This is a genomic window from Gilvimarinus sp. 2_MG-2023, assembly GCF_030547685.1.
Classification (GTDB): domain Bacteria; phylum Pseudomonadota; class Gammaproteobacteria; order Pseudomonadales; family Cellvibrionaceae; genus Gilvimarinus.
Genome location: NZ_JAUOQM010000012.1, coordinates 1 through 91,790, shown reverse-complemented (window position 1 = coordinate 91,790; position 91,790 = coordinate 1). Strand labels below are relative to the sequence as shown.

The window sequence follows — 91,790 nt, the reverse complement described above, 5'->3', positions numbered from 1 at the left end:
GGGTATGCTTAAATTCCGGTTGCCCACAAATAGGGTCGACAAACGGATTGACCAGAGCGTCGGCGCAACTGGCGGAGGCGTATTTGCCGTTCCAGTGCATAGGCACAAACACCTCGCCCGGGCGCTGGGTGTCTGCGGGTTTAACCCGGCCATAGAAAACACTGCCGCGATTTTTCAGCACGGCCAAATCACCGGCCACAAGTCCAAAGCGCTCGATATCGGCGGGATGAATGTCGATATAAGGTTCATCCACATGACCGAGCAATTTAGCGGCTGTGCCGGTACGCGACATGGTGTGCCACTGATCGCGTATGCGACCGGTGTTCATGATGACCTGATCCGGCGCGGGCGCTTGCACAGGCAAGCGGGCGCTAACGGGAATAAAACGCGCGCGCTGATCGGGGGTGAAGAACTTGCCATCGGCGAATAGGCGTTTGGTGCCGGTGGGTGCCGCGTCGGTTACGGGCCACTGAATGGGCGCGAGCGATTGGTAAGCCTGCTCACTGATATTGGCCATGGCGGCGATATTAAACCCGCGCCGCCCGGCGCTGGGGTTGTTATCCAGCGCCGACAGTGCCGCGTGTTCGCGAAATATCTCTACCGGGTGCCGGTAGTTAAACGCCGCCCCATAGCCGAGCTTAGCGGCAAAGCGCGCGATGATTTGCCAGTCGTGCAGTGCCTCGCCCGGGGGCGCTAAAAAACCTTTCTGTAGGGAAATACAGCGCTCGGAGTTAGTGACTGTGCCGTTTTTTTCACTCCAGGTAGACGCCGGCAAGACCACATCGGCCAGCTTGGCGGTATCGGTATTGCCAATGCAATCGCTGACCATCACTAAATCACATTGCTGCAGTGCGGCGCGCACCTTGCCCGCATCGGGCATGGTCACCGCGGGGTTGGTGGCCATAACCCATACGGCTTTGATTTTGCCCTCGGCGATAGCGTCGAACATATCCACCGCTTTTAAGCCTTCGCTTTGCGCCATGTTCGGCGCCTGCCAAAATTGCTCTACGCGCTTAACACTCTCGGCACTGTCGTAGCCCATGTGCGCGGCCAACTGATTGGCAAGACCGCCCACCTCGCGCCCGCCCATGGCATTGGGCTGGCCGGTAATGGAAAAAGGTGTGGCCCCCGGCTTGCCGATTTTGCCGGTCGCCAGGTGGCAGTTGATCAGGGCATTGCCTTTATCTACCCCGGAGGATGACTGGTTAACCCCCTGAGAAAAAACAGTGACTACCTTGTCGTGCTCGGCAAACAATCGGTACACCTGTTCGACATCGGCGGCGGGCAGCTGGCAAATATCCGCCGCCGCTTGTGTGCTCGGCACCTGTTCTGCCGCGACGGCCAAGGCGTCTTCAAAACCATTGCAGTGCGCGGTGATGTAATCGTGATGGGTGTGGCCCTGTTGATGCAAATATTGCAGCAGACCATTAAAAAAGAAGGCATCGGAGCCCGGTTTTAACGGCAGATGAATATCGGCTATTTCGCAGGTGGCCGTACGCCGTGGGTCAAGCACGATGATTTTCATCTCGGGGCGCAGCTCTTTGGCCTTAACAATGCGCTGATACACCACCGGGTGGGCGAAGGCGGTATTGGAGCCGACTAAAATCAATACATCGGTTTGCTCTAAATCTTCATAGCAACCGGGCACCGTATCGGCGCCAAAGGCGCGCTTGTGCGCCACCACAGCCGAGGCCATGCACAGGCGCGAATTGGTGTCGATATTGGCGGTGCCGATAAACCCTTTCATCAATTTATTGGCGATGTAATAGTCTTCGGTCAGCAGCTGGCCGGACAAATAAAAGGCAACCGCATCCGGCCCGTGTTCATCGATAATGGCCTGAAATTTTTGCGCGGCGTAACCCAGTGCGCTGTCCCAATCGCTGGGCTTGCCGTGCAACATGGGGGTTAATAAACGATCGGGCGAGGCCTGAGTTTCGTGCAGCGACGAGCCTTTAACACACAGCCGCCCCAGGTTGGCCGGGTGCGACTGATTGCCCGCCACGCTTACCACTTGGTTGTTTTTTACCTCGGCACTAACACCGCAGCCCACACCGCAATAACAGCAGGTGGTGTTGACCGTTTGGCTAGGTTCGGCGTCGGCGTCTGACACAATCAGTTGAGCGGATAAAGTCATAGATTTAAGCGGCTGCGGTTTGATCGGGCTCGGTGCCGTAAAAGGCGCGCCCCATTAATAAAAAAGGTGCAATATCACTGACATCGCGCTTGCTTTGCAACATGGCAAAATAGTCTTGCCCGTCGCGGGTATCGCCAAACAGTACCGCGCCGACGATGCGGTTATCGCGCAGCAAAATTTTTCGGTAGATGCCGGCATTATCATCGCAGTAAAGCAACTCGCGGTGCTCGTCAGAGGTTAGAAAATCACCGGCGGAAAATAAATTCACCCCCGAAACTTTAAGCTTGGTGGGAACGGCGCTATTTTCAAAAGGCAATTTAAGGTTATAACAAAGGCGCTCGGCCAGTGTGGTGCACTGATGCCAGATAGGCTCCACCAAGCCAAAGGTGGCCCCTTTAAACTCGACACACTCGCCGATAGCGCTAATGCTATTGTCGGAGGTGGCCATATAGGCATCGACCGCTACCCCGCGATTGCCTTTCAAGCCCGCCTGCAAGCCCAACTCTTTGTTAGGCGTAATGCCGGTGGCAATCACGCAGAGCTTACAACTGAGTGTGCGGCCAGATTTAAACTCCGCCGCTTTTAATTCGTGCGAGCCGGTAAAGCGCACCACTTCATCGCTCAAGATAAATTGGATATTTTTCGCTTCCAGCACTTTTTGCAGATAGCCCGCGGCGGTTTTATCCAGCTGGCGGTTGAGCAGCCATCCAGAGCGGTGTACCAGGGTTACCCGTAAGCCTTTCAATGCCAAACCGTAGGCGGCCTCTAGCCCGAGCAGCCCGCCGCCAATGACCAGGGCATCGGTATCGGTTGGGCGGGCATCGCGATCGTGAAAGCGCGCCACATTGAGCAGGCGATCCACATCGCGCAAGGTACGAAAGCTGTAGATTTTTTCCAGCGCTTGATTTTCGGCGGGAATTTTAGCCGGGCGCGACCCCACCGCCAGCACTAAGTGATCGTAGCGCAGGCGATTACCCTCGGTGGTGAGTACACACTTTTGCTCGCGCTCAATCGCCTTTACCTGAACGCCACTGACAAAGCGAATACCCCGGTCGCGATACCATGCCGAGGGTTTGCCAATAATGGCGGGCACATCGGTTTCACCGGCCAGTACCGGCGAGAGCATAATACGGTTGTAACTGCCCTGGCGCTCGTCACCGATCACCGTAATATTGAAGCGCGATACATCGCGCTTGATCAGCTCGTCCAACAGGCGCCCGGTCGCCATACCGTTGCCTACAATCACAAGGCTTTGCTTCTTTTCAGTCAAAATGCCACCTTTTGGTGCTAAAAGAATTCACCGCCCTGCCCCATGCACCGAATTTCACAAATCACCCGAACACTAGATCGTCACTTTCCGTGCAATATATAGCGGCAACGCACAAAAGCGGCGCACACTTCGAGCAATATGGGGCTAGATACGGTTTTGTATAGAGAAGAGCAAAAGCCAGGCCAATACAAACCGTAGATAATGCCCCCGACAAACAGCTCGGAAGGTGATGCCCCAAAAGGAGAAGAGAGAGACCCTTTATGACTTGATACTTCCAGCTTAGATTCAACCCATAAACCGTAAACTTAATGGCTGGTGGTGCTCAAACAATGAGGCTAGAAGTGTCGGTGATATGGTGTAACTAGGTATAAGCGCATTACAGACTCACTACTGTGCCACAATAAGCATGTTCACCCCCTGAGCGCACAGATAGCGATACTCTTAAATACGCATAGATTATAATTGTCGCCAATAAGATCACCCTAGTTGAAAACCGACCCAAGAGCCAAACCAACCGCTATGTTTCATATTGTATTGTTCGAACCCGAAATTCCGCCCAACACCGGCAATATTATCCGTTTGGCCGCTAACACCGGTTGTCAGATGCACCTGATTGAGCCGCTGGGGTTTGAACTCGACGACAAGCGCCTGCGCCGGGCCGGGCTGGACTACGGCGAGTGGCGCGACTTAAAAACCTACGCCGACTGGCCCACCTTTCTTGCCGAGGCCAAGCCCGAACGAATTTTTGCTCTCAGCACCAAGGGCAAGCCCCGCCCCAGCGATACCGAGTTTCAAGCGGGTGATTACCTGTTGTTTGGCCCCGAAACCCGAGGGCTACCGGCGGATGTACGGGAGTCTTTGCCGCCCGAGCAAGTATTGCGCATCCCCATGCTGGCGGACAGTCGCAGTATGAATTTATCCAATGCGGTGTCGGTGATTGTCTACGAAGCCTGGCGCCAATTGGATTTTGCCGGCGCAGCGCCGCCCGCTTAACCTTAGCGACTAAAAGCTTTATCATGCAGCCCTTTTGGGCGAGAGGTATTTTATATGGCACGCATACAAATCATGGTGGGCTCAGAAATGGGCACTGCTGAGTCCGTCGCCGCCACCGCCAAAGACCTGATCGACGATGCCGGTCATACTGCGATGGTCAATCCTCTGCCCGAGGCGGCGGATATCACTGACAACCCGCAGGACATTATTTTAATTTGCACCTCCAACACCGGGGCCGGTGATTTACCCGGCAATATTCAGCCTTTATATCTGGAGCTAACTCGCGACTTCCCGTCGATTGCCGGGCGGCGCTACGGTGTGATTAACCTGGGTGATAGCAGTTACGCCACCTTCGCCGAGGCCGGGCGCGCCATCGACGAGGCCATGGGCGATATTGGCGCTGAGCGCGTCGGCGAGCCACTGGTACTGGACGCCAGCAGCGGCGATGATCCACACGAACGAGTAGCCGCTTGGCTGCCTGAGTGGTTGGAGTTGCTGTGAGTAAAGCACCGATTGCCCTGTTTTACGGTAGCTCCACCTGCTATACCGAAATGGCGGGGGACAAAATTCGCCAAACCCTGGGGGAGCATCTGGTCGATGTGTACAACATCGCCGAGACCCCTATTATTGAAGCGCAATTCTACGGCTGCATTATTTTGGGTATCCCCACCTGGGACTACGGCGAGCTGCAAGAGGATTGGGACGAAATCTGGGACGATATCGACGATATTGACTGGCAGGGCAAAAAAGTCGCCCTCTATGGGCTGGGCGATCAAATTGGCTACCCGGAGTGGTTTCTCGATGCCATGGGCTACTTGCACACCAAAGTTGCCAAGCTTGGCGCCACCCCCTGCGGTTACTGGCCCAATGAAGGTTATGAGTTCGAGGCGTCCAAGGCGCTGATCAATAACGATACTCAGTTTGTCGGCCTGGCGCTGGATGACGAAAACGAGTTTGACTTGTCTGAGCAGCGCATCCAGAGCTGGTGCGAGCAAATCACCCGCGAATTTGGCCTGTGATTGAAAACACCAGTGACAGCCCTCAGGCACCCGCTTTTGCCCACATTGAGTGGGGCGAGGACGGTCAGCCCACCTCCTCCCATTTCGGTGATGTGTACTTCTCCCGCCACAATGGTCTGGCCGAAACCCGCCATGTGTTCTTAGCCAGCAACCAACTGACCGAGCGCTTTGTCCAGCTCGGCCAATACACAGCGCCCAAGCATTTTACGATCGCCGAAACGGGGTTTGGCACCGGCCTAAACTTTTTGGCCGCTTGGCAGCTGTGGTTGGAACAGGCGCCGGATGATGCCCAGCTGCACTTTATCAGTGTGGAGAAATTTCCTGTCAATCGTCGCGATCTTACCCGCGCACTGGCGTTGTGGCCGGAGCTTGCCAGCCTAAGCCAACAACTGCTGGCGGCCTACCCCAGCCACTTAGGCCCCGGCATTCACCGGCTGCATTTTGCGGGGCGAGTCAACCTGACCTTAATCATCAACGATGCCGCTACCGGCTTTTCCCAACTATTACCGAGCATCGATACCGCCTACAGTCGGCCAGATTTTCGCGTAGACGCCTGGTTTCTCGATGGCTTTGCTCCGAGCAAAAACCCGCAAATGTGGTCGGATGAGCTGTTTGCCGCCATTGCCCAATTGTCCGGCCCAAAGACCACAGCGGCCACCTTCAGCGCTGCCGGCATCGTCAAACGCGGGCTACAAGCGGCCGGCTTTCGCATTAATAAAACGCCGGGCTTTGGCCGCAAACGCGAGATGATTCAGGCCGTCTGGCAGCAAGCTCCGACAAACGTGACGCCCGGCAAAGGCGAAGGTGCGGTCGGCGTGGTGCAGCGGGCCACTCATCCGGCAGGGGTAAAAACAGCGCTGGTGATTGGCGCGGGGCTGGCCGGTTGCCATACCGCGCGGGCACTGGCCGAGCGCGGCTGGGAAGTCTTGGTGATTGAACGCCGTCATGACATCGCCCAAGAAGGCTCGGGCAATCCCCAAGGGCTACTCTACGCTAAACTCAGCCACCGCGATGAAACCCTGCCGCGCTGGAATTTAACAGCACTTAATTACGCTCAACAATACTACCGGCCCTACTGGCAAAAGGCCGCTAACGGCCAGCGCTCGGGGTTGATTCAGTTAGCCGATACCGAGCGCAAAAGCCAGGCACTGACCCAAACGGCAGCCGCACTGGGGCAGAGTGAACTGTGCCGTCTGGTCAGTGCCACCGAGGCGACTGAACTGGCCGGTGTTGAATTATCACAAGGCGGTTTGTACTTTCCCGGATGCGGTTGGTTTAACCCGCACGCATTGTGCGAAAGTTTGCTCGACCACCCAGCCATTACTCTGCGCACAGACACACCCATAGCATCACTGGAGCGCCACGAAGAACACTGGCAGACGCTGGGTCCGACAGGTACAGAGATCGCCCAAGCCCGGGTGGTTATCATGGCGTGTGCCCACTCCGCGCAAGAGTTTAGCCAAAGTGCTCACCTGCCACTCAAACCGATTCGCGGCCAGGTCAGCTTTTTACCCGCCAGTAATCTCAGTGCCCAGCTTAAAACAGCCCTGTGTAGCCGGGGTTATATTGCCCCAAGCACACCCAGTGGGCATTGCGTCGGGGCAACGTTTAATCTTGGCCAAAGTAATCTGGCCCTAAACCAAGATGATCATATCGAGAATTTGGAGCACCTGCGGGCCATCAGCCCGGAGTTGCACCGCGAGCTTGCCCCAGCCGATAGCGCCGCGCTTGACGGACGAGCGGCCTTTCGCTGCACGACGCCCGACTACCTGCCCGTGGTAGGGCCTCTGGTTGACGCGATGGCGGCGGCAGAAAACTTTGCCGGTTTGGCTCAAAATGCGCGGCGACGACTTGATACCCCTGCTCCCTACTGGCCGGGGCTGTATATCAATTGTGGCCACGGCTCACGCGGGCTGGCCTACACGCCCTTGGCCGCCGAATTTTTAGCCAGCCTGATCAACCGTGAACCCCTACCGTTAGAGCGCGCGCTAGCTCAGGCGCTGCACCCGGCGCGCTTTTTACTGCGCCAGATCATTCGCGGCCAATAACACACAAGAGCCATTACGCTCTTACAGGCTCTAGGCGCTACTGTGCGCCCTACGGCTGATAGGTCTATACTCAAGTTTATTTGCGTTGACAGGAGAAGACCAAATGCTCGCCTCCCCCGGCCATACCGCGTTTATCAGCCAAGACGAGTTGGACACTTTTCATAATTACTACGAAAAACATGTGGTACAGGCCATTCACGAAGCCAGCGAAAGAGCCCGTGCCGGCGACCGCGATTTTATCGCCGACGTGGCCTGTGTGGCACTCAACCGCTTGCCCCCGCGCTATATTCGATTTGATGTGGATATGACTTTTTTTATGTCGCCGCAGGAGCTAGAAGAAATGGCCGATAAAGTCACCTCGGCGGTCAACGAGGCTATCGTTTATGTCACCAACAGCGAGGTCAAACAAGAAGCCCCCGAGGCTCCACCGATGGTGAAAAAGCCGGCTAAAAAAGGGCGCAGTAAAGCCGCGAGCAAAAACAAAGCGAAAAGCTCTAAGTAGATAACCGACACTCCAGCAAGCGTTTAATGCTCCTTGGGTTCAATTGTTTGGGAGCTCTTGTCTGCCACCTCTGCCATGATAATCTGCGAACCACTGCCGCAAGCAATCACCGTGCGCATGGCCGACTCCACCGTCACACCGGGCAACAGCTCAATGCAATCAGCGGGCAAATGGTAAACAAACCCGGAGGTGGGTACCGGAGCGGTAGGGACATACACGGTATAGCTGCCCTGTTCGTGCTCGGCAGTCACAATGCCCGTCACACACACGGGGCTGCTTTTGCCCATGATATAAGCACGACACACTTTACCGTTTAACAATGAAGCATTGCCCTCGCCACCGACTATTTGCGAGACCATTTCGCGAATAGTGCTGTAGCCCGGGGCGAGCTTAGAAAGCAACCCGTCCACCTTGCGGTGTAACCAGCGACCAATACCGGTTTTCACCAGCAAGCCAATAGTAAAACAAGCGGCCAATATCAGCCCCACCCCCAGCATATCTGCCACATGGCCACTGACGGTGACATAACCGGCCAGCCACGCACTGAGCGGCTCAATCGCGCTATCAATAAAACTGACAAGCCACTGCACCAATAATAGAAATATCGTAATGGGCAGCACAACGGTTAGGCCACCGAGCAAGGTTAGAGTAATAAACGAACGCAAACGAGTCATACAACTGCCTGTTCTGTCGTGGTAAAAAATATGCCGATTTTACAAACACCAAGAATCAGCAACACTGTCTTTGACAACAATAAAAGGTATTATGAACCGTCAATCGATCCAGAGGAAAGAGAATTGTTGCCAGCGTTGATTCACCGTGTCGCTTTCGCATCTCTGTGCTTATGTTTACTCAGCGCACAAGCCGTTACGCAAGCACCTTGGTTTGAATACGATTTGGTTGCAATCCAAAAGCGTGCACCGGCCTTTACCCAGGGGTTAGAGTTCTATCAGGGCGACCTTATTCACAGCAGTGGTCTGGTGGGGCAATCGTTTATCGAGCGCTTACCCCACCCCGATAATTCACAGACAGAGCCACACTGGCGCTTAGGATTATCCGCCCCGATTTTCGCCGAGGGTAGCAGTGTATTTAAAGGCAATGTGTATCTGCTGAGCTGGCGTCACAACACCGGCTGGCGGCTCAACCCTAAGACCGGACAAGTACTCGACCAATTTCGCTATCAAGGTCAAGGTTGGGGCCTGACCCATAACGACACTCATCTCATTCGCTCCGATGGCAGTGAACATTTATATTTTCATCGCGCCCCCGATTTCGAACTCGATAGCACCCTGACCGTATCGCGCAATGGCCAACCGCTGCGTAAGCTCAATGAGCTGGAGTTTGCCGAGGGGTATATCTGGGCCAATATCTGGCAAACCAATACCATCGTCGCCATTGCGCCCACCACCGGCGAGGTAGTCGGCCAGTTAGACCTCAGCCGTCTAGTACCGAAAGAAGCTTACAAAGACCCTGACAATGTACTCAATGGTATTGCCTACGATGCCAGCACCGGTCATTACTGGCTTACCGGAAAGCGCTGGCAGCATTGGTACCGTATTGACATTAATTTGCCGGAGGTGATGTAGGCCGACACCTCCCATCCATAGCACCTCTGCACGCTTTAACCGCCCCTCATCTCCAGCGAGCCAACCCTCTGAGGGTTCAAACTGCTTAAACCAAGCGGCACAATCGCGTAGACTGGTAACCACTTATAGGTATTTGGCTTTAGGATCTATCCCGATGAATCAACACCAGCATAGAATCTGCACGTCTGCTCATAGCGCGGCCTATACCCATTGCAGTGATTGCCGCCTGAACAGTATTTGCCTGCCTCTAAGTTTAGAGTTTTCCGATATTGATAAGCTCGACTCTATTGTCGAGCGCGGTAAACCGCTGCAAAAAGGTGATGCTATTTATCGCCAAGGCGACTCATTTAAAGCTTTATTTGCCATTCGCTCGGGCGCCATTAAAACCTTTAGCACCAACACCGATGGCGAGCAACACATCACCGGACTTTACCTTCCCGGTGAGGTCGTCGGACTCGATGGTCCGGCTGATAACCAGCATGTTAATTCGGCCATTGCCTTGCAAACCACCTCTGTTTGCGCCATTCCCTATCAACGGCTTGAAGCCCTAAGTCGACAGGTGCCCGGTCTACAACGCAACCTATTGCAGCTTTTAAGTCGAGAAATCAATGCCGATCAGAAACAACGCAACCTGCTTGGCCGTACCTCGGCCGAGGTGCGCGTAGCCTCATTATTATTGAGCATTTCGGCCCGCCTCGCCCGGCACAATTTATCGGCGGTAGCGTTTACTCTGCCCATGTCGCGCAGTGATATGGCCAATTTTTTAGGGCTCACACTGGAAACGGTCAGCCGCGTTTTCGGGCGTTTACAAAAGCTCAAGATCCTCAGCACTAACCGCAAAGACCTTGTGATTAATGACCTAGAGCAGCTTCAGGCCCTAACCCACAAAAGCTGTAAGGATAATTTTGATGATTAAGCCACTGCACGACCTGCTCAACACGATTGACGATATTAATCGCCAAGACCCCAATCAAGAGCCGGATGGTAGTCCTAAAGAGCTGGTTTACGGCCAGCGTATGAGCCGCGAGCTGTCCGAATTTGCCCCCGATGCCGACGAGCTATTGCAAATAGCCGCCCGAGCCCAACACATTGAACGCTGGGTAATTGCTCGCAGTGACTACCCAATGGATCGTGCCGGCTATAAAAAATGGCGTACCGAACTCGGTGTGCATCACGCCCAGCGAACCGCCGATTTAATGCACAATCATGGCTACAGCGCAGCCGACTGCCAGAGTGTTGCCGATATGCTGCAAAAGAAACGCTTAAAGAGCGACCCACAGGTGCAGACGCTGGAGGATGTGATTTGCTTGGTGTTTATTCGCTATTACCTGGAAGACTTTGCCCGCAAACACGACGAGCCGAAGCTGATCAGTATTATCCAAAAAACCTGGAATAAAATGTCGGCCGATGGACACGCTGCAGCACTTAAGATTCCACTGCCGGACTCGGTCTCTGCATTGGTCGGCAAAGCGCTTGGCGCATAAATAAACACTTTTCAAGTTTGATCTGGGGTTGTGCTGCCCAGCCAGCCCCAATTTATAAAACTCTATCGCATTAATTTTTGAACAATTGAATCAATTTCGAATAAGAACGCCTTAGTTTATGTAATTACTTGACCTTAAGAGCAAACTCCTTTATACCAAAAGTGTGACTTAGATAACAAAAACGACAACTAAGGGTATTCGATTATGAAACACCTACCGGTTAAAGCCTTCCTATTGCTTTTAGCGGTGTTCAGTGGTTCCGCACTGGCCTGTGATGAGGCCTGTAAAAAAGCTCAAGCCGAAACAGAACACGGCGTCAATTTTGCGGGCTACCTTGACTCAGAATTTTGCCGCACCACCCGCTCAGACTTTCTGCTGCAAGATTATCGTAGCCTAGAGAAGTACCGCACCTCGCAATTGCCGGGCGGCCATAAGGGCGGCATGAATAATATTCGAAAAATGCTGGATCAGCGCAAAGAGTGGCTGGTGGAGTGCGATGATTACTTGCGTCTAACCGATCAGGGCCGCGTCTTTCACGACAAAACCACCACCGATAAGATTTTCGGCGCTATCGATAAAGTTTCCGAACAGCTCAATGAGCTAGTGTATAACGGTAGCAAAGAGGTGATTGTCACCAATGGTCTGGATATCGCGCAGCAAGATTTCGATCAAATGATGCAGCAGCTTGAGCAACATCGCACCGTTCTACAATTGCGCGGCCAGCTGGTTAATCGCTAGAAGCAGGCTCGGACGGTTTACGACGTTTTAAAGATAATACAGCGCGCTTGGGCTTGTCGGGGTTTTCGGCAAACAAGCGCGCTTTTTCTTCCAGTGATTGAGCAGTTTTGCTTTTGACCCGAGTCGGGCTCGGGCCCGTGCTGGAGCGGTAGCCTCCACTTTGTGCGGCGCTGGCCAGTGCCTCCATGCCACAGCGCAACAACCGGGCCTGGTCGACAAAACTTAAAGATTTAGGGAAGTTGTTCGGATCAACGGAGGATGGGTTAGCGGGGTCGCCTTCTACCCGAATAATCAAGCCACACTCATGGCGAGCTTCTCCAGCGTTAATATCCACCTGCCACTGTTCAAAATCCATTCACTTTACCTTTACGTAGTCCCCTCAAGGACACCTTCAGTCACTGTTAGTGAGTCACAAGCTCGTGCCAAACGGCGTTGTTGCAGACAATTATAACCCGAGATTACCACGTAAAGATGACAAATTTACGACGTGATCTCAGGAGCGACTGGCTTGTTTGCTCTGACGAGCCGGCGGTTCGGCCCCGAGATGAGCTTCGTTGCGAGCCTTGGCCAGTTCAATTTGTTTTTGTCGCTCGGCAAAACGTGTCTTTTGCTCATCGGTGAGCTTGTCGTAACAACGCGGGCAACACACACCTTTCATGTAGTGTTCAGAGCGTTTTTCATCTTCCGTAATGGGGTGGCGACAACCAAAACACTGGTCGTACTGGCCGCGCTGTAGATCGTGGTCCACAGCGACACGGTTATCAAACACAAAACACTCACCCTGCCACAGGCTTTGCTCGGCGGGAATTTCTTCTAGGTATTTTAAAATGCCGCCCTCTAAGTGGTACACCTCATCGAAGCCCTGCTCTTTCATGTAGGCCGATGCCTTCTCGCAACGAATACCACCGGTGCAAAACATCGCGACTTTTTTGTGCTCGCTGGGATCGAGATTATCTTTGACGTAAGCGGGAAACTCGCGAAAGGTTTCGGTCTCAGGATCAACCGCATTGGCAAAGGTACCAATGGCGCACTCATATTGGTTGCGCGTATCCACCACCAATACGTCCGGATCACTGATCAACTCATTCCACTGCTGCGGTTTTACATAGGTGCCCACAATCTGTTTCGGGTCTATGCCCTCAACACCCATGGTCACAATCTCTTTTTTGAGTTTTACCTTCATGCGATAGAAAGGTTTCTCCTGATAGAGCGACTCTTTGTGTTCTATATCCGCTAGGCGCTCGTCACTGTGCAAGTAGTCAAGCAGCTGATCGATGCCCTCCCGGGTTCCTGAAACCGTGCCATTAATGCCTTCTGCCGCCAGCAGCAAGGTGCCTTTGATACCAAAACGATCACACGCGGCAAGCAGAGGCTCACGCATTGCTTGGTAATCAGGTAGTTCAACAAATTTGTACATGGCGGCGACAACAATTTGGCTCATAGTCGTTTTCAGTCTTCCGATTGGTCAGTCTTTACCGTTGTAAACGGCGAGGGGGCGGGATTATAGCGGGTTGTTTTTTATACAGCCAGTATTTTTCAGCGAGAGTTGATTTCGCTCAACTCGCGCTAAAAAAACTGTTTAATTACTTGCCTCCGCCGCCTAAGCAATTAGGGGAATCTGGCACCTGGGCGTTTTGCCACTCCTCGGGGGTGAATGTATGCAGGGCTAACGCATGCACCGGCCCGGCCATTTGCTCGGCCAGCACGGCGTAGACCGCCTGATGCCTTTGCACAGGCCTTTTGCCCGCGAACGCTTCGCTCACCAGGGTGATTTTAAAGTGTGTTTCTGAGTTGGGCGGCACACTGTGCATATGGCTTTCGTTTTCCACCTGCAATACAGCTGGGGCAAAATGCTGCTGTAAATCAGCTTCAATTTGAGTTTGAACAGGTTTCATATCGCTCCTGATAACCACTTGTGACGATTAAATTAGCCCCATTATACCACCGGACGCCTTAGCCCTCATGACGATCCGGAATACCTTGGGCTTGCTCGAGCTCGGCCGCCAGGCGCCCGCCCTCCTCGGCTCGGGGGTTGGTCCAGCGCGCCACCAAGGTGTAAACCACAGGCGTTAGATACAGAGTAAAGACCGCGGCTAAACCCAAACCGCCAAAAATAACCCAACCGATCGAGTTGCGCGCCTCGGAGCCCGGACCCGCACTTAAAATCAAAGGCAGTGCGCCAAATACAGTCGACATCATGGTCATAAAAATAGGCCGCAGACGCACTTGGGCCGCATGGCGCACCGCCTCGATCACACTGTACCCGCGGTCGCGCAGCTGATCGGCAAATTCCACCAGCAAGATACCATTCTTGGCCATCAAACCAATTAACATCACCAACCCAATTTGCGAGTAGACGTTAATGCTGGTGCCGGTCAACAACAGAGCAAATATCGCCGCGGCTACGCCAAAAGGCACTGTGAGCATAACGATGAGCGCGCTGCTAAAGCTTTCGAATTGAGCGCAGAGCACCAAAAACACCACCAGCAATGCAATGATGTAAGTGATGGCGACCTCTTTTGAGGTTTCATCCAGAGTCTCGGCCTCACCCAAAAAGATCAAACCAATGCCCGGCGGCAGCTCTGTATCAGCCAACTGGCGCAAATCGTCCACCGCCGAAGCCAAGGCATAGCCCGGCGCCACATCCATCTCAATTTCGATCGCCCGGCGCTGCTTATGCCGATCCAGCTCGGCCGCCACAGCCTCTTCGGTAATGGTCACCACCGACGACAGTGGCAGCAAGCGCCCATCTTCGGTGCTGACGTATAAATTAACCAAATCCCCGGGGTCGTTAATTTGATCACCGGAGGACTCCAAAATAATCGGAATAGCCTCATCCCCCACCGACAAATCCACCAAATCGTACCCGTCCACCATGGCGCGCAAAGTCGTCGAGATATTAGTCAGAGGAATGCCCAGTTCCGAGGCTCTGCGCCGGTCAATGGTCACTGCCAATTGGGGCTGGGTGGGCTGAAAATTAATATCCGGGTCCGACAGTTGGGGCAGACGCTCGCCGATGACCTCGACAAATTGCTCGGCGGCGGCAAAAATTTTGTCGTAATCACTGCCCACCAACGCGATTTCAATACCGCCGCCACCGCCGCCAATACCAAGGCTGTTGGTGCTGCGAACCCGTACAAATGCCCCGGGTATTTCACGCATTGGGGCCTCGAGTTGGGCCATCATTTCCTGCTGGGTGCGATCGCGCTGATCCCAATCGGCCAGAGGCAAAATCACGCGGCCGCGGTTGGGGTCGTAGCGCCCGACAATCGAAAATAAATGCGCAGCTTCGCCCGAATCCAGCAGGGGTTGTACCCGCTGCTCCATGGCATTGACCTGGCGCTCGGTGTACTCCAGTCCGGTACCATCGGGGCCGGTGGCATCGACATAGATAACGCCGCGATCTTCCTCGGGCAACAACTCCTGAGGCACATTGTGATAAACCAGTACAGCGCCCACAATCGCGCTCATGGCCACCACTACAACCCAAATACCAAGACCCAGTGCTCGGTCTAGCGAGCGGGTGTAGCCGGCCGACAAACGGTTACCAACCGCTTTTAACTTATCCCGCACCGGGTGTGGCTCATTGTTCGACTCAGGCACAATACGGGCGGCCATAGCCGGAACCAGCGATAAAGCCACAAAGGATGAGATTGCCACGGCAAAGGCCAGTACAAAACCAAACTCGCGAAACAGTCGCCCCGCCGTACTGGGCAACATCGCCACCGGCACAAACACCGAAATAAGCACTGCGGTGGTGGCAATCACGGCAAAGAAAACCTGCCGCGTGCCCAGCACCGCGGCCGCCCTGGCTCCCAGGCCCTGATTGCGCCGGCGCTGAATGTTCTCCAGCACCACAATGGCATCGTCCACGACTAAGCCTGTGGCCAACACCAGAGCCAATAAGGTCAAAATATTTAAAGAGAACCCCAGCGCCCAAATGGTCGCCACGGTGCCGATTAGTGCTACCGGGATGGCCACGGAAGGAATCAGTGTCACACGCAGCGAGCCGATAAACAGCCAAATGGTCAGAATAACGATGGAGATCGTCAGCGAAATACTGATCAGTACTTCGCGCATCGACCCTTTAATAAACTTGGCACTGTCTTCGGTCACCACCATTTCAAAGTCGGTGAAGCGCTCGTTGATCCGCGCCACCGCTTTGTGAATTTTTTCAGCGATATCCAAAGTGTTGGATTGCGATTGCCTCACGACCCCGAGCCCCACCACTGGCAGGCCGTTTAAGCGCACATAGGAAGAGGCATCTTCGGGGGCAAAAAACACCTGGGCCACATCCGCTAAGCGCGTATCCTCTTTAATGATTATATCGGCCATGGCCTGTTCGGTAACCACTGAGGCATCGGCGCGCACCAGTAACTCTAAATCACCCGAGCGAAAACTGCCCGAGGGAACATCGAACGGAGCCTCGCGCAAAGCGTCGGCCACATCGCTCACGGCCAGGCCAAAACTTGCCAGGCGTACGGGGTCCATCACCACCCGCAACACTTTTTGCCGCTCGCCAAAAATCACCACGTCGGCTACGCCGTCAATGGACACCAATTCGGGAATCAGATCTTGCTCTGCCCGGCGGGTCATTTGCAGTTCGTCGAGCGTCTCACTCACCAGCGCCAAATTAATTATTGGATTGGCGTTGGGATCGGCTTTAATCACGGTGAGCGATTCGATATCGGGGGGCAAATCCCGCTCCACCCGGCTGACCGCTTCGCGCACATCGGACGCGGCGGTATTGAGGTCCACCGTGGGCGAAAACTCCACGTGCAGACGCATATTATTCTCTTCACTGGACGAGCGAATATTGCGAATACCCGAAACACGGGCCACAGCACCTTCAACGATACTAGTGACTTCAGCGTCCATAGTTTCGGGGGAAGCGCCGGGATAGTTGCCGCGCACCGAAACAATCGGGCGGTCCACATCCGGCAGCTCGCGGATCTCAACGGCCATCACGGCAGCAATACCGGCAATGGCAACCAATAAATTTAACACCAACACCAAAATGGGCCGGCGAATACTCAGGCTGGCAATATCCTCTTTATGCAGGTCTTCTTGTAAATCACTCACCGCTCACCTCAGACTGATTCGACCCAACGGGAACTCCGTTAACATTCACAGTTTGAGCAATGGCAACAGGCAACCCCTCGCGCACCATTTGAATCCCCTCAAGCACGACCAGAGCCCCGGCACTCAAATCGGCATCGACCAGCACCTTGCCCGCGCGGCGTTGGACAATCGTCGCCACCTGGCGCTCGGCGACACCATTGACAATCGCCCACACAAAAGAGCCCCGCGGGCCCCATTGCAGTGATAATTCCGGCACCAAAATATAATCGTTGCCCGTTAGGTTGAGTGAAATCCGAAAGCTCATACCGGGGCGCAAGCGGTCGTTGGGGTTGTTAACCACGGCGCGAACTTTGAAAGTGCGCTCGGCCTCGCTCACCCGGCTATCGATAGCCACAACTTTCCCTGCGGCCTCGACCGCATCCTTGCGCCAGGTGGCAAGCTCTAACGGCTGCCCAACTTCGATTTGATTAAGCAACAACTCGGGCAGTACAAAGGTCACCAACAGGCTGGAGCGATCGTCGAGAGTGGTCAGTACCGTATTAGTATCCACCCAGGCCCCGGGGTCGATATCCGTCAGCCCCACAATGCCCGTAAACGGCGCAGGAACCTGGCGGTACTCCAACTCAACGGCGGCGCGCTCTACCGCAATCTGAGCCCGGGCAACAGCACTTTGCGCATCGTCCAGGTCTGACTGAGTGACCGCTCCACTATCTTGCGACTGGCGATAGCGCTTTAACAACCGCTGGGCATCAGCCAGCTCTACCTCGGCGTTGCGCAGCGCCAGAGCTTCATTGCGGCTATCCAGTTCAAACAGCACCTCGCCCGCCGCGACCTTTTGCCCCGGCTTAACCTTCACAGCCACTACCTGACCGGCGGCTCGTGGCCGTATTGCCACCGAGCTGGCCGCTCGCGATGTACCAACCGCCTCCACCTTAACTTGCTCGGGGCTGGTTTCCACTTGCGCGGCAATCACCGGCTTGGGCTGAATACCACCGCGCCCACTGGCTTCGGGGGCTGTATCGGAACAAGCGCTTATCAACACCACACAAAAGCAGCAGAGCAAAGTGCGGTAGGTAAGAGAGATCACTGAGGCAGGCATAGCAATAATAATTATCCGTATAGTGGTTATCTCGAATGCAGAGAATTATGTCCGCAAGATGACATAGATTGTACGATGTGTTTATTCAGGCTGCACCTGTTGAGGGTAAGGAACTGTAAACTGCCAGAGCTTATATCGGCGCGGAATTTCGCAGTGAGTTGTGGCGGTTAAACCAAGCCCACAGAGATATGGGCCTGGCTGTTTGGCAAGGTGTTAGAAGAAGCGATGGCAGGCAATAATGCCCCACACCAGCGCCAACAAAATTAGGGAAAAAAGCACCACTGCCGAGCCAATATCTTTTGCCCGGCCCGATAACTCGTGCACCTCGGAGCCAGTGCGGTCCACCACGGCCTCTACCGATGAGTTAATAAGCTCAGCAATAATGACCCAAAAAACACTCGCCACCAGTAAAATAAGTTCTATATGGCTAGTAGCCAGCCACACTGCCAGAGGCAGGAGCACCGCGGCCATCCAAATCTCTTGGCGAAACGAGGCTTCGTGCTTCCAGGCGGCGTTTATCCCCTGCAGTGAATAGCCAAATGCATGCGCCACACGGGTGAACCCAGTCTTTCCTGGCTTCATTTTTCATCTCTCCATTAAATGTATGTCATATAAGCGTCATAGAGCAGTGGTATTCATTAGCCAAACAGACAAATACCACCGCAAACGGGGTGAAACTATGAATGCTTTTTTGCAAAGAGTCCACCAGATCGACACATTGGCATTCGTCTGGCTTCATGTGACTAAAGGTTTTCCATATCGCCGGACGGTACGCTGGGTATCGCGCTGCGGCGATGGCCCGCTGTACGTTGCCATCGCTTTGCTGTTAATCGCGTTTGAAGTCCCTAACAGTGTTTTGTTTTTAAAGGTGGGCCTCGTTTGCTATGCGCTGGACGTCAGTTTTTATTTGCTCATCAAAAACTCTTTTAAACGCAACCGCCCCGCGGTCAACATTGAAGCGTTTGAGAGCTGGGTAACCCCGTCAGATAAGTTTAGCTTTCCCTCGGGACATACGGCGGCGGCTTTTGTGTTTGCCTTTCTTATTAGTTATTTCTATCCGATGTTTGGTTTGCCGGCTTACATTGGCGCCTGCTTGATAGGCTCATCACGTGTTTTACTCGGTGTGCATTACCCCACTGATATTTTAGCCGGTGCAGTGCTTGGAACCTCCTGCGCAATTGTAGGCACCTATTACATCATGGGCCCCGTGTAATGAAAATTCTGTATGGCGTGCAAGGCACGGGCAATGGTCATCTGACCCGAGCCCGATCTATGGCAAAGGCGTTTGCCAAACTCGATGTTAAAGTCGACTGGGTATTTTCCGGACGCAACCGCGAAGACTTTTTTGATATGCAACCCTTTGGCGATTTTCGTTGCTATCGCGGCATGACACTGCAAACAAAAAAGGGCAAGGTCAATATGCCCAAAACAATTTTAAAAAGTAACCTCCGGCAATTGCGTCAAGATGTTCGTGCACTTAACGCCAGTGATTATGATTTAGTCGTCAGCGATTTCGAGCCTGTCACCGCTTGGGCTGCACGTATGCACGGGGTTCGCTCTATCGGTGTATCGCATCAATGCGCCTTTCTCTACCCCATACCGAAAAAAGCCAGCAATTTTATTACTGATATTTTTATGCGTTGGTTTGCCCCCATCGACACCCCGGTTGGCGTGCACTGGCACCACTTTGACCAATCGCTATTGCCACCGATTGTGGAGCCCTCCGAGCACCCCAACACAGCGCAAAAAGGCAAGATTTTGGTGTATCTACCGTTTGCCGACGTCGATGATTTTTTGCCGCTGTTGGCACCGTTTAAAGATCACGAGTTTTATGTGTATCACAAGTTTAAGCAAACAGAAGATCGCGGCCATATCCATTTACGCCCGTTTTCTCGCGAGGGCTTTCAGCAGGATTTACACTCCGCCGAGGGCGTTATGTGCAGTGCGGGCTTTGAGTTGCCCAGTGAAGCCATTACCTTGGGGAAAAAGCTGTTGGTAGAACCTGTGCGCTCGCAAATGGAACAGCAGTCGAACGCACTCGCACTGCAAGCGCTGGGGTATGCGACAACTACAGATAAAATAAGCGAACAGGTGATACGCCATTGGCTAACCTTGCCCAAGCCGGCGCCACTGCATTACCCCGATGTCGCCCAGGCAATTGCCCGCTGGATGGTAAAAGACGGGGCCAAGAACTTGCCACAGTTAAGCAATGCACTGTGGCAACAGGTCGCCATCAGCCCTCTGACAACACCAGATCTTAACCAAAGATTAAAGCAAGCGTAAATGACCGGAAAACCAATGGGGAAATTAACTGACGTGAACCACTTGCTGGTGATCGACTAGCACTGGCTGTAAACGACTGTCGTGGCGGGTGACATGAGCGCGCCAACGCACCAGTGCGCCTCCACCCAAAAGCCCAGCCAAACCCGCCAATGTGGTTAGGCCTTCGCCCCACCCTAATTGATGAGCTCCAAGAGTAAAGCCGAGCATGGAGATCAGTGGCAACAGGTAGACAAGCATAGAGCCATTGGCCACGACAGCCTCTGGCACACCCAGCTCAATTTCATCGCCCACGTCATAGTCGGTACTATCGCGCCCGCCCAGTGACACCCACAGGTAAGTAGTGTGGCCGGCGAATCTAGCCAACAAGCTCTGGCCACAACCTTTTTGCGCCGCACAGGAGCCACAGGTGGAACGGCTGATGGTTTCCACCCACAGGCCATCTGTTTCAACGGCTACGACTTTACCCGATTCTATTAACACGCACTAACCTGCTGGTTGTTTCTCGTCTAGGGGGACAATCGACTGGCCAACTCGCTCAGCCACGGCAGCGGGAATCTCGCCCACGACGGTGAGTTGATAGAGTTGATCGGCGCGACTAACACCACCCAGGTAAAAATTGGTGGCCCCACGCTGTGCACGGGCTTCCATTGCCACCGTGCCGGCGATAGGGTCGAGAAAGACCGAAAACGTCGACAGACCATCAGTATACATTAGCATGTCGACCTTATCGCGCACTTCCCGCTGACCAGAGAACGCAAAACCCTCTGGAATCCAACCCATTTGCCAGGTATCGGGCTGTTCATCCGCCGCCGGATTGCACTGGGCGACCTCTTCTGCCGCCAGCCGGTGGGAAATATGGGCGCCGCGCTCGCTACTAAACTGCTCGGTCGCCACCCCCACTTCTAGCTCAACAAATTGAAATTGCTCCACCGGGCGCTGATTGTTATCCAACAACGTAGATTTAAGGACTAAGCCGGTTTCGCGATCGATACTGAACAGGTAGCCAAAACGGAAGGCATCGCGCGGCACAATATGCAAAACCGTGGCGGCCCGGCCAGCGATACGCTCTAACCCCAGCACCCTGAAATGATAAAACTGCTCCAGCCGGGAATACTCATCGGCCAGTTTATCGGCGCGATGAGTGATCAACTGATCACTCATCATACGGCACTCTAGATCTTTACTGATTAGGGCTTCGCGCTCGGGGCCTTGTAAATAATAAAGCCGCTGATACTCAGTGCCCTCGTCCACCCAGTGTTGGAGCCGAAAACTTTCGGTGCCGATGGTGTCTTGGTGGGTAAAGGTACCGGCATAATTTAGCACACGTCGGTGTTCGGACATTTTCACCAACAGCTCGCTGACCGAACGTATAGTGACTTCGTCGGTGGTATTGCCGGGCTGTTGGGCGTTATCTGGGAGGGTGGTGGTTTGCGCCTGTACAGCGCCGATGGACAAGGCCATCAGCATCAAGGCGCCGGCTAGCCGACTCATGGTTGTTTTCTCTGCTGGTGACTTTGCTCTGTACAGGTTACCTTGGGGTGCGCGGCAAACTGCACAGATATTGTATAAACGGGTTACTACTCTTCTTCGATGAGAGGCACCCGAGCATGAGGAACTATACCAGAAGCGCTATTCACAGCCGCTTGATCGGTGTGCTGCTCTAACAACTGATGCAAATAGTGTTTTACCTCGTCACTGGAAACTTGCACATTGGGGCGGCGTGATTCCACCACTACCGGGCGGCGAGTCGCCGGTTGGTAGACCGACTGAGCACTGACCTGACGGGTCGGCAGCGCCGGCGCGTTAAAGCCTACTGGCAGCGATACATCAGCGGCGGTAATGGTTTTTTCTGCCGGGGTGGCATCGGCCATAATTTCAGCGGTGAGGTCTTCGCCCTGATAAAACTGAGCGCCCACCACCAGAGCACCGGCCACGGAGGCGGCAATGGCCGCTTGCCCCATGCCGCGCCACACGCGTGACAATCGACCGGTGGTAACCGTTGGTTCATCTTCAAGTGCAGCACTGAGGCTGGCGGCAAAACCTTCTGGCGCCATTTGGGGCGGCAAATCAGAACGTATCGCCGAGCTTGCCACCTGATAGCGCGACCAAGTCGCTTGTACATCGGGCTGCTCGCCGCTGGATTTTAAGATCCGAGCAAACTCTAGCTCGCTGGCTTCGCCGTCCACCATGGCTGAAACGGATTCGGCCAATTGGGCCTTGTGAGACGTGTCTGTCATGCTCGCATTTACCTTTATTTACCGCCTTTTGCCTATTAATCAGCTCAACACGGCGATTCAGTCAATCGGTACCCGCTGTACAAAAACCGAACGCTAACATAGCGTAGTGCGGGCCACATTACAAAGATTTACATCTGCTAATCCTTTCTGACACTCCCTCCAGACAAAGGTTCAGCTTCCATTCAGGAATTAATCAGTTTTTTCGAGCAAAGGGTGAATACGCTTATCAATCGCATCGCGTGCCCGGAAAATACGCGAGCGCACGGTTCCCACCGGGCAGTCCATAATTGCGGCAATGTCCTCGTAGCTGAGCCCTTCCATCTCTCGCAGGGTCACCGCCGAGCGCAGATCTTCGGGCAACTCCCGAATAGCCGCATCCACCTCGCGCTGAATTTCATCGCACATTAGGCTGGTTTCCGGCGTCTCCATATCTTTCAACAGATCCGATCCGGAGTAATATTCAGCGTCCTCCATCTCGACATCCGACGCAGGAGGACGCCGCGAGCGCGACACCAAATGGTTTTTAGCGGTATTAATGGCGATGCGATAGAGCCATGTATAAAAGGCACTCTCACCGCGAAACTTTGCCAGTGCCCGGTAGGCCTTGATAAACGCCTCCTGGGCGACATCCTGCACTTCGGCGTGATCGCGAATATAGCGGCCAATAATGGAAAATATCTTGTGTTGATACTTAAGTACCAACAGGTCGAAAGCGCGTTTATCGCCTTTTTGTACCCGCTCGACCAGTTGCTGGTCAGTATCAGGCGCAGATTGCGCTGTCATTCGTAAACCCCCAAACACCCGCTCGATAAGCCGGTGACATTCAAATTCCACTGTGCCATAGCCGGCACTGACCGTCACGGTGAGCCAAACGGCGCCTCATTCCCCATTGACGCCCATAGACACACACTTCTAATAAGAAGTTCCACACATTATACGTATTTCTCTCTACCACTGGGATAAACCGGTGCAATTGGTTAAATAAGCCTCAGCGGGGGCGTAGCGTGCAACAACTTGTTATAATTCGCCCCTATTCGTTATAGCGAGCGTGTATGAAACAGCACCACCACCACGATGTCCTGATTATTGGCTCCGGCGCAGCCGGGCTAACCTTAGCGTTAAGTTTAGCGGAAACAGCCCGGGTTGCCGTGCTCAGCAAGAGCGCGATCAATACAGGCTCAACCTGGTATGCCCAGGGGGGAATTGCCGCGGTACTGGACGATCAAGACACGGTCGATGCACACGTTGCCGACACTCTCGTTGCCGGCGCTGGCCTCTGCCACGAAGACGCGGTGCGTTTTACCGTGGAAAACTCGACTAGCGCGATTGAGTGGCTGATTGAACAGGGGGTGGACTTCACCCGCGAATCCAACTCCGACGACTACCACCTTACCCAAGAGGGCGGGCACAGCCATCGGCGTATCATTCATAGCGCCGACGCCACTGGTAAGGCGGTACACAGCACATTAATAGACCGGGTTCAGGCCCACCCCAACCTCGAGATTTTTGAGAACCATGTGGCTCTCAACCTGATCACTCAGGCTGATTCCGGCTCACGTAAAGTACGCGCCTCAGGCGCCTATGCGCTTAACCGAGGCAATGACCACGTCAGCGTGTTTCAGGCCAAGGTAGTGGTATTGGCTACCGGCGGCGCCAGCAAGGTGTACCTTTACACCAGCAACCCCGACAGTGCCTCGGGCGATGGCATCGCCATGGCCTGGCGCGCCGGGTGTCGGGTCGCCAATATGGAATTCAATCAGTTTCACCCCACTTGCCTGTACCACCCCAAAGCCAAAAGCTTTTTGATCACCGAAGCGCTGCGCGGCGAAGGCGCTTATTTAAAGCTGCCCAATGGCGAGCGCTTTATGCACCGCTTTGACGAACGCGGCGAATTGGCCCCCCGGGATGTCGTCGCCCGCGCCATCGACTATGAGATTAAGCGGCTGGGCTGCGACTGCGTCTATCTGGACATATCCCACAAATCCGAAGCATTTATTAGCGAGCATTTCCCCACGGTCAAAGCCCGCTGTCTGGAATTTGGGATTGATATAACCCAAGATCCCATACCAGTAGTACCGGCGGCGCACTATACCTGTGGCGGCGTGGTGGTCGATCGCAACGGCCAAACCGATCTGGAAAACCTCTACGCCATTGGCGAAACCTCTTTTACCGGCCTACACGGCGCCAACCGTATGGCGTCGAATTCACTGCTGGAGTGTATTGTTTACGCGCAATCGGCCGCTTTGCACATCAAGGGCAAAATCGACTCGGTGGCCACCCCCGCCGACAGCCCCAAGTGGGATGAGTCGCGCGTGACCAATTCCGATGAGGACGTGGTTATCTCTCACAACTGGGACGAGCTGCGGCGTTTTATGTGGGACTATGTTGGCATTGTGCGCACTCACAAACGACTGGAGCGAGCCACGCACCGTATCAAATTGCTGCAAAAAGAGATTGCCGAGTACTACAGCAATTACAAAGTGAGTGGGGATTTGATCGAACTGCGCAACCTGGTGACGGTGGCACAGCTGATTATCCGCTCGGCAATGGAGCGCAAAGAGAGCCGCGGCCTGCATTATTCGCTGGATCACCCCAATTTAAGCAGTATTGCTCGCAATACCATTTTGGTGCCCACCAATTTTGCCGCGCAAGACATTATTGTCAGTGCTGCACCTGAGTAACCAACCACACCCGCAAACGGTGATAATCCTCATGGGCCATGGAGTCAGGTGCCAACAGTAAGTGAGTGCTCCCCCGGCCCGGACTCAAGCTCAAACCGACCAAGCCGGGCCATAGGGTTAATTTTCCTTTTAACCGAACCGGTTGTAAGTGCCCACCCTCCGGAGCCAAAAACCAACTGCCGGCCTCTAAGCGCAAATGCCAAATTCGCTTGAGTTCACCCCGCCCCCTGCTGCCCACAACCGCCACAACGACCACTAACAACCCACTGCAAATGAGCCACCATGCGGATTCTTGCCACTTAAGAGCCGTCACGACCAACAAAGCAAAACCTGCCAAGCTGTGCACTGCAAGGTGCCATGACAATAAAATCCGGGAGGGGAACAGTGTGGTATCGAGATAAACCCCCTCACCGGGATCGGCAAGGGGAGGTGATGTGGCCGAGGCTTTACGGCGCTTTTCCGGTATTTTCTCTGACAATGTGCACAATCCTTTGCAGCTGTGGATCTTCAGGGTCTTGGCGATGCAGCAGCCAGGCAAACATATCCTGATCTTCACATTCCAATAACTTCCAATAACGTTCCTTGTCGGCTTGCTCAAGGGAGGGGTATATATTGTCCAAAAATGGCAGCAAGATTAAATCCAGCTCCAGCATGCCACGACGACTTCCCCAAAATAGGCGATTACGCTCCACTTAAATTGCTCCGAACAGACGATTTTTAACGTTCGCAGTATAACCTAAGTTCCTCACCGGCTTATACAACCCAGGCCAAGTTATGGCCCGGGTTATCACGACTCTATCACTCAGTGTCGATATTAATGGTGCGAATCAGGGGCTGACCACGCCGATAAAAGCGTATGGGATACAGCTTGTCCTCTTTCAGTTCGGAGGACAGATCGCGATAATCATCGGCGTCACTCACCTCGTCATGGCCGAGTTGAACAATCACATCCCCGGGACGCAAGCCGGTTTCAGCCGCGGGAGAGTTTGGCTCCACTTGCCTAACCAGTGCACCTCCATCGAGTTTCCAGCGCTCACGATAGCGGCTGTCTATGTCATCCACCTTCATGCCTAAGCGATCCAGAGCGCCACTGTGGCGCGATTTGCCCGAGGACTGCTCGCTGCCATCCCCGGCCCGCTCGGCCAGAGTAACCTCTAGTGTTTTACGTTTGCCCTTGCGCATTACAGTGAGTTCAACTTCGGTGCCCGGTGCCACACGACCGACCAGTTGCGGCAAGGTGCCCGAGTCTTCTACCGTTTTGCCATCGAACTCGATAACAATATCGCTGGGCAACAACCCTGCCTTTTGCGCTGGGCTTTCATCTTCCACATCATTGACCAGTGCGCCCATGGGCTTATCTAAGCCGAAGGAAATGGCAAGATCGCGGTTAACATCGGTAATATATACGCCCAACCAACCGCGCTGTACCCGCCCATCATCCATCAGTTGCTCGACCACTTCCTGCGCTACATCCGCGGGAATGGAAAAAGACAGGCCATTGGAGCCTCCAGAGCGAGAATAAATTTGCGAATTAATACCGACCACTTCGCCGTTAAGATTAAACAACGGCCCACCGGAGTTGCCGGGGTTGATGGCTACATCGGTTTGAATAAACGGAACATACGAACTTTCATTGGCGCTAATGGAGCGGCCCATGGCGCTGACAATACCGGCACTGGCGGAGTAGTCCAAACCAAAGGGCGAGCCAATCGCCACCACCCATTGCCCCACTTTTAAACTCTCGGCTGGGGCAAACGACAAGGTCGGCAGATTTTTAGCGTCTATTTTTAGCAGGGCCAAATCCGACAATGGATCTACCCCCACCACCTCGGCGACCAACTCACGCTGATCAAACAAACGCACCACCACCTCATCGGCATCGTCGATGACATGATTGTTGGTCAGCACATGGCCCTCGGAGGAAATAATAAAACCCGACCCCATCGACCGGGCATTGCGCTCGCGCGGATTGGGCTGGCCAAAAAAGTGTCGGTGCGACTCGGGAATCTGATCCAAAAAGGATGGGCCACCCGATACGGTTTTGCTGGTGGTGATTTTGACCACCGCGGGCACACTATTTTCAATTAACTCGGTAAATTCAGGCAGAGCTGCCGCACGAACGGCCATGCCAGAAAACACCAAAACCACACTCATTACTATCTGTGTCATCAACACTCTGTGCTGCATGCAATCACTACCTCTATAGATTGGACCCTACCCTTCGGCAACAGCCGAGGGCGTCAATATCGAGGGTTTTGACCAACGCACTAGAGGAAAATTCCGAAGCTTAATATATTTTTACGCAATGAATAAAACGAAAGGGATTTGCACTTGCAGGCAACGGGGCTCGGCACCAATTCCAATGCAAGTAGACGGCAGCATTAAACCGTCGAGCGTGCGCGATTCACATATCTCTCACAAAGGTTAGTTGGCTCGGGCAAGCGCTTCCGGATCCGGTTCGAAACGATCAACGCGCACGGTGACGCGCCTATTTTGCGCCCGCCCTGCAGCGCTTCGATTGGAGGCAATGGGGTAGCGCTCTCCGTGCCACCGCACTTCGATTAACCCCTCTGGTACACCGCGCTCGATTAAATAATTCACCACATATTCCGCACGCTTTTGCGACAGAACCAAGTTATCGGCACGAAGCCCGGCGCCATCGGCATGGCCATCAATCACCAGTGCGGTGATATAGGGGTCGGCTAAAACATAGCGAGCCAGATTGTCGAGCGTTTGCTGCTCGCTATCGTCAAACTCATCCGTACCGCCAGGAAAGAGAATGGATGTGCGGCGCACCTGGTCGTAATTGACAGGCAGCAAGCCGGATAAACACGTTTGGTACTCCGCCAGCGCCTGACGAATGCGTATCGGCTCAATAATCACATCCACCACATCGCTCGACTCGTACCAACTGTCGCCACGCAACAGCAGTTGCCGCCCCTCTATCAGCTCTTGCAATAACTGTTGTGAGTCTCGCCAATCCAGGCTGACCGAATCGGTATCGCCCACCGATAATTCACGCATCGAATAGTGTTCGCCAACACTGCGCCAGCGCGGAGCCAGAGAAAACAACTCGGCCTGGCCCGGTTTTAATTGGCGGTTAAGCTCGGTCAGCGAAAAACGCTGAGTCTCGCCGGCCCGGCGCATAAAGACGGCCTCCCCCAGCAGGGGAATATCTTGGCGCATCTGGCAGGCAAAGACACTTGCATCGACCTGCCACTGAGTGTTTTCCATAGAGCCTGCGTAGGTGGCAGCGAAACTCGGCGCCACAACCAACCAGCCCAGCAATCCCAACCCTATGTCAATAACGCGTATTTTCACCCGTGCGGCTCCAACGATTTAGTCATTTGTGACGATCCCGAGAGAGATCACAGGGGTTATCGGCCTAATCCTGCTGCGCTTTAGCCCCATTTTTGCTAGGATGCACGGCTTTAAACTTCCCTGTGTGCATTGGTATGACAAACAAAATTACCCTGATTCGGCCCGACGATTGGCATATTCACCTGCGAGATGGTGACTCTCTCGCCCGCACGGTACCCGATGCCGCCCGGCAATTTGCCCGCAGCATCGTCATGCCCAATCTGGTACCCCCGGTCACCAATGCCAATGAGGCCTCGGCTTATCGTGAGCGTATCAAAGCCGCCACTCCCGCACAGGCTCAGTTTGAACCCCTTATGGTGCTCTATCTAACCGACAATACCCAGCCGGAAGATATCGTAGCCGCCAAAGCCGCCGGAGTAGTGGCCTGTAAACTCTACCCCGCCGGCGCTACCACCAACTCCGACTCGGGCGTCACAGATATCAACAATATTTACCCGGTACTGGAGGCCATGCAGCGCGAAGGCATTCTGTTTTTAGTACACGGTGAAGTCACCGATAGCGCGATTGATATTTTCGATCGGGAGAAGGTGTTTCTCGACACCATTTTGGGCCCCGTGGTCAGTGACTTCCCCGATTTAAAAATCGTACTGGAACATATCACCACCGCCGATGCCGCCGACTTCGTTAGATCGGCCAATGCTAATGTAGCGGCCACGATTACCGCTCATCACCTGTTGTACAACCGCAACCATATGCTGGTGGGGGGGATTAAGCCGCATTACTATTGCCTGCCGATTCTCAAGCGCATGACCCACCAAGACGCACTGGTGGCAGCCGCCACCAGTGGCAATCCCAAGTTCTTTTTGGGAACGGATTCTGCACCGCACACTAAAAACAAAAAAGAAGCCGCTTGTGGCTGTGCCGGTAGCTACACCGCCTACAGCGCTATTGAACTCTACGCCGAAGCCTTTGATCGGGCCGGAGCACTGGATAAACTAGAAGCTTTTGCCAGTCATTTTGGGCCGGACTTCTACGGTCTGGCGCGCAACACAGACACCATAACGCTGACCCGCGGGAGCTGGCAATTGCCGCAAACACTGCCCTATCTCGATGAAACCATTGTCCCTCTGTGTGCGGGAGAAACCCTCAATTGGAAACTGGCGACTATCGCTTAAGGATCTATCGTGAAGCCAAGCCCTCCGGAGTTTGAAAAAGATAACGCATCCCCCATGGCGCAACGCTTTCGCGGTTTTTTGCCGGTGGTGGTTGACGTTGAAACCGGCGGTTTTAACTGCGCCCGGGACGCCCTGCTAGAGGTAGCAGCGGTAACTCTGACCATGGACAGCAACGGCCTGATTATTCCCGAACAGACCCTGGAGTTTCATGTCGACCCGTTTGAGGGGGCCAACATTGAACAGTCGGCACTGGATTTTACCGGAATCGATCTCGACAGCGAAACACGACTAGCGATTCCGGAAGAGATGGCAATGACCGAGCTATTGCAGGGCATTCGCCGCGCTGTACGCCAGCAAGGCTGTACCCGCGCCGTGATGGTGGGCCACAACGCCCACTTTGACCTGGGGTTTGTCAATGCGGCCATTGAGCGCTGCGATATTAAACGCAATCCCTTTCACCCGTTTTCTTGTTTCGATACAGCTACGCTTTCCGGCCTGGCTTACGGCCACACCGTATTAGCCAAAACCTGCCAATTAGCCGGTATCGAATTTTCCAACAGCGCCGCTCACAGTGCCGCCTACGACGCCGAAAAAACCGCCGAGCTGTTCTGCAACATTGTCAATCGTTGGCACAACCTGGGCGGCTGGCCGCCGCCACTGTAAGCTGGCCCTGCTCAGTCGATCGTGATGGCGGGTAAATCTGGCGCCTGCAAGGTTCCGCCCGCAGCCGGCGCAATCACATCGGCCTCCCCCTTGGCCAAAACCACTCCATTCTGATTTGTCACGCTGCACGCTAAGGTCACCAATTTCATGCGAGCCTTTAGGCCGGTAACGGTTAAGGTCACCGTGGCGGTATCGCCAAGCTTTACGGGTTGCTTAAATTGCAGGGATTGGCTCCGGTAGACTGAGCCTGGGCCCGGTAATTGCGTGGCAATTGCAGCCGATACCAATGCCCCCAACCACATACCGTGGCCAATTCTTTCGCCAAACACCGTACCGGCCGCAAACTCGGCGTCCAGGTGAACCGGATTGACATCGCCACTGGTGGCCGCAAACAATACCAGATCGGCCTCGGTCAACGTTTTGCTATAGCTCGCGGTTTGATCAATCGCCAGGTCATCAAAGCCGATGCTTGTAAGCTGAGTCATATTTACCTCTTAATTGTGTACAAAAGCGCTATTGTACCCCCTAGTGAGACTTTCTCTGCTACCAAGGAGCCGAGCAAGTTGATATGCTTAGGTTTGAAGCGGAAATGATCTGGCCAAGTCACAGCTATTGCCCAAGCACAGACTGATAGCTGCACTTGGCTGACCGCCTTATAACAGGCTCCGGGGCTACAAAATGCTAATATTTTTGCCCCGGTGAACGCTAAACCGGCAAGCCCCACAGGCTTACCGTTACCACCGAGAATACTTAGGAGAATCCATGCCCAAGCAGCAGAAGATGTTTGTTGTTGTGGACCCAAACGACGAACAACACGTCGCGCTAGAGCGGGTCAAACGCACGTCGCAATTACAGAAAGTAAAGCCTTTCGTCCACGTCTTTGTCGCTGTTGATGGCGATGCCGTCGACACCCGCGCTTACAATGCCAATCTGGTTCGCGATCAAAGCTGGTTTGACGAACAAATCCGCAGCACGCTTAACGATGCGGGTGTGGAGCATTTAATTGAAGTTTCTTGGTCATCTGAGTGGCAAGAGTCCATCATGCAAGCGGCCAAACGAGCCAATGCTGACCTGATTTACTTGCCGGTGCACGCCAAAACTGCCAACCGACGTTTTCTGTTTACCGAATCCAAGTGGGAACTGCTTAAAGGCGCCTCCTGCCCAGTGGTTCTGATTCGCCCGGGCGCGCACGAAGAACGCAAAACCGTGTTGGCCGCCGTCAACTTCCAGGCCACTCGCAATGTTCAAATTGAATTGAACGAGAAAATTCTGGAAACGGCGCGCAATATCTGCGGTGTTTACAACGCAGATATGCATGTAGTTAACGGTTACATGGACTCCATGAACTACCCCGATCGCGGCCGACTCGCGAAAGAAACCGGCGTAGACACCGATCGAATTCATGTCGACCACGGCTACACCTCCGATGTGGTTTCTAAGATTGCGGAAAACATCAATGCCGATTTGGTGATTATGGGTACCTTAGGCCAAAACGGTATGACCAAAACCCGCCGGGGCAACACTTCCGAGCGCCTAATTGACGCACTCGATACCGATGTAATGGTGATTAACCACGGCTAATGATAGGCGTTAAATCACCCCCCAAAAGCCCGCTTATTAGCGGGCTTTTGGTTTTTTACGCCTTAGCTAACGGTCGCCGAACGCATAAACGTTACAGTGGTACCACACTGGCCATGGATGATTAAGTATGGCTGAAAACCCTCGTCAATCACCGTAATGGTGCTCAGTGATTGCAAAATGCCCAATTCCGGTCGATAATAAGAACGATATTGGGCTGCGGCCTATCTTATGACTATCGCAGGTTAAAGTGACATGAAACAAGCTCTTGTGGGCGCGCGTATATTTACCGGTGATCAATTTCTCGACAATCGGGCTGTGGTTATCGAAGGCACTGAGGTTATTTCATTACCCGAAAATGACAACGTTGTCCGTCAGTATCCTGATGCGGAGATCATCCCCCTTGCAGGTGGCATTCTCGCCCCCGGCTTTATTGACCTACAAGTCAATGGCGGTGGCGGTGCATTTTTCACCAATGACCCCAGCGTCAGCGCCCTGCAAACCATGCTAGACGGTCACCGCCCTACCGGTACTACCAGTATGCTCCCTACACTTATCAGCGATACACGCCCCAATCATCAGGCCGGAGTGAAAGCCGTATCCGACGCCATCAACGCGGGCATGAATGGTATTTTAGGGATTCATATTGAAGGTCCTTTTTTCGATATGGACAAGCGCGGTGCGCACAACGCCAAGTACATCCGCGGTATCGAGCAGGAAGATATGCAATGGCTGACCGCCATTGAGGGATTCAAAGTAATGCTCACCCTGGCCCCCGAGCACGCCGCCAGCGGCCAAGTGAGACAGCTGTGTCAGGCGGGCATCTTCGTCGCCGCCGGCCATACCAATGCCCATTACGAAGACGTGGTAGCGGCCATTGCTGACGGCTTAACGGGCTTTACCCACTTATTTAACGCAATGCGCCCACAAAGCGGGCGCGAACCCGGCGTGGTGGGGGCAGCACTCGAAAGCGACACCACATGGTGCGGCATTATTTGCGACAACCACCATGTACACCCCGGTTCGGTCAGAGTCGCCCTCAACGCCAAGCCCTTAGGCAAGCTATACCTGGTGACCGATGCAATGTCCACGGTAGGCAGCGAACAAAAATCGTTCACCATTTACGGCGAAGAGATTTTCGAGCACAACGGCGCTCTGGTAAACGCCGAAGGCCGGCTGGCTGGCAGTGCCATCGGCATGATCGATGCGGTGCGTATTGCCCATCGCGATGTTGGCATTTCCTTAAGTGAAAGCTTGCGGATGGCCTCTTTGTACCCCGCTGAATATATGAAACTCAATCAAACACTGGGCCGCATAGATCCGCACTACCGAGCAGATTTAGTGCACTTTACCGACGACTTTAACGTTACGGCTACCTGGGTGGCCGGTGACTACCAACAACACTGATTTGCCGGAGCAATCATGAAAGTTATCATCTTAGAAGACGCCGCATCGGTTGCCGCCTACGGCGCCAATATTTTTAAAAAACAACTGCAGAAAAAACCCAACTCGGTTCTGGGTTTAGCCACCGGCTCCACGCCTGTTGCTCTTTACAAAGAACTGATTGCTTTAAATAAAGCCAATGAACTGTCTTTTGCCAAGGCAACCAGCTTTAACTTAGACGAATACTTAGGGCTGGATGGCGAGCACCCACAAAGCTATCGCCATTTTATGAATGAGCACTTGTTTGACCATGTCGATATCGACAAAAGCAATACGCAGGTTCCGCCCGGCAACGCCGACGACCCTATTGCCGCGTGTATCGATTACGAAAACGACATCAGCAACGCCGGTGGTATCGACATTCAACTCTTGGGTATCGGGCGCAATGGCCATATTGGCTTTAACGAGCCGTCCAGCTCTCTGGCTTCACGCACCCGTGTGAAAACGCTAACCATGGATACCATTAACGATAATTCACGCTTTTTTAAAGACGATGAATACCAACCACATCTGTCCATTACCATGGGTATCGGGACGATTTTGGAATCCAAGAAAGTGGTGTTACTGGCCACGGGCGAAGCCAAGGCAGAGGCTATTGCCGCGACCGTGGAAGGCCCACTCACCGCCGCCTGCCCCGCGTCTGCCCTGCAAATGCACAAAGATGCCATTATTATTGTCGACGAAGGCGCCGCCTCCAAATTAAAAGACAAGGCCTTTTACAAACACATCGAAGTCGAAAACCAAAAGCTGGAAGAACGCCTGGGCCTGTAAAGCCCACCGCGGCCCGCGCATGGCGCGGGCCCGAAAAAACGCTATAACAGGAATAATAATGAAACAACCTGATCTTGCCGCCAAACGCGTACTGGCGATCGATGTTTTTCGCGGTATCACTATTTTAACCATGGTGTTTGTCAACGAGCTGGCCGGCATTGCCGACATCCCCGGCTGGATGAAACATCTCGCCGCCGATGCCAACGGCATGACTTTTGTAGATTTGGTGTTTCCCGCCTTCTTGTTTATTGTCGGCATGTCGATTCCTTTTGCCTGTGCGGCCCGTTTGCACAAAGGCGACAGCCTGCGCCAACTGTTTGGTCATATTGCCCTGCGCAGCATTAGCCTTATTATTATCGGTGTGTTTATGGTGAATACCCTAAGTGGGTATGACCCCTACACCATGCCTATTGCTATTCATTTATGGACCCTGCTGATGTACGGCGCGGTGCTGTTGCTCTGGTGCCAATACCCGAGCCACTGGCCTGCTGTCATCCCTATAGGGTTACGCACACTCGGCGCCGCGCTACTGGTCACCCTTTGGTATTTATATCAAGGCAAAGCCAACACGGGCATGACGACCCAATGGTGGGGTATTTTAGGGCTGATCGGCTGGGCCTACCTAATGGCAGGTATCGTCTACTTAGGCGCGCTGCAAATCGACAAAGCCCACGCTCAAATCGCCTTTTTAACGCTGGCTGCCCTGGGCTTTTTAGGCCTTTATTTATTACTCAATGGCACCCGGGAATTTGAAGGCTCGGCCTTACAATTATTGGTAGAAAATAACCGCAACAATACCCACACCGCCATCGTTTTAGCGGGGGCAATACTGGCCACGCTTTTTTACCACAACGCGCTAGTGACTCATCGTCGGGGCTATGTCATGATGCTTATACTGTGCAGTGGTATAGCGGCCCTCGCCATCTGGCCCGTGAGCCCGATTTCAAAAATATGGGCGACCCCGACCTGGGCGCTGTTTAGTATTTTTTTCTGCACCCTGATTTTTACGGTTACTCACTATATCGTCGAAGTCAAAAAACATACCCGCTGGTGCCAATTCTTCGCCCCGGCGGCAGCCAACCCACTGTTGGTTTATATACTTCCCTTTATATTGCTGGCAGCGGTTGAACTGGCGGGTATAAATTACCGCCCCGCAATTTTTGACAGTGGCCCCGCCGGTATTTTCTGGTCCGCCTTTTTTGCCCTTGTGATAATGTGGATAGCCGCCATTATGAGTAAAATGGGTGTTAAATTGAAACTGTAACCCAAAATAAATACCTATAGCCGACAATAATAACTTATGACCGTTGTAATCATTAGCCACCCCAGCTGCCAGCAACACTTGGCCCCCGAAGGTCACCCCGAGTGCCCCGAACGGATAGACGCTATTCGCAACCAAATGATTGCCAGTGGGCTGGATTTTGTGGTGAATGAGCGGGATGCGCAAGAAGTCACGGACGCTCAATTGCAAGCCGTACACGATGCCGACTACTTGGCCTCACTCAAGTCATTGCCGCCCTCAAACGGTATTCGGGTATTTGATAACGATGTCTGGATGAGCCCTAAAACACTGCTAGCGGCCCGCCACGCGGCAGGCAGTGGCGTGCAGGCGGTCGACCTTGTACTTACCGGAAAAGCCAAGGGCGTATTTTGCAATGTACGCCCGCCGGGGCACCACGCCGAGCGCCACCGCGCTATGGGTTTTTGTATTTACAACAACATCGCCGTGGCCGCTCAATACGCACTGGACCACCATGGGCTGGAGCGAGTTGCTATTTTGGATTTTGACGTCCACCAAGGCAACGGCACACTGGATATTTTTTTACAGGAACCCCGCGTTCTGTTTTGCTCCACCTTCCAGCACCCCTTTTACCCCAACACCGAACTTATCAACCAGCCCGGCCATATCGTCAACGCCCCCTTAGCCGCTACCGCCAAAGGTGAAGACTTCCGCCAGGCGGTAAAACATTATTGGCTACCCGCGCTGGAGCAATTTCAACCGCAGCTATTATTGATTTCTGCCGGCTTTGACGGCCACCTGCTGGACGACATGTCCTCCGTCAGCCTAACCGAAGCCGACTACGCCTGGGTCACCACCGAATTGCGCGCCTATGTGGATAATCACGACTTCTGCCTTGGCATAGTCTCCATGCTGGAAGGCGGCTACGACCTACCCGCATTAGGGCGCAGCGCAGTAGCGCATATTAAAGCGATGGGGAAATTGTAATACGAGCCTGAAAGAGAGCGTTCAAAACCTGGAAGCTGTTCAATAATCCGCGCCCCAGCTCTCGAAGGGAGCAGCAATACCTGAAAATATATAACCCTTTTCTAGGACTCACTACACCCTTCGACTGCCGCTACTTGTTTGGGAGGAGTTTGGTTGCCTAACGCTTGCAGCATACGCGCGGCACACCTTGCTTAACTGTTTTTGTCATGTCCTTGACTGCTTAATAAATAACTTGCCGCTAATTTCATTGCCATGCTTTTTGATTGCACACTGCCCAGACAAGGAAAAACCACATTTTACCAATACCTTCTCTGATGCTATATTTTTGGCCATTACTTTAGCGACAATATTAACATTTACTGGAAAAGACTCTAAGTTAATAAGAGTTTGGAGTGCGGTAGTACAAAAACCTTTTCCCCAGTAACTTTTGCCAACCCAATACCCAACCTCTACAGACTTTCTATCATGAGGCCAGTAGGAAACACACCCCACAATCTCGTTACAAACTTCAATGGCGAACGGATGGCGATCAGGGTTATTTGAAGTTGCTGTAATCCAGTTGATCGCATCCGTCTCACTATACGGAAAAGGGATATTAGCAGTCCATTCAGATACCGATTCATCTCCAGCTAACAAAGCCACTCTAGCAGCATCTTCTAAAGTAAATTTTCTAAGCTTCATATTCTATTCTGTGACATAACGCTTGAGATCAAGGATGACCGGAAATCTTCGAGGCAGATTGACGCAAGCCCCCTGGATTGAATTATTGGGTTTTTGGTTGAAGTGCTTTAACAACATCGGTGTGCCCATTCTCGACTGCCCACATGGCGGCAGTCTTCCCTTGGTTATCTTTTAAATTGACGTTCACGCCCTTGGAAACCAGAAACTTAACCACATGAGTGTGCCCTTGTATTGCTGCACGAATTAGTGCAGTTTCGCCGTACGCATTCGAAGCATTTAAGTTTTCTCCACGTGCAGCTAGATTCCCAAGGACATCTACGTAACCTGCATCGGCGCAAACAATGCCGCCGGTAAGTCCAATTTTCGAAGTCAAATTTACACTAATTCCTGCTTGTACTAGCTTGTTCGCAACCTCGTGGCGTTTTCTGAAACAGGCTTGAACAAGTGCGCTTTCACCGCCAGCGAGCACGGCGTTTATATCCGCTCCGTTTTTCAGAAGGACTTCTAATGCAGGGCCATTGCCATACTCAGCTGCGTAAAGAAGTGCCGTCCACTGAGCTTTTGTTTTCCGATTCACATCTGCGCCACGATTTATTAAATCTTCAACGGCTGATGTTGCTCCATTGTTTGCTGCGGTCATAAGCGGAGTTACGCTACCATTGATTACAGCATCAATCAAAACACCCTGTTTGATCAGCACGCCTATCGTCTTCGTATCGTTTGAACCGGCTGCAATGTGCAATTGCATCTCTGGGCTGCTGGTTTGTGCCATTGAGACTCCGAACGAAAAGAGCAGCAAAGTAGCAATGAGCGGTAGTATGCGCACGGAGAAACCCTAACGCCCCGCTCAGCTGCGGCTGGTACGGAGCGGCGTTGTGTTAATGTTTGAGCGCCAGCGAGTAACACAAAAGGCGCGTAGTACCAGCCGTCAGACTGGAGCGGTTTGTTAAATTATTTTTCGAGTATCCGTAAGAACTCAACCAATTCAGGATACTTAGTGCCTTTTAATAAATCCACGTCACCTTTACTAGCAACCAAATAACTATTTCTAGCTTTGTTAAGACGCTCTAAAAGAGGTAGAACTAGACTATTCACTCGCTCCACGAAGTCAACTAGGTCTGCATAACTGCTAGGTAGCTTATAGCCCCGATTACAGCTGGCTATTATCACATCTTTATCCCTCAACTTTGACACAATTTGGGACCGAATTGCTTGCTCTGAAACATCGCTAAAACCACAGCTCTCCAAATGATCCAGTAAACACCTAGTTGGGATATAGTCGTCATCGGATGACAGTCGACTTTTAAATAATAGATGATTCAAAACACATACCTGGAGCCTTGTTTCCTCATCACTATATTTACGGTGATTTTCAACATATATTTCGGCTTTAGAAAGTGCATGTGAATGAATGAACCGATCATACTCTTTGCTAGTTTTGTCAGGCTCGAAATATGCCTGATGCTTAGTTGGCCACTCCTTAATATCTAATGCCTTTGATTTAAGTAGCGACCTATAACCTTCCAGCAACGCCGGATTAGACTTACCTTCGTATACCTTTGCAAGCGTACCAACAAGAAAGTCAGCCAATTGAACCAATATATTGTCGTGGCTTGAGACCAAATTTAATTCAGAATCCCAGAAAAGGTCTGGCTTATGATTTTTCTCAATATATTTCTGAAAGCTGAGTTTGAACTCATCACCGCCATGCTCATCTGCAAATACCGCAATGCTAGGGAAATTTTCAAACAACTGCTTATACAAAAGGCCATTGATAAATTTTAAAAACGACCTTTTATACTGAAACCCTCCGTCACGACTTAAAGCATCCTTCTCTACAGCTACTGCGTAAAACTTGAAATCTAAGCCCAATATGCTTTCAAGTATTTTTATACGACGAGAATGACCGTCTCTATCTCTGACGCTACTCGACTTTATCTCGCCTGTTTGAAAATATTTTTTCCGAATAGAATCAACTTCCTGCATTAACGATTCAGATTTTTCATCATCAACAATCACTGCACACACGATGAAATACTTGGACACATCGCGCTTGGCGGTATCTAAATCCGTATTTCCTGATTCATCAATGAATGCTAGAGTTTTGATAGAGCCTGACTCCATGGTGTAATTTAACAGCTTATTAATGTGCGAGTTGAAAAATGCGCCTGGCAATGTATCACGCCTAGATTGTTTTTAAAAACTCGCCACAACTCACTGTATTTTATATTATTTCCTTTAAATTGGCGCATTTTTACAGAAAGGTAAAGAAGCCAACTTGAACAATAACCGGCAATGTATCATGTTTATTAAGTCTCGTGAACTTAGGCTCTTAAACCCATGAAAAACCAGCGAAATATAGAAAATATGGCTAGAAATTGAGGATTCGAAAGTAAGCCGTCTCATGTTCAGCATTGAATTTGACGTAGTACCTAGTTTGATTTTGATGTCTGACGCAAAAACAAAACCCGCTACGAAGTCCCCTTCCCCATCTCATCCAGCCGAATTCGAGCCAATTCTGTGGGTTAATTGCACATGGATGGTCTGAGTGTCTGAGGTCGGACGTCTGATGTCCGACGCAAAAACCAAACTCGCTACGAAGTCCCCAATCCCCATCTCATCCAGCCGAATGCCGATTGATTTTGGTGGTTAATCGCGCATGGATGATGTGAGTGTCTGAGGCCGGACGTCCGATGCCTGACGCAAAAACCAAACTCGCTACGAAGGCCCCTCCCCCATCACATCCAGCCGAATTCGAGCTAATTTTGTGGGTTAATTGCACATGGATGGTGTGAGTGTCTGAGGTCGGACGTCTGATGTCTGATGTCTGACGCAAAAACAATACCCGCTACGAAGTCCCCAATCCCCATCTCATCCAGCCGAATGCCGGTTGATTTTGGTGGTTAATCGCGCATGGACGCGCGATTAAGGAAAAGCGCGGGGGAGCGCGATTTTTTCCGACCACCGAAATCAACCGGTGTGAGGGAACCCGAAGGGCTGAGATGTGCGGGTGGGCTTTCTTTTGGTTACTTTGCTTTGCCCAAACAAAGAAAAGTAACTCGCCACGCCCGGCGACACGGGCATATAAAAAACCGCCTTGACGGCTCCTATAAAACTTCGAACCTCTCGTTTTAGGATGCAAAATAATATCAATATCACACAAATTCAGAGAAATCTAATCACTGCAAAAGCTGCCCCATCGGACAACGCCTTAATGATGACAATATCCTCCAGAGGAACCTGCTTATCGCCACTCTTTAATCGCAACTCAAGACACTCCCGACGACGCTCATCGTAACCCGTGTTATAAGCCACCCCCTCAATGACAGCCCCACTCACTAAGCTCAGCTGCAGCCGATAACTGTGCATACAAGCCAGCTCAAGTAAATCGTGTTGAGCGCAGGAAATCATTCGACAGAAATCGCTGTAACAATGAAAGCAAATAGCAGTACGGCAGACATAACCAATACCGGCAGATAGAAGTAAGGCTTACGATAGTGCTTGCGTCCAAATAAAATGATAAACAGCAGTTTAATGCTCAAAGCCAGCCAAAAAAGATAAACCGCAGCCACACCCGACATGCTCATATTAAACATTAACAAAGCACTGGCAAAGATTCCTATTATTGCAACTTTAGCTTCGTGTAGGAGCGCTTGCATTAATAAGATAAACCAAGCCAACACCAGTGTAACTAGCAAGCAGGTAACGATTATTGGGTCTTGCTTTAAGATTTCAATCATTCGATAGCCAATTTAAATAAAGCAAATTACGAGTGTTTTTAAGAGCGATTATAATTGCATTAATGCAGCTGAAAGCGGGTGGCAACCATTAATCAACAAACTCATAACCCATAGTGATGATGCCCTCTTCAATATCGCGCTTCACCTGAAAACCCAATGAGCGCGCCAAGCCCGCCATGCCGTGGTTTTGCAGCATGGTTTCACCGCTAATACGCGCAACGCCACATTCGCGGCAGTAATGCAGCATTTTCTGCAAAAGGATTTTACCCAGCCCCTGCCCTTTGGTATCGGAGCGCACAATAACCGCAAATTCACCTTCGATATTGTCCGGGTCCATAAGTACCCGAACCACGCCTAAGGTTTCGAAGCCCCCCTGCGTATTTTTTGCACTGGCAATAAACGCCATTTCCCGGTCGTAATCGATCTGTGTTTGGCGGGCCAATTGCTCATGCCCCAAGCTCGGCAGCTCGGCAAAATAGCGGTTATAGCGATCCTCCGGTGTTAGCTTGCGGTCAAACTCTTTATGGGTGGCTTCATCTTCAGGCCGGATGGGGCGCAGAATAACCTGACGCCCCGACTTAAGGGTAACCAACTCTTCCAGCTGTTTGGGGTAAGGGCGAATGGCCAGGCTGCGTGCGCTGGGGTCGCCTAAACGTACACTGATATCAACCACGGTCATCTCGCCCCCCGCCGCCAGTGCCGGATTTATATCCAGCTCGTGTATCTCGGGGTGGTCAATCACCATTTGATTAACCTGAGTGAGCAATACACTCAATGCGTGGCGATCAAGCGGCTGCTGTAAGTTGGTATCACGCAACTTGCCCTCGGCCAGTGCCTGAATCACCAAATAGCGCGACAGTGCCATGTTCAGAGGCGGTAGGGCCACCACGCTGTGGCGTTCGGTATCCAGTTCTGAGCCGCCTTCGCCCAGTAAAATTACCGGGCCAAATACCGGGTCATTTTTTACCGCAATTCGAATTTCGTGCGCACCGGCGCGGCGCGCCATATGCTGTAGGGTAAACCCTTCGACCTTGGCGTTGGGTAAGGTCGCCGCGACTCGCTCCAGCATATTGGCCGCCGTGCGCTCGACCTCCTCGCCCGAGTGCAGATTGAGCACCACGCCCCCCACATCGGACTTGTGAATAATATCGGGCGAAATGATTTTTAGTGCGACCGGAAAGCCGAGCATTTCCGCCTGGGCGGCCAGGTCTTCTACCCGATGGGCGGTAGAGGTCGGTACGGTGTGCACACCGTAAGCCTCAAGCAGTGCTACCGAGTCTTCGGGTGATAACTGCTTACTACCACTTTGATAGACTTTGGCAACCAGCGTGCGCGCCGCAAGGGTATCGTATTGTAAGTCGGCGGGGATGGAGTCGGGCGTTTCCATCAACAACTTCTGATTGCGACGGTATTGCACCATATGCATAAATGCCCCCACGGCACCCTCGGGCGTGCGAAATGAGGCAATACCCGCTTTTGAGAAGCGCTCGCGCGCCGACACCGATGCGCTTTCGCCCATCCACGCCACCAACACATTGGGGACTTTTTTGGTTTTGCGTTTAATCGTTTGAATGACTTTGCTGGCGTAGGTTTCGCCACTAACCAGTGCCGACGGACAGTGCAAAACCAAAATATTTTCCACCTCCGGCGCCTCTAGCAATACGTCCAGCGCATCTTGATACAGCTCTGGCGCAGCGTCGCCCAATAAATTAATCGGGTTAACACTGTGCCCTCCCAAAGGCACCACGTCTTGTAAACGCGCAATGGTCGCTTCACCTAATTGTGCCAGCCGCCCGCCGTTGCTAAGCAAGGTATCGACAGCCATTAATGCCGGGCCTACGCCGTTGGTGAGCACGGTTAAGCGTTCACCGCGAATGGGTTTGCCGTGGGCCAAAGTTTCCACCGCGGCAAATAACTCGCGCAGCTCGCCCACCCGCAACATACCGGCGCGTTTGAAAGCCGCATCGTAAACGGCGTCGGCCCCAATTTGTTCGCGAGTCAAATTCACCGTCGACTCTAGGCTCTCGAGCGAGTGCCCGGTTTTAATCACAAGCAAAGGTTTATTGGTGGACGCCGCGCGGGCGGCAGACATAAATAGCCGGCCGCTTTGTATATTTTCAACATAGAGCAAGATAGCCGAGGTTTTGCCATCCAACCCGAGATAGTCAATCAGTTCAGCAAAGTCGATATCCGCCGCATCACCCAGAGCGATAAAATGAGAAAAACCAATATTGCGCTTTTGTGCCCAATCCAGAATCGTTGTACACACCGCCGAGGACTGGCTGACAAAGGCAATTTTGCCAACCTCGGCTCCGGTGTGGGCATAGCTCGCATTTAAACCTATGCCGGGCACCATAACGCCCAAACTGTTGGGGCCCAGTATTCGCATTTGCCAGTGGCGGGCCCGCTCGAGCATGACCTCTTGCACGCAGGCAAGGTCAGTGTCGCTGGGGAGGGAGGCCAGCCCGGCCGCTATCACCACCGCATTGCGACAGCCGAGCTCGCCCAGCTCATCGATAATGGCGGGCACCCGGTCGGCCCGGGTACAGATAATCGCCAAATCGGGAACCACTGGCAAATCGGCAATAGCGGCATAGGCCAAGACACCGTTAACCGCTTTGTATTTAGGGTTGACCGGCATAATCGGCCCGGCAAAAGCGGCCTGCAACAAATTGCGCATCACCGCATTACCCGGGCGGTTGGCACGGTTAGAGGCGCCAATAACGGCGACGGAGTTGGGCTTTAACAGTTTATCAATAGCGTTTACAGTCATAACGACATTATATGATTATTTTGCCCGAATCACCTATGCGTTAATCATTGTCATAAGGCTAAACCCCACCATAGAGCTGTACGTTAACAGCAAAGAAACACTTATATTCAAGCACAAAAAAAGCGCTCAGAAGAGCGCTCTTTTTGCTTCTTTGTGACCAAAAACTGTTAGTTCAGATCAAACCGATCGGCGTCCATCACCTTTGCCCAGGCGTTTACAAAATCCTGTGCAAAACGCTCTTTGGCATCGTCTTGCGCATAAACCTCAGCTAAGGCGCGCAGTACTGAGTTAGAGCCAAACACTAAGTCGACCCGTGTGCCCGTCCACTTAACCTGGCCGGATGCCATATCCCGGCCTTGGTAAATACCTTCTTCGGCAGTGGGTTTCCACTCGGTATTGATGTCGGTCAGGTTGACGAAAAAGTCGTTACTCAAGGTTCCGGGGTTATCGGTAAATACACCGTGCTCTGAGCCTTGATAATTGCCACCCAGTACGCGCATACCGCCCACTAATGCTGTCATTTCCGGCGCACTCAAGCCCAGCAGCTGGGCTTTATCCACCAGCATTTCTTCCGGCGATGTGGTGAAACGGGTGCGACTGTAGTTGCGAAAGCCGTCGGCCTCCGGCTCCAGCGGTTGGAATGATTCGGCATCGGTCAGCTCGTCTGTGGTATCGCCCCGCCCCGGATTAAAGGGCACATTCACGCTAAGGCCGGCATCGCTTGCGGCTTTTTCAATCGCAGCCACACCACCTAAAACAATTAAGTCAGCCATAGACACTTGTTTAGAGCCGGAGTTAAAGCTCGACTGAATGCCCGCCAATACATTAAGCACGTTTGCCAATTGCTCGGGCTGGTTTACGGCCCAATCTTTTTGCGGCGCCAGACGAATTCGCGCACCGTTAGCACCACCGCGCATATCTGAGCTACGGAAGGTAGAGGCAGATGACCAAGCGGTGTACACCAACTCGCTAACACTCAACCCTGAAGCCAATATTTGTTTTTTCAGTTCGGCCACATCGGCATCATTCACCGGCTCATAATCAACCTCGGGAACAGGGTCTTGCCAGATTAAATCTTCCGCCGGCACTTCGGGCCCAAGGTAGCGCGCTTTTGGCCCCATATCGCGGTGGGTTAATTTGAACCAGGCGCGGGCAAAGGCGTCGGCAAATTCGTCCGGGTTTTGGTGGAAGTGCTCGGAGATTTTGCGATACTCCGGGTCTTCACGCATCGCCATATCCGCCGTGGACATCATAATACCGACCCGCTTATTGGTATCTTCGGCATCCGGTGCATGGTCTTTTTCGGCCAGATTTTCAGGCACCCAGATATGCGCGCCGGCGGGGCTTTTTGCCAATTTCCAGTCGTAACCGAACAACACATCGAAGTAGCTCATATCCCACTGTGTGGGCGTGGGCGTCCAGGCGCCTTCCAGGCCACTGGTAATGGTGTCACGCCCCTTACCGCTGCCATGGGTGCTAATCCAACCGAGCCCCATTTGCTCCATGGGGGAGGCCTCTGGATCCGTTCCAACATGCGCGGCGTCGCCCGCACCGTGAGTTTTACCGAAGGTGTGGCCGCCGGCGGTTAGGGCAACGGTTTCGTAATCGTCCATCGCCATTCGGCTGAAGGTTTCGCGAATATCGCGCGCCGATGCCAGAGGGTCTGGATTGCCGTCTGGCCCCTCTGGGTTGACATAAATCAGGCCCATTTGCACGGCGGCCAGTGGATTTTCCAAATTGCGCTCGCCACTGTAGCGGCTGCCTTCTTTATCGCTGGTGGCCAGCCACTCTTTTTCGGCGCCCCAGTAGATATCCTCTTCGGGCTGATACACGTCTTCCCGGCCACCGGCAAAGCCGAAGGTTTCAAAGCCCATAGACTCCAGCGCGACATTACCGGTTAAAATAATTAAGTCAGCCCAAGAAAGCTGGTTGCCATATTTTTTCTTGATGGGCCACAACAAACGGCGCGCCTTATCCAGGTTGCCGTTATCGGGCCAGCTGTTGAGAGGGGCAAAGCGCTGGGTACCCGTGCGCGCGCCGCCGCGGCCATCGCCCATACGGTAGGTGCCCGCACTGTGCCAGGCCATACGAATCATAAAGGGGCCATAGTGACCGTAATCGGCCGGCCACCAATCTTGCGAATCTTTTAGCAGCGCTTCGATATCGGCTTTAACGGCGGGTAAATCCAGCTCGCTAAACGCTTTAGCGTAATCAAAAGACTCCCCCAGCGGATTGGCCGCCGGGTGGTTTTGATGCAGGATATTCAGGTTCAGCTGATTCGGCCACCAGTGATCATTGCCGATACGCTCGCTTGAAAGTTTGGTCCGTGAGCCGTGCATTACGGGGCATCCACCTTGGCCCGGGGCGTTGGTTGCACTCATCATTTTTCTCCTAATTCCAATTGGGGGTTTATTCAGTCATTGGATAAACTATAAAACTGTGGCAGCCATTAATTAAATTTTAATTACCAACCAGCCTAATAGCCTGAACCTATATCCATTAAGGCCAAGCCCATCAGAGTCAGTATGGTTCAGGAAGGCGCGATGCGCTAAGTCGAAAAGCGCGAAAATTTGCAGGCTGAGGGGCCACTCAGAGAAAACCGGAGAGATTAGTGCAATCTTGAGAGCTGCGGAAATATGACCAAAAAAAACGGGCCGCCTGGGCCCGTTTTTTTATGCTTGCGACACGACTAATCGACAAATACCCGCGCGTTGCGGAATAAACGCAGCCAGGCGCCGTCTTCTTGCCAGTCGTCTGGGCGCCAGGAGTTGGTCACCGCACGGAAGACCCGCTCAGGGTGCGGCATCATAATGGTGGCGCGACCATCGTCGCTGGTCACACTGGTTATCCCCAAAGGCGAACCGTTAGGGTTAGCCGGATATTGCTCGGTGACCGCCAGGCTGTTGTCCAGGTAACGCATGGCTACTTTGCCGCTGGTATCACACCCGCTCATGGCTGCATTATCGGCAAACTCAGCGCGACCTTCACCGTGGGCAACAGCCACTGGTAAGTGGGAACCGGCCATACCGCTAAACAACACCGAGGGTGACTGCTCGATTTTCACCAGTGATACGCGCGCTTCAAATTGTTCTGACAAATTGCGTACAAAACGCGGCCAGTGGTCGGCGCCGGGAATCAGCCCCTTGAGGTTGGACATCATCTGACAACCGTTGCAAACACCCAAGCTGAAGGTATCGTCGCGGTGGAAGAACTGCTGGAACTGATCGCGCACCTGATTATTAAACAGTACCGTTTTGGCCCAGCCTTCACCGGCGCCGAGAACATCACCGTAGGAGAAGCCACCACAGGCGACCAACCCTTTAAAGGTTTCTAAGCTAACGCGACCGGCCAACAAGTCGCTCATGTGCACATCGACTGCATTAAAACCGGCGCGATCAAAAGCCGCTGCCATTTCCACATGGCCATTCACACCCTGCTCGCGCAGTACGGCTAAGCGCGGGCGCTCACCGGTGTTGATATAAGGTGCGGCGACATCTTGGTTAATATCGTAGGTAAGCTTGGCCGATAAACCCGGGTCTGCCGCCATAATGCTTTCAAATTCTTGGCGCGCGCAGTCTGGGTTATCGCGCAGCGATTGCAGTTGGTAGCTGGTTTCACTCCACAGGCTTTGCAAAATCACCCGCGATTGATCAATAACTTGTTCGCCATTGTGGGCAATTCGCAGCCAATCATCGTCGTTTAACGAGCCAATAGAATGTGTGCACTGCGCCAATCCGGCATCGGCCAGCAGGGCTTTAACCTTATCGGTATTGGCCTTAGCCACTTGCAGAACTGCACCCAGCTCTTCGTTAAACAACGCTGCCAGTGGGCATTCCCCCAAACCATCGAGGTTGGCATCGAGCCCACAGTGCCCGGCAAACATCATCTCTGCCAGAGTAGCCAACAAGCCGCCATCGGAACGGTCATGGTAGGCAATGACTAGCTCGTCCGCCAATGCTTTTTGCATCGCCTCAAAGAAGCCCTTTAATCGCTCGGCGTCATCGACATCGGCCGGATCTTCACCCAGCTGATTGTAGGTTTGCGCCAGTATTGAACCGCCCAAACGGTTTTGTCCGGCGCCCAAGTCAATCAATAACAGTTCAGTTTCACCCTGATCGGTGCGCAACTGCGGCGTCACCGCTTTGCGCACATCGGACACAGGGGTAAAGGCCGAGATAATCAGCGACAAAGGCGCCGTCACGGCTTTATCCGTACTCTCGTCTTGCCAAGCGGTGCGCATTGACATGGAGTCTTTGCCCACCGGAATGGTTAGACCCAGAGCGGGACAAAGCTCCATACCCACGGCTTCTACCGTGCGATACAGCTTTTCATCTTCGCCTTTGTGGCCGGCCGCACACATCCAGTTGGCCGACAGTTTAATGTCTTTAATATCCGCAATCGGAGCGCAGGCAATATTGGTGAGCGCTTCACCGATCGCCATGCGACCTGATGCCGGTGCATTGAGCAATGCGGTGGGAGTTCGCTCACCGATACTCATGGCCTCACCGAGATTGGTGTCGTAACTCACGGTGGTAATGGCGCAGTCGGCTACCGGTATTTGCCAAGGACCAACCATTTGATCACGCACTACTTGACCGGTAACCGAGCGGTCGCCGATGGTGATCAAAAAGCTCTTGCTTGCCACTGTCGGATGTTTCAGTACACGCTCGGCCGCATCATTAATATTGATATCGGCGGTATTAAACGCTTCGGTGGCCGGATTGTAACGCTCGGCCTCGCGGTGCATCTTAGGTGGCTTGCCGAACAGCAGTGACATCGGCAAATCGACCGGCTTGGCGTCGAAGTGTTTGTCGTTGACCAGTAGATGTTGCTCGCTGGTGCTTTCACCTACCACCGCATAAGGCGCGCGCTCGCGGGCGCACATGGCCTCGAAGCGGGCTAAGTTCTCAGGGGCAATCGCCAACACATAGCGCTCTTGCGACTCGTTACACCAAATCGCCAGCGGGCTCATGCTCGGCTCATCGTTAGGTACGTCGCGCAGCTCAAATCGACCACCGCAACCACCGTCTTTGACCAGCTCTGGGAAGGCGTTGGACAAACCACCGGCACCCACATCGTGAATAAAGGCAATGGGGTTTTGTTCACCCAGCTGCCAACAGCGGTCGATAACTTCCTGACTGCGACGCTCGATTTCCGGGTTCTGGCGTTGCACCGAGGCGAAATCCAGGTCCTCTGACGAGCTGCCCGAGTCCATGGACGAGGCGGCGCCGCCGCCCAAACCAATCAACATGGCCGGGCCGCCCAACACGACCAGCTTGCAGCCGGGCTCAAATGGGGGTTTGTCTACGTGCTCACTGCGAATATTGCCGTAACCACCGGCCAGCATAATCGGCTTATGATAGCCGCGGCGCTCGCCGTCATAATCTTCTTCAAAGGTGCGGAAGTAACCGCAGATATTGGGGCGACCAAATTCATTGTTAAATGCGGCGCCGCCAATGGGGCCTTCAAGCATAATATCCAGCGCACTGACAATGCGGTCCGGTTTGCCGTAATCCTGCTCCCAGGGCTGAATAAATGAAGGGATATTAAGGTTAGAGACGGTAAACCCATTAAGACCTACCTTTGGCTTAGAACCGCGTCCCACCGCACCTTCATCGCGAATCTCACCACCGGCACCGGTACCGGCGCCGGCAAAAGGAGAAATGGCTGTGGGGTGATTGTGGGTCTCTACCTTCATCAACAAGTTGATATTTTCTGTGCTGTAACGGTATTCACCGCTGTCGGGGTCGGGGTAAAAGCGCCCCGCTTCGGGTCCGGTAACCACCGCCGCGTTATCGGCATAAGCCGACACAACGCCTTCGCCACCGCACTCAAAGGTATTTTTGATCATTTTAAACAAGCTGCGCGGCTGCTCTTCGCCATCCAAGGTCCAGCTGGCATTAAAGATTTTATGCCGACAGTGCTCAGAGTTGGCCTGAGCAAACATCATCAGCTCCACATCCACGGGGTTGCGCCCCAGCTTTTGGAAGTTTTCCACCAGATAGTCAATTTCATCATCGGCTAAGGCTAAGCCCAGCTCGCGGTTGGCAGCGGCAAGCGCATCGCGACCGCCCGCCAAGATATCCACCCGAGTTTGCTCGGCAGGCTCTGCGTGATCGAACAAGCCGCTGGCCAGTGCCGAGTCGGTCAGCACCGTCTCGACCATTCGGTCGTGCAGCAATGCAATCACCGCAGCTCGCTGTGAACTTTCAATGCTGCCCTGCAGGTGATAACTGACACCGCGCTCGAGGCGATTAACGCTCATCAAGCCGCTGTTATGGGCAATATCGGTGGCTTTGGATGACCAAGGCGAAATCGTGCCGAAGCGCGGCACTACTAAGAATAATTCACCGCTGTGGGACACCTCATCCATACGCGGGCCGTAAGCTAACAGTTGACCCAGCACCTCTAGCTCGGTATCGCTGAGCGGGGCTGCCAAATCGGCAAAATGGGTAAACTCAGCGGCAACGCCTGTCACACCGGGCGCAACGCTTTGCAGGCTGGTGAGCAATTTTTGAGTACGAAAAGGTGAAAGTGCGGGTGCACCGGGCAGTATTTGCATAGTGAGTAGCAACCTCAAGCTTGCAGGTGGTGTTGTGTACACATAGTGCTGCCCTAATTAACATCCGTTGCCAACGTCAGTCCGTTGTCGGCTCAAGCTGGGGGGCAGCCTTGAGAGGGCCGACATTGTACTTGAATTGATCAACATTGGCAGCTTTCCCCCATTAAATACCTAACCTTTTTCCCTCTTACCAGCGCGATCAGGCCTGCCATAACCAAAACCTGTTTAATATGGAGTTGCTTACTGCCATTTGATTTAAGACGCAGACGCTACTTTCGACTAAAATTTAAACAGCCCTACTAGAAAAGTGAGCCCGATTCAAGCTGGTACATCACACTCATAATGGGTAGAATTGCGCAAATTTTGCACACTAAGCGCATTATTACCTTGGAATGATATGGTTCTGACGTTGTCAGAGCCCTGATCACTTGGCCGGTAATGCCCGGAAGGCTGTTTTGCATGCTGTTAGCTGCCGTCAGACATTATATTGATACTCTTCCCGCGCGGCTTAACCCCGCGCGCATAAGAGCGCGTCGGCTTTTATTTAGCACTCTACTGATCATGCTTTGCTCCATGCTTGGCGCCAGTCGCCCGCCCACAGTGCTGGAGCAAGTATTACAGACCGGTACGCTCAAGGTACTATCGCGCAATGGACCCACCACTTATTACGAGGGGCCTCACGGTAAAACCGGCTTTGAGTACGCGTTGCTGCAAGGCTTTGCGGACTACCTTGGCGTTGAGCTCGAGCTCCTCGACGAGGCGAGCCTCGCCAACATGTTGCGCCGTATAGAAGCCGGCCAAGCGAATTTAGCCGCCGCCGGGCTCAGCATTACCCCTCAACGCGCTCGCAAAGTGCTATTTACCCAGCCCTACCTCGAAGTCACACAACAATTGATCTACCGCCGTGGAGCTCCCAAACCTAAATCCATCGCCGATTTAGATGGCGACTTATTGGTGATCGGAGGCTCCTCCCATGTGGAGCGACTGCGCGAGCTACAGGCAGAATATCCCGAGCTTAGTTGGCGCGAGCAAAGCAGCCTGGAGATGATCGACTTATTGGAGATGGTGCACCGGGGTGAAATCGATTACGCCATTGTCGACTCTAACGCCTACGCTATTAATGCCCAGACTTTTCCCAAAGCACAGCTAGCTTTTGAACTCGGCGAGGCAGAGCAACTGGGGTGGGCTTTTACTCGCCAAGCGGATCGCTCACTGCTCGACCAAGCTCAAGCTTATTTGCAAATGCTGGAGGAGAACGACCAACTCGAAGCACTTGCTTATGAATACTTTGACACCACCGATCGGGTCAGCACCAGTGGCGCCTTACTCTTTACCCATCGTTTGGAAAGTCGCCTGCCGCAGTGGCAAGACACCATGCAGGCAGTGGCTGAAGAAACTGGGCTAAGCTGGCAATTGCTGGCGGCCATGAGCTATCAAGAATCCCACTGGGACCCATCAGCTCGTTCGCACACCGGGGTGCGCGGTTTAATGATGCTGACTCTGACTACAGCGCGCGAGCTGGGAATTAAAAACCGACTTGACCCAGAGCAGAGTATTCGCGGCGGTGCCCGTTATTTAAAATCACTTTACGAGCGCATTCCCGCCCGTATCAGTGAGCCTGATCGCACATTGCTGGCACTAGCCGCTTACAACGTAGGTATGGGCCATTTAGAAGATGCCCGTCGCCTTACTCAGCACCTGGGGGACAACCCTGACCTATGGGAAGATGTACAAAAGCACCTGCCCAAACTGGCCAAACGCAAATATTACAGCGGCCTAAAATATGGTTACGCCCGGGGCTGGGAACCTGTAAAGTACGCTAATAATATTTTCAAATATCGCGACATCATTGCCTGGCACGACCAACAAGAACAGCGTCGCCTAGCCATGGCCGCAGGTTCCGATAATATAGACACCCCCGAGTTGCCGGAAGAACCTGATGATTCCGCTTTAATGCCTATGTCCGTTTTGTAAAACCAAACCGACAACCTCTAGGCTCGCACGCAACACTCATTCTTTTGCAAAGGATCTACCTATGGTTACCTACCTCTACTGGGGTGTCGTGATTACTTTAGCGATGCTGGTACTTATTTTTCTGGGCAAAAACAACTTCTGGCGCAGCGCGATTATTGGTGCACTTGTGATTTTTATCGGTGGCTGGGCCGCCTATTATTTTCACTTTGAACAACTCTTTGTAAAGCGTTACGGCGGAGTGATGACGATTAAAGTGCCCGATGGCCAGCAGCATATCGCCACCACCTGGAAAGACGACCATTTATGGGTGGAAAACTACGACCCCAAAACCAATACCTGCCACTTTTCGGAATACTCCAAAGGTAATGTCTTGCAAGGCCGGGTGACGCTCAAAAACTGTAACCCGGTGGGTGTGCCCCCGGCGCGTACGATCAGCCGTATAGGTGCTGCCCCTATTAATGATGTGGGGGAGCCGCATCAAGAAAGTATTAGCCCGAACCTTTAATCGAGTTTATCTGCGCCGTCGCGCTTTTTTTCAGCTCGGCGGCGTTTAAAAAAGCCTTGCAACTGAGCCTGGCAAGCCGCGCGTTCTACCCCTGGGGTGACACAAATCTGATGATTAAAGTGCGGCGCCTCCAACAATTGCGCCTGGCTTTGTACCACACCGGCTTTAGGTTCATTGGCACCGAATACAAGCCGGCCAATACGTGAGTGCACCATCGCGCCCACACACATGGTGCAGGGCTCTAAAGTGACGTATAAAGTGCAATCATTGAGGCGATAATTTTGCAGATGACGGGCCGCCTCGCGCAGCGCCATCATTTCGGCGTGGGCGGTCGGATCGCAACCGCCAATAGGCCGGTTATACCCGCGCCCGACAATTTGGCCATCTTGAACCACCACCGCTCCCACGGGCACTTCGTCGTTATCCGAGGCGCGTTCGGCAAGCTTGATGGCCTCCGCCATAAAGCGCGCATCCTCCGCCGACGCCTGTACTTCAAGGCTTTCACCTGAGGCACGGCGCTCGGCCTCGTTCACACTCATCGGGCAGACAAAAGCAAAACGCGGCTGCTGGCCAGCTTCAAGCGTAACCGACTCGGTAAACATCGTAAGTGGGCGCACCCACCAAGAGAAGTCTCCATACAAGCAGCGATAAACAACTAAGCTCTCATTCGTCTCACTGTGGGTGGCAATGCGGTAAACAAAATATTCACCGCCTTTATAATGGCGGTATAGGCCGGGACTAATCTGCACGATAACTGTACTCTTGCGTTAAGGCCCTCGGATGAGTCCTGTGGGCCACACTCTATTCTAACGCGTTACGATGTTTTTTGGGCATGAGCGGCGTATGCATATAGCTCATTAAGCCATTGACGCTGACCAATTAATGAGCGCTCCAGTTGATCGACCGTGTGGGCATGCTCCCTTATTTTAGACTCCACGAAGACATCGTAGTCACTGAGACGCCCCACTGGGCGTGTAGAATATTCCATGCCATAAAGTATGCAAAGATAGCTTTCGCGTTGAAAAAATTCGATATCAGCCGAAAAGTCGTACAGCATTGGGGTATAGGTTTCCCACAACGCCAATCTTTCTTGCAAGACATCCGACATGACCGCCCGGTCGGTGCAGTCGCGCCAAAAGTTGCTGTCTCTGCGATCTGAAATGCAATAGTGCAGCTGGATAAAGTCAATCACGCGCTCCCAAATGTACTCCACTCGCCGATTAACTTGTTGTGAGCGTGCTGGCATGTCTTCTTGCCGCTCTGGCAACAATCGCGCGATCAGGGCGGCGCAGTAATCGGTAATCACTATAGACGTTGCTTCCAGTGGCTCGACGAAGCCTTGCGCCAACCCTAGCGCCACACAATTTTTTTGCCAAAAAGATCGACGGTAACCGGTTTTCATCGGAATTTTTCGAAGGTAATTTTCGTTAAAGTCTTCACCGTGATAGCGAGCAAAATCTGCGACGGCTTGCTGCTCAGTCATATGCGACGAGGAATAAACAAACCCAGTTCCGCGCCTTGTGGTGAGTGGTATATCCCAAATCCAGCCTGCGCTGTGTGCTGTGGCAGTCGTGTATGGAGCGAGATCCGCCTCGGGTGCGGTAGGCACTTGCAGGGCGAGCGCTTGGTCCGGCAATATTTGCTCGCTTTTATCCACCCAGGGCACTTCCAAAGTTTGGCCGATAATGAGCGATGAAAAGCCACTGCAGTCGACGTAAAAATCAAAACTTTCACAATTTCCATCAGCATAATTAAGCGATTGAATATAGCCTTTCTCATCCAAGTTGGCCGAGGTAACAGTTTGCTGTTGGTAGTGAATACCGAATCGTTTTCTGGCATTCTCGGCCAACAATTCGGCAAATTTTCTCGCATCAAAGTGATAGGCATAACCTACCTCACCCCGGTAGGGTTTTGCCCCCCTTAACTTGGGGCTTAAGTTCTTTTCAGCCAGTCGGTAGGACTTGGTTAATTGTGAAAATCCAGTTTTGCCTTTATCAAGCCAGTAATCGGTGGCATCGACCCCGGCAGGGTACGGTGGGTCAAAGGGGTGATAAAAAAAGTTATCGGTGCGCTCTGATTTAGGCGCCAGCCAATCCACGAACTTAATCCCCATCTTTAACGTCGTTTGGCAGCGCAATAATAATTGCGCTTCACTAATACCCAGCTTCTCAAGGCTATTGCGAATCACGGCGACAGTTCCCTCGCCGACACCGATAGTGGGTATATCGGGAGATTCGATCACCGTAATACTGACGCCCTCTCGGGTGCCAAGCTCTAGCCCCATATGGTTTGCCGCCAACCAGCCGGCCGTACCACCGCCCACGATTGCAATTTTTTTGTTTTGCATAACCACTTTACCTCAAGCTCGTCAATCACCACCTGATTACGAGCATACATTAACCTGCCGACAATAAAAAACGCGCAGCATATGCTGCGCGTTTTGAGGTCCATTTACCACATATAAACGGTTTAGAAAGTCGCGCGGACACTCAGTGCATAGCGACGATCGGTGGTAAAACTAAGGGCTTGAGTTCTATCGCCTTGCTGATTGAATTGGTATTGTGTTTTGGTCTCTTCTCCTAACAAGTTACTGCCTTCAATACCCACTTTGATATTGTCGTTAATTGTATAGTACAAGCTGGCATCCATCATGCCAGAGTCCTCTGTGTATACCGGCGCAAAATCTTCCGATTCGCGAGTCGTTAACAGATACTCAGAGCGCCATGTGTAGGCCAATCTAAAAGATATATCTTCATACTCATACATACCGACAATATTTAAATTTTCATCGGAGTAACCTTGTAATGGCAGCCCACTGAAAACACGGAATGTATTGCGCTCATCAACCGTGGCTGCATCTTCAGGGGTGCCTCCGGCATCAAAACGACTGCTTTGTGGCGGTGCGCTGGTTGGATCTTCTAAACCCTCTTGATCAATATAGGTATAGTTAAACTGCAGCCCCAAACCGCTTAGCACACCCGGCAGGAAATCATAAAATTGTGAGTAAGAAAATTCCACACCGCGGATATTACCCGAGCCTGTATTGGCAGGACCGTAAGCCGACACCGCATGAAGTGTTCCAGCGTGTTCAATATTCATATCAAACTGACGACTGCGAATAATATTATCTAACTCTTTATGAAAGACCCCAACTGTCAATGAGCCCGCAGGTGCAAAATACCATTCTGTGGTCAAATCCAAGTTAATGGATTCTTCCGGCTCCAGGTACGGGTTACTCGCATCGGCGTTGAGCGCGACACTATCAATGCCAAGCACCGGATTGGTTTCGCTGTCTTGCGGTAGAGACTCATCTTGCAAATAGGGGTCAACTGTTAACTCGACAATTGCACGGTTACGAGTATCCACGAGGCTTGGAAAGTACAGACCTTTAGAGGCACCAAAGCGAATCACGATGTCTTCGGTAAGACCATAACTTAAGTTCAAACTTGGCAACAATGTATCGTAGTCAGTACCCTCAACGGTGCTCTGCATAGACTCACCATTGGCCAAATCATAAATCGATTTGTATTCATCCTCTAGATACTCAGCCGTTTGAGCACTGCCGCGACTGGCGCTGTCTGGCAGCACCAGATAACCGGTGGATTCCAATTGATAACTGACATAACGCAGACCCAAGTTACCCTTCAACGGAATACCGACGCTGTCAAAATCGAAATCACCGCGCAGATAGAATTCGGCACGCTCTTCCTTTGCCTTACTGATATCATGCGCCGCAAATGCGCCATCAATACGACCTTCCATATCTGAATAAGGTAGAGCGCAACCGCCACTACCATCGGCCGCATTACCCGCCTCGTCGCCCTGAGTTGACCAACCCTCGTCGCATGCATTGCGCAGTGTATTGGCGTAGTTTTTCACCAAGTCTAAATCAGGGAATAAGAACGATTGCACATCGCCTTGCAACACATCGCCGTGATAATAATCCGAAAGATCTATCTGATCATACAAGTCGGGGCGCAGTGCGGATGCCGACTCTACACGTTGCTCGGCCACCCAAGGGGTTGAGATAGGCTGCCATGCCGAGTATTCGGTATTGCGCACCACTAACTCCTTATCGGAATAATACGCACCGGCTTTAATTGCAGAGAACACACCATCAAACTCATAAGTGGCGTCAACTTTAAAGCTATCTGATTCCGCCGTATTAAGCTCTTCTTGCTGCATGCCCGACCCCATAAATACGGCGGGGTGTACGCCCTCTTCGATCCAACCATACAGATCCAGATCGTCGTTTAAATATTCAATGGTTGGGAGGTCAGATCGCAGATCCAAGTAAAAAGGCAGCAACTGATTTACCACGCTGCCGGCTGTACGCGCAGACAAACTGTAGTTGTGAACTAATTGCTCCGATTCAATGTGCTGGTAATCAAGCTCAATTGACAATCGATCATTCGGGGTTAAAGCCAAATTGAATGAGGTATCCTCAACCGTATTTTCCTGATAGTTCCAGCGCGTGATATACATCAAAGGGACTTCGGGCTCGACCCCAAGACCAATACCGGAGGTTAAAAACCCTTCATCATCGATAGTAAGTGGGTGACCGTTTTCAGGGTCCCCTTCCCAGTTATGGCTGCGCCCCATCCAAGATTTAAAACCTTGAGCGGCTTGGCTAATCCGCCGTTCATCCCACTCTAGAGTTGCCTCGGAATTAATATGCTCTAAGGTAGCAACTATTGTTTCATCGGTATTTGCCCACTGTAACGAGGTAGTAATACCTGTGCGCTCACGATCATTTTGAGCGGTGCTAATGTGATATTGCGCTGGGGCATACCAAGTTGTGCCCTCAGGCTGTCCTTCCAAGCCTGGCCCATCGTAAGGGGATTGATGCGCTTCGTCTTCGGTGATTAGATTTGCGGTCGGGCCAGAACATTCAGGAAACCACGTCCAAGCGTTATTACCATTCCAATCCATGCACGGGCTGTCCCACCAACCGGCTACCTTACCCGGCTCGGATACCATACCACCCCAGTGATCCCAACTGGCCGGCGGGGTATCATCGATTCCTCGGGAATGAAAATTACCTAAACCAATACCATCACCACGGGTTTGATACTCGGAAAAAGAGCCAGCCAACAGAAAGCCAAATTTACCGGCCTCTGTTTCCCAGGTATCGGAAAAAAGTGCTGAGAAAGACGGCGTCGCCTCTTCGCGAAAATCACCGTAATTAACTTTAGCGTTAAATGAAATCATCTGCTCTTCGGAATCGAAAGGCTTACGTGAAATCAAATTTACCGTACCGGCAATACCACCAGAGATAAGGTCAGCTGTTTGGTTCTTTACCACCTCCACCGCTGACAATAATTCGGCCGGAAAGTCTTCGTAATTTAAACCGCCATAGGGGTTCGCACTGAATGCATCGCGACCGTTAACCTCGGAGCGAACGCGATCCAAACCGCGTACCAGCACGCCTGTCCCCTCATCGGCGTAGTGTTTGGGGTCATCGGAAGAGGCAAAGCGTTCAATTGTCACGCCCGGCACACGCTGTAGGGCCTCAGTCACCGACTTGTCTGGTAAGGCACCAATATCCGTAGCGGTGATGACATCTTTGACGGTATCAGCAAAACGTTTGCGCTGTTGCGCATTTTCAATACTGACCCGAATACCCCGAACCACAACCTCTTCTATTAGGTCTTCCGATTCGGCCGCCTCGTCTTGCCCGTATGCAGGCAGCACTACCCCCGCTGTTGCTGCGCACACTGCCAGACTGAGTAACTTCTTATGAAATTGCATATTATTGCCCCTTCCTTTTATTCTTTATTAAAACCTTTGCTTGCCCCTACTTCAGGACAACCCCTCGCTCCGTCACCTTTTTCGATTAACCGTTGTTACTAACTTTCATAAAATATATTCTTAGGTGATAGTTAATATAACTACTTTATGGACAACGTTGTCAAGCTCTGGCGAAAAAAAATCCTTGGCCGTTATAGTGGGTGATATCTATACAAGAAGTTATTATTCATAGATCTAACTGTTAGTAACCTAGCAGCCCCCATTAAGAGTCTCAGGCATTAGCTTTCGAATAAAAAGTAAGCTGTTGATTTGTTTGTATTTATTCTAAAACAACCGCTTCTACAAGCTACACTGTAGCTCTGGTGCGTCTCTTTCACCAGCAATTTTGGCCCTGGGAATTTGTGCACACGACTTAATCGATAATATGTTGCCCGCGTAAATCATTGAGCTCAGATTCCGACAACCCCAAAGTCTCGGTAAGCACCGATTGGGTATGCTCCCCCACTCTGGGCCCACTCCAGAGTGTTTCGCCGGGGGTTTGCTCAAGCTTGGGAGCCATGGCGGGAATATCTAACGGCTTGCCATCGATTTCCACCCGCTCGAACATAGACCGCGCCTGATAGTGTTCGTCGGCAAACATATCGGCCACATTGTATATCGGCCCCGCCGGTACCCGAGCCGCCTCTAATTGCGCGACGGCCGCCAGACTATCGATGCTTTGACACCAATCGGCCAGTACAGAATCGATATACGGCTCTTGCGCTACTCGGCCGGCATTGTCGGCGAGCGCCGGATCATTGGCCATATCTTCCCGGTCAATGGCACACATTAATCGTTTAAAAATGGAATCGCCATTACCGCCAATGACAATGTATTTACCGTCGCGGCACAAATAGGTGTTGGTGGGCACAATGCCGGTCACGGTTGTGCCCGAGGGCTCGCGCACAATTCCGGCACCCGAGTACTCGGGCACCACCGCTTCCATCAGGTTGAAAATGGACTCGTAGAGCGCGACATCGACCACCTGCCCCTGACAGAGTTTACGCTCACGCCCAAGCAACGCCATTACAATGCCAAAGGCTGCGTGCAATCCGGCGATGGAATCACCGATGCTCAAATTAGGCCTCACTGGTGCCTGGCCCGGATGCCCGTTGACATAGCGCAGCCCGCTCATACCTTCACATACAGAAGCAAAGCCGGGCTTATTAGCGTAGGGGCCAGTTTGGCCATAACCAGAAATACGCGCGTAGACAAGATCGGGGTTATCCACTTTTAACGACTCTGGCCCTAAGCCCCAAGATTCCATAACACCGGGACGGAAATTTTCAATCACCACGTCGGCGGTGTCTGCTAAACGCCTGGCAATTTTGGCCCCCGCTTCGGTGCGCAAATCTAAACTCACACTTTTTTTATTGCGCCCAATGGAATGCCACCAAAACGAAGTACCATTTTCCACCGCGCGCCAGCCGCGAATAGGGTCACCTTTGCCCGGTGGCTCGATCTTAATCACCTCCGCGCCGAAGTACGCCAATAGAGAGCCGGCGAAAGGGCCGGCAATCAGCTGGCCGAACTCAATCACGCGTATACCGGACAGAGGTTTATTGTGCACAGGAGGGTTTGTCTCAGTCGTCATTTACCAATACCAACTTACCAATATGCTCGCGAGACTCCATCACTCTGTGTGCGTGGGCAGCTTCGCCGAGCTTAAAATGTTTATGGATAACCGGGGCGATAAGGCCATCGGCCAATAACGGCCAAATATGCTCCTGCAGTTGTTGCGCAATTTCTTGTTTTGCCCGGTCAGTTTGCGCGCGCAACGTCGAGCCGGTAAGCGTCAAACGTTTCAGCATAACCGGGGTAAAATTAACCTCCACCACCGCGCCCTTTAAGTAGGCGATATTCACAATGCGGCCATCGGCCGCCGCCGCTTTAATATTGCGCGCAATATGATCGCCCCCCAGCATATCTAGAATAACGTTGGCGCCGCCCAAGTTGCGGGTTATTTCGACGAAATCCTGACGCCGATAGTTCACTGCGGTCTGAGCACCCAGTGTACGCAACAAGTCGCATTTCGCGTCACTACCCGCCGTGGTAATCACTTGTGCTCCCATTGCGGTAGCCATTTGCACCGCCGTTGTGCCAATACCACCGCTACCTCCATGAATTAAAACCCGCTCGCCACGGCGCAACTGCGCGCGCTGAAATAAGTTGTGCCAAACAGTAAAAAAAGTCTCCGGTAAGGCAGCGGCGCTGAGAATACTCATTCCCTCGGGCACCGGCAGTGTTTGAGCGGCTTTAGCCACACAATATTGAGCGTAGCCGCCGCCATTGACCAGTGCACACACCTGCTGCCCTGGCTGCCAGTGACTACCTCCACGGCCACACGCGACGATTTCACCGGCAACCTCCAACCCCAAACGCTCGGACGCTCCCTGAGGTGGTGGATACAAGCCTTGTCGCTGTAGAAGGTCGGGGCGATTGACCCCTGCCGCCGCTACTTTGATTAACACCTCGTCGGCCGCGGGCTCGGGAATGTGCACCTCCTCCAAGTACAAGTCGGTGGCTGCTGGGCCAGCATAAGCTATTGCTTGCATATTATCTCCATGAGTGAACCGGCGTAACGCTGACGTCAAACTAAGGGGCTAGTCGCTCAACGCTCCAGCCCTCATCGCTGCGGATATAGCAGAAACAATCGTGTAGTCGATAGGCTCCACCTTGCCAGAACTCTATGCGCTCGGGAATGACGCGGTACCCACCCCAGCTTTCTGGCATGGGAATCTGAACCTGGTCGAATTCTTTTTCCATTCGCTCATAGGTGTCGAGCAAAACTTGGCGTGAGTCTATCACCTCACTTTGGGCCGAGGACCATGCCGCTAACTGGCTCTGCCGGGGCCGCGAGGCAAAATAGTCGGCGGCCATTTGCTGACTCACCGACTCAACTCTACCCGCCACTTTTACTTGACGATCCAGCGCATGCCAAGGGAATAACAAACTGGCTTTGGGGTTCTCACGCAGTTCGCGCCCCTTGCGGCTGGCCTGATTGGTGTAAAACACAAAACCGTCTTTATCTAGATGCTTGAGCAAAACAATACGCTGCGACGGCTGCCCCATAGCATCGGCGGTCGCCAGTACCATAGCGGTGGGATCAACCAATTCCGCCGCTTCGGTTTGATCAAACCAGCGAGCAAACAGCTCAAACGGACACGCGGTCAGTCCTGTGCGGCGCAAACCACCTTGTGTGTACTCCCGGCGCTTGGCTTCAAACATATGACTCATAGTTACCTCAGCTATTCACTTATCTGTTCTATTATACGGTAAGGTTACACACTACCGGCGCAAACGATCGCTATTGAAAGATACGTAGCAGCGCACTGGTTGGACTTACCCACCTGTGGAGTGCCGCACAGGTAAAAAGTCACGTTCAAGACTACACTCAATAATAAGTTCCCCGTATACTGCTTGGCGCACTTATCCACACTAGAGGTCTCATGAGCGCAAACATTCTACCGACCGGCGTTTTACTGGCCGGAGGCCGGGCAAGACGCATGGGCGGAGGCGACAAGTGCTTACTCCCCTTGCGGGATAAAACCCTGCTTAGCCGCAGCATTGAGCGTGCACAACCTCAGGTTAGCGACTTACTGCTGAGCGCCAACGGCAATGCACTGCGCTTTGCTCGCACACGCTTGGCAGTGGTCCCAGACGAATATCGGGATTTTCCCGGCCCTATGGCGGGTATCCACGCCGCGCTTTGCTGGATGCAGGAACATCAGCCCCAGAGCAATTGGCTGGCAAGTTTTGCCTGCGATACGCCCTTTTTCCCGCGCGACATGGTGTCGACATTAGTCGACGCGCTAGAGGCGGATAGTCAAATTGCAGTGTGCGTCTCAGATGGCCGCATGCACCCTGTGTTTGCTCTTTGGCACACTGACCTATTACCCACAATAAGCGCCACCCTGGACCAAAATGAGGTGCCTTGGCTGCAGCACTGGATTCGGGATAGACCCCATGTTGCGGTAGAGTTTGACACCGAGCCCTGCGATCCGTTTACCAATATCAATACCCCCCAGGATCTATACGCGGCCGAAGACCTTCTCGCCGAGCATGACAACCTCTGAAAACACCGTCAAAGCCGTGTATAATGCTGCGCCTTCTCGGCGAGCTCTGCTAATAAGTACACCGACCTTTGGCCCCGCTCCCACCCAGTCGTTTCAAATATAGGTAACCCCCGCCCAAGGCGGCAGTCAACTATGCAAAACTCTCTTAAAGAAGTCTGGTTCAGCAATATTCGCGGCGATGTGCTCTCTGGCGCCGTAGTGGCTCTGGCGCTGATTCCCGAGGCCATCGCTTTTTCTATTATTGCCGGCGTCGACCCCAAGGTCGGGCTCTACGCCTCTTTCTGTATTGCCTTTATCAGTGCCTTTACCGGCGGTCGCCCGGCGATGATTTCCGCCGCGACAGGCGCCATGGCACTGGTGATGGTGGATTTGGTCAAAGACCACGGGCTGGAATACTTATTGGCGGCCACCTTGTTAACCGGGGTGTTGCAAATGATTGCCGGTGCGCTAAAGCTCGGCAGCCTGATGCGTTTTGTGTCGCGCTCGGTGGTGACCGGCTTCGTCAACGCACTGGCGATCTTAATTTTTCTGGCCCAGCTGCCCGAAATTACCGGGGGCAACTTTACCGTGCCGGTTTACCTATTGCTGGCCGCGGGACTTGCTATTATTTACCTATTTCCCTACATCACCCGCGCCGTCCCATCGCCGCTGGTCTGTATTGTCAGCCTGACCTTTATCACCGTCTACTTCGGTATTGACGTGCGCACCGTGGGCGATATGGGCGAGCTGCCCGATAGTTTGCCAGTATTTTTGCTACCCGATGTGCCGCTCAATTTAGAGACGTTGAAAATCATCTTTCCTTTTTCCGCTACCCTCGCTGTGGTCGGCCTGCTGGAGTCAATGATGACAGCGACAATCGTCGATGATCTCACTGATACTGATAGCAATAAAAACCGCGAGTGTGTCAGCCAGGGCGTGGCCAATATTGGTTCGGGCTTTCTCGGCGGCATGGCCGGTTGCGCCATGATTGGTCAATCGGTCATTAATGTAAAATCCGGCGGCCGTACCCGTTTATCCACACTGGTAGCCGGCGTGTTTTTGCTGATATTGGTTGTCTTTCTCGGCGACTGGGTCGCGCGTATGCCGATGGCCTCGCTGGTGGCCGTAATGATCATGGTGTCTATTGGCACCTTCAGTTGGTCGTCACTGGTGGCCCTTAAAACCAACCCCAAAAGCTCCTCGGTGGTTATGGTGGCCACCGTCGCCGTGGTTGTCGCCACCCATAACTTAGCGCTGGGTGTTCTACTCGGGGTTCTGCTTAGCACCTTATTCTTTGCTCACAAGGTGGGGCAAATTTTGTATGTGGGCTCAGACATTAATGCCGAGAGAAGTAGCCGCACCTATACGGTTGTCGGCCAGGTTTTCTTCTCATCCGCTGAGCAATTTATTGCTGGATTCGACTTCAAAGAGGCGATTGAACGTGTCACTATCGACTTATCAAAAGCCCACTTTTGGGACATTACCGCAATCAGCTCACTGGATAAGGTTGTTCTGAAATTTCGCCGCGAAGGCACCGAGGTCGAATTAATCGGCCTTAACAAAGCCAGTGCCACACTCGTGGACCGTTTTGCGGTGCACGACAAACCCGAAGAAGTTGAAAAGCTGATGGGCCACTGAGCCATCGATCACAAGGAGTTACCCTATGGCCGCTAATGTTATTGCCTGTATCGACGACTCACACTACGCCGAATCCGTCTGTGACGGTGCCGCGTGGGCAGCCCAGCAGTTAACTGCCCCCCTCCATTTATTGCATGCGTTGGATTATGTGCACGGTGCGGGCGAGCAAAATTTGTCCGGCACTTTAGGTTTTGGCGCGCAAGAGACTTTGCTCGAAGAGCTGGCCTCGCTCGATGAGAAACGAGCCAAGATCGCCATGGAGCAAGGTAAACAATTACTGGTCGCCGCCAAAGCGCGAGTATCCGCCGCAGGTCTGCCAGAGATTGAGACACGCCAGCGCCACGGTGAGCTAACCGATACCTTAATGGACTTAGAAAAAGAAACGCGACTGCTGGTGGTTGGCAAGCGCGGCGCCGAAAGCGCCAGTGCCCATGGTCATATCGGCAGCCATATTGAAAAAATCATTCGCGCCATGCACAAACCCATTTTAATTGTGCAGCCCGAGTTTACCGCACCCAAGGTGCTTATGATTGCCTACGATGGCAGTGCGACTATTCGCAAAGGCATCGAAATGATTGCCGCCAGCCCTCTGCTTAAAGGCTGCCACTGTCATCTGGTGATGGTCGGCGCCGATCTGGACGCCAATCGCGAATCCCTTAAGTGGGCAGACGAGCTATTGGTAAAGGCCGGTTTAACCGTCGAAAGCCACATTATCTCCGGCGATCCGGAAACCGCTTTAGTAGAGTATCAAAGCCAAAATAACATCGAGCTTTTGGTACTGGGGGCCTACGGCCATTCGCGCATTCGCCACTTTATTGTCGGCAGCACGACCACCGCCATGATCTGCCGCTGCCAAACGTCTATGCTGATTTTGCGCTAGATGGCGAACCTGTGGCGTTTTGCCCTAATCGGTCAGTACTGGTTTATGCTAGCGGTTTATGTAGTGGCCGGTACCGCCAAACAACCACAGCAGGTCGTGGGCGATTACAACGACTTGCTGATGCATTTTGTCGGCTATTTAGTCGCGGGAATTTCAATCAGTATTGCCTACCCGCGCAGCTCTTGGTGGGCTCGCGCCATCGCCCTGTGGCTATTTTCTACCGGCATAGAAGTTATTCAATACTTCCTACCTTGGCGCAGTTTCGACTTATGGGACATGCTCGCCAACACTGCCGGGCTTATCGGCGGCTTGGTGCTGGCGTTACTGCTAAAGATGTTAGTTCAGCGCTTTAAACCTATCGGCTAATCGAGCAAACGCACCCGAAAGCGGCGGCCTTTTAACGTACCGGTTTGAATCTTTTTCAGTGCTTGGCGAAATACCGAACGATCTACAGCGACATAAGCACTGAAATCAAACACATTGATTTTACCGATGTCGTTTTGAGTCACACCGTCCTCTCCCGTTAAGCAGCCAACGATATCCCCAGGGCGAACCTTTTGCTTTTTGCCACCATCTATTTGCAAGGTCACCATCTTTGGCGCTTGCTCGGCGGGTACCTTAGCCGGTGCCTTAGGCAATTGCTCCAGCACAAAGCGATCATCCTGTAATGTTTCGAGGGCGGCCAACTTATGCAGCTCTTTATCACTGCACAAGGTAAAAGAACGTCCCTTGGCTCCAGCCCGGCCGGTACGACCAATTCGGTGTACATACACCTCAGGATCACGCGGAATTTGATAATTAACCACCAGCTCCAAATCATCCACATCCAAACCGCGTGCGGCGACATCAGTGGCTACCAACACATTGACGCTGCCATTGGCAAAGCGCACTAACGCCTGATCGCGATCGCGTTGCTCTAAGTCACCATGCAGGGCGGCGGCGCAATAGCCCGCGCCGTTCAATAGTTCGGCCAGCTCTTTCACTTCGCGCTTGGTGTTGCAAAAAATCACTGCAGATGCCGCCTGGGCATGCAGCAGCAACGTTTTCACCGCACCTGAGCGATCATCGTTTTTAACCGAATAAAAAACCTGTTTAATACTGGTGGCATTGTGAGTGGAGGCCACTTTCAAAAATACCGGCTCGCGCATGTAGCGCGTCGCCATGGCTTCAATCGCCTCGGGGTAGGTGGCGCTAAACAATAAGCTTTGGCGCTGTTGCGGCACCTGGCCAATAATCGCATCCAGCGCCTGTTGAAAACCCATTTGCAACATGCGATCGGCCTCATCCAACACCAAGGTGGTAACCTTACCTAGCTGCAGGTGTTGTTTGCGAACATGCTCTTCTATTCGCCCCGGTGTCCCCACCACGATATGCGCACCGTGCTCCAGAGAGTTTATTTGCGGGCCAAAAGGCATACCACCGCACAAGGTCAATACTTTAATGTTATGAATATTTCGTGCCAGACGGCGAATCTCTTTGGCTACCTGGTCGGCCAGCTCGCGGGTGGGACATAAAATCAAAGATTGAATCTGGAAGCGTTTCACATCCAATTTATTCAACACCCCCAAAGCAAAAGCGGCGGTTTTACCGGAACCGGTTTTACCCTGGCCGATGACATCGGTACCTGCCAACACTAAGGGCAGTGACTCGGCTTGAATGGGGGTCATAGAATCAAACCCCAGTGACTCTAGGCTTTGCAGCAAAGGTGGGCGCAGCGGCAAAGTGGAAAAGCTATCCTGGGCGTGTTCGGTCAAAATTCAATACCTATGGCTGTGTGTATGGGGGGAGTCCACTGCCAATACAGAGCACACCCAGCGGGGCATTATACTGTTCAATGCGCGGGGGATCTGCTACATTTTGCTCCAAATTGATATTCAATGCGGAGAATCCATGAGCAGCCTGCAAGATCAACTTCTTAAAGCTGGTTTAATCGACAACAAAAAAGCCAAGCAGACCAAAAAGGAGAAGGCCAAACAAGCGCGCGTCCAACACCGCAGCAAAGAGCCTAGCATTGACGAAACCAAAGCTGCGGCGCAACTTGCCCGCCAAGAAAAAGCCGAGCGCGACCGTCAGCTAAACGCCGAGCGCAACGCCGCGGCGCAGGAAAAAGCCATTCAGGCCCAAATTAAACAATTAATCAGCCTCAACTTGCAGCCTAAAAAAGGCGACACAGCCTATAATTTTACCGATGGCAGTGCGGTGAAATCACTTTACGCCTCAGCGCAGCAGGTCGAGCAGTTAAGTCGTGGCTTGTTGGCTATTGTTCGCCTGGAAGAAAATTACGAATTGGTACCCGCAGTCATTGCCGAGAAAATCGCCTTGCGCGATGAAACTGTAGTGATTTCGCAAGCGAGCAAAGCCGCCGACGCGCCCGATGAAGACGATCCCTACGCGGACTATGTTATTCCCGATGACCTTATGTGGTAGCGATTTGATCAATCGCCCTTAGCCTGCAACTCGCTAAGGGCGCAACTGTAAGCCAGGCTGCATGTTAACTTGGCCATCTATTTCTAACACGCCTACACGCTCGCCTTCTGCGTCTTTAACTACTGCCACGGGCACCTGAAAAAGCGGCCTGCGCACAAACCACAATTGCCACCCGTAAGATTCCATATGGTGCAGTGCCAATAGCTGTATATCATTTAAAAAGGCTTTGATATTATCTGGCACTGCAGCTTGTACACCTCGTTTGCGAATCGTCATAGCGGGATACCCCCCATGCTTCTGTCTTACTACAAGCATAGCAGCTGCTTTTTTGGCATGTAGATCATTGTGTTATTAACCCCTAGGCTTTGTTATTCCTGTGGGCAATTGGGGCCTAATAGATGCCGTGTCTACATGCTTTTATTGCTGCTGTTGTTGCAACATCTGCGCAAGGCCGGTACCAATAGTGGCGGCTCCGCCCAAGCTCCAACCTCCATCGACAGGAAGTACCACCCCGCTGATATAACTGGCTAAATCTGAACTTAAAAAGACGCAGGCATCGGCAATATCACGGCCTCGCCCCAAACGTTGTAATGGCACGGTAGCGGCAATTTTACCTCGCATTTTTTCATCCGGAGCCAAGCGCTCCATGCCCTCGGTTCCCTCTACCGGTCCCGGAATCACCGAATTCACCCGCACTCCCTCAGCGCCCCATTCAATACACAATGTGCGGGTAATCATATCCACCCCAGCTTTAGCCGCACAGACATGCACCTGCCCGGCCATCGCCAGCTGCGCTTGCGGCGCGGAAATATTAATGACCGAGGCGCCGGGTTTGCGCAAATAGGGGTAGATCGCGCTCATCACATGAAAGGTGCCTTTTAGATCAATGTCTACCACCGCAGCAAAACCATTATCGGACAGGTTACTGGCAAGCGCTGGGAAGTTACCCGCCGCACCGGAAACCACAATATCCAAGGCGCCCCAGCGCGCGTGCAATTGCCGCAGCGCTTCGCGCAAAGCCTCACCATTGCGCACATCGACGCTGTAACCACAACTGTCCTGAGCGCCCAACTCTGCCAACGCGGCAACAGTGGCATCGATTTTTTCTTGCGAGCGGCTGATCACGCAAACACTGCACCCCAGCCCGGCAAAACGCTCCGCTGCAGCGCGGCAAATACCGCTGGTACCCCCCACAACCAAGACGGTTTTACCCGAAAAATCGCCATTAAGATTCATGTTTTTTCCTCTGTCGCTTGTTTGATAATCAATTGGGCTTCTTCGCCTCCTAGACACTCGCTAAACACTTCGAGTTCACGTTCAATAACTCGATCCACCGGCCAGCCCACCACCTGGTTAATCAGGGCTTTACTGCGGCGCAGTGCTTGCGGGGGGCGCAGGGCGAGAGTCTGACAAACACTGTCCACCTCGGTGCCGAGACGCTCGCGCGGGAACACGCCGTTGAGCAGACCGTAACCCAGCGCCTGCCCAGCGCTAATTGCCTCGCCCAACAACAGCATTTCCTTGGCCCGAGCCTCCCCTACCCGGCGCACCAACAATGCACTGGAAGCAAATTCGGGGCACAGCCCCAGGCGGGCAAACGGCAACTGAAAATAAGCGTCATCGGCTGCATACACAAAATCACAATGCAGCAGCAAGGTGGTGCCGATACCAATAGCCATACCATTAACCTCGGCCACAATCGGCTGCGGCAAGTGACGCAGGGAGTGCATAAATTGTATAACCGGATGCTCTTTCGACAATACGGGCGGCCCACCTTGCCCAGCCCGAAGAAAATCAGCCAAATCATTACCAGCGGTGAAGCTGTCCTCGGAGCCTGCCAAACACACCACACGCACATTATCGCTCGTAGCCGCCCACTGCAACGCATTGGCCAGGGATTGATACATGGCCAGCGACAGGGCATTTTTCTGTTGTGGGCGGTTAAGCTGCAAGCGCAACACGCCATCCATTATATTGGCCTTTACCTGTTCGGACACCTCAAAAGGCATTGTCATAGCGACTCCTCTTTCACTGACTATCGTTTGTAACACTCGGGTAAAGTGTAGCTCAGAGAGATTACCTGTGTATGGCGGATGATAAACCGGTAATTTTCTTTTGAGCACAGGCTCTGCCTGCCTCGGCATGCTACAATTCACGGTTTTCTAATCTGACTGTTTGAGCCCTATGAACATCCGTGAACTTCTGAGCGAAAAAGTAAAGTCCGCTATGAACGCAGCCGGCATTCCCGCCGAGTGCCAACCCATGGTGGCGCCGGCCAAAAAAGCCGGTTTTGGCGATTATCAGGCCAATGGCGCCATGGCTGCGGCCAAGAAAGTCGGCACCAATCCGCGCGAGCTGGCCGGTAAGATCACAGACGAGCTTGAGCTCGGCTCAATCGCGGATAAAGTAGAGATCGCAGGCCCGGGTTTTATCAACATTCACCTCAACCCGGCCTGGCTGAGTGAGCAACTGGGCAACGCTGAGCGCGATCCGGCTCTGGCGATTCGCCCCGCCGCCGAACCACAAACCGTTGTAGTGGATTACTCATCCCCCAACCTTGCCAAAGAGATGCACGTCGGCCACCTGCGCTCGTCGATTATTGGCGACGCACTGGTACGCATACTCAGCCGCCTGGGTCATAAGGTCATTCGGCAGAACCACGTGGGCGACTGGGGCACTCAGTTCGGCATGCTGATCGCCGAACTCGAAGAACAAATGGCCGATAGCGACAGCGCCAGTATGGCGCTATCGGATTTGGAAGTGTTTTATCAGCAGGCCAAAGCGCATTTCGACCGCGAGCAGGCGTTCGCCGATAAGGCGCGCGACTATGTAGTAAGGCTGCAATCCGGTGATGCCAAAACACTGGAGTTGTGGCAATCGTTTAAGCGTGTTTCTCTCGCTCATAGCGCCGACATTTACAACAAGCTCAACGTAACGTTAAGCGATGAGGATGTGTGCGGTGAAAGCTTTTACAATGACGATTTAGCACCGCTGGTTAGCGAGCTGCAAGCACAGGGCTTATGTCAGGAAGATCAGGGCGCGCAAGTGGTTTTCCTGCCCGAACTGGCCGACAAAGAGGGCAACCCCTCGCCGGTGATTGTGCAAAAGCAAGGCGGTGGTTTTCTCTACGCCACTACCGACTTAGCCGCTATTCGCTATCGCGCCAATACGCTGCACGCCGATCGTATTCTCTACTTTATTGACGCTCGCCAGTCCCTGCATATGCAGCAGGTGTTTACCTTGGCGCGCAAGGCGGGCTTTGTCGACGAGCATGTGAGCCTTGAGCACCACGCCTTTGGCACCATGATGGGCGCTGACGGCAAGCCGTTTAAAACCCGCTCGGGGGGCACGGTTAAACTGGCCGCTCTGCTGGACGAAGCTATTGAACGCGCCGCGAAAGTCATTACCGATAAAAACCCAGACCTGGCTGATGCTGACAATGTCGCGCGCAAGGTGGGTATTGGCGCGGTAAAATACGCAGATTTGTGTAAAACCCGCACCAACGATTATGTCTTTAACTGGGACACCATGTTGAGCTTTGAGGGCAATACCGCGCCCTACCTGCAGTACGCATACACCCGCGTGCGCAGTGTTTTCCGCAAGGCAGAAATCGAACCTGTGGCGGTCAGCGGCGAGATCGTTCTTGCACAAGAACAAGAAAAAGCACTCGCCATCAAGTTGTTGCAGTTGGGCGAGGTATTAGGGCAAGTTGCCGACGATGCCCTACCCCATGTGCTCTGCACCTACTTATACGATGTCGCCAGCTTGTTTATGCGCTTTTACGAGGCCTGCCCGATTCTTAAGTCGGATGTAGATCCGGCGATGCGCGCCAGCCGTCTGCGTATTTGCCACGCGGTTAGCCGCACACTGGAAACCGGCTTAGATATGCTGGGCATCGAAGTCTCAGAGCAAATGTAATATGTTGCCCGGCAAGACGTAAAAAAGGCGCCCCAGCAATGGGGCGCCTTTTTTGTTTGCGCTATCGAATCAGCCCGGCGATTAAGGCAAGCTATGCACCTTGTCGCCAATTGGGCCAGAGAAGATATAACCGTCGTGAATATCCCAGTTAATCGACCAGGTCATCACCCCGCTGAAGTCCGGATATACCCCACCCGCATTTACCGAGTCACAAGCGGTGCCAGCCGTGATGCAATCGAGCGCATCGATAATGGCCTGATTGGTGGCCAGACCAGAACCCGCTGACGAAGGCCCGGAAGGCAAGCCCAGCGACACCTGTTGCGGGTCGAGCCCCTCAAAGTACAAAGAACCGGCTGTCTGGAAACCTTCAATCAACATCCGCGCCGAAGCCACCATCATATCCACCGAGCCGGCAGGGTATGATTGATTAGCATAAGGTGTTTGCAATCCACCATTGTTGTAAAGCTGCACATGCAGCAGGTCGAGCAAGTCGCGCGTTTGGTCAATGATCGGTAAGTACGCTCCCCAAACACCGGAGTAAGCGGTCAAGCCACCCTGCACATATGGGTGCTCCGGTGCCATGGTCAGCGCCATGCCGCCCACATTGGTATCAATCTGACGCAGTGCCCCAGGTAAGCGCGCTTGGATTTGCGAGCCGTGTACCAGCTGCGAGCCACTTTCCAGGTCAATATCGACACCATCGAACCCCCACTCGTTGATCAGGCCGGTCAAGCTGGCCACAAAGTTCGCCTCATCCGAATCGGTATTAAGTGTAATGGTGCCCTCGGCGCCGCCCAGAGACAGCACGAAAATTTTTCCTTCGGCCTGCATGGCCGCCATATCCTGTTTGAATTGAGTTGCATCCAAACCGGGACAGCTAGTACCGGAGCCGTCGAACAGATTAAAGTGCACCGTGCCATTGCTGGCCGGGTCGTTGTCGGCAAAAGCGATATCGATAATATCCCAGGCATCCGGAATCTCTGACAGTGCAATTGGACAGCCCGCACCGTTCATAAAGTTATGCCAATACCCGACCAAAGCATGATCGGGGAAGTTACCGCTGTAACCGCCACCTGGACTAGAGCTGGACGAACTGGAACTATTACTGGAGCTAGAGCTCGACGACGAACTGTTAGAACTAGATGAATCCGCGCTGCAAGAGCGTTGCTCGGTCCAGGCATCGCTCCAGTGGGCCCCCGTACCCGGGGCATAGGCCCAGTCGGCACTGGATGAACACCAACCGCTAATATCACAGCGATATTCGCTACCGGCATTTTGCACCAGCTGACCTACCGAATAGGCACTTCCGGCGCTGTATACCGGGGAAGAGCAATCCCCCACCGGGGCCTGCGAGCTACTAGAGCTGGAGGAGCTGCTGCTCGATGACAGGGAGGAACTGCTGGATGAACTTGAGCTGCTTGCGGGTGAGCCGTCGCAAGCACCTAAGCCGAGCCACTCATCCCACGCACCCGAGCTCTGTGCCGGTTGATCACCGCGAGTCCACCATTTTGCCTCGTAAGCGAAACCCGAGTCTTCAACCTGATCACCTCCGAGATAAGCAGTAGCCGCGTCCCAAGTGGATAAACTGGAGCAATCGTACGCCTGAACGGGACTGGCGCAAATCACCGCGCCAAGCAGTCCGGTTCCAGCCAATAATGTCTTTTTCATTCTAATCTCCTCGCTGTACTCTCCCAGTGCGCACGCGCCCGGGCAAAGTTTTATTGTTGTTTCAACCCCGCTTGTCTGCTCCCTATCGATATACCATCGTCAGTCCCGTGCCCTATCAGCGGATTGGTAGATTTCGGCCCAACAACAGAGACAACGTTGTCAAGCTGGTTAGAAGGTGTACCACGCAGCACCCGCCAACTCAAAGCCAACACGGCAAAACGTGACTCACGCCCGTTTTTTAAACCCTGTAAGCATATAAATAGATTTTTTAATGCATAAATTACTGCTGGATCGGGTATTCAGATCTCTGCCCATTTTGTTATATACGGCCATATACACCTAAAGTACGCGCCAGATGGCACGGGAAATTTCACAAATACTTGCCTTTCGCGACCTCCCAACACATATAAATTGTGTATAGTGAGCCGTTGATTTTGCCCACTCACTCTACGCCGCTAGTGCTGCCTTACGCCCATGACCAATCGCTCGTTGCCCCGCTATTTTCTCCTGTATCTCGGCGCATTAGTCGCTTTGGGGCCGGTGGCGATGGATGCATACTTGCCCGCACTGCCCACCATGGCAGACAAGCTCGGGGTCTCTATCGCCACACTCAGTGCGTCGGTCAGTACTTTTTTAGTCGGGTTTGCCTTTGGCCAGTTACTGGGTGGCCCCATCTCCGACCAAATAGGCCGCAAACCTGTGTGTTTATTTGGCACTGGGTTGTTTATCGTTACCAGTGCGGCTATTGCGGCCTCAGAATCGGCCTCGGTGATTAACAGCTTGCGCCTATTGCAGGCTTTCGGTGGCGGATTTGCATCAATTACCGCCATGGCGCAAGTGCGTGATGTGTACCCGGCCGAAGAAATTGGCAGTCGTTTCGCTACGGTAATGATGGTTATGATGACCGCCCCGGTCATCGCACCAATAGTGGGTACTGGGCTGCTTCACTGGGGCTGGCAGGCCATTTTTATTTTCCAGGTTATCTATGCCTTACTGCTCTTAATCATTATGTGGCGAGTAAGCCCAGAAACCTTGCAACACAAAAAAACCGCGCTCTCTTTAGGGCGTATTGTTCAGCAGTACGCGGCTATCATTTTGCACCGACATCAAGGGCGTTTTTTAGCCGCTGTGTTTGCTTTGAGTATTGGCTGCGCCGCGGGGGTGTTATTGATATTTGTCACTCACGCCTCGTTTACGTATATGACGTATTTTGGGGTCAGTGAAGGAGTTTTTTCTTTGCTGTTTGGACTCAACGCTATTGGTCTAATTGCAGCCAACTGGTTGAGTGCGCGTTTATTGAAGTTTATTGATCCGCTGCAGATTTTTCGTGTAGTGGTAATGGCGCAGGCAGCGGCAGTTTTGATTTTGGCATTGCTGGTTTACATCGACGCTTTGTCGCTGGTTCTGGCCGTTCCGTTGATAGTGTTTATAGTCAGTTGCGTAGGCATTAGTAACCCAGCCGGTGCTGCGCGCTTTATGGCTATGTTTACCCCTCAACAAGGAGGCAGTGCCGCGGCCATTCAGTTGGTGGCGATGTTTGTTCTCGGCTCAGCTATGGGGGCGTTGGCCAGTCATTGGCACGATGGCAGCTTGAAACCCATGATCCACACTATGTTGTTATCCGTTGCCCTTAGCTCGGTATTGCTGATTCCACTGCGCCGGTTACAAGTACCAAAAGCCCGCCGTTAACGCGAAGCATCCAAATGGTTACGCAAAGAGCGAGTCCAACTGCGCATATAACGCTTGGCATCGGCCATATTGGTCACTCGGTTGGTCCACTGTAAGTGATTCATGCTGTCTTGATCCACTTTGCGATCGACGATACGAGCCACTATTTCGCCGCTACGAGCATCGTAGGCTTCTAACAATAATGTCATTTCCCCAAAACTTGTGGTGTAGCTTCGCACCTTAGTGGCGCCATCGATATCAGGCGCGTGTATATCCAAATCGATAATCGCGGGCTTGAGCTCTAACACCTGAGTTTGAGTGTCGTATTGAGCAGCTTCGGGTGTTTCACCTTCTGCCACTAAACGATAGGCGGGCTCTTGGCGTAGCGACTTTTCAAAGTATTCATCGCACACGGCGGCCAAGCGTTCTTGTATCTCCTGCATATCACGCTCGCTGACCCTCTGCCCCCCAATATTACGGCCCGAGTTTTGCGAGCGCATCCAGTTATCGCGAAAAGCAACGGTACACGGTTGCAGAGCAAAGGCATGATAATCAGCGATATCAATATCCGGCTTAACATAGAGCTGATCCCAGCCCTTATCTTGCACTAAGTGTAAGCCATCGTGGGATACCGGTGCGGGGGGTGTCGCGCAGCCGGCCAGAAATAAGCCGCCACACATGATCCAAATTCCGAGTACTTTCATCACTAAGCCCTATTGCTATTAATCCGCTATATCTCACGGTAGCGCTTACACGTCATTGCCTCAAGGTGTTGTTTGTAAATTATTGTGTCAACAACCGATCAATCATCTGCAATTGCGAGACAAGTGCCGGCGCTGAGACACCCTGTGCCCGGCAATACTCTTCTGCCATGGGCGCTACGCTACAGTTTCCCGGCCGTGGGTTGGCGTTATCTGCAAGAGCCTTTAACTTCGGAATAAACAAAAATTGTAACCACTGGGGAAAGCTTAAGGTGTCGAGCGCAAATGGTTGAGTGCTGGCTAAAGCCTGTGCCGGAGGCGATTGCTCTTGCCACCATTGCAGGGCTCGCAAACTGACCTCAAGATCGTCGAGCGCTACTGCGAGTGTTTGATGTGTGGCGGTGCTATTCATTAGGCGTCAATTTTGCGTGCAAAAGGCGGCAGTGAATCTAAGATCGCCTTACCGTAACGTTTTGTGACAACCCGACGATCGAGCAACGTTATACGGCCATCATCGCCTTCGGTACGCAGTAGTCGGCCGCAGGCTTGAATTAATTTTAAAGACGCATCGGGAATGGTGATTTGCATAAACGCATTGCCACCGCGAGACTCAATCCACTCCGATACAGCAGCCTCGATTGGATCGTCGGGCACCGCAAAAGGTAGCTTAGCAATAACCACATGGGCGCAGTAATCACCTGGCAAGTCGACGCCTTCGGCAAAACTTGCCAGGCCAAACAAGACACTACCCTCGCCGCGGTCGATACGTTTTTTATGGGCCGATAACATCTCTTGCTTGGAGGCTTCGCCCTGCACCTGAATTTTATCCTGCCATGCGCTGGGCATTGCATCGAACACGTCGAGCATTTGACGACGTGAGGAAAAAAGCACTAGGGAGCCTGCAGCCGGATCCAGCACAACAGGAAGCTGTTCGATCACCGATTGAGTATGGGCGGCACTGTTACCCGCGTCCACTGCATCGCGCGGCACGATAAGCTCGCCTCGGGAAAAATCAAAGGGACTGGGCACCACGGCATAGCGACTGTTATCTGGCGTGCCGGCGCGCATTTTAAAACGATCAAACTTACCCAGCGCGGTCAAAGTCGCCGAGGTAACGACCGCCCCGTAAGCTCGATTCCACAAACTAAATTCCAGAGTACGAGCCGCCAAAATGGGGCTCGAACAAACTTCAATATCGTAGTTGCCGGAAAAATCCACCAATGTCAGCCAGCGCGCGCGCGGCACACTGGCGTCGTTATCTGTGCGGGCGTAGCTCAACCAGAGTTCGGCGCTGGCTTCGGCACGCGATTGCCAAGCGCCAACCACAGGATAATTATTTTCCAAATCCACTTTAGGGACCGGGCAGTGGGCATCTTCCATCGCCTCATTAATTTCGGCGCTAATTTTACTTAATAAATCACTCAGACGATCAAAACTGGCGTGTAGTTGCTCTGCCTGCGATTGGATACCATCTGGCACTACCCCATTGTCAAAACGATAATGGTTCGAACGTCGATCGCGGTTACTCTCTGCCACCGACTGCACCAGCTCATCTAAAGCCGGGTACAGCATATCCAGCTCACGCTTACACTCGATAAACTGACCGGGTAATTGCTCGGCAAAATGATCGACCCTACCCGCGCCACCGATTTGCCCCAACACCGTCGACAAACCTTTATTGCATTGCTCTAGCCAGCGACTGGTGGAGAGCATACGCGTGTGGTGGGCAAAATGATTGAGCGCTTTATCGGGCAGGTGGTGGCCTTCATCAAACACATAAATAGTTTCTTCCGGATCGGGCAAAATAGCGCCGCCCCCCAGAGCCAAGTCGGCCAACACCAAGTCGTGATTGGTGACAATGCAATCGGCATTGTGCAGTGCATCGCGCGCTTTAAAAAAGCTGCAGGCCGAGACATTTGAACAACGCCGCCCGGTGCATTGACGGTGATCGGTGGTGACGCGCTGCCAATCGGCGCTCTCCAATGCACTGGGCCAAGAGTCGCGTTCGCCATCCCATTTATTGGCAGCCAGTGCGTCCATCATCGATTCGTATAAACGCACGCCCTGCTCATCAACACTGGGCAGTTCATCTTCGTAGAGAGCACGAGTCGGATCGACGGTACTGGCAAACTCGCTCATTAAGTTGTCCAACTTAGACAGGCACAAATAGCGCCCCCGCCCCTTTGCTAAGGCGAAACTAAACGAGAGGTCTGAATGATTTTTTAACTCGGGCAAGTCTTTGTGAATGATTTGTTCTTGCAAAGCAACGGTGGCTGTGGATACCACCAATTTTTTTCCCAGAGCTTTGGCGATAATAATACTCGGCAATAGGTAGGCGATAGTCTTACCCGTGCCCGTGCCCGCTTCCACCACGCAAACATGACCATCGCTGTTGCGCACGCCTTCGGCATCGGAGGTAATCGACCCCAGAGTGCGAGCAATTTCAGCAATCATCATTTTTTGCCCGTGCCTTGAGCCGAGCTCGCGCGACTGTAAGAAAGCCGAATAACTCTCTTGGATGTTGCGTTTTATATCGTCAGTTAGCATTAATTTTGTCGAGCATTTAATTTACTGTGAACCGGATTGGCGTACATCTCCAGCAAAATTTCACGCTGCTCGGTGGGAATCGAAGCCACATGTAAATCAAACGCGGCCCGCTCTTCACGCAAATTACCGGGTTCGAATGGCAACCCTTGGGCAGAGTATGGCAGTGACCGAGCTTCATTGCCCAGCGCGTCGTAAGCAAAACAATTGCTCGGGTGTAACACGTACTGGCTCCAGATTTGCCGGTCGATCTCGGCGGCCACCGCGACGTTATCTTCATACTCGCCGCTCAAGGGTGTGCCAAAGGCTACATGCACATTGCCCTTTTGCCCGGCGATACCTTTCGCAATACTTTGAATGTCTTCTTGATCGCCTTTCTCGTAGCTGCCGGTGGTTCGCTGGGCATAGAGCTCGTGGGCTTTGGCGCTATCACAGGGGTCCTGCTCATACGAGATAGAAACCGGCACGATTTTCAAAGACCTAACATATTCAGAGAAGTCTTGTGTTTTAGGTCGGTTCAACGTCAGCATCCCAATCACAGCGGAGTTGGTCAGGTCTTTGCCATCTTTGGCCCGCCCTTCACGCTGTGCAATCCATATATTGGCTCGATCCACTGTCAAAGAATGGTGGATATACGCCGACAATTTTTTCGCCGCCTTGAGTTTTTCCCGTGGAGCCTTGGCAGAGCGATTGACGATAAAACTCTTATTCAATCGCATCAGGTCCGACACATAAGGCTTCGTCAACAAATTGTCACCAATAGCGATGCGCAATGTTTTAAAGCCGGCGTAATAAATGCTCCAGTTCACAAAAGCCGGATCTACGGCAATATCGCGGTGATTACTGACAAACAAATAGCCGCCGTCGGAGTCCAACTGATCGAGCCCGGATGTGGTCAATTTTGTGGTGGTGGTTTCAATCATATGACGCAGATATTTCTCAACCACCTCCTGCTGAAATTTATCCACCGTATCAACACAGGCCAGCTGCCTTTTCATTGCCCGCGACACCATTGGCCGTATAATAAAACCCAAAGGCCCCGCCAAGCGGGGAAACTTGAGTCTGGCAACAGCATCGGCCAACTCAGGATCGTTCAAAATACGGTCTAAGGCGGGCCGAACTTCGGCATCGTGGTAAGGGCGAATGTCGTCAAAATCGGTCATTAGTAGGTTCACACACGGTCAATAAATAGAGGGTTTGGCAGGTGACAGTTAGTCCCGCTCAACGTTAAGCCAATGCTTTAGCAACTGGCAAAATATTCAGCCGCACAACATACCCAAAAGAGGTGAAAAATGCCACTAAACACTGATATTAACTGCTATTGTGGCTCGATGGCACCGGCCTCTCAGTGCTGTGCCCGCTTTATTTATCAGGGGCAAGTTGCGAGCACAGCGGTGGAGTTAATGCGCTCGCGCTACAGCGCTCATGTGTATGGCGCCATCGATTATCTGTGGCAGACTTGGAGCACCTCCAGCCGGCACAGCACCTCCCCGGAGGCAATTCACCAGTGGGCCAATCGTTGCGAGTGGTTAGGATTGGAGATTCTCGACTGGCATAAGGGGGGCGTGTCTGACCAAGAAGGCACGGTTACTTTTATCGCCCAGTACCGGCTCGGGCAGAAGACACATCAACACTTAGAGAAATCGCTGTTTCGGCGCGAGCAATCTTTTTGGCGCTATGTTGATCACTGCGCCTAATATTCGTCAAACTGTGACGCACATGATGTATTTAGCGCCAATTGTCGATAAACTGTTACCTGCCCAACTCTAGCTTATAGCCTACATGATGAAAATTCTTTTAGTCGAAGACAGCGCCACCTTGCGCCACGCCATGAGTCAGTATATTACTGACGCAGGCCATACGCCGTTGGTGGCAGAAAGTGGCGAGCAAGCGCTGCAACTGCTAGAAGACAACCCCGTCGATATGATCATCATGGATGTAGAAATGCCCGGCTTAAACGGGTTTGAAACCACCGCACTGATTCGCGAATGGCTGGGGGATCACTGGATTCCGATTATTTTCGTCACCGGAATGAGCGAAGACGAAGACTACCGGCAGGGTATCGAGGCCGGGGGGGATGATTATCTCATCAAACCCGTCAGTAAAATGATTATTACCGCCAAAATTCGGGCGATGGAGCGTATTGCAGAGATGCGCGATCAGCTCAATGCGCTCAATAGCGAGCTGGAAGCCATCAGCCAGCTCGATAGCTTAACCCAAATATACAACCGCCGTACTTTTAACGAACAAGCCCAAAAGCAGTGGCTATTAGCCAGCCGGCAAGCCACCTGTATCAGCGCATTAATGATCGATGTCGATCACTTCAAACTGTACAACGACCACTACGGTCACCCTGCCGGTGACGCCTGCTTGGTTGCCATTACCGACGCCATCAAATCATGTCTGCACCGCCCTTACGACCTATTGGGACGCTACGGCGGTGAAGAGTTTGTTGTGCTGCTGCCAGACACCGATAAAGCCGGTATCGCCCGCGTTAGCGAGTGCATCAAACTAAGCATCGCCAATAAGTCGATACTGCACGAGGTATCACCCACCGCCGAAACGGTGACGGTATCCGTCGGCGGAGCCTGCTGCCCGCAAACATCCGGCCACAGCCTAGAGGGATTGATTAAAGCCGCCGATAGAGCGCTATACCGCGCCAAACACTCGGGGCGCAATCAGTACAATATTGATGAAATGACCGCCCATCGCACTGTAGTGATCGCTCACCCCGATGTGGAGATACAGCAACAAGCCAGCCAGCAATTGCAGCAGTACTACAATTTAGTGACGGCCGAAACCGCCGATGAAGCTTTGGAATTGTCCCTGACAATTCGCCCCGACTTGATTATTTTGAGCCCCGCTATGGCTGATCACCACGGGCGATTGCTCAGCAACCGGCTCAGCACTACCAAGCGCACCAGTACCACGGCTCAGTTGTTTCTGGGGCAGCCTCAAGCAGATACCACCGATGTTCAGCCCTGTGTGACTCTGCCCCTAAACCAAGACGACCTACTGCGAATGGCCAGCCAATTGCTCAGCATTTAACCCGCCACGCAGGGGCTCACAAGGTGCGCGCCGAGTTATACCAGTTGACGTCTCGGGCGTATTTATCCACTTGATCCACCACATCCAACACTAACGCAAACAGCGCCATTCGCACCAACACACCATTATCTGCCTGACGGAAAATAGCTAAATTGGGGTTCTGATTCAAATCGTTGTCTAGCTCATTGGCCTCGGCGCGCGAGTCGCGGGGCAAGGGGTGCATAATGACCGTATTGGGCTCGCAATACTGAGTGTAAATAGACTGGTTGAGGCGAAAGCGCCCACGGTAGGTATCGGCTTCGGCTTTGGAGGCGAAGCGCTCTTCTTGAATACGGGTTGAATAGGCAATATCGACGTTAGTGATGCTCTGGGTTAAATCCTCGGTAACCGCCACCGTATGGCCGGCGCTGCGCATATCATCGACAATATGCTCTGGCATAGCCAGCTCGGCCGGTGACACCAGTGTAATATGAACATTTTTAAATAAACGCATCAATTTACACAGTGAATGCACCGTACGGCCGTGCTTTAAATCACCGATTAAGGCAATCCTCAGGCCGTCAATCCCGCGATTTTTGGAAGCTAACTCTTTGCGTATAGTGTACAAATCCAGCAGAGCCTGGCTGGGGTGTTCATTGGCCCCGTCCCCACCATTTAATACCGGAACGCGGCTGGCTTCGGCAAACTCTGCCACCGATCCCTCGGCTGGATGACGCATACAAATGACATCGGAGAAGCCAGACAACACTCGGGCGGTATCGTACAGTGATTCGCCTTTAGCAATGGCCGAGCTCTCAAACCCGGTGGTTTCGCGAACCTCCCCCCCCAGTAGATTAAAAGCGCAACCAAAGCTAATGCGGGTACGGGTACTTGGCTCGAAGAACATATTCCCTAAAATGGCGCCTTCCAGTACTCGAGTGACTTTGCGCCGCAGCGCGTAGGGCTGCATCGCATCCGCCACCTGAAAAATACGTTCAATATCTGGGCGATCAAATTGTTCGACGGAGAGAATATGAGAACCTGTGAAAATCACGACATTTCCTTGCGGTCTAAGGTGGGAGCAGTGGCGCTATTTTAGGCCTACAATCACACTTTGAACAGTGCCCAAGGGGCACTTTTCCAACTGCTCTTTACTCACAAGCTGCTATGCTTAGTAAGACAGGTGGCGTAAAATGTAACATTTATTGTTGCAACTTAACCCCAGAGCCGCTATTAAATACTAGCAGGCCGTTGAAATAATCATTGCGCTAATAAAAACTTTATAAATCGAGACCTTAGCCGATAGCTCTGAGGCATGATTTTCAATTAAGGATAAGCTGTGCCCGACCACCCAGATACTTTGGCCAAATTTGCCCAGGCCGAATGTGCTTATAAAATATTAGATCAGCAGTCCTTGCGCTGGAGCGCTCCGGTATTGTTCAGCGACCCGTTCGAGCTCAATCACCGCACTGCGCTGGCTTTTGACCCTCAAACGCTGCTACAGAGCGTCATTCGTACCTCTTGCGGAATGATTTTTGCCCGCGAAGAACCCAGAGGCAACTCGCCACTGGCCACTGTTATCCGCCGCTGGCGCGACGAAGAGAGGTTTTCTTCACCAGAGGAGGCCGAAGAAGTACTGGGCGAGTTAATGGCGCGCATGGTTGATCAGCGCCAGGAGGAAATTGATGAGACTATGGGCCACTGGCGCCTGTACACCCGCAGCTTGCGTATATGCAGCTTTAGCGCCAAGGCTGACAACCTCACGGCCTGGCAATATTTTGCCGACGAACATCGCGGCGCGGTATTGAAATTTCAGTGCGGCGACGACTCCTGTCTACCCCACCCCAAACCGGTGCGCTATAACCAGACTCGACCCGAAATCACGACGTTAAAAGAGCAACTCAATGTCGTGCTGTACAACGAAAAATTAAGACCACAGGAATATTTTGAGGATAAATTTTTACTCAAGCAACCCAGCTCTAAAAACGAGCAGGAATGGCGCTGCCTAATGAATGTGAGCCCCGAGGACGCGGTGAAAACGACCGATGAAAAGCAATGGTTCACCGAGGTCCCTTTTGCTTCGGAGCATTTGCGCTCGGTTTATTTAGGTGCATTTATGCCAGTGGAAACGAAAAAACAATTTTTAGAATTGGTCAGTAAAAAGTACCCGAACACCAAAATATTTCAGGCCGAACCGGTGGCGGGCAAATATGAAATTGAATTTACCCGTATTACCCTAAATAGCTAAACAAGTTGCGAGGCATCGCTAGGGCCTAACCAGATTCAGTGAAACCGACGCCTGGCAGCCAACAAACCGGCTAACATGGCCCCGCTTAACACCACCATCGGCCAACTGCCCCAGCGCATAAATGGTGTACCGCCGTAGGCGGGATAGACCACCCCACTCAATGTGGTGGCGACAAATTGCTCGCTCTTGGCCACGATCTCACCTTTGGGGTCAACAATCGCACTGATCCCATTATTAGTACTGCGAATTAAATAGCGCCCCGTCTCCAAAGCGCGCATTTGCGCCATTTGCAGATGCTGCAGCGGGCCAATAGAGTCGGCAAACCAGGCATCGTTACTGACCGTGAGCAACACATTGCGATGGCGCGCGCCCCGAGCCACTAAAGAGGGATAGACCACTTCATAGCAAATACTGGGCGCAATACTAACATCGCCTATTTGCAGACCACTTTGTCCGTCACGGCCCCGATGAATATAAGAGGTGGGTAAATCAAAAAATTCAATCGCCCCTCGCAGCCAACTTTCTAGGGGAACATACTCGCCAAATGGCACCAAACGCTGCTTGTGGTATATCCCCAACGCCTCACCAAAACCCGCCAGAGAATTGTAAAACCTCCGTGTTTGGCGCTCATCAAAGATAATGCCAGTAATCACTCCGGTTTGAGTGTCGCTGGCTTTGCGGTTCACCTCATCGAGAAAATCCAACGCGGTATGGTAGGTTAAAGGCACTGCCGCCTCAGGCCAGATCAGCCAGTCGCTGCTCCAGTGCCCTTCACTCATCTGCATTAATAAATCTAAGGTAGGCTGTGCTTGGGCCGGGTGCCACTTCACCTCTTGCGCGATATTGGGTTGCACCATGGCGACTTTCACCGGCTGATCACTGTTCACCCGCGTCCAAGATATACCTTGCAGCCACCAGCCACCCAGCCAAAGACAGAGACTCAGCACAGTCGCCATCCACAAGTTGGCAGAAGGCCGCATAAAGAACGCCCAGCTGGCCAAACAGGCCGCACTGAAGGTGGCCAGAAAGCCGACCCCCAATACACCCAGCACCGGTGCCCAACCCGACAGCGGGGTCGATAAATGACCGTAGCCAATAAACAACCAAGGGAAACCGGTTAAAAACCACGTGCGCACCCACTCACCCAATAGGTAGCAGGCGGGAAATCCCAGCAAAATGCCTAGTCGGCCGTGGCCAATTAAACGCGTACACAGGGCAAAAGGCGCTGCAAAAACGAGCGCAAGTAATAAAACAAACAGCGCTGTTAACAGTGCAGCCAACCACCATGATGCATTGCCAAATTGATTGATGGCGACATACACCCAAGAGGCGCCCACACCGTATAGGCCAATACCAAAGGCCGTCGACAATTGAAACGCGCGGCCAGGGGACGATTTAAACAACAGTAACGCAAAGCCCGCCAACCCCAAAAACCCCAAAGGCCAAAGGTTAAACGGGGCTAAAGCCAAAGGCTGAACCACGCCACACAACAAGGTGAGGGCGGTGGCAAGCCAGGGAGGGAGTTTGTGAATACCGGACTTAACGTGCCCGGTGATGATGGTCTCAGAGGTCACCAAGGGTTAATCGCACCAAATGAATTTGCCGGTTATCGGCGTAAAGTACGCGAAATTTAAACCCATCAATTTCCGCCGTTTCATTGCGCTTGGGCAAATGGCCAAACGCTTGCATCAAAATACCGCCGATGGTATCGAAATCATCATCGGATAAACCGGCCTCGAAGTAATCGTTGAAATCCTCGATCGGCGTCAGTGCTTTAATCACAAAGTCCGTATCGCTGACACGCTTAATGTGCTCATCGCTCACTTCTTCATCGGTCTCATCTTCGATATTACCGACAATTTCTTCCAGAATGTCTTCAATAGTAATCAATCCGGAGATACCACCGTACTCATCGATCACCAACGCCATATGGTAGCGTTGCTCGCGAAATTCGCGCAGCAATACATTAACCCGCTTACTTTCCGGCACAATATTGGCGGTACGCAGAATTTCTTCCAGGCTAAAATCGGTGGTGCCCTCCAGCATCATGCGCAGCAGGTCTTTGGCCAAAAGAATGCCTTTGACATCGTCAATCGAGTCGCCGATAACCGGAAAGCGCGAGTGGCCGGACTCGATGATTTTGGGCAAAAAGTCTTTGGGTTTATCGTCAATCTTTACCGCTACAATTTGTGTACGGGGAATCATAATCTCACGCGCTTGAAGGCTGGATACATCCAGGGCGCCTTCAATAATATTGAGCGCTTCTTGGTCCAGCAGCTTATTTTCAGCAGCGTCTTTGATGATATCCATCAAGTCATCGCGAGACTTGGGTTCAGCGGAGAAGGCGTGTATCAGCTTATCTAACCAAGACCTTTCTTGGTGTCGGGTTAAGCTGCTACTCGAGGGGTCGTCCGTCATGGCGTTGATGATTCCTGTTTGAATATTATCTCGTCAGAGGCAGCGGTAGTGCTTACCTCGTAGGGCGGTGCGAAACCTAACCCGGTAATAATGGTTGTTTCCAGCGCTTCCATTTGCTCGGCCTCACAATCTTCGATGTGATCGTAACCTAGCAAATGCAAGGTGCCGTGTACAAGCATATGGGCCCAGTGTGCCTGCGGGGGTTTGCCCTGTTCGCGCGCCTCACGTTCGACCACAGCGGCGCAAACCACTAAGTCGCCGAGCAGGGGTAAACCCAGCTCTTCAGGTAAGTCGGCCGGAAAAGATAAAACATTGGTGGGATAATCGCGGCCGCGGTACTGGCCATTTAAGCGTTGACTGGTTTCGGCGTCGACAATACTGACACTGACCTCGCTTTGCGCGCGCCTGTCAGCGACTGCCGCCGCCACCCATCGGTGTACTTCGTCGTCACTCGGGGCTGTGTCGGCCTCCACCTGGACGTTGATATCAACTTGGCAGACCATATCAGTGATCGGTGTCCGGCTGTTGCGCTTCAAAAGCATCGTAGGCTTCTACAATACGCTGCACCAGAGGGTGTCTGACCACGTCTTTGGCGCCAAAGTGGGTAAAACTTATACCTTCCACACCATCGAGTACATTGACAACATGCTTTAAGCCCGACTTTTGACCGCGGGGTAAATCGATTTGTGACGGGTCACCGGTAATCACCGCGGTAGAACCAAAGCCAATTCGGGTGAGGAACATTTTCATCTGTTCACAGGTCGTGTTCTGACTTTCATCGAGAATAACAAACGAGTTATTGAGGGTGCGCCCGCGCATATAAGCCAGCGGTGCCACTTCAATTACGTTGCGCTCAAGCAATTTACCCACGGTCTCGAAACCGAGCATTTCGAACAGGGCATCGTACAGCGGGCGCAAGTATGGATCGACTTTTTGCGCCAAATCACCTGGCAAAAAACCCAGTTTTTCACCGGCTTCAACAGCCGGGCGCACCAGTAAAATGCGCTCGACGTCATCGCGCAGCAATGATTCCACCGCACAGGCTACCGCCAAATAGGTTTTACCGGTACCGGCCGGACCCACACCAAAGTTAATATCGTGGGTTTGCACGGCGCGCACATAGCGCTGCTGGTTAACACCGCGCGGCTTGATGGTGCACTTTTTGGTGCGAATCAGTACGGTGCCTGCGGGAACCGGAGCGTCATCCGCCTCGTCCCAAACCGCTGGTTGTTCCTGCATAAGTTGTTCGACTCCTGCGCTCTGCAAGGCCAGATGAATTTCATCGGGGGTGAGTTCAATACGATCGGTCTCGCGGTACAGCTCGCGCAGTATCGCCGCCACAGCGTCGAGCTTAGCGGGGTCACCAATCAACGCAAATTGATTGCCTCGATTGCGAATTTCGATTTGCAGACGCTCTTCGATCTGGCGCAAATGCTGGTCAAACTGACCGCAGAGGCTGGCGAGACGGCGATTGTCGCTGGGCTCCAAGATCACCTCGCGGGTGTCTTGGGAGAGGTCGGGTACCACGTGTTTGTTCAAGGAAAAATCTGTACTCTTGCTGCGATATCGAAATTTAAGCCTAAACCATTCACACAAGTGTGAAAAGGGGGTGAACCGGCCAATTCCTTATTAGAAACTCACCCCATTTAACCACAGGTTATAGACTGAGATTGTTACATTTCATCCAACTCTGAGCTGATCAAGGTTCCCAATAACGAATTGGGCAGGGCCTGATCGATCCGAACATCGGCAAAATGCCCGATTAATGCCGGATCATCGGCGCGGAAATTCACTACCCGGTTATTCTCGGTTCGGCCCGACAGCTGACCGGGATCTTTCTTGCTGTAACCACTGATCAGTACCCGTTCGACATTGCCTACCATACGGCGACTAATGTGTTGCGCCTGCTGAGTAATACGGTCTTGCAGGATTTTCAGGCGCTGCTTTTTAACCTCCATCGGGGTGTCGTCAGGTAAATCTGATGCTGGAGTGCCCGGCCGCTGACTGTAAATAAAGCTAAAAGACACATCAAAGCCAATAGCGCTGATCAAATCCATGGTCTTTTCAAAGTCGGCTTCGGTTTCACCGGGAAAACCCACAATAAAATCTGAGGAGAAACTGATTTCCGGACGATGCTGGCGAATACGACGCATTTTGGACTTGTACTCAAGCGCGGTGTGACCGCGCTTCATCGCCATCAATATACGGTCTGAGCCACTTTGCACCGGCAAGTGCAGGTGACTAACCAGCTCGGGCACTTCGGCGTAGACATCGATCAGCGAATCGGAAAACTCCACCGGGTGAGAGGTAGTAAAACGAATGCGATCAATCCCATCCACCGCCGCGACCAGAGTAATCAATTCGGCCAAATCGACCAATCCATTGTCGGACTCACCCCGGTAGGCATTAACGTTTTGCCCCAGCAGGTTGATTTCACGCACGCCCTGCCCGGCCAAATGGACCACTTCGGCCAACACATCGTTTAAGGGCCGACTGACCTCTTCGCCGCGGGTATAAGGCACCACACAGAAAGTGCAATATTTGGAGCAACCTTCCATAATCGAAACAAAGGCGCTAACGCCATCGGCATCGGGTTTGGGCAAGTTGTCGAACTTTTCGATTTCCGGGAAGCTGATATCCACCACCACAGCACCATTGTCGCGGGGCTGCTCGATCATATCGGGAAGACGGTGTAATGTTTGCGGGCCAAAAATAAGGTCCACATAGGGCGCGCGTTCGGCAATAGCCGCGCCCTCTTGACTGGCTACACAGCCACCCACACCGATGATCATATCGGGATTTTTCTCTTTTAATTGTTTCCAGCGACCGAGCTGGTGAAACAGCTTGTCTTGGGCTTTTTCCCGAATTGAACAGGTGTTAATCAGCACCACATCAGCGTCTTCGGGGTTTTCGGTGGCCACCATTTGGTGTGATTCGCCCAATAGATCACGCATGCGAGAGGAATCGTACTCGTTCATCTGGCAGCCGTGGGTCTTGATATAGAGCTTTTTCACCGGTGTTTCTGTCGCTGACATAGAGATTTAGCCTGCTGTGGTACGAAATTAAGGCCGCGCATTATAGCGGTGTCACTCGGTAAATCCCACACCTTACCGACTCTATTGATTATTTTTTACTCAGAGCATCGCCCCTTTGAGGGTGAATATGCTATTCTTCGCGCCCATTTTCCGTCCAAACCGTAATATTAGCCCTACTGTGGGCATCACACTGGAAGACTATGAGCTTAACCCCCATTTATAAAGTCATTTTCCTCAATCAAAGCCAGGTCTTTGAAGTTTTCGCGCGCGCCATTTACCAGAGCGAAATGTACGGCTTTATCGAAGTAGAAGAGTTTGTATTCGGCGAGCGCAGCCCGGTCGTGGTCGATCCGAGTGAAGAGAAGTTGAAAAATGAATTTGCGGGGGTCAAACGCTCGTATATTCCGATGCATTCTATAATTCGTATAGACGAAGTGGAAAAAGAGGGCGCCGCCAAGGTGCGTGACGCTTCGGAAAATACGGTCACCCCATTCCCCTACGGCCATATGGGTCCTCGCGGCGAAGACAACTAACCCCGTTGGCGTCCCTCTATCCGACTGAATATCTCAGTGCTAGGATAGCACTGAGACTCCGCCTGCCCGTGTTTTGTCTACACTGGTAAGATGAGCTTAAGCAATCACTGCCAGCAACCCTGGCGGCTTTATTAAGGATATTTCAGTGGCCTACGACATCGCCATTATCGGTGCAGGTATTTCTGGGGCAGGCGTCGCCCAAGCCGCCGCCGCCGCAGGCTACAAAGTCGCTCTTTTAGAGTCCAGCAGTGTGGGCGGGGCAACCTCCAGCGCCTCTAGTAAATTAATTCACGGCGGCCTGCGTTATTTGGAGTCGGGGCAGCTCGGTTTAGTGCGCGAGTCGCTGCTCGAGCGAGAAAGGTTGCTCAAACTGGCTCCTGATCTGGTCAAACTGGCCCCCTTACATATTCCAGTGTATCGCCACAGTTCCCGCAAACCTTTAACCATAGGTACCGGACTCTTACTTTATCGATTGCTGGCGGGTTTCAGCAAAGACACACGTTTTAGTCGGCTGGCGAAATCGCAATGGTCGCAATTAGACGGTTTAACCACCGAAGGGTTACAGACTGTATTTCGCTATAACGAAGCACAAACCGACGACCAAGCACTGACACGCGCCGTCGTCCATTCGGCGCAAACACTGGGGGCGGAGCTATTGCTACCGGCTCGTTTTTTAGGTGCGGAGCTCGGCGATGACCTGACCGACGTGCATTATCAGGATAAACGCGGCCAACAGACCTTGCAGGCTCGGGTATTGGTCAACTGTGCAGGCCCTTGGGCGGCTAAACTCAATCAAACCATCACTCCCCAGCCAGCTCTGCCCGCCGTCGATTTAATCGGCGGCAGTCATTTATTACTGCCGCCGGTATTAAAACAACACTATTACTTAGAATCCCCCAGTGACGGGCGGGCAGTATTCGCCCTGCCCTGGCAGGGTAAACTGTTAGTGGGGACCACCGAAACCGAGCACCAAGGTTCACCTGAATCCGTGCAATGTCATCCGCACGAAACCCATTACTTGCTTAATGTACTAAAGCACTACTTCCCTCACCTACATCTGCTGCCCTCAAGCGCAACCACCACCGCCGGCCTGCGTGTATTACCGCGCAGCGACCAAGGAGCTTTTGGTCGCAGCCGGGAAGTTATGCTTTTGAGTGACAACCCCAGGCGCCCGCGGGTATTGACCATTATGGGAGGCAAACTCACCACTTATCGCGCTACGGCCGTCGACGCCATGACGCATTTATACCCCTCACTACCCACTGCTCGCCCCAAGGCGGATACCGCTACACTCCCTTTAGTAGGCTGCTGATTTCCCGCACTTGATAAATCCCTCGATCCGTACAACAATCTACCCGCAGTTGCGATAAACCCAATAACCCAACGCATCTTAGGGACTCTCTCATGACATATAGGATATGCCTCGCCTCTCTGTGCCTGCTGATTTTGCTCGGCTGCCAACCGACCACCGATGAACACAGCCCCAATGTCAGCGAACAAGCATTGAGTAACGACTGGTTTGGAGACTCTGCCGAGCGCATTGTGTACGCCGAGCAAAACTGGAGCCGAGAAGACAGCCAATGGTTTTACAATACCACTCAGGGCTCGAACCTGTTGCCTCTGACCATTTTTCGCCACTTAGAGCAGGCCGATAGCGTCGAGCTATTTCGCAACCAACGCAATATGAGCCGCTTTCGTTACATTACCCAAAATGCCACTGCCGACAACCCCGACGGCTTGCCCTTAGGCTGGGTCAGTAATCAGTATCAGGAAGAAGAGTACGTTGGCCTAACGTGTGCGGCCTGCCACACCAGTCAAGTAAACTTTAACGGCACAGGGATTCGCATTGATGGCGGCGCGGCCATGGCCGATATGAATACCATGCTGCACGAATTAGAGCGCGCACTGACAGCGACCCTACACCAAGATGACAAATTTGCTCGCCTGCAAACGGCGCAAACTGCCCTGCCCGCCGAGCAATTAAAAACACTGCTTGAGCAAAGCCGGCAAACCATCCAGCAATATAATGTTCGCAATACATCCCAAAACCAAGGACAGAACATCGCGTATGGTTATGCCCGGCTCGATGCCTTTGGCCGCATCTATAACCGTATTTTGTCCCATCTAACCCCGGGACAGATCAATGCTAACCCACCCAATGCACCCGTTAGCTATCCCTTTCTATGGGACACACCACAGCACGATTTTGTGCAGTGGAACGGAGTTGGCGACAACGAAGGCGAAGGCCCATTAGGGCGCAATACCGGCGAAGTATTAGGAGTGTTTGCCACCTTTGATTTAGCACCTAAACCCCATAACCATTACCCATCTTCGGCCCGCATCGACAACCTAGTGCAATTGGAAAAACGGCTGACAGAGCTCTGGTCACCGAGCTGGGTTGAACTGGCCGAAAGAAACATACTGCCCCCCATCGACTCGGCACTAGCCCAACAAGGCCAAGCGCTCTACTACCAATACGAATGCCACAGCTGCCACCAAAACATTGAAAGGACAAGCCCCGGGCGCCGTGTAACGGCCCAAATGAGCTCACTACAACATATTGGCACCGACCCGCAAATGGCCCTCAATGCGCTGACCTATGGAGGGTGGGGCGGTTATCTTGAAGGGGAGCTAATCGACTCAACCGCACCGGAACAAGGCGTATTTGGTC

81 protein-coding genes and 1 pseudogene are annotated in these 91,790 nt (G+C 52.7%); 34 read left to right on the top strand and 48 right to left on the bottom strand.

The window, feature by feature from the left end:
• Together Q4526_RS02595 and Q4526_RS02590 are read right to left on the bottom strand one after the other, a co-directional pair.
• On the bottom strand, nucleotides 1-2,134 hold a 2,134-nt coding region (locus tag Q4526_RS02595; protein WP_215975173.1), incomplete at its 3' end, for a molybdopterin oxidoreductase family protein.
• A 4-nt stretch (nucleotides 2,135-2,138) separates the two neighbouring features.
• A complete protein-coding gene (locus tag Q4526_RS02590) occupies nucleotides 2,139-3,404 on the bottom strand; it encodes an NAD(P)/FAD-dependent oxidoreductase (RefSeq protein WP_303609517.1) in 1,266 nt (421 codons plus the stop codon).
• A 519-nt stretch (nucleotides 3,405-3,923) separates the two neighbouring features.
• Here Q4526_RS02590 and trmL point away from each other — a divergent pair.
• From trmL to Q4526_RS02565, 5 genes are all read left to right on the top strand, one after another.
• A complete protein-coding gene (gene trmL, locus Q4526_RS02585; RefSeq protein ID WP_215975182.1) occupies nucleotides 3,924-4,397 on the top strand; it encodes a tRNA (uridine(34)/cytosine(34)/5-carboxymethylaminomethyluridine(34)-2'-O)-methyltransferase TrmL in 474 nt (157 codons plus the stop codon).
• A 54-nt stretch (nucleotides 4,398-4,451) separates the two neighbouring features.
• Complete coding sequence (locus tag Q4526_RS02580; RefSeq protein WP_215975172.1) at nucleotides 4,452-4,898, top strand: flavodoxin domain-containing protein; 447 nt, start codon at nucleotides 4,452-4,454, stop codon at nucleotides 4,896-4,898.
• Nucleotides 4,895-5,416 carry a flavodoxin FldB gene (gene fldB / locus Q4526_RS02575; RefSeq protein WP_215975171.1) on the top strand — a complete coding sequence of 174 codons (522 nt, stop codon included), beginning with the start codon at nucleotides 4,895-4,897 and terminating at the stop codon, nucleotides 5,414-5,416. The genes Q4526_RS02580 and fldB overlap by 4 nt, the downstream gene beginning before the upstream one ends.
• Nucleotides 5,413-7,464, top strand: coding sequence for a bifunctional tRNA (5-methylaminomethyl-2-thiouridine)(34)-methyltransferase MnmD/FAD-dependent 5-carboxymethylaminomethyl-2-thiouridine(34) oxidoreductase MnmC (gene mnmC, locus Q4526_RS02570; protein WP_303609516.1), 2,052 nt, complete (start codon nucleotides 5,413-5,415; stop codon nucleotides 7,462-7,464). Before fldB ends, mnmC begins: the two co-directional genes overlap by 4 nt.
• Nucleotides 7,465-7,567: 103 nt before the next feature.
• The gene (locus tag Q4526_RS02565; RefSeq protein ID WP_215975170.1) at nucleotides 7,568-7,966 is read left to right on the top strand and encodes a late competence development ComFB family protein; all 399 of its coding nucleotides are present in this window, start codon (nucleotides 7,568-7,570) and stop codon (nucleotides 7,964-7,966) included.
• A 23-nt stretch (nucleotides 7,967-7,989) separates the two neighbouring features.
• Here Q4526_RS02565 and Q4526_RS02560 read toward each other — a convergent pair whose 3' ends face one another.
• Nucleotides 7,990-8,640: a DUF502 domain-containing protein gene (locus tag Q4526_RS02560; RefSeq protein WP_215975169.1), complete on the bottom strand. Its 651-nt coding sequence runs from the start codon at nucleotides 8,638-8,640 to the stop codon at nucleotides 7,990-7,992.
• 123 nt (nucleotides 8,641-8,763) lie between these two features.
• On the opposite strand from Q4526_RS02560, the gene Q4526_RS02555 reads away from it, so the two are divergent.
• The 4 genes from Q4526_RS02555 to Q4526_RS02540 all read left to right on the top strand — a co-directional run bounded on the left by Q4526_RS02555 (nucleotide 8,764) and on the right by Q4526_RS02540 (nucleotide 11,774).
• Nucleotides 8,764-9,552 (top strand): glutaminyl-peptide cyclotransferase, encoded by a 789-nt coding sequence (locus Q4526_RS02555; protein ID WP_303609515.1) that lies wholly within the window; start codon nucleotides 8,764-8,766, stop codon nucleotides 9,550-9,552.
• A gap of 154 nt (nucleotides 9,553-9,706) precedes the next feature.
• On the top strand, nucleotides 9,707-10,468 hold the full coding sequence (fnr, locus tag Q4526_RS02550; protein WP_215975167.1) for a fumarate/nitrate reduction transcriptional regulator Fnr: 762 nt from the start codon (nucleotides 9,707-9,709) through the stop codon (nucleotides 10,466-10,468).
• Nucleotides 10,461-11,036, top strand: a complete 576-nt coding sequence (locus Q4526_RS02545; RefSeq protein ID WP_215975166.1) for a DUF4202 domain-containing protein — start codon at nucleotides 10,461-10,463, stop codon at nucleotides 11,034-11,036. The genes fnr and Q4526_RS02545 overlap by 8 nt, the downstream gene beginning before the upstream one ends.
• A 204-nt stretch (nucleotides 11,037-11,240) precedes the next feature.
• On the top strand, nucleotides 11,241-11,774 hold the full coding sequence (locus Q4526_RS02540; protein ID WP_215975165.1) for a hypothetical protein: 534 nt from the start codon (nucleotides 11,241-11,243) through the stop codon (nucleotides 11,772-11,774).
• On the opposite strand, the gene Q4526_RS02535 is transcribed toward Q4526_RS02540, so the two are convergent.
• The 6 genes from Q4526_RS02535 to Q4526_RS02510 form a co-directional block, all read right to left on the bottom strand.
• Entirely contained in the window at nucleotides 11,764-12,129 is a 366-nt protein-coding gene (locus Q4526_RS02535) for a hypothetical protein (protein WP_215975164.1), read from the bottom strand. The two genes, Q4526_RS02540 and Q4526_RS02535, sit on opposite strands and share 11 nt — an antisense overlap.
• 138 nt (nucleotides 12,130-12,267) lie before the next feature.
• Entirely contained in the window at nucleotides 12,268-13,215 is a 948-nt protein-coding gene (locus tag Q4526_RS02530; protein ID WP_215975163.1) for a rhodanese-related sulfurtransferase, read from the bottom strand.
• Between the two features lie 142 nt (nucleotides 13,216-13,357).
• Complete coding sequence (locus Q4526_RS02525; RefSeq protein ID WP_215975162.1) at nucleotides 13,358-13,669, bottom strand: BolA family transcriptional regulator; 312 nt, start codon at nucleotides 13,667-13,669, stop codon at nucleotides 13,358-13,360.
• Between the two features lie 58 nt (nucleotides 13,670-13,727).
• Nucleotides 13,728-16,856, bottom strand: coding sequence for an efflux RND transporter permease subunit (locus Q4526_RS02520; protein WP_215975161.1), 3,129 nt, complete (start codon nucleotides 16,854-16,856; stop codon nucleotides 13,728-13,730).
• The gene (locus Q4526_RS02515; RefSeq protein WP_215975160.1) at nucleotides 16,849-17,955 is read right to left on the bottom strand and encodes an efflux RND transporter periplasmic adaptor subunit; all 1,107 of its coding nucleotides are present in this window, start codon (nucleotides 17,953-17,955) and stop codon (nucleotides 16,849-16,851) included. The genes Q4526_RS02520 and Q4526_RS02515 overlap by 8 nt, the downstream gene beginning before the upstream one ends.
• 213 nt (nucleotides 17,956-18,168) lie before the next feature.
• Nucleotides 18,169-18,537 carry a diacylglycerol kinase gene (locus Q4526_RS02510; RefSeq protein ID WP_215975159.1) on the bottom strand — a complete coding sequence of 123 codons (369 nt, stop codon included), beginning with the start codon at nucleotides 18,535-18,537 and terminating at the stop codon, nucleotides 18,169-18,171.
• A gap of 97 nt (nucleotides 18,538-18,634) precedes the next feature.
• Here Q4526_RS02510 and Q4526_RS02505 point away from each other — a divergent pair, with 97 nt between their 5' ends.
• On the top strand, nucleotides 18,635-19,168 hold the full coding sequence (locus Q4526_RS02505) for a phosphatase PAP2 family protein (protein ID WP_215975158.1): 534 nt from the start codon (nucleotides 18,635-18,637) through the stop codon (nucleotides 19,166-19,168).
• Entirely contained in the window at nucleotides 19,168-20,238 is a 1,071-nt protein-coding gene (locus Q4526_RS02500) for an MJ1255/VC2487 family glycosyltransferase (RefSeq protein WP_215975157.1), read from the top strand. Before Q4526_RS02505 ends, Q4526_RS02500 begins: the two co-directional genes overlap by 1 nt.
• Nucleotides 20,239-20,262: 24 nt before the next feature.
• On the opposite strand, the gene Q4526_RS02495 is transcribed toward Q4526_RS02500, so the two are convergent.
• The 4 genes from Q4526_RS02495 to rpoE form a co-directional block, all read right to left on the bottom strand.
• Complete coding sequence (locus Q4526_RS02495; RefSeq protein WP_215975156.1) at nucleotides 20,263-20,718, bottom strand: SoxR reducing system RseC family protein; 456 nt, start codon at nucleotides 20,716-20,718, stop codon at nucleotides 20,263-20,265.
• Between the two features lie 3 nt (nucleotides 20,719-20,721).
• Complete coding sequence (locus Q4526_RS02490; RefSeq protein ID WP_215975155.1) at nucleotides 20,722-21,729, bottom strand: MucB/RseB C-terminal domain-containing protein; 1,008 nt, start codon at nucleotides 21,727-21,729, stop codon at nucleotides 20,722-20,724.
• Nucleotides 21,730-21,815: 86 nt separating this feature from the next.
• The gene (locus Q4526_RS02485; protein WP_215975154.1) at nucleotides 21,816-22,475 is read right to left on the bottom strand and encodes a sigma-E factor negative regulatory protein; all 660 of its coding nucleotides are present in this window, start codon (nucleotides 22,473-22,475) and stop codon (nucleotides 21,816-21,818) included.
• A gap of 189 nt (nucleotides 22,476-22,664) precedes the next feature.
• Nucleotides 22,665-23,258: an RNA polymerase sigma factor RpoE gene (gene rpoE / locus Q4526_RS02480; RefSeq protein ID WP_215975153.1), complete on the bottom strand. Its 594-nt coding sequence runs from the start codon at nucleotides 23,256-23,258 to the stop codon at nucleotides 22,665-22,667.
• Between the two features lie 269 nt (nucleotides 23,259-23,527).
• On the opposite strand from rpoE, the gene nadB reads away from it, so the two are divergent.
• Nucleotides 23,528-25,156, top strand: a complete 1,629-nt coding sequence (gene nadB, locus Q4526_RS02475; protein WP_215975152.1) for an L-aspartate oxidase — start codon at nucleotides 23,528-23,530, stop codon at nucleotides 25,154-25,156.
• On the opposite strand, the gene Q4526_RS02470 is transcribed toward nadB, so the two are convergent.
• From Q4526_RS02470 to Q4526_RS02455, 4 genes are all read right to left on the bottom strand, one after another.
• Nucleotides 25,137-25,634, bottom strand: coding sequence for a protein YgfX (locus tag Q4526_RS02470; RefSeq protein ID WP_215975151.1), 498 nt, complete (start codon nucleotides 25,632-25,634; stop codon nucleotides 25,137-25,139). The genes nadB and Q4526_RS02470 overlap by 20 nt on opposite strands.
• Nucleotides 25,603-25,809, bottom strand: coding sequence for a succinate dehydrogenase assembly factor 2 (locus Q4526_RS02465; RefSeq protein WP_303604373.1), 207 nt, complete (start codon nucleotides 25,807-25,809; stop codon nucleotides 25,603-25,605). The genes Q4526_RS02470 and Q4526_RS02465 overlap by 32 nt, the downstream gene beginning before the upstream one ends.
• Before the next feature lie 145 nt (nucleotides 25,810-25,954).
• Nucleotides 25,955-27,325 carry a Do family serine endopeptidase gene (locus tag Q4526_RS02460; protein WP_303609514.1) on the bottom strand — a complete coding sequence of 457 codons (1,371 nt, stop codon included), beginning with the start codon at nucleotides 27,323-27,325 and terminating at the stop codon, nucleotides 25,955-25,957.
• Nucleotides 27,326-27,580: 255 nt separating this feature from the next.
• Entirely contained in the window at nucleotides 27,581-28,477 is an 897-nt protein-coding gene (locus Q4526_RS02455; protein ID WP_215975148.1) for an OmpA family protein, read from the bottom strand.
• Between the two features lie 134 nt (nucleotides 28,478-28,611).
• Between Q4526_RS02455 and pyrC the strand changes: the two genes are divergently transcribed.
• Nucleotides 28,612-29,652: a dihydroorotase gene (pyrC, locus tag Q4526_RS02450; RefSeq protein WP_215975147.1), complete on the top strand. Its 1,041-nt coding sequence runs from the start codon at nucleotides 28,612-28,614 to the stop codon at nucleotides 29,650-29,652.
• A 54-nt stretch (nucleotides 29,653-29,706) separates the two neighbouring features.
• Nucleotides 29,707-30,315, top strand: a complete 609-nt coding sequence (rnt, locus tag Q4526_RS02445) for a ribonuclease T (protein ID WP_215975180.1) — start codon at nucleotides 29,707-29,709, stop codon at nucleotides 30,313-30,315.
• A gap of 11 nt (nucleotides 30,316-30,326) precedes the next feature.
• On the opposite strand, the gene Q4526_RS02440 is transcribed toward rnt, so the two are convergent.
• A complete protein-coding gene (locus Q4526_RS02440; protein WP_215975146.1) occupies nucleotides 30,327-30,800 on the bottom strand; it encodes a MaoC family dehydratase in 474 nt (157 codons plus the stop codon).
• A gap of 277 nt (nucleotides 30,801-31,077) precedes the next feature.
• Here Q4526_RS02440 and Q4526_RS02435 point away from each other — a divergent pair, with 277 nt between their 5' ends.
• From Q4526_RS02435 to Q4526_RS02415, 5 genes are all read left to right on the top strand, one after another.
• Entirely contained in the window at nucleotides 31,078-31,896 is an 819-nt protein-coding gene (locus tag Q4526_RS02435; RefSeq protein ID WP_215975145.1) for a universal stress protein, read from the top strand.
• A gap of 252 nt (nucleotides 31,897-32,148) precedes the next feature.
• Nucleotides 32,149-33,300 (top strand): N-acetylglucosamine-6-phosphate deacetylase, encoded by a 1,152-nt coding sequence (gene nagA / locus Q4526_RS02430; RefSeq protein WP_215975144.1) that lies wholly within the window; start codon nucleotides 32,149-32,151, stop codon nucleotides 33,298-33,300.
• Between the two features lie 15 nt (nucleotides 33,301-33,315).
• Nucleotides 33,316-34,107, top strand: a complete 792-nt coding sequence (gene nagB / locus Q4526_RS02425) for a glucosamine-6-phosphate deaminase (RefSeq protein WP_215975143.1) — start codon at nucleotides 33,316-33,318, stop codon at nucleotides 34,105-34,107.
• Between the two features lie 58 nt (nucleotides 34,108-34,165).
• On the top strand, nucleotides 34,166-35,371 hold the full coding sequence (locus Q4526_RS02420; RefSeq protein WP_215975142.1) for a DUF5009 domain-containing protein: 1,206 nt from the start codon (nucleotides 34,166-34,168) through the stop codon (nucleotides 35,369-35,371).
• 36 nt (nucleotides 35,372-35,407) lie between these two features.
• A complete protein-coding gene (locus Q4526_RS02415) occupies nucleotides 35,408-36,334 on the top strand; it encodes a histone deacetylase family protein (protein ID WP_215975141.1) in 927 nt (308 codons plus the stop codon).
• Between the two features lie 204 nt (nucleotides 36,335-36,538).
• Here Q4526_RS02415 and Q4526_RS02410 read toward each other — a convergent pair whose 3' ends face one another.
• From Q4526_RS02410 to purL, 8 genes are all read right to left on the bottom strand, one after another.
• On the bottom strand, nucleotides 36,539-37,015 hold the full coding sequence (locus tag Q4526_RS02410; RefSeq protein WP_215975140.1) for a GNAT family N-acetyltransferase: 477 nt from the start codon (nucleotides 37,013-37,015) through the stop codon (nucleotides 36,539-36,541).
• An 82-nt stretch (nucleotides 37,016-37,097) separates the two neighbouring features.
• Nucleotides 37,098-37,787 (bottom strand): ankyrin repeat domain-containing protein, encoded by a 690-nt coding sequence (locus Q4526_RS02405; RefSeq protein ID WP_215975139.1) that lies wholly within the window; start codon nucleotides 37,785-37,787, stop codon nucleotides 37,098-37,100.
• A 179-nt stretch (nucleotides 37,788-37,966) separates the two neighbouring features.
• On the bottom strand, nucleotides 37,967-39,190 hold the full coding sequence (locus Q4526_RS02400) for a DUF3800 domain-containing protein (RefSeq protein WP_215975138.1): 1,224 nt from the start codon (nucleotides 39,188-39,190) through the stop codon (nucleotides 37,967-37,969).
• A 990-nt stretch (nucleotides 39,191-40,180) separates the two neighbouring features.
• Entirely contained in the window at nucleotides 40,181-40,426 is a 246-nt protein-coding gene (locus Q4526_RS02395) for a Rho-binding antiterminator (protein ID WP_215975137.1), read from the bottom strand.
• Nucleotides 40,423-40,755 (bottom strand): hypothetical protein, encoded by a 333-nt coding sequence (locus Q4526_RS02390; RefSeq protein WP_215975136.1) that lies wholly within the window; start codon nucleotides 40,753-40,755, stop codon nucleotides 40,423-40,425. Before Q4526_RS02390 ends, Q4526_RS02395 begins: the two co-directional genes overlap by 4 nt.
• Before the next feature lie 88 nt (nucleotides 40,756-40,843).
• Nucleotides 40,844-43,528 carry a bifunctional acetate--CoA ligase family protein/GNAT family N-acetyltransferase gene (locus Q4526_RS02385; RefSeq protein ID WP_215975135.1) on the bottom strand — a complete coding sequence of 895 codons (2,685 nt, stop codon included), beginning with the start codon at nucleotides 43,526-43,528 and terminating at the stop codon, nucleotides 40,844-40,846.
• Nucleotides 43,529-43,695: 167 nt separating this feature from the next.
• Entirely contained in the window at nucleotides 43,696-45,909 is a 2,214-nt protein-coding gene (gene katG / locus Q4526_RS02380; RefSeq protein WP_215975179.1) for a catalase/peroxidase HPI, read from the bottom strand.
• A 308-nt stretch (nucleotides 45,910-46,217) separates the two neighbouring features.
• Nucleotides 46,218-50,090, bottom strand: coding sequence for a phosphoribosylformylglycinamidine synthase (gene purL / locus Q4526_RS02375; protein ID WP_215975134.1), 3,873 nt, complete (start codon nucleotides 50,088-50,090; stop codon nucleotides 46,218-46,220).
• A 459-nt stretch (nucleotides 50,091-50,549) separates the two neighbouring features.
• Between purL and mltF the strand changes: the two genes are divergently transcribed.
• Both mltF and Q4526_RS02365 read left to right on the top strand, forming a co-directional pair.
• Nucleotides 50,550-52,064, top strand: coding sequence for a membrane-bound lytic murein transglycosylase MltF (gene mltF / locus Q4526_RS02370; protein ID WP_215975133.1), 1,515 nt, complete (start codon nucleotides 50,550-50,552; stop codon nucleotides 52,062-52,064).
• 61 nt (nucleotides 52,065-52,125) lie between these two features.
• Nucleotides 52,126-52,569: a hypothetical protein gene (locus Q4526_RS02365; RefSeq protein WP_303604336.1), complete on the top strand. Its 444-nt coding sequence runs from the start codon at nucleotides 52,126-52,128 to the stop codon at nucleotides 52,567-52,569.
• Here Q4526_RS02365 and tadA read toward each other — a convergent pair.
• From tadA to pdxH, 7 genes and pseudogenes are all read right to left on the bottom strand, one after another.
• A complete protein-coding gene (gene tadA, locus Q4526_RS02360; RefSeq protein WP_215975178.1) occupies nucleotides 52,566-53,108 on the bottom strand; it encodes a tRNA adenosine(34) deaminase TadA in 543 nt (180 codons plus the stop codon). The genes Q4526_RS02365 and tadA overlap by 4 nt on opposite strands.
• Before the next feature lie 6 nt (nucleotides 53,109-53,114).
• Nucleotides 53,115-53,318: pseudogene (locus tag Q4526_RS02355) on the bottom strand (DUF1653 domain-containing protein); the annotation flags it as partial.
• Nucleotides 53,319-53,383: 65 nt separating this feature from the next.
• A complete protein-coding gene (locus Q4526_RS02350) occupies nucleotides 53,384-54,916 on the bottom strand; it encodes a tryptophan halogenase family protein (RefSeq protein WP_215975132.1) in 1,533 nt (510 codons plus the stop codon).
• 122 nt (nucleotides 54,917-55,038) lie between these two features.
• Nucleotides 55,039-58,320 carry a TonB-dependent receptor gene (locus Q4526_RS02345; RefSeq protein ID WP_215975131.1) on the bottom strand — a complete coding sequence of 1,094 codons (3,282 nt, stop codon included), beginning with the start codon at nucleotides 58,318-58,320 and terminating at the stop codon, nucleotides 55,039-55,041.
• A 412-nt stretch (nucleotides 58,321-58,732) separates the two neighbouring features.
• Entirely contained in the window at nucleotides 58,733-59,953 is a 1,221-nt protein-coding gene (locus Q4526_RS02340; protein WP_215975130.1) for a CaiB/BaiF CoA-transferase family protein, read from the bottom strand.
• Nucleotides 59,943-60,914 (bottom strand): NAD(P)H-quinone oxidoreductase, encoded by a 972-nt coding sequence (locus Q4526_RS02335; RefSeq protein WP_215975129.1) that lies wholly within the window; start codon nucleotides 60,912-60,914, stop codon nucleotides 59,943-59,945. The genes Q4526_RS02340 and Q4526_RS02335 overlap by 11 nt, the downstream gene beginning before the upstream one ends.
• Before the next feature lie 40 nt (nucleotides 60,915-60,954).
• Entirely contained in the window at nucleotides 60,955-61,596 is a 642-nt protein-coding gene (gene pdxH / locus Q4526_RS02330; protein ID WP_215975128.1) for a pyridoxamine 5'-phosphate oxidase, read from the bottom strand.
• 212 nt (nucleotides 61,597-61,808) lie between these two features.
• Between pdxH and mobA the strand changes: the two genes are divergently transcribed.
• The 4 genes from mobA to Q4526_RS02310 all read left to right on the top strand — a co-directional run bounded on the left by mobA (nucleotide 61,809) and on the right by Q4526_RS02310 (nucleotide 65,298).
• Nucleotides 61,809-62,435, top strand: a complete 627-nt coding sequence (gene mobA / locus Q4526_RS02325) for a molybdenum cofactor guanylyltransferase MobA (protein ID WP_215975127.1) — start codon at nucleotides 61,809-61,811, stop codon at nucleotides 62,433-62,435.
• Between the two features lie 132 nt (nucleotides 62,436-62,567).
• Nucleotides 62,568-64,052 (top strand): SulP family inorganic anion transporter, encoded by a 1,485-nt coding sequence (locus Q4526_RS02320; protein ID WP_215975126.1) that lies wholly within the window; start codon nucleotides 62,568-62,570, stop codon nucleotides 64,050-64,052.
• Nucleotides 64,053-64,077: 25 nt separating this feature from the next.
• Nucleotides 64,078-64,932 carry a universal stress protein gene (locus Q4526_RS02315; protein WP_215975125.1) on the top strand — a complete coding sequence of 285 codons (855 nt, stop codon included), beginning with the start codon at nucleotides 64,078-64,080 and terminating at the stop codon, nucleotides 64,930-64,932.
• Nucleotides 64,933-65,298, top strand: coding sequence for a VanZ family protein (locus Q4526_RS02310; RefSeq protein ID WP_215975124.1), 366 nt, complete (start codon nucleotides 64,933-64,935; stop codon nucleotides 65,296-65,298). It abuts the gene before it with no gap.
• Here Q4526_RS02310 and dbpA read toward each other — a convergent pair.
• Nucleotides 65,295-66,686, bottom strand: coding sequence for an ATP-dependent RNA helicase DbpA (gene dbpA, locus Q4526_RS02305; RefSeq protein ID WP_215975123.1), 1,392 nt, complete (start codon nucleotides 66,684-66,686; stop codon nucleotides 65,295-65,297). The two genes, Q4526_RS02310 and dbpA, sit on opposite strands and share 4 nt — an antisense overlap.
• 136 nt (nucleotides 66,687-66,822) lie before the next feature.
• On the opposite strand from dbpA, the gene Q4526_RS02300 reads away from it, so the two are divergent.
• The gene (locus tag Q4526_RS02300) at nucleotides 66,823-67,359 is read left to right on the top strand and encodes a DUF2058 domain-containing protein (protein ID WP_215975122.1); all 537 of its coding nucleotides are present in this window, start codon (nucleotides 66,823-66,825) and stop codon (nucleotides 67,357-67,359) included.
• A gap of 33 nt (nucleotides 67,360-67,392) precedes the next feature.
• On the opposite strand, the gene Q4526_RS02295 is transcribed toward Q4526_RS02300, so the two are convergent.
• From Q4526_RS02295 to Q4526_RS02285, 3 genes are all read right to left on the bottom strand, one after another.
• Complete coding sequence (locus Q4526_RS02295) at nucleotides 67,393-67,635, bottom strand: hypothetical protein (RefSeq protein WP_215975121.1); 243 nt, start codon at nucleotides 67,633-67,635, stop codon at nucleotides 67,393-67,395.
• Between the two features lie 141 nt (nucleotides 67,636-67,776).
• Nucleotides 67,777-68,595 carry an SDR family oxidoreductase gene (locus Q4526_RS02290; protein ID WP_215975120.1) on the bottom strand — a complete coding sequence of 273 codons (819 nt, stop codon included), beginning with the start codon at nucleotides 68,593-68,595 and terminating at the stop codon, nucleotides 67,777-67,779.
• Nucleotides 68,592-69,374, bottom strand: a complete 783-nt coding sequence (locus Q4526_RS02285; RefSeq protein WP_215975119.1) for an enoyl-CoA hydratase — start codon at nucleotides 69,372-69,374, stop codon at nucleotides 68,592-68,594. The genes Q4526_RS02290 and Q4526_RS02285 overlap by 4 nt, the downstream gene beginning before the upstream one ends.
• A 169-nt stretch (nucleotides 69,375-69,543) precedes the next feature.
• Here Q4526_RS02285 and argS point away from each other — a divergent pair, with 169 nt between their 5' ends.
• Nucleotides 69,544-71,277, top strand: coding sequence for an arginine--tRNA ligase (argS, locus tag Q4526_RS02280; RefSeq protein ID WP_215975118.1), 1,734 nt, complete (start codon nucleotides 69,544-69,546; stop codon nucleotides 71,275-71,277).
• Between the two features lie 81 nt (nucleotides 71,278-71,358).
• Here the strand turns inward: argS and Q4526_RS02275 are convergent, their stop codons facing one another.
• A complete protein-coding gene (locus Q4526_RS02275; RefSeq protein ID WP_215975117.1) occupies nucleotides 71,359-72,945 on the bottom strand; it encodes a chitinase in 1,587 nt (528 codons plus the stop codon).
• A 474-nt stretch (nucleotides 72,946-73,419) separates the two neighbouring features.
• Here Q4526_RS02275 and Q4526_RS02270 point away from each other — a divergent pair, with 474 nt between their 5' ends.
• A complete protein-coding gene (locus tag Q4526_RS02270) occupies nucleotides 73,420-74,634 on the top strand; it encodes a multidrug effflux MFS transporter (protein ID WP_215975116.1) in 1,215 nt (404 codons plus the stop codon).
• On the opposite strand, the gene Q4526_RS02265 is transcribed toward Q4526_RS02270, so the two are convergent.
• The 4 genes from Q4526_RS02265 to Q4526_RS02250 all read right to left on the bottom strand — a co-directional run bounded on the left by Q4526_RS02265 (nucleotide 74,631) and on the right by Q4526_RS02250 (nucleotide 79,021).
• On the bottom strand, nucleotides 74,631-75,317 hold the full coding sequence (locus tag Q4526_RS02265; RefSeq protein ID WP_215975115.1) for a DUF3313 family protein: 687 nt from the start codon (nucleotides 75,315-75,317) through the stop codon (nucleotides 74,631-74,633). The two genes, Q4526_RS02270 and Q4526_RS02265, sit on opposite strands and share 4 nt — an antisense overlap.
• Nucleotides 75,318-75,396: 79 nt before the next feature.
• Complete coding sequence (locus Q4526_RS02260; RefSeq protein ID WP_215975114.1) at nucleotides 75,397-75,726, bottom strand: YqcC family protein; 330 nt, start codon at nucleotides 75,724-75,726, stop codon at nucleotides 75,397-75,399.
• Nucleotides 75,726-77,861 carry an ATP-dependent DNA helicase DinG gene (gene dinG / locus Q4526_RS02255; protein WP_215975113.1) on the bottom strand — a complete coding sequence of 712 codons (2,136 nt, stop codon included), beginning with the start codon at nucleotides 77,859-77,861 and terminating at the stop codon, nucleotides 75,726-75,728. Before dinG ends, Q4526_RS02260 begins: the two co-directional genes overlap by 1 nt.
• Nucleotides 77,861-79,021 carry a 1-acyl-sn-glycerol-3-phosphate acyltransferase gene (locus tag Q4526_RS02250; protein WP_215975112.1) on the bottom strand — a complete coding sequence of 387 codons (1,161 nt, stop codon included), beginning with the start codon at nucleotides 79,019-79,021 and terminating at the stop codon, nucleotides 77,861-77,863. The genes dinG and Q4526_RS02250 overlap by 1 nt, the downstream gene beginning before the upstream one ends.
• A 129-nt stretch (nucleotides 79,022-79,150) precedes the next feature.
• Here Q4526_RS02250 and Q4526_RS02245 point away from each other — a divergent pair, with 129 nt between their 5' ends.
• Both Q4526_RS02245 and Q4526_RS02240 read left to right on the top strand, forming a co-directional pair.
• Complete coding sequence (locus Q4526_RS02245) at nucleotides 79,151-79,555, top strand: YchJ family protein (RefSeq protein WP_215975111.1); 405 nt, start codon at nucleotides 79,151-79,153, stop codon at nucleotides 79,553-79,555.
• 85 nt (nucleotides 79,556-79,640) lie between these two features.
• Entirely contained in the window at nucleotides 79,641-80,906 is a 1,266-nt protein-coding gene (locus Q4526_RS02240) for a diguanylate cyclase (RefSeq protein WP_303609512.1), read from the top strand.
• Between the two features lie 16 nt (nucleotides 80,907-80,922).
• On the opposite strand, the gene Q4526_RS02235 is transcribed toward Q4526_RS02240, so the two are convergent.
• Nucleotides 80,923-81,939 (bottom strand): aspartate carbamoyltransferase, encoded by a 1,017-nt coding sequence (locus Q4526_RS02235; RefSeq protein ID WP_215975110.1) that lies wholly within the window; start codon nucleotides 81,937-81,939, stop codon nucleotides 80,923-80,925.
• A gap of 285 nt (nucleotides 81,940-82,224) precedes the next feature.
• Here Q4526_RS02235 and Q4526_RS02230 point away from each other — a divergent pair, with 285 nt between their 5' ends.
• Entirely contained in the window at nucleotides 82,225-83,133 is a 909-nt protein-coding gene (locus Q4526_RS02230; RefSeq protein WP_215975109.1) for a DUF2971 domain-containing protein, read from the top strand.
• A gap of 35 nt (nucleotides 83,134-83,168) precedes the next feature.
• Here the strand turns inward: Q4526_RS02230 and lnt are convergent, their stop codons facing one another.
• The 5 genes from lnt to miaB all read right to left on the bottom strand — a co-directional run bounded on the left by lnt (nucleotide 83,169) and on the right by miaB (nucleotide 88,586).
• Nucleotides 83,169-84,707 (bottom strand): apolipoprotein N-acyltransferase, encoded by a 1,539-nt coding sequence (lnt, locus tag Q4526_RS02225; protein WP_303609511.1) that lies wholly within the window; start codon nucleotides 84,705-84,707, stop codon nucleotides 83,169-83,171.
• Nucleotides 84,697-85,551 (bottom strand): HlyC/CorC family transporter, encoded by an 855-nt coding sequence (locus tag Q4526_RS02220; protein WP_215975108.1) that lies wholly within the window; start codon nucleotides 85,549-85,551, stop codon nucleotides 84,697-84,699. The genes lnt and Q4526_RS02220 overlap by 11 nt, the downstream gene beginning before the upstream one ends.
• Entirely contained in the window at nucleotides 85,548-86,054 is a 507-nt protein-coding gene (ybeY, locus tag Q4526_RS02215) for an rRNA maturation RNase YbeY (protein WP_215975175.1), read from the bottom strand. Before ybeY ends, Q4526_RS02220 begins: the two co-directional genes overlap by 4 nt.
• A gap of 1 nt (nucleotide 86,055) precedes the next feature.
• Nucleotides 86,056-87,090 (bottom strand): PhoH family protein, encoded by a 1,035-nt coding sequence (locus Q4526_RS02210; RefSeq protein ID WP_303604351.1) that lies wholly within the window; start codon nucleotides 87,088-87,090, stop codon nucleotides 86,056-86,058.
• A 134-nt stretch (nucleotides 87,091-87,224) separates the two neighbouring features.
• Nucleotides 87,225-88,586 (bottom strand): tRNA (N6-isopentenyl adenosine(37)-C2)-methylthiotransferase MiaB, encoded by a 1,362-nt coding sequence (gene miaB / locus Q4526_RS02205; RefSeq protein WP_215975107.1) that lies wholly within the window; start codon nucleotides 88,584-88,586, stop codon nucleotides 87,225-87,227.
• 200 nt (nucleotides 88,587-88,786) lie between these two features.
• On the opposite strand from miaB, the gene Q4526_RS02200 reads away from it, so the two are divergent.
• From Q4526_RS02200 to Q4526_RS02190, 3 genes are all read left to right on the top strand, one after another.
• The gene (locus Q4526_RS02200; protein WP_215975106.1) at nucleotides 88,787-89,119 is read left to right on the top strand and encodes a DUF1820 family protein; all 333 of its coding nucleotides are present in this window, start codon (nucleotides 88,787-88,789) and stop codon (nucleotides 89,117-89,119) included.
• Nucleotides 89,120-89,264: 145 nt separating this feature from the next.
• Nucleotides 89,265-90,431, top strand: coding sequence for an FAD-dependent oxidoreductase (locus Q4526_RS02195; protein WP_215975105.1), 1,167 nt, complete (start codon nucleotides 89,265-89,267; stop codon nucleotides 90,429-90,431).
• A 92-nt stretch (nucleotides 90,432-90,523) separates the two neighbouring features.
• On the top strand, nucleotides 90,524-91,790 hold a 1,267-nt coding region (locus tag Q4526_RS02190; protein ID WP_303609510.1), incomplete at its 3' end, for a di-heme-cytochrome C peroxidase.

What these genes read in the sequence shown, in the direction of transcription:
- Q4526_RS02295 (WP_215975121.1), bottom strand. Translation starts at nt 67,635, where the DNA reads ATGACGATTCGCAAACGAGGTGTACAAGCTGCAGTGCCAGATAATATC.
- Q4526_RS02460 (WP_303609514.1), bottom strand. Translation starts at nt 27,325, where the DNA reads ATGACACAGATAGTAATGAGTGTGGTTTTGGTGTTTTCTGGCATGGCC.
- Q4526_RS02410 (WP_215975140.1), bottom strand. Translation starts at nt 37,015, where the DNA reads ATGAAGCTTAGAAAATTTACTTTAGAAGATGCTGCTAGAGTGGCTTTG.
- Q4526_RS02540 (WP_215975165.1), top strand. Translation starts at nt 11,241, where the DNA reads ATGAAACACCTACCGGTTAAAGCCTTCCTATTGCTTTTAGCGGTGTTC.
- Q4526_RS02515 (WP_215975160.1), bottom strand. Translation starts at nt 17,955, where the DNA reads ATGCCTGCCTCAGTGATCTCTCTTACCTACCGCACTTTGCTCTGCTGC.
- pdxH (WP_215975128.1), bottom strand. Translation starts at nt 61,596, where the DNA reads ATGAGTCATATGTTTGAAGCCAAGCGCCGGGAGTACACACAAGGTGGT.
- nagB (WP_215975143.1), top strand. Translation starts at nt 33,316, where the DNA reads ATGAAAGTTATCATCTTAGAAGACGCCGCATCGGTTGCCGCCTACGGC.
- Q4526_RS02260 (WP_215975114.1), bottom strand. Translation starts at nt 75,726, where the DNA reads ATGAATAGCACCGCCACACATCAAACACTCGCAGTAGCGCTCGACGAT.
- nagA (WP_215975144.1), top strand. Translation starts at nt 32,149, where the DNA reads ATGAAACAAGCTCTTGTGGGCGCGCGTATATTTACCGGTGATCAATTT.
- Q4526_RS02200 (WP_215975106.1), top strand. Translation starts at nt 88,787, where the DNA reads ATGAGCTTAACCCCCATTTATAAAGTCATTTTCCTCAATCAAAGCCAG.
- Q4526_RS02485 (WP_215975154.1), bottom strand. Translation starts at nt 22,475, where the DNA reads ATGACAGACACGTCTCACAAGGCCCAATTGGCCGAATCCGTTTCAGCC.
- Q4526_RS02245 (WP_215975111.1), top strand. Translation starts at nt 79,151, where the DNA reads ATGCCACTAAACACTGATATTAACTGCTATTGTGGCTCGATGGCACCG.
- tadA (WP_215975178.1), bottom strand. Translation starts at nt 53,108, where the DNA reads ATGAGTGTGAACGAGGCCGAGCGCCGTGCCTCAGGTGAAAGCCTTGAA.
- Q4526_RS02365 (WP_303604336.1), top strand. Translation starts at nt 52,126, where the DNA reads ATGGTTACCTACCTCTACTGGGGTGTCGTGATTACTTTAGCGATGCTG.
- katG (WP_215975179.1), bottom strand. Translation starts at nt 45,909, where the DNA reads ATGAGTGCAACCAACGCCCCGGGCCAAGGTGGATGCCCCGTAATGCAC.
- Q4526_RS02270 (WP_215975116.1), top strand. Translation starts at nt 73,420, where the DNA reads ATGACCAATCGCTCGTTGCCCCGCTATTTTCTCCTGTATCTCGGCGCA.
- Q4526_RS02300 (WP_215975122.1), top strand. Translation starts at nt 66,823, where the DNA reads ATGAGCAGCCTGCAAGATCAACTTCTTAAAGCTGGTTTAATCGACAAC.
- Q4526_RS02240 (WP_303609512.1), top strand. Translation starts at nt 79,641, where the DNA reads ATGATGAAAATTCTTTTAGTCGAAGACAGCGCCACCTTGCGCCACGCC.
- Q4526_RS02565 (WP_215975170.1), top strand. Translation starts at nt 7,568, where the DNA reads ATGCTCGCCTCCCCCGGCCATACCGCGTTTATCAGCCAAGACGAGTTG.
- Q4526_RS02545 (WP_215975166.1), top strand. Translation starts at nt 10,461, where the DNA reads ATGATTAAGCCACTGCACGACCTGCTCAACACGATTGACGATATTAAT.
- rnt (WP_215975180.1), top strand. Translation starts at nt 29,707, where the DNA reads ATGGCGCAACGCTTTCGCGGTTTTTTGCCGGTGGTGGTTGACGTTGAA.
- Q4526_RS02505 (WP_215975158.1), top strand. Translation starts at nt 18,635, where the DNA reads ATGAATGCTTTTTTGCAAAGAGTCCACCAGATCGACACATTGGCATTC.
- Q4526_RS02525 (WP_215975162.1), bottom strand. Translation starts at nt 13,669, where the DNA reads ATGAAACCTGTTCAAACTCAAATTGAAGCTGATTTACAGCAGCATTTT.
- Q4526_RS02275 (WP_215975117.1), bottom strand. Translation starts at nt 72,945, where the DNA reads ATGAAAAAGACATTATTGGCTGGAACCGGACTGCTTGGCGCGGTGATT.
- rpoE (WP_215975153.1), bottom strand. Translation starts at nt 23,258, where the DNA reads ATGACAGCGCAATCTGCGCCTGATACTGACCAGCAACTGGTCGAGCGG.
- nadB (WP_215975152.1), top strand. Translation starts at nt 23,528, where the DNA reads ATGAAACAGCACCACCACCACGATGTCCTGATTATTGGCTCCGGCGCA.
- purL (WP_215975134.1), bottom strand. Translation starts at nt 50,090, where the DNA reads ATGCAAATACTGCCCGGTGCACCCGCACTTTCACCTTTTCGTACTCAA.
- Q4526_RS02465 (WP_303604373.1), bottom strand. Translation starts at nt 25,809, where the DNA reads ATGCTGGAGCTGGATTTAATCTTGCTGCCATTTTTGGACAATATATAC.
- Q4526_RS02315 (WP_215975125.1), top strand. Translation starts at nt 64,078, where the DNA reads ATGGCCGCTAATGTTATTGCCTGTATCGACGACTCACACTACGCCGAA.
- Q4526_RS02320 (WP_215975126.1), top strand. Translation starts at nt 62,568, where the DNA reads ATGCAAAACTCTCTTAAAGAAGTCTGGTTCAGCAATATTCGCGGCGAT.
- Q4526_RS02340 (WP_215975130.1), bottom strand. Translation starts at nt 59,953, where the DNA reads ATGACGACTGAGACAAACCCTCCTGTGCACAATAAACCTCTGTCCGGT.
- Q4526_RS02345 (WP_215975131.1), bottom strand. Translation starts at nt 58,320, where the DNA reads ATGCAATTTCATAAGAAGTTACTCAGTCTGGCAGTGTGCGCAGCAACA.
- Q4526_RS02395 (WP_215975137.1), bottom strand. Translation starts at nt 40,426, where the DNA reads ATGATTTCCTGCGCTCAACACGATTTACTTGAGCTGGCTTGTATGCAC.
- Q4526_RS02250 (WP_215975112.1), bottom strand. Translation starts at nt 79,021, where the DNA reads ATGACCGATTTTGACGACATTCGCCCTTACCACGATGCCGAAGTTCGG.
- ybeY (WP_215975175.1), bottom strand. Translation starts at nt 86,054, where the DNA reads ATGGTCTGCCAAGTTGATATCAACGTCCAGGTGGAGGCCGACACAGCC.
- Q4526_RS02415 (WP_215975141.1), top strand. Translation starts at nt 35,408, where the DNA reads ATGACCGTTGTAATCATTAGCCACCCCAGCTGCCAGCAACACTTGGCC.
- Q4526_RS02510 (WP_215975159.1), bottom strand. Translation starts at nt 18,537, where the DNA reads ATGAAGCCAGGAAAGACTGGGTTCACCCGTGTGGCGCATGCATTTGGC.
- Q4526_RS02560 (WP_215975169.1), bottom strand. Translation starts at nt 8,640, where the DNA reads ATGACTCGTTTGCGTTCGTTTATTACTCTAACCTTGCTCGGTGGCCTA.
- Q4526_RS02440 (WP_215975146.1), bottom strand. Translation starts at nt 30,800, where the DNA reads ATGACTCAGCTTACAAGCATCGGCTTTGATGACCTGGCGATTGATCAA.
- fnr (WP_215975167.1), top strand. Translation starts at nt 9,707, where the DNA reads ATGAATCAACACCAGCATAGAATCTGCACGTCTGCTCATAGCGCGGCC.
- Q4526_RS02535 (WP_215975164.1), bottom strand. Translation starts at nt 12,129, where the DNA reads ATGGATTTTGAACAGTGGCAGGTGGATATTAACGCTGGAGAAGCTCGC.
- Q4526_RS02405 (WP_215975139.1), bottom strand. Translation starts at nt 37,787, where the DNA reads ATGGCACAAACCAGCAGCCCAGAGATGCAATTGCACATTGCAGCCGGT.
- Q4526_RS02385 (WP_215975135.1), bottom strand. Translation starts at nt 43,528, where the DNA reads ATGACTGTAAACGCTATTGATAAACTGTTAAAGCCCAACTCCGTCGCC.
- Q4526_RS02290 (WP_215975120.1), bottom strand. Translation starts at nt 68,595, where the DNA reads ATGAATCTTAATGGCGATTTTTCGGGTAAAACCGTCTTGGTTGTGGGG.
- Q4526_RS02435 (WP_215975145.1), top strand. Translation starts at nt 31,078, where the DNA reads ATGCCCAAGCAGCAGAAGATGTTTGTTGTTGTGGACCCAAACGACGAA.
- Q4526_RS02310 (WP_215975124.1), top strand. Translation starts at nt 64,933, where the DNA reads ATGGCGAACCTGTGGCGTTTTGCCCTAATCGGTCAGTACTGGTTTATG.
- argS (WP_215975118.1), top strand. Translation starts at nt 69,544, where the DNA reads ATGAACATCCGTGAACTTCTGAGCGAAAAAGTAAAGTCCGCTATGAAC.
- trmL (WP_215975182.1), top strand. Translation starts at nt 3,924, where the DNA reads ATGTTTCATATTGTATTGTTCGAACCCGAAATTCCGCCCAACACCGGC.
- miaB (WP_215975107.1), bottom strand. Translation starts at nt 88,586, where the DNA reads ATGTCAGCGACAGAAACACCGGTGAAAAAGCTCTATATCAAGACCCAC.
- Q4526_RS02420 (WP_215975142.1), top strand. Translation starts at nt 34,166, where the DNA reads ATGAAACAACCTGATCTTGCCGCCAAACGCGTACTGGCGATCGATGTT.
- Q4526_RS02335 (WP_215975129.1), bottom strand. Translation starts at nt 60,914, where the DNA reads ATGCAAGCAATAGCTTATGCTGGCCCAGCAGCCACCGACTTGTACTTG.
- Q4526_RS02530 (WP_215975163.1), bottom strand. Translation starts at nt 13,215, where the DNA reads ATGAGCCAAATTGTTGTCGCCGCCATGTACAAATTTGTTGAACTACCT.
- Q4526_RS02500 (WP_215975157.1), top strand. Translation starts at nt 19,168, where the DNA reads ATGAAAATTCTGTATGGCGTGCAAGGCACGGGCAATGGTCATCTGACC.
- Q4526_RS02220 (WP_215975108.1), bottom strand. Translation starts at nt 85,551, where the DNA reads ATGACGGACGACCCCTCGAGTAGCAGCTTAACCCGACACCAAGAAAGG.
- Q4526_RS02350 (WP_215975132.1), bottom strand. Translation starts at nt 54,916, where the DNA reads ATGCAAAACAAAAAAATTGCAATCGTGGGCGGTGGTACGGCCGGCTGG.
- Q4526_RS02390 (WP_215975136.1), bottom strand. Translation starts at nt 40,755, where the DNA reads ATGATTGAAATCTTAAAGCAAGACCCAATAATCGTTACCTGCTTGCTA.
- mobA (WP_215975127.1), top strand. Translation starts at nt 61,809, where the DNA reads ATGAGCGCAAACATTCTACCGACCGGCGTTTTACTGGCCGGAGGCCGG.
- Q4526_RS02285 (WP_215975119.1), bottom strand. Translation starts at nt 69,374, where the DNA reads ATGACAATGCCTTTTGAGGTGTCCGAACAGGTAAAGGCCAATATAATG.
- Q4526_RS02265 (WP_215975115.1), bottom strand. Translation starts at nt 75,317, where the DNA reads ATGAAAGTACTCGGAATTTGGATCATGTGTGGCGGCTTATTTCTGGCC.
- pyrC (WP_215975147.1), top strand. Translation starts at nt 28,612, where the DNA reads ATGACAAACAAAATTACCCTGATTCGGCCCGACGATTGGCATATTCAC.
- Q4526_RS02580 (WP_215975172.1), top strand. Translation starts at nt 4,452, where the DNA reads ATGGCACGCATACAAATCATGGTGGGCTCAGAAATGGGCACTGCTGAG.
- mltF (WP_215975133.1), top strand. Translation starts at nt 50,550, where the DNA reads ATGCTGTTAGCTGCCGTCAGACATTATATTGATACTCTTCCCGCGCGG.
- Q4526_RS02490 (WP_215975155.1), bottom strand. Translation starts at nt 21,729, where the DNA reads ATGAGTCGGCTAGCCGGCGCCTTGATGCTGATGGCCTTGTCCATCGGC.
- dinG (WP_215975113.1), bottom strand. Translation starts at nt 77,861, where the DNA reads ATGCTAACTGACGATATAAAACGCAACATCCAAGAGAGTTATTCGGCT.